Origin of the sequence: Paracoccus sp. NFXS7 (assembly GCF_040148865.1) — a bacterium.
Classification (GTDB): Bacteria; Pseudomonadota; Alphaproteobacteria; order Rhodobacterales; family Rhodobacteraceae; genus Paracoccus; species Paracoccus marcusii.
Genome location: NZ_JAKEKV010000010.1, coordinates 1 through 111,675, shown reverse-complemented (window position 1 = coordinate 111,675; position 111,675 = coordinate 1). Strand labels below are relative to the sequence as shown.

At 68.4% G+C, this 111,675-nt stretch carries 107 protein-coding genes and 1 riboswitch (1 of these 108 only partly in view); of the genes, 55 read left to right on the top strand and 52 right to left on the bottom strand.

The window, feature by feature from the left end; translation table 11 throughout:
- Positions 1-18 carry the 5' end (the start) of a GTP cyclohydrolase II gene (gene ribA / locus LZ686_RS15785; protein ID WP_045983150.1) on the bottom strand. It extends 1,041 nt beyond the left edge of the window, so the window shows 18 of its 1,059 coding nt (coding positions 1-18); its start codon is at positions 16-18; its stop codon lies off the left edge, out of view.
- A 135-nt stretch (positions 19-153) separates the two neighbouring features.
- Between ribA and LZ686_RS15780 the strand changes: the two genes are divergently transcribed.
- Positions 154-840 carry a response regulator transcription factor gene (locus LZ686_RS15780; protein ID WP_042249906.1) on the top strand — a complete coding sequence of 229 codons (687 nt, stop codon included), beginning with the start codon at positions 154-156 and terminating at the stop codon, positions 838-840.
- 164 nt (positions 841-1,004) lie between these two features.
- Here the strand turns inward: LZ686_RS15780 and LZ686_RS15775 are convergent, their stop codons facing one another.
- A complete protein-coding gene (locus tag LZ686_RS15775) occupies positions 1,005-1,976 on the bottom strand; it encodes a glutathione S-transferase family protein (RefSeq protein ID WP_349548404.1) in 972 nt (323 codons plus the stop codon).
- Positions 1,977-2,033: 57 nt separating this feature from the next.
- The gene (locus tag LZ686_RS15770; protein ID WP_349548403.1) at positions 2,034-3,350 is read right to left on the bottom strand and encodes an MFS transporter; all 1,317 of its coding nucleotides are present in this window, start codon (positions 3,348-3,350) and stop codon (positions 2,034-2,036) included.
- A 115-nt stretch (positions 3,351-3,465) separates the two neighbouring features.
- Between LZ686_RS15770 and LZ686_RS15765 the strand changes: the two genes are divergently transcribed.
- Complete coding sequence (locus LZ686_RS15765) at positions 3,466-4,251, top strand: exodeoxyribonuclease III (protein WP_349548402.1); 786 nt, start codon at positions 3,466-3,468, stop codon at positions 4,249-4,251.
- On the opposite strand, the gene nhaC is transcribed toward LZ686_RS15765, so the two are convergent.
- Positions 4,248-5,744: a Na+/H+ antiporter NhaC gene (gene nhaC / locus LZ686_RS15760; protein ID WP_349548401.1), complete on the bottom strand. Its 1,497-nt coding sequence runs from the start codon at positions 5,742-5,744 to the stop codon at positions 4,248-4,250. The genes LZ686_RS15765 and nhaC overlap by 4 nt on opposite strands.
- A gap of 136 nt (positions 5,745-5,880) precedes the next feature.
- Between nhaC and trxA the strand changes: the two genes are divergently transcribed.
- From trxA to LZ686_RS15740, 4 genes are read left to right on the top strand one after another with little or no spacing between them, the layout of a single operon-like run.
- Positions 5,881-6,786: a thioredoxin gene (gene trxA, locus LZ686_RS15755; protein ID WP_502922020.1), complete on the top strand. Its 906-nt coding sequence runs from the start codon at positions 5,881-5,883 to the stop codon at positions 6,784-6,786.
- A gap of 3 nt (positions 6,787-6,789) precedes the next feature.
- On the top strand, positions 6,790-7,416 hold the full coding sequence (locus tag LZ686_RS15750; RefSeq protein WP_045983713.1) for an LON peptidase substrate-binding domain-containing protein: 627 nt from the start codon (positions 6,790-6,792) through the stop codon (positions 7,414-7,416).
- On the top strand, positions 7,413-7,604 hold the full coding sequence (locus LZ686_RS15745; protein ID WP_045983714.1) for a Trm112 family protein: 192 nt from the start codon (positions 7,413-7,415) through the stop codon (positions 7,602-7,604). Before LZ686_RS15750 ends, LZ686_RS15745 begins: the two co-directional genes overlap by 4 nt.
- A 24-nt stretch (positions 7,605-7,628) precedes the next feature.
- Positions 7,629-8,288, top strand: a complete 660-nt coding sequence (locus LZ686_RS15740; protein WP_295165735.1) for a rhomboid family intramembrane serine protease — start codon at positions 7,629-7,631, stop codon at positions 8,286-8,288.
- Positions 8,289-8,313: 25 nt separating this feature from the next.
- Here the strand turns inward: LZ686_RS15740 and LZ686_RS15735 are convergent, their stop codons facing one another.
- From LZ686_RS15735 to LZ686_RS15715, 5 genes are all read right to left on the bottom strand, one after another.
- Positions 8,314-9,174 (bottom strand): DUF2268 domain-containing putative Zn-dependent protease, encoded by an 861-nt coding sequence (locus LZ686_RS15735; protein WP_349548399.1) that lies wholly within the window; start codon positions 9,172-9,174, stop codon positions 8,314-8,316.
- 37 nt (positions 9,175-9,211) lie between these two features.
- Entirely contained in the window at positions 9,212-11,791 is a 2,580-nt protein-coding gene (locus LZ686_RS15730; protein WP_194885901.1) for a DNA translocase FtsK, read from the bottom strand.
- Between the two features lie 4 nt (positions 11,792-11,795).
- Positions 11,796-12,995: an aminotransferase class I/II-fold pyridoxal phosphate-dependent enzyme gene (locus tag LZ686_RS15725; protein ID WP_349548398.1), complete on the bottom strand. Its 1,200-nt coding sequence runs from the start codon at positions 12,993-12,995 to the stop codon at positions 11,796-11,798.
- 85 nt (positions 12,996-13,080) lie between these two features.
- On the bottom strand, positions 13,081-14,409 hold the full coding sequence (locus LZ686_RS15720) for an amidase (protein WP_045982477.1): 1,329 nt from the start codon (positions 14,407-14,409) through the stop codon (positions 13,081-13,083).
- Positions 14,410-14,586 carry a DUF1674 domain-containing protein gene (locus LZ686_RS15715; protein ID WP_042251299.1) on the bottom strand — a complete coding sequence of 59 codons (177 nt, stop codon included), beginning with the start codon at positions 14,584-14,586 and terminating at the stop codon, positions 14,410-14,412. It abuts the gene before it with no gap.
- A gap of 93 nt (positions 14,587-14,679) precedes the next feature.
- Here LZ686_RS15715 and LZ686_RS15710 point away from each other — a divergent pair, with 93 nt between their 5' ends.
- From LZ686_RS15710 to LZ686_RS15665, 10 genes are all read left to right on the top strand, one after another.
- Positions 14,680-15,930, top strand: a complete 1,251-nt coding sequence (locus tag LZ686_RS15710) for an RsmB/NOP family class I SAM-dependent RNA methyltransferase (protein WP_502922019.1) — start codon at positions 14,680-14,682, stop codon at positions 15,928-15,930.
- A gap of 60 nt (positions 15,931-15,990) precedes the next feature.
- Complete coding sequence (locus LZ686_RS15705) at positions 15,991-16,167, top strand: hypothetical protein (RefSeq protein ID WP_157001474.1); 177 nt, start codon at positions 15,991-15,993, stop codon at positions 16,165-16,167.
- A gap of 61 nt (positions 16,168-16,228) precedes the next feature.
- Positions 16,229-17,815, top strand: a complete 1,587-nt coding sequence (purH, locus tag LZ686_RS15700; RefSeq protein WP_349548396.1) for a bifunctional phosphoribosylaminoimidazolecarboxamide formyltransferase/IMP cyclohydrolase — start codon at positions 16,229-16,231, stop codon at positions 17,813-17,815.
- Positions 17,815-18,510, top strand: coding sequence for a signal peptidase II (lspA, locus tag LZ686_RS15695; protein ID WP_502922018.1), 696 nt, complete (start codon positions 17,815-17,817; stop codon positions 18,508-18,510). Before purH ends, lspA begins: the two co-directional genes overlap by 1 nt.
- 30 nt (positions 18,511-18,540) lie before the next feature.
- Positions 18,541-19,059 (top strand): DUF3035 domain-containing protein, encoded by a 519-nt coding sequence (locus tag LZ686_RS15690; RefSeq protein WP_139598632.1) that lies wholly within the window; start codon positions 18,541-18,543, stop codon positions 19,057-19,059.
- Positions 19,056-20,276 carry a cytochrome P450 gene (locus LZ686_RS15685; protein ID WP_349548395.1) on the top strand — a complete coding sequence of 407 codons (1,221 nt, stop codon included), beginning with the start codon at positions 19,056-19,058 and terminating at the stop codon, positions 20,274-20,276. The genes LZ686_RS15690 and LZ686_RS15685 overlap by 4 nt, the downstream gene beginning before the upstream one ends.
- A 174-nt stretch (positions 20,277-20,450) precedes the next feature.
- Positions 20,451-21,884, top strand: a complete 1,434-nt coding sequence (locus LZ686_RS15680) for a M16 family metallopeptidase (RefSeq protein ID WP_349548394.1) — start codon at positions 20,451-20,453, stop codon at positions 21,882-21,884.
- On the top strand, positions 21,881-23,197 hold the full coding sequence (locus LZ686_RS15675; protein ID WP_252927472.1) for a M16 family metallopeptidase: 1,317 nt from the start codon (positions 21,881-21,883) through the stop codon (positions 23,195-23,197). The genes LZ686_RS15680 and LZ686_RS15675 overlap by 4 nt, the downstream gene beginning before the upstream one ends.
- 112 nt (positions 23,198-23,309) lie before the next feature.
- Positions 23,310-25,151, top strand: coding sequence for a DNA mismatch repair endonuclease MutL (gene mutL, locus LZ686_RS15670; RefSeq protein ID WP_349548393.1), 1,842 nt, complete (start codon positions 23,310-23,312; stop codon positions 25,149-25,151).
- A 48-nt stretch (positions 25,152-25,199) separates the two neighbouring features.
- The gene (locus tag LZ686_RS15665) at positions 25,200-25,571 is read left to right on the top strand and encodes a DUF3775 domain-containing protein (protein ID WP_139598636.1); all 372 of its coding nucleotides are present in this window, start codon (positions 25,200-25,202) and stop codon (positions 25,569-25,571) included.
- A gap of 52 nt (positions 25,572-25,623) precedes the next feature.
- Here LZ686_RS15665 and LZ686_RS15660 read toward each other — a convergent pair whose 3' ends face one another.
- Together LZ686_RS15660 and LZ686_RS15655 are read right to left on the bottom strand one after the other, a co-directional pair.
- The gene (locus LZ686_RS15660) at positions 25,624-26,817 is read right to left on the bottom strand and encodes a PQQ-dependent sugar dehydrogenase (protein ID WP_349548392.1); all 1,194 of its coding nucleotides are present in this window, start codon (positions 26,815-26,817) and stop codon (positions 25,624-25,626) included.
- Positions 26,818-26,920: 103 nt separating this feature from the next.
- A complete protein-coding gene (locus LZ686_RS15655) occupies positions 26,921-27,976 on the bottom strand; it encodes a saccharopine dehydrogenase (protein ID WP_349548391.1) in 1,056 nt (351 codons plus the stop codon).
- Positions 27,977-28,103: 127 nt separating this feature from the next.
- Between LZ686_RS15655 and LZ686_RS15650 the strand changes: the two genes are divergently transcribed.
- Complete coding sequence (locus LZ686_RS15650; RefSeq protein ID WP_349548390.1) at positions 28,104-28,886, top strand: MBL fold metallo-hydrolase; 783 nt, start codon at positions 28,104-28,106, stop codon at positions 28,884-28,886.
- Here LZ686_RS15650 and LZ686_RS15645 read toward each other — a convergent pair.
- Genes LZ686_RS15645 through msrC form a run of 3 tightly spaced genes read right to left on the bottom strand, consistent with a single transcriptional unit; the run spans position 28,883 to position 30,631 of the window.
- A complete protein-coding gene (locus tag LZ686_RS15645; RefSeq protein ID WP_349548389.1) occupies positions 28,883-29,533 on the bottom strand; it encodes a pseudouridine synthase in 651 nt (216 codons plus the stop codon). The genes LZ686_RS15650 and LZ686_RS15645 overlap by 4 nt on opposite strands.
- Positions 29,530-30,156, bottom strand: a complete 627-nt coding sequence (locus tag LZ686_RS15640; RefSeq protein WP_127897448.1) for a LysE family translocator — start codon at positions 30,154-30,156, stop codon at positions 29,530-29,532. The genes LZ686_RS15645 and LZ686_RS15640 overlap by 4 nt, the downstream gene beginning before the upstream one ends.
- A gap of 22 nt (positions 30,157-30,178) precedes the next feature.
- On the bottom strand, positions 30,179-30,631 hold the full coding sequence (gene msrC / locus LZ686_RS15635) for a free L-methionine (R)-S-oxide reductase MsrC (protein ID WP_349548388.1): 453 nt from the start codon (positions 30,629-30,631) through the stop codon (positions 30,179-30,181).
- A gap of 117 nt (positions 30,632-30,748) precedes the next feature.
- Between msrC and LZ686_RS15630 the strand changes: the two genes are divergently transcribed.
- Genes LZ686_RS15630 through LZ686_RS15605 form a run of 6 tightly spaced genes read left to right on the top strand, consistent with a single transcriptional unit; the run spans position 30,749 to position 35,440 of the window.
- The gene (locus LZ686_RS15630) at positions 30,749-32,065 is read left to right on the top strand and encodes a histidine kinase (protein ID WP_127897449.1); all 1,317 of its coding nucleotides are present in this window, start codon (positions 30,749-30,751) and stop codon (positions 32,063-32,065) included.
- Between the two features lie 31 nt (positions 32,066-32,096).
- The gene (locus LZ686_RS15625) at positions 32,097-32,723 is read left to right on the top strand and encodes a response regulator (protein ID WP_046000410.1); all 627 of its coding nucleotides are present in this window, start codon (positions 32,097-32,099) and stop codon (positions 32,721-32,723) included.
- A gap of 9 nt (positions 32,724-32,732) precedes the next feature.
- Positions 32,733-33,245, top strand: coding sequence for a DUF2478 domain-containing protein (locus LZ686_RS15620; protein ID WP_046000411.1), 513 nt, complete (start codon positions 32,733-32,735; stop codon positions 33,243-33,245).
- Positions 33,242-33,505 (top strand): sulfurtransferase TusA family protein, encoded by a 264-nt coding sequence (locus tag LZ686_RS15615; RefSeq protein WP_045983073.1) that lies wholly within the window; start codon positions 33,242-33,244, stop codon positions 33,503-33,505. Before LZ686_RS15620 ends, LZ686_RS15615 begins: the two co-directional genes overlap by 4 nt.
- 15 nt (positions 33,506-33,520) lie before the next feature.
- A complete protein-coding gene (gene mbfA / locus LZ686_RS15610) occupies positions 33,521-34,495 on the top strand; it encodes an iron exporter MbfA (RefSeq protein ID WP_127899244.1) in 975 nt (324 codons plus the stop codon).
- 21 nt (positions 34,496-34,516) lie between these two features.
- Positions 34,517-35,440 (top strand): AEC family transporter, encoded by a 924-nt coding sequence (locus LZ686_RS15605; protein WP_349548387.1) that lies wholly within the window; start codon positions 34,517-34,519, stop codon positions 35,438-35,440.
- Here LZ686_RS15605 and LZ686_RS15600 read toward each other — a convergent pair.
- Positions 35,437-36,726 (bottom strand): 4-aminobutyrate--2-oxoglutarate transaminase, encoded by a 1,290-nt coding sequence (locus LZ686_RS15600; RefSeq protein ID WP_349548386.1) that lies wholly within the window; start codon positions 36,724-36,726, stop codon positions 35,437-35,439. The genes LZ686_RS15605 and LZ686_RS15600 overlap by 4 nt on opposite strands.
- A 133-nt stretch (positions 36,727-36,859) precedes the next feature.
- Here LZ686_RS15600 and LZ686_RS15595 point away from each other — a divergent pair, with 133 nt between their 5' ends.
- Positions 36,860-37,657, top strand: coding sequence for a crotonase/enoyl-CoA hydratase family protein (locus LZ686_RS15595; RefSeq protein ID WP_349548385.1), 798 nt, complete (start codon positions 36,860-36,862; stop codon positions 37,655-37,657).
- Positions 37,658-37,745: 88 nt separating this feature from the next.
- Here the strand turns inward: LZ686_RS15595 and LZ686_RS15590 are convergent, their stop codons facing one another.
- Genes LZ686_RS15590 through dapD form a run of 3 tightly spaced genes read right to left on the bottom strand, consistent with a single transcriptional unit; the run spans position 37,746 to position 39,656 of the window.
- Positions 37,746-38,324 (bottom strand): exopolysaccharide biosynthesis protein, encoded by a 579-nt coding sequence (locus LZ686_RS15590; RefSeq protein WP_046000416.1) that lies wholly within the window; start codon positions 38,322-38,324, stop codon positions 37,746-37,748.
- A gap of 55 nt (positions 38,325-38,379) precedes the next feature.
- Positions 38,380-38,835, bottom strand: a complete 456-nt coding sequence (locus tag LZ686_RS15585; RefSeq protein ID WP_349548384.1) for a YaiI/YqxD family protein — start codon at positions 38,833-38,835, stop codon at positions 38,380-38,382.
- Positions 38,835-39,656, bottom strand: coding sequence for a 2,3,4,5-tetrahydropyridine-2,6-dicarboxylate N-succinyltransferase (gene dapD, locus LZ686_RS15580; RefSeq protein WP_349548383.1), 822 nt, complete (start codon positions 39,654-39,656; stop codon positions 38,835-38,837). Before dapD ends, LZ686_RS15585 begins: the two co-directional genes overlap by 1 nt.
- Positions 39,657-39,761: 105 nt before the next feature.
- On the opposite strand from dapD, the gene LZ686_RS15575 reads away from it, so the two are divergent.
- Complete coding sequence (locus LZ686_RS15575; protein WP_046000418.1) at positions 39,762-40,592, top strand: LOG family protein; 831 nt, start codon at positions 39,762-39,764, stop codon at positions 40,590-40,592.
- 40 nt (positions 40,593-40,632) lie between these two features.
- Positions 40,633-41,640 carry a ribosome small subunit-dependent GTPase A gene (rsgA, locus tag LZ686_RS15570; protein ID WP_148910584.1) on the top strand — a complete coding sequence of 336 codons (1,008 nt, stop codon included), beginning with the start codon at positions 40,633-40,635 and terminating at the stop codon, positions 41,638-41,640.
- A 409-nt stretch (positions 41,641-42,049) separates the two neighbouring features.
- Here rsgA and rlmN read toward each other — a convergent pair whose 3' ends face one another.
- Positions 42,050-43,234, bottom strand: coding sequence for a dual-specificity RNA methyltransferase RlmN (gene rlmN, locus LZ686_RS15565; RefSeq protein WP_045983077.1), 1,185 nt, complete (start codon positions 43,232-43,234; stop codon positions 42,050-42,052).
- 114 nt (positions 43,235-43,348) lie between these two features.
- Complete coding sequence (locus tag LZ686_RS15560; protein WP_046000420.1) at positions 43,349-43,870, bottom strand: invasion associated locus B family protein; 522 nt, start codon at positions 43,868-43,870, stop codon at positions 43,349-43,351.
- A gap of 150 nt (positions 43,871-44,020) precedes the next feature.
- Here LZ686_RS15560 and LZ686_RS15555 point away from each other — a divergent pair, with 150 nt between their 5' ends.
- Positions 44,021-45,007, top strand: coding sequence for an asparaginase (locus LZ686_RS15555; RefSeq protein WP_349548382.1), 987 nt, complete (start codon positions 44,021-44,023; stop codon positions 45,005-45,007).
- 117 nt (positions 45,008-45,124) lie between these two features.
- Here the strand turns inward: LZ686_RS15555 and LZ686_RS15550 are convergent, their stop codons facing one another.
- Entirely contained in the window at positions 45,125-45,883 is a 759-nt protein-coding gene (locus LZ686_RS15550; RefSeq protein ID WP_349548381.1) for a TSUP family transporter, read from the bottom strand.
- Positions 45,884-45,937: 54 nt separating this feature from the next.
- Positions 45,938-46,816, bottom strand: coding sequence for a phosphoserine phosphatase SerB (serB, locus tag LZ686_RS15545; protein ID WP_349548380.1), 879 nt, complete (start codon positions 46,814-46,816; stop codon positions 45,938-45,940).
- Between the two features lie 133 nt (positions 46,817-46,949).
- Here serB and LZ686_RS15540 point away from each other — a divergent pair, with 133 nt between their 5' ends.
- From LZ686_RS15540 to hspQ, 5 genes are all read left to right on the top strand, one after another.
- Positions 46,950-48,095 carry a phosphoserine transaminase gene (locus tag LZ686_RS15540; RefSeq protein ID WP_349548379.1) on the top strand — a complete coding sequence of 382 codons (1,146 nt, stop codon included), beginning with the start codon at positions 46,950-46,952 and terminating at the stop codon, positions 48,093-48,095.
- Positions 48,096-48,210: 115 nt separating this feature from the next.
- Complete coding sequence (gene serA / locus LZ686_RS15535; protein WP_349548378.1) at positions 48,211-49,800, top strand: phosphoglycerate dehydrogenase; 1,590 nt, start codon at positions 48,211-48,213, stop codon at positions 49,798-49,800.
- A gap of 71 nt (positions 49,801-49,871) precedes the next feature.
- Positions 49,872-50,594: a metallophosphoesterase gene (locus LZ686_RS15530; protein WP_349548377.1), complete on the top strand. Its 723-nt coding sequence runs from the start codon at positions 49,872-49,874 to the stop codon at positions 50,592-50,594.
- 3 nt (positions 50,595-50,597) lie between these two features.
- The gene (locus tag LZ686_RS15525) at positions 50,598-51,053 is read left to right on the top strand and encodes a CreA family protein (RefSeq protein ID WP_139598662.1); all 456 of its coding nucleotides are present in this window, start codon (positions 50,598-50,600) and stop codon (positions 51,051-51,053) included.
- A gap of 74 nt (positions 51,054-51,127) precedes the next feature.
- On the top strand, positions 51,128-51,475 hold the full coding sequence (gene hspQ / locus LZ686_RS15520; protein WP_369799424.1) for a heat shock protein HspQ: 348 nt from the start codon (positions 51,128-51,130) through the stop codon (positions 51,473-51,475).
- On the opposite strand, the gene LZ686_RS15515 is transcribed toward hspQ, so the two are convergent.
- Complete coding sequence (locus tag LZ686_RS15515) at positions 51,472-51,972, bottom strand: ATP-binding protein (protein WP_045983053.1); 501 nt, start codon at positions 51,970-51,972, stop codon at positions 51,472-51,474. The genes hspQ and LZ686_RS15515 overlap by 4 nt on opposite strands.
- On the bottom strand, positions 51,969-52,316 hold the full coding sequence (locus LZ686_RS15510; protein ID WP_045983052.1) for an STAS domain-containing protein: 348 nt from the start codon (positions 52,314-52,316) through the stop codon (positions 51,969-51,971). The genes LZ686_RS15515 and LZ686_RS15510 overlap by 4 nt, the downstream gene beginning before the upstream one ends.
- A gap of 91 nt (positions 52,317-52,407) precedes the next feature.
- On the opposite strand from LZ686_RS15510, the gene LZ686_RS15505 reads away from it, so the two are divergent.
- The 4 genes from LZ686_RS15505 (at position 52,408) to LZ686_RS15490 (ending at position 56,936) form a co-directional block, all read left to right on the top strand.
- Positions 52,408-53,568 (top strand): acetyl-CoA C-acyltransferase, encoded by a 1,161-nt coding sequence (locus LZ686_RS15505; protein WP_371705776.1) that lies wholly within the window; start codon positions 52,408-52,410, stop codon positions 53,566-53,568.
- Positions 53,569-53,745: 177 nt separating this feature from the next.
- Positions 53,746-55,155 (top strand): circularly permuted type 2 ATP-grasp protein, encoded by a 1,410-nt coding sequence (locus tag LZ686_RS15500; protein ID WP_349548375.1) that lies wholly within the window; start codon positions 53,746-53,748, stop codon positions 55,153-55,155.
- 14 nt (positions 55,156-55,169) lie between these two features.
- Positions 55,170-56,126: an alpha-E domain-containing protein gene (locus LZ686_RS15495; protein ID WP_045982658.1), complete on the top strand. Its 957-nt coding sequence runs from the start codon at positions 55,170-55,172 to the stop codon at positions 56,124-56,126.
- Positions 56,127-56,129: 3 nt separating this feature from the next.
- Positions 56,130-56,936: a transglutaminase family protein gene (locus tag LZ686_RS15490; protein ID WP_045982659.1), complete on the top strand. Its 807-nt coding sequence runs from the start codon at positions 56,130-56,132 to the stop codon at positions 56,934-56,936.
- 33 nt (positions 56,937-56,969) lie between these two features.
- Here LZ686_RS15490 and LZ686_RS15485 read toward each other — a convergent pair whose 3' ends face one another.
- Positions 56,970-58,943, bottom strand: a complete 1,974-nt coding sequence (locus LZ686_RS15485; protein ID WP_349548374.1) for a bifunctional 2',3'-cyclic-nucleotide 2'-phosphodiesterase/3'-nucleotidase — start codon at positions 58,941-58,943, stop codon at positions 56,970-56,972.
- Between the two features lie 153 nt (positions 58,944-59,096).
- On the opposite strand from LZ686_RS15485, the gene LZ686_RS15480 reads away from it, so the two are divergent.
- Both LZ686_RS15480 and LZ686_RS15475 read left to right on the top strand, forming a co-directional pair.
- Entirely contained in the window at positions 59,097-59,822 is a 726-nt protein-coding gene (locus LZ686_RS15480; protein WP_045982660.1) for a proteasome-type protease, read from the top strand.
- A 93-nt stretch (positions 59,823-59,915) separates the two neighbouring features.
- A complete protein-coding gene (locus tag LZ686_RS15475) occupies positions 59,916-62,192 on the top strand; it encodes an NADP-dependent malic enzyme (RefSeq protein ID WP_349548373.1) in 2,277 nt (758 codons plus the stop codon).
- 37 nt (positions 62,193-62,229) lie between these two features.
- Here LZ686_RS15475 and trhO read toward each other — a convergent pair whose 3' ends face one another.
- Both trhO and LZ686_RS15465 read right to left on the bottom strand, forming a co-directional pair.
- Entirely contained in the window at positions 62,230-63,120 is an 891-nt protein-coding gene (gene trhO, locus LZ686_RS15470) for an oxygen-dependent tRNA uridine(34) hydroxylase TrhO (RefSeq protein ID WP_349548372.1), read from the bottom strand.
- 53 nt (positions 63,121-63,173) lie between these two features.
- On the bottom strand, positions 63,174-64,769 hold the full coding sequence (locus LZ686_RS15465) for an SLC13 family permease (RefSeq protein ID WP_046000431.1): 1,596 nt from the start codon (positions 64,767-64,769) through the stop codon (positions 63,174-63,176).
- Between the two features lie 128 nt (positions 64,770-64,897).
- Between LZ686_RS15465 and pncA the strand changes: the two genes are divergently transcribed.
- On the top strand, positions 64,898-65,494 hold the full coding sequence (gene pncA / locus LZ686_RS15460; RefSeq protein ID WP_127897472.1) for a bifunctional nicotinamidase/pyrazinamidase: 597 nt from the start codon (positions 64,898-64,900) through the stop codon (positions 65,492-65,494).
- A 59-nt stretch (positions 65,495-65,553) separates the two neighbouring features.
- Positions 65,554-66,846 (top strand): nicotinate phosphoribosyltransferase, encoded by a 1,293-nt coding sequence (pncB, locus tag LZ686_RS15455; RefSeq protein ID WP_046000433.1) that lies wholly within the window; start codon positions 65,554-65,556, stop codon positions 66,844-66,846.
- On the opposite strand, the gene LZ686_RS15450 is transcribed toward pncB, so the two are convergent.
- From LZ686_RS15450 to LZ686_RS15425, 6 genes are all read right to left on the bottom strand, one after another.
- Positions 66,843-68,273 carry an inorganic phosphate transporter gene (locus LZ686_RS15450; RefSeq protein WP_295168000.1) on the bottom strand — a complete coding sequence of 477 codons (1,431 nt, stop codon included), beginning with the start codon at positions 68,271-68,273 and terminating at the stop codon, positions 66,843-66,845. The genes pncB and LZ686_RS15450 overlap by 4 nt on opposite strands.
- A 6-nt stretch (positions 68,274-68,279) precedes the next feature.
- On the bottom strand, positions 68,280-68,735 hold the full coding sequence (locus LZ686_RS15445) for an NUDIX hydrolase (RefSeq protein ID WP_349548371.1): 456 nt from the start codon (positions 68,733-68,735) through the stop codon (positions 68,280-68,282).
- Entirely contained in the window at positions 68,732-69,151 is a 420-nt protein-coding gene (gene arfB / locus LZ686_RS15440; protein ID WP_127897474.1) for an alternative ribosome rescue aminoacyl-tRNA hydrolase ArfB, read from the bottom strand. Before arfB ends, LZ686_RS15445 begins: the two co-directional genes overlap by 4 nt.
- 75 nt (positions 69,152-69,226) lie before the next feature.
- Positions 69,227-70,078, bottom strand: a complete 852-nt coding sequence (locus tag LZ686_RS15435; protein WP_347917561.1) for a carbon-nitrogen hydrolase family protein — start codon at positions 70,076-70,078, stop codon at positions 69,227-69,229.
- Positions 70,075-70,659, bottom strand: coding sequence for a GNAT family N-acetyltransferase (locus tag LZ686_RS15430; protein ID WP_349548370.1), 585 nt, complete (start codon positions 70,657-70,659; stop codon positions 70,075-70,077). The genes LZ686_RS15435 and LZ686_RS15430 overlap by 4 nt, the downstream gene beginning before the upstream one ends.
- Positions 70,656-71,057: a ketosteroid isomerase-related protein gene (locus LZ686_RS15425; protein WP_349548369.1), complete on the bottom strand. Its 402-nt coding sequence runs from the start codon at positions 71,055-71,057 to the stop codon at positions 70,656-70,658. Before LZ686_RS15425 ends, LZ686_RS15430 begins: the two co-directional genes overlap by 4 nt.
- A 149-nt stretch (positions 71,058-71,206) precedes the next feature.
- Between LZ686_RS15425 and LZ686_RS15420 the strand changes: the two genes are divergently transcribed.
- Positions 71,207-72,595 (top strand): phosphohexomutase domain-containing protein, encoded by a 1,389-nt coding sequence (locus LZ686_RS15420; RefSeq protein ID WP_045982672.1) that lies wholly within the window; start codon positions 71,207-71,209, stop codon positions 72,593-72,595.
- Between the two features lie 28 nt (positions 72,596-72,623).
- On the opposite strand, the gene LZ686_RS15415 is transcribed toward LZ686_RS15420, so the two are convergent.
- From LZ686_RS15415 to cysQ, 8 genes are all read right to left on the bottom strand, one after another.
- Positions 72,624-74,015 carry a hypothetical protein gene (locus LZ686_RS15415; RefSeq protein ID WP_349548368.1) on the bottom strand — a complete coding sequence of 464 codons (1,392 nt, stop codon included), beginning with the start codon at positions 74,013-74,015 and terminating at the stop codon, positions 72,624-72,626.
- A complete protein-coding gene (locus tag LZ686_RS15410) occupies positions 74,012-75,715 on the bottom strand; it encodes a DUF5927 domain-containing protein (RefSeq protein ID WP_349548367.1) in 1,704 nt (567 codons plus the stop codon). The genes LZ686_RS15415 and LZ686_RS15410 overlap by 4 nt, the downstream gene beginning before the upstream one ends.
- Positions 75,712-76,731 carry a glycosyltransferase family 2 protein gene (locus LZ686_RS15405; protein WP_127897479.1) on the bottom strand — a complete coding sequence of 340 codons (1,020 nt, stop codon included), beginning with the start codon at positions 76,729-76,731 and terminating at the stop codon, positions 75,712-75,714. The genes LZ686_RS15410 and LZ686_RS15405 overlap by 4 nt, the downstream gene beginning before the upstream one ends.
- A 103-nt stretch (positions 76,732-76,834) precedes the next feature.
- Positions 76,835-77,857, bottom strand: coding sequence for a glycosyltransferase family 2 protein (locus LZ686_RS15400; protein WP_349548366.1), 1,023 nt, complete (start codon positions 77,855-77,857; stop codon positions 76,835-76,837).
- Positions 77,854-78,840, bottom strand: coding sequence for a UDP-glucose 4-epimerase GalE (gene galE / locus LZ686_RS15395; protein WP_127897481.1), 987 nt, complete (start codon positions 78,838-78,840; stop codon positions 77,854-77,856). Before galE ends, LZ686_RS15400 begins: the two co-directional genes overlap by 4 nt.
- A gap of 3 nt (positions 78,841-78,843) precedes the next feature.
- A complete protein-coding gene (locus LZ686_RS15390; RefSeq protein WP_045982677.1) occupies positions 78,844-79,740 on the bottom strand; it encodes a UTP--glucose-1-phosphate uridylyltransferase in 897 nt (298 codons plus the stop codon).
- A 176-nt stretch (positions 79,741-79,916) separates the two neighbouring features.
- The gene (locus LZ686_RS15385; RefSeq protein ID WP_127897482.1) at positions 79,917-80,717 is read right to left on the bottom strand and encodes a 3-deoxy-manno-octulosonate cytidylyltransferase; all 801 of its coding nucleotides are present in this window, start codon (positions 80,715-80,717) and stop codon (positions 79,917-79,919) included.
- A 2-nt stretch (positions 80,718-80,719) separates the two neighbouring features.
- Positions 80,720-81,517: a 3'(2'),5'-bisphosphate nucleotidase CysQ gene (gene cysQ / locus LZ686_RS15380; protein WP_349548365.1), complete on the bottom strand. Its 798-nt coding sequence runs from the start codon at positions 81,515-81,517 to the stop codon at positions 80,720-80,722.
- 123 nt (positions 81,518-81,640) lie between these two features.
- Between cysQ and LZ686_RS15375 the strand changes: the two genes are divergently transcribed.
- The 8 genes from LZ686_RS15375 to LZ686_RS15340 all read left to right on the top strand — a co-directional run bounded on the left by LZ686_RS15375 (position 81,641) and on the right by LZ686_RS15340 (position 90,512).
- Positions 81,641-82,462, top strand: coding sequence for an ABC transporter permease (locus tag LZ686_RS15375; protein WP_045982680.1), 822 nt, complete (start codon positions 81,641-81,643; stop codon positions 82,460-82,462).
- 193 nt (positions 82,463-82,655) lie between these two features.
- Positions 82,656-84,572, top strand: coding sequence for a molecular chaperone DnaK (gene dnaK / locus LZ686_RS15370; protein WP_148910604.1), 1,917 nt, complete (start codon positions 82,656-82,658; stop codon positions 84,570-84,572).
- Between the two features lie 83 nt (positions 84,573-84,655).
- A complete protein-coding gene (gene dnaJ / locus LZ686_RS15365) occupies positions 84,656-85,819 on the top strand; it encodes a molecular chaperone DnaJ (RefSeq protein ID WP_349548364.1) in 1,164 nt (387 codons plus the stop codon).
- 42 nt (positions 85,820-85,861) lie between these two features.
- Positions 85,862-86,620: a RadC family protein gene (gene radC / locus LZ686_RS15360; RefSeq protein WP_045982683.1), complete on the top strand. Its 759-nt coding sequence runs from the start codon at positions 85,862-85,864 to the stop codon at positions 86,618-86,620.
- A 178-nt stretch (positions 86,621-86,798) separates the two neighbouring features.
- A complete protein-coding gene (gene petA, locus LZ686_RS15355) occupies positions 86,799-87,362 on the top strand; it encodes a ubiquinol-cytochrome c reductase iron-sulfur subunit (RefSeq protein WP_045982684.1) in 564 nt (187 codons plus the stop codon).
- A gap of 11 nt (positions 87,363-87,373) precedes the next feature.
- Positions 87,374-88,714: a cytochrome b gene (gene petB / locus LZ686_RS15350; protein WP_045982685.1), complete on the top strand. Its 1,341-nt coding sequence runs from the start codon at positions 87,374-87,376 to the stop codon at positions 88,712-88,714.
- 14 nt (positions 88,715-88,728) lie between these two features.
- Positions 88,729-89,520 carry a cytochrome c1 gene (locus LZ686_RS15345; protein ID WP_046000445.1) on the top strand — a complete coding sequence of 264 codons (792 nt, stop codon included), beginning with the start codon at positions 88,729-88,731 and terminating at the stop codon, positions 89,518-89,520.
- A gap of 113 nt (positions 89,521-89,633) precedes the next feature.
- Entirely contained in the window at positions 89,634-90,512 is an 879-nt protein-coding gene (locus tag LZ686_RS15340; protein WP_349548362.1) for a ribokinase, read from the top strand.
- On the opposite strand, the gene aroC is transcribed toward LZ686_RS15340, so the two are convergent.
- Positions 90,500-91,600 (bottom strand): chorismate synthase, encoded by a 1,101-nt coding sequence (gene aroC, locus LZ686_RS15335; RefSeq protein WP_349548361.1) that lies wholly within the window; start codon positions 91,598-91,600, stop codon positions 90,500-90,502. The two genes, LZ686_RS15340 and aroC, sit on opposite strands and share 13 nt — an antisense overlap.
- Positions 91,597-94,218, bottom strand: a complete 2,622-nt coding sequence (mutS, locus tag LZ686_RS15330) for a DNA mismatch repair protein MutS (protein WP_349548415.1) — start codon at positions 94,216-94,218, stop codon at positions 91,597-91,599. Before mutS ends, aroC begins: the two co-directional genes overlap by 4 nt.
- A gap of 58 nt (positions 94,219-94,276) precedes the next feature.
- A riboswitch (TPP riboswitch) is annotated at positions 94,277-94,376 on the top strand.
- Positions 94,377-94,406: 30 nt separating this feature from the next.
- On the opposite strand from mutS, the gene LZ686_RS15325 reads away from it, so the two are divergent.
- From LZ686_RS15325 to LZ686_RS15315, 3 genes are read left to right on the top strand one after another with little or no spacing between them, the layout of a single operon-like run.
- Positions 94,407-95,378, top strand: a complete 972-nt coding sequence (locus LZ686_RS15325; RefSeq protein ID WP_349548360.1) for a thiamine ABC transporter substrate-binding protein — start codon at positions 94,407-94,409, stop codon at positions 95,376-95,378.
- A complete protein-coding gene (locus tag LZ686_RS15320; protein WP_349548359.1) occupies positions 95,357-96,892 on the top strand; it encodes an ABC transporter permease family protein in 1,536 nt (511 codons plus the stop codon). Before LZ686_RS15325 ends, LZ686_RS15320 begins: the two co-directional genes overlap by 22 nt.
- The gene (locus LZ686_RS15315) at positions 96,882-97,568 is read left to right on the top strand and encodes a thiamine ABC transporter ATP-binding protein (protein WP_349548358.1); all 687 of its coding nucleotides are present in this window, start codon (positions 96,882-96,884) and stop codon (positions 97,566-97,568) included. The genes LZ686_RS15320 and LZ686_RS15315 overlap by 11 nt, the downstream gene beginning before the upstream one ends.
- Here the strand turns inward: LZ686_RS15315 and LZ686_RS15310 are convergent.
- From LZ686_RS15310 to LZ686_RS15290, 4 genes are all read right to left on the bottom strand, one after another.
- Positions 97,565-97,669, bottom strand: coding sequence for a DUF2474 family protein (locus tag LZ686_RS15310; protein ID WP_139598676.1), 105 nt, complete (start codon positions 97,667-97,669; stop codon positions 97,565-97,567). The two genes, LZ686_RS15315 and LZ686_RS15310, sit on opposite strands and share 4 nt — an antisense overlap.
- Positions 97,669-98,700: a cytochrome d ubiquinol oxidase subunit II gene (gene cydB, locus LZ686_RS15305; protein WP_127897492.1), complete on the bottom strand. Its 1,032-nt coding sequence runs from the start codon at positions 98,698-98,700 to the stop codon at positions 97,669-97,671. The genes LZ686_RS15310 and cydB overlap by 1 nt, the downstream gene beginning before the upstream one ends.
- Positions 98,701-98,702: 2 nt before the next feature.
- The gene (locus LZ686_RS15300) at positions 98,703-100,142 is read right to left on the bottom strand and encodes a cytochrome ubiquinol oxidase subunit I (RefSeq protein WP_045982780.1); all 1,440 of its coding nucleotides are present in this window, start codon (positions 100,140-100,142) and stop codon (positions 98,703-98,705) included.
- A gap of 644 nt (positions 100,143-100,786) precedes the next feature.
- Positions 100,787-101,197: a VOC family protein gene (locus LZ686_RS15290; protein ID WP_349548357.1), complete on the bottom strand. Its 411-nt coding sequence runs from the start codon at positions 101,195-101,197 to the stop codon at positions 100,787-100,789.
- A gap of 173 nt (positions 101,198-101,370) precedes the next feature.
- Here LZ686_RS15290 and LZ686_RS15285 point away from each other — a divergent pair, with 173 nt between their 5' ends.
- Positions 101,371-102,003, top strand: coding sequence for a GNAT family N-acetyltransferase (locus tag LZ686_RS15285; protein ID WP_349548356.1), 633 nt, complete (start codon positions 101,371-101,373; stop codon positions 102,001-102,003).
- A 47-nt stretch (positions 102,004-102,050) separates the two neighbouring features.
- Here the strand turns inward: LZ686_RS15285 and LZ686_RS15280 are convergent, their stop codons facing one another.
- Positions 102,051-102,938: a LysR family transcriptional regulator gene (locus LZ686_RS15280; protein WP_349548355.1), complete on the bottom strand. Its 888-nt coding sequence runs from the start codon at positions 102,936-102,938 to the stop codon at positions 102,051-102,053.
- A 130-nt stretch (positions 102,939-103,068) separates the two neighbouring features.
- On the opposite strand from LZ686_RS15280, the gene ampC reads away from it, so the two are divergent.
- Positions 103,069-104,229: a class C beta-lactamase gene (gene ampC / locus LZ686_RS15275; protein WP_349548354.1), complete on the top strand. Its 1,161-nt coding sequence runs from the start codon at positions 103,069-103,071 to the stop codon at positions 104,227-104,229.
- Positions 104,230-104,304: 75 nt separating this feature from the next.
- Here the strand turns inward: ampC and LZ686_RS15270 are convergent, their stop codons facing one another.
- The 4 genes from LZ686_RS15270 to LZ686_RS15255 all read right to left on the bottom strand — a co-directional run bounded on the left by LZ686_RS15270 (position 104,305) and on the right by LZ686_RS15255 (position 110,932).
- Positions 104,305-106,485, bottom strand: coding sequence for a TRAP transporter permease (locus LZ686_RS15270; protein WP_349548353.1), 2,181 nt, complete (start codon positions 106,483-106,485; stop codon positions 104,305-104,307).
- Between the two features lie 106 nt (positions 106,486-106,591).
- The gene (locus tag LZ686_RS15265; protein WP_045982785.1) at positions 106,592-107,566 is read right to left on the bottom strand and encodes a TAXI family TRAP transporter solute-binding subunit; all 975 of its coding nucleotides are present in this window, start codon (positions 107,564-107,566) and stop codon (positions 106,592-106,594) included.
- Positions 107,567-107,759: 193 nt separating this feature from the next.
- Complete coding sequence (locus LZ686_RS15260) at positions 107,760-109,115, bottom strand: sigma-54-dependent transcriptional regulator (protein ID WP_349548352.1); 1,356 nt, start codon at positions 109,113-109,115, stop codon at positions 107,760-107,762.
- On the bottom strand, positions 109,112-110,932 hold the full coding sequence (locus LZ686_RS15255) for a sensor histidine kinase (RefSeq protein WP_349548351.1): 1,821 nt from the start codon (positions 110,930-110,932) through the stop codon (positions 109,112-109,114). Before LZ686_RS15255 ends, LZ686_RS15260 begins: the two co-directional genes overlap by 4 nt.
- 363 nt (positions 110,933-111,295) lie before the next feature.
- Between LZ686_RS15255 and LZ686_RS15250 the strand changes: the two genes are divergently transcribed.
- Positions 111,296-111,592, top strand: coding sequence for a helix-turn-helix domain-containing protein (locus tag LZ686_RS15250; RefSeq protein WP_349548350.1), 297 nt, complete (start codon positions 111,296-111,298; stop codon positions 111,590-111,592).
- The last annotated feature ends 83 nt before the right edge of the window (positions 111,593-111,675 follow it).

The window sequence follows — 111,675 nt, the reverse complement described above, 5'->3', positions numbered from 1 at the left end:
GGTCGGGATCAGGCTCATGGGGCCACGCATTCTTGAAACAGTCTGAAACATAATGCACCGATCCGACAACTCCATGTGAGGATTCGCACATGGTGCTGGACGGTCCGGGCCGCGACGCCCAACTCATTGCGCAATGACGCAAAGGAGGCAACCATGGCCGGACTGAAGAAGATCCTGCTTGTCGATGACGAGGAAGACCTGCGCGAGGCCCTAGCCGAACAGCTGGTCGCGACCGACGATTTCGACGTGACCGAGGCCGGCAGCGGCGCCGAGGCGGTCGAAGCCACCAAGAACGCGATCTTTGACCTGGTCGTCCTGGATGTCGGCCTGCCCGACACCGACGGGCGCGAGCTGTGCAAGAAGCTGCGCAAGCTGAACGTCAAATGCCCCATCGTGATGCTGACCGGGCATGACACCGATGCCGACACGATCCTGGGCCTGGATGCGGGCGCCAACGACTATGTCACCAAGCCGTTCAAGTTCCCGGTCCTGCTGGCCCGCCTGCGCGCCCAGCTGCGCACGCATGAACAGTCCGAGGACGCGATCTTCCAGCTTGGGCCGTACACGTTCAAGCCGTCGATGAAGATGCTGATCGACACCAAGGACCGCAAGATCCGCCTGACCGAGAAGGAGACCAACATCCTCAAGTTCCTGTACCGCGCGCAGGACGGGGTGGTGGCCCGCGACGTGCTGCTGCACGAGGTCTGGGGATACAACGCGGGCGTGACCACGCACACGCTGGAGACGCACATCTATCGCCTGCGCCAGAAGATTGAGCCGGATCCGTCGAACGCGCGCCTGCTGGTCACGGAATCGGGCGGCTATCGCCTGGTCGCTTGAGACATCGGCGGGTTTCTGCGCAGACAACTTTGCCGGGAACCCAAGCCCTGATGTGACGTTCTGTCCCCGAAGCCCAGTGGTCGGCGGATGCGGCCACACCCCTCCCTCTCTGTTCTGCCCCGGCGTTCCCTGCGCCGGGGCTTCTTTTTTAGGCGGCTGTCCGGTCAGCGCCCGTGCGGCGTGGTCCAGTCCGCGTCCGGACCGATGGGCACGATGCGGTGCGGATTGATCATGTCGTGGCTGTAGTAGTAGTGCCGCATGAAATGATCCGGATGGATCGTCCGGGCGACGCCCGGCCACTGGTACAACTCGCGTGCCCATCCCCACAGGTTCGGATAGTCGACGATGCGGCGGCGGTTGCACTTGAAATGCGTGTGATAGACGGCATCGAACCGGACGATGGTGGTGAACAGCCGCCAGTCGGCCTCGGTGATGCGGTCGCCGGTCAGATAGCGGTGTTCGGCCAGCAGCCCCTCGATCCCGTCCAGGCTGTCGAACAGCGGATGGACCGCCTTGTCATAGGCCTCCTGGGTGGTGGCGAAGCCCGCCTTGTAGACGCCGTTGTTGACGGTGTCATAGACGCGGTCGTTGATCGCCTTGATGCGCGCGCGCAGGGGTTGGGGCCAGTAATCGTCCGTGTTGCCGGTCACGCCGTCAAAGGCGCTGTTGAACATGCGGATGATGTCGGCGCTTTCGTTCGACACGATCCGGCCGGTCTGGCGGTCCCACAGGACGGGGACGGTGACGCGTCCCGACATGTCGGGCGTGTCCTTCAGATAGACCTGGCGCAGATAGTCCAAGCCGAACTGCCGGTCGCCCGTGGCGCCGTCGAAATCGGTGCGGAATTCCCATCCCTCGCTCAGCATCTCGGGGTGGACGACCGAGATGTCGATGTGATCCTCCAGACCCTTCAGCGCGCGGAAGATCATCGTGCGATGCGCCCAGGGACAGGCATGGCTGACATAGAGGTGATAGCGTCCCGATTCGGCCGCGAACCCGCCATCGCCTGTCGGCCCCGCCTGCCCGTCCGAGGTCACCCAATTGCGGAACTTGGCCGTGTCGCGCTTGAACTCTCCCCCGGTGCTGTCGGTGTCATACCATTCGTCCTTCCAGACGCCGTCGACCAGCTGGCCCATGTGAACTCCTTTCGGTGATGTGACGGGGCAACGGGCGGGGGGCCGCCTTGTTCCCCGTCACCCGATGGCGCGGTCGCGGGTCTCGATGCGGATCAGCAGCAGGGCCGCCGCCGCCAGCAGCAGCAGCACGGCGAAACTGCCGATGGCCAGGCCAAAGCCGCGCGCAAAGACGACGGCCAGCAGGCTGGGCGCCAGGATGCCGCCCAGGCGGGCGACCGCGCTGGCCGTGCCCATGCCGGTGCCGCGCAGATGCGTGGGATAGAGTTCCGGCGTGAACGCATAGAGCGCGCCCCAAGTGCCCAGCAGCGCAAAGCTCATCACGATCAGGGCGGTGGCGACCAGGGCGGGGCTGCTGGCCAGGGCGAACAGGCCGCAGCCCAGGGCCGACAGCACCAGGAAGGCCGCCAGCGTGGGGCGCCGGCCCACCGCCTCGACCCCCCAGGCCGCCAGCGCGTATCCGGGCACCTGCGCCAGTGCCAGGATCACCAGGAAGCCGTATCCGCGCACGAAGCCGAAGCCTTCGGTCGCCAGCTGTCCCGGCACCCAGACAAAGACCCCGTAATAGGACAGCGACACCAGGAACCACACCGCCAGCACGCCGATGGTCGCGCGCCGCAGCGGAGCCGCCATGATCGATGTGGCGCCCCCCGACGGCACGGGCGCGGGGCGCAGATGGGCGTTCGCGGGCAGCGGCATCGCGCCGTTCACGGCCAGCACGCGGTCGATGACGGCGCGCGCCTCGGCCTGGCGGCCCTTGCGGACCAGATACATCGGCGATTCCGGGATCCAGAACCGCAGGAAGAACCCGATCAGCGCCGGCAGCGCCGCGACCAGAAAGATCCAGCGCCACGGCGCGACCGCGCCCCAGCTGGCGGCGGCCCATGCGGTCAGGGCCACGACGATGGTGCCCACGGCCCAGAACCCCTCCAGCCAGACCAGCCAGCGGCCGCGGTTCTTGGGCGGCAGGAATTCGGCCATCATCGCGTAATCGACGGGCAACGTGCCGCCCACCGCGACCCCGGTCAGGAACCGCAAAACCAGCAACATCGTGAAATCGCCCGCCATCACCGATGCCAGCCCGAACACCGCATCCATCGCGACGGTGCCGATCAGCACCCATTTGCGTCCGATGCGGTCGGCCAACCGACCGAAGGCAAAGGCGCCCAGAAACATGCCAAGGAAGAACACCGTCCCGATCTGCAGCGCGGTCACGCGTTCCAGCCCGAATGTCGCGGCGACCGAGGGTGCGGCGAAACCCACCGCGATGACCTGCATCGCATCCGCCGCCCAGACCAGCCCGAAGATGCCCAGAAGGCGCCACTGGAACCGGCCCGTGCCGCCGCGCGTCAGCGCCTCGTCGATGGTCAGTTTCATGGCCGTCCCCCTTGTCCTCACAGCCCTTGCATAGCGCGCGGGGATCATATGGCAAGCCTGCGCCTCGACAGGCCGGACCGGCGCCGCTAGGGTCCGCGCCCAAAGGAGCCTGCCCATGTTCACCATCGCCACCTGGAACATCAATTCGGTCCGCCTGCGCGAGGGTCTGGTCGCCCGCCTGCTGCGGGAGGAGGCCCCCGACATCCTGTGCCTGCAGGAATGCAAGTCGCCCGTCGACAAGATCCCGCTGACCCGCTTCGCCGATCTGGGATACACCCATATCGTGGCGCGCGGGCAAAAGGGCTATAACGGCGTGGCGATCCTGTCGCGCCTGCCGCTGGAGGATGCGGGCGACCGCGATTACGCCCAGCTGGGCCATGCCCGGCACGTGGCCGCCCGGCTGGAGAACGGCGTGGTGATCCACAACATGTACGTCCCCGCGGGCGGCGACATCCCCGACCGTGACCAGAACCTGAAGTTCGGGCAGAAGCTGGATTTCCTGTCGGAGATGCGCGACGTGTTCCATGCCGACCGCCCGACCCGGTCGATCCTGGTGGGCGACCTGAACATCGCGCCGCGCGAGGATGACGTCTGGTCGCACAAGCAGCTTCTGAAGATCGTCAGCCATACCCCGGTGGAGGTCGAGCACCTGCTGGCCGCCCAGGACGCGGGCGGCTGGGTGGACGTCACCCGGCAGGACATCCCGCAAGGGCTGCTCTACAGCTGGTGGAGCTATCGGGCCAAGGACTGGGACGCGGCCGACAAGGGCCGGCGGCTGGACCACATCTGGGCCACCGCCGACATTGCAGGCGCTGCCCATGGCAGCCGCATCCTGCGCCCCCTGCGGGGCTGGGAGGGGCCCAGCGACCACGTCCCCGTCATGGCCAGCTTCGACCTCTAGGCATTTTCGCCCAGGGCGTGATCGCCCAGGTCCAGGACGTCCTCGTTCTGGCGGTCCCACTCGCGGCGTTCGGCATCGGTCGCCTGGGGCGAGAACCAGCCGGTGACCGCGTAGAGGATGCCGATCAGCGGCGCCGTCCAGCAGGCGAAGGCCAGCGGGATGTACAGCAGGTTCGTCAGGTTGCCGTCCATCACACCCAGCGACAGGGCGGTGATGACGAAGGCCCCGCCCGCGTTCCACGGGATCAGCGGGGACATCAGGGTGCCCCCCTCCTCGACCGCGCGGGACAGGTTCAGCGTGGAATAGCCCATGCCGCGGTACAGCGGCGCATACATCCGCCCCGGCAGCGCGATCGAGATATAGGGATCGCCCGCCACCACGTTGGTGGCGAAGGCGGTCGCGATGGCGCTGCTTTGCACGGCGGTAAAGCTTTTGACGCGGCTGATGATGGCGTTGATGATCGCCTCCAGGCAGCCGGTCCGCTCCAGCGCGCCGCCGAATCCCAGCGCGATCAGCATCAGCGAGATGGTCCACATCATCGACTGGATGCCGCCCGCGTTCAGCAGGCTGTCGATGTCGGCCACGCCCGTCTCGATCGCGTAACCGGACTGGGCATAGGTGAAGACGTCGTGCAGCCCCGCGCCCTGCAGAAAGATCGCGATGATCCCGCCCAGCAGCACCCCCGCGAACAGCGACGGCAGCGGCGGGCGGCGCGTGACCGCCAGCACGATCACCACCAGCGCCGGGATCATCGGTACCCAGCCCAGCGTGAACTGCGCGGCCAGCGTGTCGGTGATCGCGTCGATGCGCGCCATGCTGGTCTCGGCCGGAGAGATCAGCCAGGTCCCCGCGATGAAATAGATGACCAGCGCGATCAGCATCGCGGGCACGGTCGTGGGCAGCATGTTGCGGATGTGATCGAAGATGTTCACCCCCGTCACTGCCGGCGCCAGGTTCGTCGTGTCCGACAGCGGAGAGATCTTGTCGCCGAAGAACGCCCCCGACACGACCGCCCCCGCCGACCAGTAGGCCGGGATGCCGAAACCCGCGCCGATGCCCATCAGCGCGACGCCCACGGTGCCCACCGTGCCCCAGCTGGTGCCCAGGGACAGCGACACGACCGAACACAGCACCATCGCCGCGACCAGGAAGATCTGCGGGTTCAGCAGCGTCAGCCCGTAATAGATCAGCGTCGGCACCGTCCCCGACGCGATCCAGACCCCGATGATCATGCCCACCACGATCAGCACCGACAGCGACGGCATGGACACGTGGATGACGTGGAAGACCCCCTCGCGGATGTCCATCCAGCCCTGCCCGCGCAGGACGCCCAGCAGGCCGGTGATGGCCAAGCCCAGGATCAGCGGGATGTGCGGGGTGAAATCGCCGTAATAGAACAGCTGCAGCGCCAGCAGGCCCAGCGTCAGCACGATTGGCAGCAGGGCCAGCCACAAAGGCGGCAGGCCCGGCCGGGTCGGGGGGGTCTCTGTCATGGTCATGTCCCTCATGTCTTCACACGGCCGTGAGGCCTGCGTGATCGCAACGCGCAAACCGGCCCTTTCGTTCAGCCGCCAAGCGCCCCATATTGCGGGGAACACGCCAACCGAACCATGCGGGGCCAGGATGACCATGCTTTTCGAGGGGGCCCAAGCGCCCAAGACCGACGACTTCATCAAGGACGTGACCGAGGCCACCTTCATGGCCGAGGTGGTCGAGGCGTCGATGCAGGTGCCCGTCATCGTCGATTTCTGGGCGCCCTGGTGCGGCCCCTGCAAGACGCTGGGCCCCGCGCTGGAGGCCGAGGTCGCCCGCCACAAGGGCCGCGTGCGCATGGCCAAGATCAACGTGGACGAGAACCAGACGATCGCGGGCCAGCTGCGCGTACAGTCGATCCCGACCGTCTATGCCTTCTTCCAGGGCCAGCCGGTCGATGCCTTCCAGGGCGCGGTGCCCGCCAGCCAGGTCAAGCAGTTCGTCGACAAGCTGGCCGCGATGTCGGGCGATGACGGCGGCCTGGCCGACGCCCTTGCCGCGGCCGAGCAGATGATCGAGGACAACGAGGCCGCCGACGCCATCGAGACCTTCACCGCCATCATCGGAGAGCTGCCCGACAGCCCCGAGGCCTGGGGCGGGCTGATCCGTGCCCATCTGGCCGCGGGCGACCATGCCGCCGCCGCCTCGACCCTGACGCAGGTGCCAAGCCCCCTGGCCCATGCCGGCCCGGTCGAGGCCGCGCGCGCCAAGCTGGCCCTGGCCCAGCAGGCCGCCAGCGCCGGTCCGCTGGACGATCTGGCCGCCCGTGTCCAGGCCGATCCGGCCGATCAGCAGGCGCGGCTGGAATACGCGCAGGCGCTGCATGCCGACGGCCAGCTGGAGGCCGCCATCGACATCCTTCTGGACAGCTTCCGCCGCGACCGCGAGTGGAACGACGGCGCCGCCAAGGCGCAGCTGATCACGATCTTCGACAGCCTTAAGTCCACCGACCCCATCGGGCAGAAGGGCCGCCGCCGCTTGTCCTCGCTGATCTTCGCCTGACCGATGGCGCTGCGTTTCGACCTGCCCGACCGCATCCCGCTGTTCCCGCTGCCCGGGGCCGTGCTGATGCCGCGGGCCCGCATGCCGCTGCACCTGTTCGAGCCGCGTTATCTGCAGCTGCTGGAAGACACGCTGAAGACCGATCACCGCCTAATCGGAATGATCCAGCCCGAGGGCGACGGCCTGTCTGCCATCGGCTGCGCGGGCCGGGTCGTGGCGTTCTCGGAAACCGGCGACGGGCGGATGATGATCTCGCTTGGGGCAATCTCGCGGTTTCGCCTGCAGGAGGTCGAGGAGGGCTTTGCCCCCTACCTGCAGGGCCGCGTCGACTGGTCCTCGTTCGGGCGCGACCTGTCCGGCCCGGAGCAGGATCCGACGCTGGACCGCAAGGCACTGTTTTCGCTGCTGGACCGCTATATGCAGACGCAGGAGCTGTCGACGGACTGGGACGCCGCCGCCGAGGCGGAGGACGAGCTGTTGATCAATTCGCTGTCGATGATGCTGCCCTTCACGCCCGGCGACAAGCAGGCGCTGCTGGAATCGCCTACCCTGGCCGACCGTCGCGAGCTGCTGGTCGGCCTGATCGAATTCGCCCTGCACGGCGGAGAGAACGAGGAACGCCTGCAATGACCGATGCCCCCCTTTTCGACCGCCACATGCTGGAGGCGCTGGTCTGCCCGGTGACCCACGCCACGCTCAGCTATGATGCCCAGGCGCAGGAACTGGTGTCCCGCACGGCGGGGCTGGCCTTTCCGATCCGTTCGGGCATCCCGATCATGCTGATCGACGAGGCCCGCCAGATCCGCGCCGATGACTGACCCGCGCGCAGGGGCGTGACCGACATGGACCGCCCCGTGGCGATCCCGCGGGTGGCGGCCGCGCGCCGGCCCGAACCCGCCGTCCTGCCCCTGTGGCTGCGGGCCGTCATCATCGCCTGCTGCATGATCGAGGCGTTCTGCTTTGCCGCGCCCATGCTGGGCCTGGGCAGCGCGCGGACGGCCTCGGTGATGCTGGGCGGCTTCTGGGCGCCGCTGGTGGGCGACGGGGTCGGTCTCTATCCCGGTCAGGGGGTCGCGATGTTCCTGACCTACGGCCTGCTGCATTCCGGACCGCTGCATCTGGCGATGAACATGATCTCCCTGGCCGCCGTCGGCCGAGAGCTGGTGCGCATGATCGGATCGGCCCGCATGGCGCTGACCTATCTGCTCAGCCAGATCGCCGCCGGCATGGTCTTCGCCTGGATGGAGCCCGATGCCGGGCCGATGGTCGGCGCCTCGGGCGCGGTCTTCGGGCTGGCGGGGGCGCTGGTCGGCTATGCGGCGATCACCCTGCGCCGCCGTCACCGCCCGATGAGCCCGCTGGTGCGCGCCGTGGCGCTGATCCTGGGGCTGAACGTGGCGCTGACGCTGCTGATGCCGTCGATCGCCTGGCAGGCGCATCTGGGCGGGGGCGTGGCGGGCTTGGTGCTGGGGCTGATCTTTGCCCTGATCCCGCGCCGCTGACCCCCTGCCGACGCCGGTGCGGCCCTCAGCCGTCCTGGGGGGTCCGGGGGGCCTGCCCCCCGGCGTCGCGGGACGCAATCTGCGCGCTTTCGTCATCCGCCACCGCTGCGGTGGTGCTGTCCGTCGCAGGCTGTTCCACCGGGTCAGCGTCACCCGGATCGTCGCTGACCGGCGCATCTTCGATGGCCGCTTCCGGCTCGGCGGCGGCATCGTCGCGGATGACATCTTCGGGATCGAAGGCGTCTTCGATCCCCTCGGCGGCCATCAGGCGCCGCAGCGCCGCGCGGAACTCGTCCGCGGGCTGCCAGACCAGCGATGCCGAATCCTGCCCCTCGACCTGCGCCAGGTGCTCGGCCACCAGGCGGTGCCCGATGCCATAGCCGGTCCATTTGCGCATCCGCCCACGCCCCAGGAACCACTCGCCTTGATCATAGTCGCGGCGCGCCCACAGCCCCGCGGCCTGCTTCAGCGTGCCCAGCCCCGGCCGCGTCTGATCCCAGGGGTCTGGCGGCCCGCCCAGAACCTGCTGGACGAAATGTCCCGCCAGCCCCTCGCTGACCAGCGCCTCGCCCAGGGACCGTCCGTATCCCGGGCCGTCCCACCGCGTCAGGCGATGCAATGCGTGGATCAGGGTGCGACGGAAATGCTCGGGCTCGACCCGATCGGGTTCCAGCGTGATCTCGATGATGCCGGGGGCCGGGGCATGGCCTGCGATGCCCCATTCGGGGATCACCCCGTCGCCCGCCCGCACCACAAGGTCGAACCGGGGCAGGTCCAGATGCGCCTCAGCCATCGCCACCATCTCGCGCGCATGGGCGCGGATCTCGGCCATGACGGGCGTCAGGGCGCTGCGGGCGTTCAGCATGTGCAACTGCCAGATCGTCATGGCCACATCCCGTTCTGGCCGGTCCCTACCGCGGTCATCAGACCTCGGGGACCAGCACCTCGCGCTTGCCGACATGGTTGGCGCTGCTGACCACGCCCTGCTCCTCCATCTGCTCGACCAGGCGCGCAGCCTTGTTGTAGCCGATGGCCAGCTTGCGCTGGATATAGCTGGTGGAGCATTTGCGATCCTTGGCCACGATCATCACGGCCTGATCGTACAGCGCATCGTCCGATCCGTCGCCGCCCAGGCCCAGCACCGCGTCGATGTCGTCGGCCTTGTCGTCCTCGGGGCCCTCGACCACGCCCGACTTGTAGCTGGGCGGCCCAAAGGATTTCAGGTGGGTCACGATCTCCTCGACCTCCTCGTCGCTGACGAAGGGACCGTGGATGCGGGTGACGCGCGCGCCGTTGCCCATGTACAGCATGTCGCCTTGGCCCAGCAGCTGCTCTGCCCCCTGCTCGCCCAGGATGGTGCGGCTGTCGATCTTCGAAGTGACCTGAAAGCTGACCCGCGTGGGGAAGTTCGCCTTGATCGTGCCGGTGATGACATCGACCGAGGGACGCTGCGTCGCCATGATCAGGTGGATCCCCGAGGCCCGCGCCATCTGCGCCAGGCGCTGGATGCAGGCCTCGATCTCCTTGCCGGCGACCATCATCAGGTCGGCCATCTCGTCGACGACCACGACGATATAGGGGAAGGTCTCGGGCTGGAACTCCTCGGTCTCCCAGATCGCGTCGCCGGTATCCTCGTCAAAGCCCGTCTGGACCGTCCGCTTGAACATCTCGCCCTTCTTCAGGGCCTCGGTGACGCGGCCGTTATAGCCCTCGATGTTGCGCACGCCCATCTTGGACATCTTGCGATAGCGGTCCTCCATCTCGCCCACGACCCATTTCAGCGCCACGACGGCCTTCTTGGGGTCGGTGACGACCGGGGACAGCAGGTGCGGGATGCCGTCATAGACGGACAGTTCCAGCATCTTGGGGTCGATCATGATCAGTCGGCATTCGTCCGGCGTCAGCTTGTACAGCAGGCTCAGGATCATCGTGTTGATCGCGACCGACTTGCCCGACCCGGTGGTGCCCGCGATCAGCAGGTGGGGCATCTTGGCCAGGTTCGCCACGACCGGATCGCCGCCGATGTCCTTGCCAAGCGCCAGTGGCAGCGGCTGCGTGCCGTCGCCGAAGGCGCGCGAGGCGAAGATCTCGCGCAGCAGCACCTTTTCGCGCTTGGCGTTGGGCAGTTCGATCCCGATCACGGTGCGGCCGGGAACGGTGCTGACGCGCGCGGACAGGGCCGACATCGACCGGGCGATGTCGTCGGACAGGCCGATCACGCGGCTGGCCTTCAGGCCCGGCGCGGGTTCCAGCTCGTACAGCGTCACGACCGGGCCGGGGCGGACCTCGGTGATCTGGCCCTTGACGCCGTAATCGTCCAGCACCGCCTCCAGCATGCGGGCGTTCTCCATCAACGCCTCGTGGGACACGGGCACCACGTCGCTGTCCGATGGCGCCGACAGCAGCGCCAGGGGGGGCCGCTCATAGGCGGGGCTGCCGCTGTCGTCGAACCGCAGGGCGGGCTCGGCTTCGGCCCGCGCGCTGCGCGAGGGTTCGGCGCGCTTGGCGGGGGCGATGATCTGGCGCGGCGTCTCTGCGCCGAAGGGGCGCGGGTCGACCGGCTCCTCGGGGGCGGGGGTCGCGGGCGCACCCTCGCGGGCCAGCCGGGACGCGACCGCCTTCAGCACCGACGACTTGGCGGTGCTGGTGCGGATGGCGTCGCTGATGCGGCCCCGGACCTCGGCCTCGGACGGGGCGGCGCCCTCGTAATCCGAATCGCGCTCGATCAGCTCGGGCTCGGGCATCTCGGATTCCAGCTCGAATGCCGGCGGGGCGGAGCGGCGGCGGGCGGCGGGTGCGGCCTTGCGGGGGGCGGCGCCCTCGGCGCGCGGCTGGCGCAGGCGCTGCGCCGCGCCGGCGGCGGCCGATCCCGCCAGAACCGTCCCGTGCAGCGCCGTCGCCAGCCCCTGCCGGAACCGCAGCCACAGGGCCGCGACCTCTGTCCGGTCGAAACCCAGGACGAAGGCCGCCGCCGCGACCACGGCCACCGCGACCAGCAACGCCGCCAGGCGGATGCCCAGCTGTGCCTTCATCGGCAGCAGGTTCAGCATCGCGCCCATCACCATGTCGCCGAAATGGCCGCCCAGGCCGTAATTCTGCTGCCATTCGGGGCCGGGGATCAGCGTGCTGGCATAGATCGACACCAGGGCCACGGCGATCGGGGTGAAGATGCCGCGCATCAGGCGCTCCTCGCCCTTGTGCAGCATCATGCGCAGGCCCCAGACCCAGGCCGCGACGACCAGCATCCAGGCCCCCATGCCTGCGATCATGATCAGCGCCGAGGCGATCATCGCCCCGATCCCGCCCAGCATGTTCTGCGCCGGTGCGTCGGTGGCCGACCCGAAGCTGGGATCGTCGGGCGACCAGCTGCCCAGCATCATCGCGATCAGGATGCCCAGCACGATCAGTCCCGCGCCGATGGCCTCCTTGCCGCGTCGTTCCAGGGCGGCCTGGGTCGACTGGTCGAACAGCGGGTCGCGGTGTTTCGCCTGCCAGCTTGCCATGATCTCAGCCCCCCGTTTCGTCATATAGGACCGCCCGCAGGCGGGTCAGCGCGGCGCGCGTCTGGTCGGCATCGGCCACCAGCGCCACCCGGATGAAGCCCGCGCCGGGATTGATCCCGTCCACGTCGCGCGACAGATAGGCGCCGGGCAGCACCTGGATGCCCGCCTGCGCCCACAGCGTCCGCGCGGCCTGTTCGCCGTCGGCGACCGGCAGCCACAGAAAGAACCCGCCCTCTGGCGGCAGATAGCCGGGAATGTCGCCCAGGATCTCATCCGCGATGCGGTATTTCTGTTGATACAGGGCCAGGCTGGCGGCCACGTGACCCTCGTCCGACCAAGCGGCGGCGCTGACGCGCTGCACGGGCAGCGGCAAGGGCGCGCCCGCATAGTTGCGCAGCCGCCGCATCTGGGCGATCTGGGCGCGGCCGCCCGCGGCGAAGCCCGACCGCAGGCCGGGCAGGTTCGACCGCTTGGACAGCGAGTTGAACATCACCACCCGGTCAGGCAGGCCCATCGCGGTCGCGACCTGAAGGGCACCCGGCGGGGGCGCATCGCGCCAGATCTCGGAATAGCATTCGTCGGCCAGGATCAGGAAATCGTACCTCTCGGCCAGGGTCACCAGCGTTTCCAGGTATTCGCGGTCGGCCACCGCCCCCTGCGGGTTGGCGGGCGAACACAGATAGGCCAGCGCCACCCGGTCCAGCAGCGCCGGGTCCAGCCCCGCGTAATCGGGCAGGTTGCTCGTGGCGGGCGTGGCCGGCACGAACAGCGCCTGCGCCTGCACCGCGGCGGCGGCGACCGCATAGACCTGATAGAACGGGTTCGGCACCAGCACGATCGGCTGCCTGCCGGCCTTGGTCTCGGGGCACAGGGCCAGGGCCGCGTTGAACAGCCCCTCGCGCGTGCCGTTCAGCACCATCAGCCGGTCAGGTGAAACCTCCACGCCATAGCGGCGGTCCAGCCAGCCGCCGATCGCCGACAGCAGTTCGGGCGCGCCCTCATTCGGGGGGTATTTCGCCAGTTCGTGCAGGCTGTCGGCCATCACCTGCGCCACGAAACCGGGTATCGGGTGGCGCGGCTCTCCGATGGTCAGGATCATGGGGGATTCGCCGGGGGCCAACCCCGGCTCGATATCCGACAACAGCGCCCGCAAACGCGGGAACGCGTAGTCCGGCAGGTTCGAGAACCGCTCGGGGAATGCCATCTCTGCCTCGCTTTTCGGGGTCTGCGCCCCGTTCCTTGGCGGAAACATTAGCGTGATCCGGGCCTTGCGTCCAGCAAAGACCCGGTCACGCCAGCGCGGCCTCGGCCCCCGCCGCCACGCGCAGCAGATGCCGGTCCTGACCGGCATGGCCCAGCAGGCTGATCCCGCAGGCCGGGTGCCCGGTGGGCAGGGTGATCGCGGGCAGGCCCAGCAGGTTCGCGATCCGGGTGTTGCGCAGGGTCAGCAGGTTGGCGCGCACGAATTCCGACCCGTCGGTCATCAGCCGTTGGGTCGCGGGCGGCAGGATCGGCACCGTCGGCAGCAGCACGGCGTCGTATCCGCCGACGACCTCCTTGATCCACTTGCGGCGCACGCGGGCCAGGCTTTCCCATGCCGCGACATAGTCGGGCGCGCTGACCCCTGCCCCGCCACGGAACCGCTCCAGGATGGGCTGCCACATCAGTTCCGGCGCATCCTCGATCTGGGCGCGCCAGATGCCATAGGCCTCGGGGGCGAACAGCTGCGGCGACAGGGCCATGGCCTTGTCCAGCCAGTCGGTCGAGACGTGCGCGATCTGCGCACCGGCCCGACCCAGCCTATCCACCGCGTCCTGGAACGCCGTCACCGGCCCGGATTCGGCGTCGTCGAAAGGCAGCCCCTCCAGCACCATCAGGCGCAGGCCCTGCACGCTGGCGCCGTCCAAGTCGGGGGCCCGCTGGTCGGCCATGATCGCGAAGATCTGGGCACAGTCCTCGACGCTGCGGGCGATGGGGCCCGCGATGTCGAACCTGCGCGCCAAGGGCACCACGCCCTTTTCGGGCAGCGCGCCATGCGTGGGCTTGAACCCCACCAGCCCGTTCCACGCCGCGGGCACGCGGACGGACCCGCCCGTGTCGGTGCCAACCGCCGCCGCCGCCAGCCCCAGCGCCACCGACACCGCCGCCCCGGATGAAGAGCCCCCCGGCGCCAGGTCCGGGTCCAGCGCATTGGGCGGCGTCGCCGTGCGCGGGTTCAGCCCCAGCCCGGAAAACGCCAGTTCGGTCATGTGGGTCTTGCCCAGGCAGACCATGCCGCGACGGGCCGCGCGCGCCAGGATGTTGGCGTCCTTGCGCGGCACGCGCCCCTCCAGCAGGCGCGATCCGGCCTCGGTCACGGTGCCGCCGCTGTCGATGTTGTCCTTCCAGCTGATGGCCACGCCGTCCAGCAGGCTGTGGCGGCGTTCCTGTTTGGCACGGTCATGGGCGGCCACGGCCTCGGACCGGGCGCGGGCGGCGGTCAGGCGGGCATAGATGCGCGCGCAGTCGGGGTGATCCTTCGCGGCGGCCAGATAGGCCTCGGTCTGGTCGATGGGGTCCAGGACCCCCGCCATGATGGCGCGGCCCTGCTGGGTGGCCGATGCCCGCAACCAGTCCATTCAGAAATCCACCGCGATTCCGCCCTTTTCCCAGTCGCCATAGCGGACCGGCTCCGGCCCGTCGCGCCCGCCGTATTCGACCGGCAGGATCTGCCCGGCCTGCTGTTTCCTGCGGGCCTCGGCCTCGGCCAGGGCGCGCTGTGCGGCGGCGGGCAGGGCGGGGGTGTCATCGCTCATGGAAAGATCCTCCGAATGGGCGTAAGGGGTCGCGGAACAGTGTTGAACATCACTTAGGCAAAGGAAAGCGTTTTGGCAAAGCCGGGCGGCGATATGGCGCGCAAGGGCGCATTGCGATTGATCCAGGGCGTGCGCGACGGGCGGTCCCTGTCGGACCAGTCCGGCAGCCTGCGCGCGCTGCCGGTTGCCGAACAGGCCCGGGCGGCCCGGCTGGCGGCCGAGACGCTGCGCCATCAGGGTCGCGCGGACGTGGTGATCGACGCCTTCGTGAACCGCAGGCCCGCCCCCCAGATCGCCGACGTGCTGCGCCTGGCCGTGGTCGAGATGCTGGAGCTGGGCGCCCCTGCCCACGGCGTCGTGGGTGCGGCGGTCGACCTGACCCGGACGCTGGGCGCGCGCGGCCAGGCGGCGGCGGGCATGGTCAACGCGGTCCTGCGCAAGGCGGGCGCGTATCAGGGCTGGGCCGACCTAGCCCCGCAACCCTTGCCCGAATGGCTGCGCGGCCCGCTGGTCGAGGCTTACGGCGACGCGGTGATGACCGCCATCGAGGCCGCCCATCAGCGCGGCGCGCCCCTGGACCTGACGATGAAGCCCGGCGCGGACCCGGTGCCGGGCGCCGATGCGCTGCCCACCGGGTCGTGGCGCCTGCAGGGTCCGGCGCAGGTGACTGCCCTGCCGGGGTTCGATGAGGGCCAGTGGTGGGTCCAGGATGCCGCCGCGGCCCTGCCCGCGCGCCTGCTGGCCCCGCAGCCCGGCGAACGCATCGCAGATCTGTGCGCGGCGCCCGGCGGCAAGACGCTGCAGCTGGCGGCGGCCGGTGCCCATGTCACCGCCGTGGACATCAGCGAACAGCGCCTGCGCCGCGTGACCGAGAACCTGGCCCGCTGCGGGCTGACCGCCGATCTGGTCGCGGCCGACGTGCTGGACTGGGGCCCCGACGTGGCACCCGACGCGATCCTGCTGGACGCGCCCTGCAGCGCCACGGGCACCATCCGCCGCCATCCCGACCTGCCCTTCATCCGCGACGGCCACGGCATCGCCGAGCTGATCGAGCTGCAGGCGACCCTGCTGGATCACGCGCTGTCGGTGCTGCGGCCCGGCGGGCGGCTGGTCTATGCCACCTGCTCGCTGATCCCCGACGAGGGCGAGGTCCAGATCGACGAGGTGCTGGTCCGCCATCCCGGCCTGATCGTGGAACGCCCGGATCTGGCGCGGATCGACCTGCCCGGCATCGACCCCGCCTGGGTCACCGAGGAGGGCGGCCTGCGCCTGCGCCCGGATTACTGGGCCGACCGGGGCGGGATGGACGGGTTCTACATGGCTTGCCTGCGCAAGCCCGGCTGAACGGAACCGTCGGGCCGCCTTGCGCCTTCCTTCCGCGAATGCGGATGAAAGGATGACCAGATGAGGCTGACCACTGTCGCGATGGGACTGAAACTGGCGCAGGCCGTCCTGCGCACGCGCGGCGCCAGCACGGCGGCCAAGGGTGCGGGCGGCCTTGCCTCGGGGATCGGCACGGCCGTGATGGTCGTGGCGGCGGTGCAGCTGGCCCAGCAGCTGTTCTCGTCCCGCAAGCGCTGAGGCGCTGGACCTTCGGCGGGGGTTTCGGTAACTGGGCGTCACCCAGAGACACGAGGCCCCCATGTCCGACCCCGTCGCCATCCGACGCGCGCTTCTCTCCGTTTCCGACAAGACCGGCCTGATCGATTTCGCCCGCGCCCTGGATGCGCGCGGCGTCCAGATCCTGTCCACCGGCGGCAGCGCCAAGGCCCTGCGCGACGCGGGCCTGTCCGTGACCGACGTGGCAGACGTGACGGGTTTCCCGGAGATGATGGACGGCCGCGTCAAGACGCTGCACCCGGCGGTGCATGGCGGCCTGTTGGCGCTGCGCGACAACGCGGACCACGTGGCGGCGATGGAGGAGCATGGCATCGGCGCGATCGACCTGCTGGTCGTGAACCTCTATCCGTTCGAGGAGACCGTCGCCAAGGGCGCGGCCTATGACGACTGCATCGAGAACATCGACATTGGCGGCCCGGCAATGATCCGCGCCGCGGCCAAGAACCACGGCTTTGTCACCGTTGTCGTGGACGTTCAGGATTACGACGCCGTTCTGGCCGAACTGGACGCGAATGGCGGGACCACCCTGCCCTTCCGGCAGCGGATGGCGCAGACGGCCTATGCCCGCACCGCGGCCTATGACGCCGCCGTCAGCACCTGGATGGCCGAGGCCATCGGAGAGGCGACGCCCCGCCGCCGCGCCTTTGCCGGCACGCTGGCGCAGGAGTTGCGCTATGGCGAGAACCCGCACCAGCAGGCGGCCTTCTATGTCACGGGCGATGCGCGCCCCGGCGTTGCCACCGCGCAGCAGCATCAGGGCAAGGAGCTGTCCTACAACAACATCAACGACACCGATGCCGCCTTCGAGCTGGTGTCCGAGTTCGACCCGGCGGAGGGCCCCGCCTGCGCGATCATCAAGCACGCCAATCCCTGCGGCGTGGCCCAGGGCGCGACCGCGCTGGAGGCCTACAAGCGGGCGTTTGATTGTGACCGCACCTCCGCCTTCGGCGGCATCATCGCGCTGAACCAGCCGCTAGACGGGGCCACCGCGGAAGAGATCGTCAAGATCTTCACCGAGGTCGTCATCGCCCCCGATGCCGACGCCGACGCGCGCCGCATCTTTGCCGCCAAGAAGAACCTGCGCCTGCTGACCACGGGCGGTCTGCCCGATCCGCGGGCGGGCGGGCTGACCTTCCGGCAGGTGTCGGGCGGCATGCTGATCCAGGGTCGCGACAACGGCCATGTGGCCCGCGCCGACCTGCGCATCGTGTCCGACCGCCAGCCGTCGGAACAGGAACTGGCCGACCTGATGTTTGCCTGGACCGTCGCCAAGCACGTGAAATCCAATGCCATCGTCTATGCCAAGGACCTGGCCACCGTCGGCATCGGCGCGGGCCAGATGAGCCGCGTGGACAGCACCCGCATCGGGCGGCGCAAGTCCGAGGACATGGCCCAGGTCCTGGGCCTGTCGGAACCGCTGACCAATGGCGCGGCGGTGGCGTCCGACGCGTTCTTCCCCTTTGCCGACGGCATCGAGGCCCTGGCCGAGGCCGGCGCCCGCGCGGTCATCCAGCCCGGCGGGTCGATGCGCGACGACGAGGTGATCGCGGCGGCCAACCGCCTTGGGCTGGCGATGGTCCTGACCGGCCAGCGTCACTTCCGCCACTGATGGCCGCGCCCGCGAAACCCGCCGCCCGCAAGGCGCGCCCGGCACCCCAGCCCGCGCGCAGCGACATGCGGCCGGTGATCTGGGTCGCGCTGGCGATCTTTCTGGCCGACCAGGCGCTGAAATACGTCGTCGTCCACATGCTGGACCTGGACCGCGTGCGGTCGATCGACGTGTTCCCCCCCTGGCTGAACCTGCGCATGGCCTGGAACCAGGGCGTGAACTTTGGCCTGATGGCGTCGGATACGGACATCATGCGGTGGGTGCTGATCGCGGTGGCGCTGGTCATCTGCACCTGGGTGTGGATCTGGATCTGGCGCGCGGGCCTGGGGCGGTTCGCCCGCATCTCGGCCGGGCTGCTGATCGGCGGCGCGCTGGGCAACGTGGTGGACCGCGTTCTTTATGGTGCGGTGGCCGATTTCCTGAACATGTCGCTGCCGGGCTGGCAGAACCCCTACAGCTTCAACGTGGCCGACATCTCGATCTTTGCGGGCGCGTTGGGGCTGGTGCTGATGCCGCAGCCCAAGACGACCGAGACCCCCGCCCCGGCAAAGCCCCGCACACAGCGCACGGCCCCCAAGCCGCCTGCGCGTCCGGCACCCAAGGTGCCTTCGCCGCCGCCCGCCGGTCCGCGCCAGCCCGACCTGTTCGCGCCCGCCGACCAACAGGGTCGTGACGGCGACGGAAAACCGGGCTAGAACGGCGCAACGGATCAAAGGGGGCAGGACATGCGGACAAGCGCGCTGGTGATCGGATTTGCGGCCGCGATGGGGCTTTCCGCCTGTGGCGGCGGGACGCTGAACAATATCGGCGCGGGCCAGGTGGGGCCGGATGAATTCGCGATCCTGCCCACGCGGTCGCTGTCGATGCCGCCCGATCTGGCGGTGCTGCCCGCACCCACGCCGGGCGGCGCGAACATCACTGATCCGAACCCCCGCGGCGACGCGGTCGCCGCCCTGGGCGGCAACCCGGAACGGCTGGCGAACCAGGGCATCGGGGCCGCGGACCAGGCGCTGGTCGCGCAGGCCGCCCGCGCGGGCACCGACCCGCAGATCCGCGAACGCCTGGCACAATCGGACGCCGAATGGCGGGCCCGCAACGGCCGCCGCCCGCTGGAGCGCATCATGGGCACGCCGGTCTATCAGCGCGCCTATGCGCCGATGGCGCTGGACCCCGTCAGCGAACAGCGGCGCTGGCAGCGCGCCGGGGCCATTACCTCGACCGCGCCGGCGCCCGCGGCAGAGTGAGCACCGCCGTCTTCGACCCGACCGACCCTGGTTTCGGGGCCGATCCCTGGCCCGCCTATGCGGCGCTCAGGGCGCAGCCGGGCCTTCCCCTCTGGCCGGGCTTCGGTGGCCATCTGGCATCGCGCATGGCGGATGTGCGCGCCATCGCGCTGGACCGGCGCATGGTGCGCGCGCCCGCGGCCTTTGCCCCGCCCGAACAGGTGCGCGCGATGCAGGTCGCGGGCAACTTCCACGACATGCCGTTTCACGAACGCTTCGTGCAGACCTCGATGCTGGACACGGACGGGCCGGATCACGACCGGCTGCGCCGCGCGGTGTTCCCGTTCTTTACCAGGACCCGGCTGGAGGGGATGCGCGGCTTCGTGACGGCCTGGGTCGATGCTGCGTTGGACCGCCTGGTCCCGCAGGGGCGGATCGATTTCATCGCCGATCTGGCGGCGCATCTGCCGGGGCAGGTGATCGGCCACCTGATCGGCACGGACCCGGCGCTGGCCCCGCAGATGACCGAATGGTCCGATCACGTGGTCAGCTATTTCGACATGGACCGGACGCCCGCCAAGAAGGCCCGCGCCGAGGAGGCCACGCGCCTGTTCGCGGCGCTGCTGGAGGACCTGCACGCCGAACGCGCCGCCCGCCCGCGCGACGACCTGATGTCCGCGATGATCGAGGCCGAGCGCGCGGGCCTGATGACCCATGACGAACTGATCGCCACGATCATGCAGATCCTGCATGCGGGGCACGGATCGACCATCGACGTGCTGGGGTCGGGGATGGTGGCGCTGCTGGATCACCCGGACCAGGCGGCCCTGCTGCGCGCGCAGCCGGACCTGATGCCGCAGGCCGTGCAGGAGATGTTCCGCTTTGCCGCGCCGCTGCCGTTCTTTCACCGCTATGCGTCGGAGGACCTGACGATCTGCGGGCGGGACTGGCCCAAGGGCACGCTGTTCGGGCTGCTTTACGCGTCGGCCAACCGCGACCCCGAGGCCTTTGCCGATGCCGACCGCTTTGACGTCACCCGCCGTCCGAACGTGCATCTGGCCTTTGGCGCAGGCGTGCACGTCTGTCTGGGAAACAATCTGGCGCGACTGAACATGGAGACGCTGTTCACGGCCCTGCTGGCCCGCGCGCCGGGGATGGCGGCGGATGGGCCGGTGCGGTGGAAACAGGGGCTGCAGGCGCATGGACCGCTGTCCCTGCCGGTGCGTCTGACCGCCTGACCGGCGCTCGGGTCGGAACGGGTCGCCCGGCCCGCCCCCATCGAGGGGGCCGTCCGGGCGCGCGGCTGGCGCCGCGACCCCTGCCGCGGGCGCTGCACATTCGCGCGAGCGTGGCTTGCGCGGCCTGCCCCTGCGGTCCAAGTTGCCCCTCAGCAAGAGGAGGTTGCTCCATCCATGCGTCACCCCGCATCCCGTTCCGCCCTGGCCGTGGCCCTGGCGCTTGGCACGTCGCTGACCGGCCTGCCCGCCCTGGCGCAGGACGCCGCCGCCCCGATGCCCGACGGCGTCACCCATTTCACCCTTCCCAACGGCCTGGAGACGGTGGTCATCCAGGACGAGCGCGCGCCCGTCGTGGTGCAGATGGTCTGGTACAAGATCGGCGCGGCGGACGAGGTGCCGGGCAAGTCCGGCATCGCGCACTATCTGGAACACCTGATGTTCAAGGGCACCGACACGCTGGAGCCCGGAGAGCTGTCCAAGACGGTGACCGCGAACGGCGGCAGCGACAACGCCTTCACATCGTGGGATTTCACAGCCTATTTCCAGCGCATCGCCAGCGACCGCCTGCCCCTGGTGATGGGGATGGAGGCCGACCGCATGGCCAACCTGAACATCCGCGACGAGGACTGGCAGGCCGAACGCCAGGTCGTGCTGGAGGAGCGCGCGCAGCGCGTCGACAGCGACCCCGCCGCCCTGTTCGCCGAGGAGCTGAACGCGGTCGTCTATGACAACCACCCCTATGGCCGGCCGATCATCGGCTGGCGCGACGAGATCGAGGCGCTGACCCGCGACGACGCGGTCGCCTGGTACGACACGCATTATTCGCCGAACGAAGCCGTACTGGTCATCGCCGGCGACGTCACCCCCGAAGAGGCGCGTGCCCTGGCCGAGGAGCATTACGGTGCGATCCCCGCCAAGGGCGAGGCCGAACCGCGCGTCCGCCCGCAGGAACCGCCCAAGCGGACCGCACGTCGGCTGGAGATGTCGGACCCGCGCGTCGCGCAGCCCCGGATGATCCGCACCGTGCTGGCCGCGGAACGCGATCCGGGCGCGCAGGAGGATGCGGCGGCGCTGACCGTGCTGGCGGCGCTGCTGGGCGGGTCATCGCAGACCTCGTATCTGGCGCAGCAGCTGACCCTGCCGGGAACCGCGCTGTGGGCGGGGGCCAGCTATGACGGGCTGTCGCTGGACCGGACCGAATTCATGCTGTCGCTGGTTCCGGCCGAGGGCACCCCGCCCGAGGAGGCCGAGGCAGCATTGGACGAGTCGCTGGCGCAGTTTCTGGCCGAGGGTCCGGACGAGGCCGACCTGGAGCGCGTCAAGACCCGCATCCGGGCCGAGGAGATCTATTCGCGCGATTCGGCGCATGGCCGAGCCTATGACTATGGCCAGGGGCTGTCGACCAGCCTGACCGTGCAGGACGTGAACGACTGGCCCGACATCCTGGACGCGGTCACCGCCGAGGACGTGATGGCCGCCGCCCGCGACGTGCTGCAGGCGCCCGCCGTGACCGGCTGGCTGCTGCCCGCCCCCGCGGAGGTGGAGGCCGCCGCGACCCAGGAACCGGCCCCGGCCACCCCCGACGAACAGACCGAGGTGCAAGGATGATCCGTGCCGCAATCGCCACCGTTCTTGCCCTGCTGGCCGTGCCGGCGCAGGCGATCGAGATCCAAGACGTCACCTCTCCGGGCGGGATCAAGGCCTGGCTGGTCCAGGACGACAGCATTCCCTTTGTGGCGCTGGACATCCAGTTCCGCGGCGGTGCCAGCATGGACGCCGAGGGCAAGCGCGGCGCGGTCAACATGATGACCGCGCTGCTGGAGGAGGGCGCCGGGTCGAACAGCGCCACGCAGTTCGCCCAGGCGGTCGAGGACCTGGGCGCGCGGCTGTCCTTTTCGGCCAGCGACGACACGGTGTCCGTGGGCTTCCAGTCCCTGACCGAGAACCGCGACGCCGCCGCCGACCTGCTGGCCCAGGCGCTGGCGCAGCCGCGGTTCGACGAAGATGCGCTGACCCGCGTGCGCGGACAGGTGCAGGCAGTGATCCGGTCCGAGGCGACCGATCCGAACAGCATCGCCGCCAAGGAGATGGCGGCGCAGGCCTGGGGCGAGCATCCCTATGCGACCTCGATCAACGGGACGGCGGAGAGCGTCGCGGCCCTGACCAGGCAGGACCTGGTGGCGGCCAAGAACCGCGTGCTGGCGCGCGACCGGGTGGTCGTGGGCGCGGCGGGCGACATCTCGGCCGAGGAGCTGGGGCTGCTGCTGGACCGCATCCTGGGCGGGTTGCCGGAACAGGCGACCGCCCCCCTGCCCGAGCAGGCGGAGCTGCAGGTGACCGGCGGCACGACGGTCATCGACTGGGACAGCCCGCAGACCGTGGTGGCCTTTGCCGGGCCGGGCATCCCGATCGACGACCCCGATTATTTCGCGGCTTTCGTCGCCAACCACATCCTGGGCGGCGGGGGCTTCAGTTCCCGCCTGATGGAGGAGATCCGCGAGAAGCGCGGGCTGACCTATGGCGTGGGAACAGCGCTGGCCACGGGGCTGTACGGCCAGACCTGGCAGGGCGGCATGTCGGGATCGAACGCCACCACGGCCGAGGCGGTGGAGCTGATCCGCGCCGAATGGGCCCGCATGGCCGAGGGTGTGACGGACCAGGAACTGACCGATGCCAAGACCTATCTGACCGGGGAATATCCCCTGCGGTTCGACGGGAACGGACGCATCGCATCGATCCTAGCGGGGATGCAGCTGATCGGATTCCCGATCGACTATATCGATACCCGCAATGCCAAGGTCGAGGCGGTGACGTCCGAGGACGTGTCCCGCGTGGCGCAGCGCCTGCTGGACCCCGAACGGCTGCGCTTCGTGCTGGTCGGCCGCCCCGAGGGGATCGAATCGGACCCTGTCACCAACTGAACCGACAACAGCGGTGGCGCCGCGCCTCAAGGGGCGCGGCGCGGTCGTTCCGGGGGGCTGATGTCCCGCGAATCTCTGGCAGCCGCGGGGCAGTCCTGCTAGATTTGGGGCGATGAACAGCCATGCCCCCAAGATACGCCCCGACGGCCGCCCCGTGATCCGCCAGCTGGATGAGGCCACCGCCAACCGCATCGCGGCGGGCGAGGTGGTCGAGCGTCCGGCCTCGGCGGTCAAGGAACTGGTCGAGAATGCGCTGGACGCCGGCGCCACCCGGATCGAGATCGCCATCCAGGACGGCGGCAAGCGGCTGATCCGCGTCACCGACGACGGCTGCGGCATGGTGCCGGACGACCTGCCGCTGGCCCTGTCGCGCCATGCCACCAGCAAGATCGACGGGACCGACCTGCTGGCCATCACCAGCTTCGGCTTTCGCGGCGAGGCGTTGCCCTCGCTTGGCGCGGTCGGGCGGCTGACCATCACCTCGCGCACGCGGGGGGGCGAGGGGGCGTCCATCGCGGTCACCGGGGGGCGGCTGGACCCGCCGCGCCCGGCGGCCGCCAATTGCGGCACCGTGGTCGAGCTGCGCGACCTGTTCTTTGCCACGCCCGCGCGGCTGAAATTCCTGCGCACCGACCGGGCCGAGACGCAGGCGGTGGCCGACACGGTGCGCCGCCTGGCGATGGCCGAACCCTATGTGGGCTTTTCGCTGACCGCCGACGGGCGCGAGATCTTTCGCGCCGATGCCGAGCAGGGAGAGCTGTTCGGGGCGCTGACCACGCGGCTGACCCGGCTGATGGGGGCTGATTTCATCGACAACGCCCTGCCCATGGATGCCGAACGCGACGGGATCACCCTGACGGGCTATGCCGCCCTGCCAACCTATTCGCGTGGGGCGGCGGTGGCGCAGCATCTGTACGTGAACGGGCGGCCGGTGCGCGACAAGCTGCTGACCGGGGCGCTCAGGGCGGGCTACATGGACGTGCTGGCGGCGGGCCGGCATCCGGCGGCGGTACTGTTTCTGGAATGCGATCCGCAGATGGTGGACGTGAACGTCCACCCGGCCAAGGCCGAGGTGCGGTTCCGCGACCCGCAATCGGCCCGCGGGCTGGTCGTGGGCAGCCTGCGCCATGCGATGGCAGGCGCCGGGCACCGCGCCTCCAGCACGGTGGGCGACGCGACGCTGCGGGCGGTGCAGGTCGAACCGGGGCCCGAACCTTTGGCCGAAAACCGGTCAGACCCGCGGCCCGCATGGCAGGCCGACAGGCCGTCGGCGGCGGCCGTGCGGGCGGCGCTGGACCTGCAGATGCCGGGCTTTGCCGAGACGCCGTCGGCGCGGTTCGACCCGGTCGTGGCCGACGCGCCGATGGAGGACGCACCCCTGGGGGCCGCGCGCGCGCAGATCCACGAGAACTACATCATCGCGCAGACGCCTGACGGGCTGGTGATCGTCGATCAGCATGCCGCCCATGAAAGGCTGGTCTATGAGCGGCTGAAGGCGCAGGCGCAGGCCGCGGGCATCCCGGCACAGGCCCTGCTGATCCCCGAGATCGTCGAGCTGTCCCCGGCCGATGCCGATCGCATCCTGTCCATCGCCGCCGATCTGGCCGCGCTTGGTTTGGTGGTCGAGCCGTTCGGCCCGGGCGCGGTCGCGCTGCGCGAGGTGCCAGCAATGCTGGCGCGGCTGGACGGGCGCGCGCTGATCCGCGACATCCTGGACGATCTTGCCGATCAGGGCGCGTCGGACCGGCTGCAGGCGCGCATCGATGCGGTGCTGTCGTCGATGGCCTGCCACGGGTCGGTCCGGTCCGGCCGCCGGATGGGCGCGGACGAGATGAACGCCCTGCTGCGCGAGATGGAGCGGACGCCGAAATCGGGCCAGTGCAATCACGGCCGCCCGACCTGGGTCAAGCTGCAGCTGTCGGACATCGAACGCCTGTTCGGTCGCAGGGATTGACGCAGGACGCGCGCGGATCGATCCTGTGCCCAGACAGGAGGTGCCGCGATGCTGCAGATTGCCGTCGACAAGATCGCCCACGTGATCATCCGCGCCCGCGATTACGAAAGCGGCGTGAATCCCTGGGCCCATCAGGGCGGCGGACGCCAGCATGGCACCCGGTCCGAGCTGCATGATTTCATCGCTGGCCTGAACGAGGATGAGCAGGCCAGCCTGGTCGCCGTGATGTGGATCGGGCGCGACAGCTTTGAGCCGTCCGAACTGGAGGAGGCGATCCGCACCGCCCGGATCGAACGGACCATCCCGACCGAGGATTACCTGATGGGCGAACCCCGACTGGCCGACCTGCTGGAGGCCGGGCTGGAGGGGCTGGGCATCTCTCCCGGCGACATCGAAGACGACCTGCAGCGTCCGGTATGACGAAGGGCGGCCCCGCAGGACCGCCCCAAGACCAAGACCGATCGTGGCCGGATCACCCTTCCGGGGTCAGGCGAACCAGACGGCCGTTCTCCTCGTCGGTGATGACGACCAGGGCGCCGTCCTGGGCGACCTCGACCTCGCGGACGCGGCCGATGCCCTGGGCCAGGCGCGCCTCTCCGGTCACGGTGGTGCCGTCCAGTTCCAGCCGGATGATGTCGCCGGACCGCAACCCGCCGATCAGCGCGTCGCCGTGCCAGTCGGGGAACATGTCGCCATCATAGAAGGCCATGCCGCTGATCGCAGGCGACGGATCCCAGTAATAGACCGGCTGTTCGGTGCCCTCGACCTGGGTCGCTCCCATCTGGGCCCCGCTATAGTCGGTGCCGTAGGTGGCCAGGGGCCAACCATAATTTAAGCCGCCATCGACGGCGTTCAGCTCGTCACCGCCCTTGGGGCCGTGCTCGTTCATCCACAGCTGGCCGTCAGGGCCCATCGCGGCGCCCTGGATGTTGCGATGGCCGATGGACCAGATCTCGGGCAGCGCGCCCTCGATTCCGGCCCCGGCCGGCGTGCCGTCGGTGGCGTTGATGCGGATGATCTTGCCCAATGTCGCCTGCGGGTCCTGGGCGTATTGGCGGGGTTCGGGGTCGCTGCGTTCGCCCAGGCCGACAAAGATGTGGCCTTTGCCGTCATGCACGATCCGTGCGCCGAAATGCTTGGTCGAGGCCCATGCCGGCTGCTGCTGCCAGATGCGCTGGACATCGTCCATCGTGGTGCCGTCCTCGGACAGGATACCGGTCGCGACGGCGGTGGCGTTCGTGCCGTCGCCGCGAGGTTCGGCATAGGTCCACCAGACGCGGCGGGTGTCCGCGAAATCGTCCGCCACGGACACGTCGTGCAGGCCGCCCTGGTCGCGGGCATCGACCTCGGGCAGGCCCTGAATGGGTTCGGACAGGGTACCGTCGGTGGTATAGATGCGCATCCGGCCGGGGCGTTCGGTGATCAGCCAGTTCCCGTCGGGCAATTCCTGCAGGCCCCAGGGATGCTCCAGCCCCTCGACCAGAACCTGCTGCTGCAGGCCGGTGCTGTCCAGCATGGGCGCGCGGGTCTGGCCTTCGAAGGCGGGCTTTTGGTCGTAGGCGGCCCCGTTGGGGGCGGCATCGTTGAAACCCTGCGCCGCGGCCATCGAGGCCAGGAATCCTGTGGCGGCAAGGGTGGTCAGGCTTGTCGTCGTACGGCGCGTCATTGGGTCCTCCGATCCGGTGAATACCCTGCCCAATTCGTGACGCGGCCCGGCGTTCCCCCCTGCGGCAACACGTCCCTGTCAGGCGGCCGTGACGGCGCCCATGTCAGCGCGCGTCGCGATGGTCGCGAAACAGCGCACCCGCCCGGCCCCAGGCGCCCGCGTCAAGGTCGTCCAGCCCCTGCAGCACGGGCAGCAGCTGGGCCGCGTAATCCTCGCTGCTTTCACGCGGCAGCATCGAGGGCAGGTTGTCGATCGCCATCACGTCCAGCACCGGCGCATCCGCCACCCGCAGGACCGGCGCGTCCCAGGTGGTGGTGCGGTCATAGACCTTGATCGGGGAAAAATCGCTGGTCGGGTCGCAGGCCACGTCGCCGATGACGCTCAGCGCACGACCCGGCGCCACGGCATCGGCAGGCACGAAGACCGGGGCGCCGGGATGGGCCAGGATCGCGTTGACGAAGACATCGTGCATCAGCACCTCGGGGAAGGGGCCGCCATGGGCGGTCTCGGCCATGTCCCACCCGGTCACGGTGACGCCCATCGCGGTCAGCAGGTCGGCCGCGCCGCTGCCTACGCGGCCCTTGGCGCCGATGACGATGGCCCGCGGACGCGGGCGGCCGGTGGCGTCCAGCCGCGCCCGCAGGTCGTCCAGCATGCGGTGCCGGTCGGGATAGGCGGCCACCGGGCCGCAGATGCCGCCCGACTGCTGCGCGGCCCAGGCCATCAGCGACACCGCCGCCCCCGCATAGCCCGCCCAGTACCCGAAGGCCGCCAGCCTGCGCCCCGTGTCGTCGGTCAGATATTCCAGGTCATACAGCGCCCCGCCCCCGTCCCGGAACCGGTCCAGCAGCACCCGACCCGCGGGCTGGCCCTTGAAGGCGTGGCCGAACATCACGTGGCGATGGCACAGGGGGGTGCCGTCCTCGGGCAGCTCCTTGAGGCCGAAGACGATGGCATCGTCGGGCGCGGTGGGCCAGCTGCCCTCGGGGGTGATGGCCGCGCCGGCCTTGGCATAGGCGTCGGTCGGGATGATCCGGCGGGGGCTGTCCTCGACCGTGACGCGCATGCCCTGCCCGATCAGCGCGGCGACCCCGTCCGGGGTGATGCCCACGCGATCCTCGTTCGGACGGCTTTCCGCCCTGACCCACAGATGTGTCATCCCGATCCCCTGCCATGGCTTGCGCCCCAAGCTGTAGGTCACGCGGCAATGCGCCGCAAGCACGGGCCGGAACCCCCGGCACGCTGCCGGGGTTGGCTTTCCTTTCCCCCGTTCCGCAGGAGAAAGCATGCACCTGACCCGTCGCACCGGACTGAAACTGGCCGCAGCCCTGATGGGCTCTGCCGTCCTGCCCGCCCTGGTCCTGCCCCGCACCGCCCGCGCGCAGGACGCCGGCTTTCATCATGCGGTCGAGGGTGGAGAGGTCGTGATCCACCCCGTCGATCACGCCAGCATGGTCCTGGAGACGCCCGCGGGGGTGATCTATGTCGATCCGGTCGGCGGGGCCGAGGCCTATGCCGACCTGCCTGCGCCCGACCTGATCCTGATCACCCATGAACACAGCGACCATTACGACCAGCCGACGCTGGATGCCCTGCCCGAGGTGCCGATGATCGCCAACCCCGCCGTGGCCGGGATGCTGCCGGCCGCCATGGCCGAACGCACGACGACGATGGCCAATGGCGACAGCGGAGAGGCCCTGGGCCTGCCGATCGAGGCCATCCCCGCCTATAACATCACCGAGGACCGGCTGCAGAACCATCCGCAGGGCCGCGACAACGGATACATCCTAACCATCGGGGGCCAGCGCTTCCTGATCGCCGGCGATACCGAGGATACGCCCGAACTGCGTGCCCTGACCGACATCCATGTGGCGTTCCTGCCGATGAACCTGCCCTATACGATGTCGGTGGATCAGGCGGCGGCGGCGGTCACGGCCTTTGCCCCCGACGTGGTCTATCCGTACCACCACCGGGGCAGCGACCTGGACGCGTTCACGGCCTTGGTGGCCGAGGGCGGGTCGGGTACGCAGGTCGTCGTGGCACCGTGGTATGCCGAAGCGGACGCCTAGAACGGCACCTTTGCCGAAAACCCGGTCTGCACCCCGGTGTCGGGGTGGCGGAACCGCAGGCTTTCGGCATGCAGCATCAGGCGGGGATGGTCGGCGGCCGTCCCCGTCGCATAAAGCGGATCGCCCAGGATCGGGTGGCCCAGGGACGCCATGTGTACCCGCAGCTGGTGGCTGCGCCCTGTGACGGGCATGAGGCGCACCCGTGTTTCCGCATCGGTCGCGCGGACGACGCGCCAATCGGTCTGGGCGGGCCGACCCTCGGCATGGTCGACCTTCTGGCGGGGCCGGTTCGGCCAGTCCACGATCAGCGGCAGGTCGACCCGACCGGTTTCCGGCTGCAGGCGGCCCGAGAGCCGCGCGACATAGACCTTCTTGGTCAGCCGATCCTCGAACTGCTTGGACAGGTCGCGCTGCGCCTGCGGGGTCAAGGCAAAGACCATCACACCCGACGTGTCCAAATCCAGCCGATGCACCAGCAGCACGGTGGGAAACGCCTCGCGCAGGCGGGCGATCAGGCAGTCGGCCCGATCCTCTCCGCGCCCCGGCACCGACAGCAACCCCGCCTGCTTGTCCACCACCAGCACGTGGTCGTCGGCATGCAGAACCACCGGGATGTCCGGCGGCGGGGCATAAACGAATTCGGTCATTTCCAGACGAGGCGCAGCGCCAGCCCCGCGAACATGACGGCGGCGATCTTGTTGACCATCCCCAGCCGCTTGCCGATCACCCCGCCTGCGATCCCGCCGACGATGCCGTATCCCATGGTCACCAGCGTCCCCGTGAATGCGAAGATCAGCCCCAGGCCCAGGATCTGCTGCCAGACCGGGCCCCAGGCGGGGTTGGTGAACTGCGGCAGGAAGGCCAGCAGGAACAGGACCGGCTTGGGGTTCAGCGCGTTGGACAGGAACCCGCGGCGAATGATGTTCCAGACCCTGACGCTGCCCCGGGCCGACGGGTCGATGTCGCCCGACCGCCAGCTTTTCCACGCCAGCCACAGCAGATAGGCCGCGCCCGCGTATTTGATGGCGCGCAGCGCCTCGGGATGGGCGGCGACGATCGCGCCTAGGCCCACGGTCGCCAGCGCCACGTGCATCAGCACGCCCAGGCCCACGCCGAACCCGGCCCAGGCCCCGGCGCGCGGCCCGCCCTGGATGCCGCAGGCGCTGGCGAAGAACACGTCCTGACCGGGCGCAAAGTTCAGGACCAGCCCGCCCGCGATGAACGCGGTCAGCTGTCCCACAGGAATGTTCGCCAAGGTGTCCCAGATCATCGTGCTGCCGTCCCCATCGTGATCACAGATGCCCGAAGGCGTCCGCCAGAATCGCCGTCAAAGCATCCGCGTCGGCCTGACCAAAGGCATCCGGACGGTCGCTGTCGATGTCCAGCACCCCGATCAGCCGCCCGCCCGCGCCCAGGACAGGCAGCACGATCTCGGACCGGGTGCTGCTGGAACAGGCGATGTGGCCCGGGAAGGCCTCGACATCGGGCACGATCTGGACCGTTCGCGTGCGGGCCGCCGCCCCGCAGACCCCGCGCGAAAACGGGATGACCAGGCAGCCGTGCCCGCCCTGATAGGGCCCGATCTTCAGCAGCCCGGGGCCCACCACGCGATAGAAGCCGGTCCAGTCGAACCGGTCGTCGGAATGATGCAGTTCGCAGGCGACGGTCGCCATCAGCGCGACCTCGTCGGTCTCGCCCGCACACAGGGCCCGGATGCGGGCCGACAGATCGTCATAATCGCTCATCCGCATATCCTTACGCGGGGCCGTCGGGACAGGAAAGCCCGCCCGTTCACCGCCGCGACGATTGCGGCGGGGATGCGGGCCATTGCCCCGGCAACCGCTTGGCGGCACTGTCGCGCCATGACGCTGCGCACCCGCATCCTGACGCTGATCCTGATCGTCCAGCTGGGCCTGATCGCGCTGCTGGCCCTGGGCAGCCTGGACCGGCTGCGTCGCGACATCGCCACCGAAACGCGCATGGGCGCCGAGACGGCGCGCAACCTGGTACTGGCCACGATCGGCACGATGCAGGGGGCCGTGCCGCCCGACCGCATCATGGCGCGGCTGCCCGAACGGCTGACCGAACCCCGCCACGCCCGCATCGGCATCCTGAACGCGCTGGACGGCACGCTGCGCCAGCCTGCGGGTCCGCCCGACCCGGCGCTGCGCGCACCCGGCTGGTTCGCGGCCCTGGTCGCCCCCGACCCCCAGGAGACCCGCCTGCCGGTGGTGATCGACGGCCGCCCGCGCGGCTATGTGCTGATCACCGGCGACCCGGCCGAGGAGATCGCCCGCGCCTGGCGCGACATCCGTGACCTGATGGCGCTGGCGGCGGCGGCGGCCGTCCTGCAGGCGGCGCTGATCGCCGGGGCATTGGCGCAGGGGCTGCGCCCGGTCGCGACCATCGCCGCGCGCCTGTCCGACATGACCCGGGGCGACCTGGACAGCCGCATCGGCCCGCTGCCCCATCCCGACCTGGCGGCGCTGGCCACCCATGCCGACCGGCTGGCGCAGGCGCTGGAACAGGCCCGCACCGACCGCACCCGCCTGCAGCACCAGGTGATCGCCCGCGCGGACGCCGAACGAAAGGCCATCGCCCGCGACCTGCACGACGAGATGGGCCCGTGCCTGTTCGGCCTTCGGGTCGAGGCCGATGCGCTGCGCGAGGCGGCGCCCGACCCCGCGACCGCCGCATCGGCCGACCAGATCGCGGCGATCGCGGAACAGATCGCCCGCGTGAACCGCACCCTGCTGGACGATCTGCGCCCGATGGCGGTGGGACAGCTGCCTTTGGCCACGGTGCTGGCGGATTACGTGGCCGATCTGAACCGCCGCTTTCCGGGCACCCGCTTTGCCCTGGACATGGCCGCGGGCCTGCCAGAGCCCGACGAGGCCACCGCCCTGACCCTGTTCCGCATCCTGCAGGAGGGCACCACGAACGCGCTGCGCCATGCCCGGGCGGACCGGGTGGACATCCGGCTCTGGACCGATCCGGCGCATTGGCGCATGGTGCTGGCCGATGACGGCGTGGGCATGGCCCCCGACCGGCGCGAGGGGACCGGCCTGACGGGCATGCGCGAACGCATCACCCTGCTGGGCGGCACCCTGCGCCTTGAGGCCGGGTCGCCCGGCACGCGCCTGATCGCGGACCTGCCCCGGCAGGCCGGACAGCCCTGACGACCGCCAGCACTGAGGACAGGACGACCCCGTGACGAAACGCGCCTTGGTCATCGACGACCACCCGATCACCCATCTGGGCGCCAGCCGCCTGCTGCGCGATCTGGGCTATGACCCGGTGGGCCAGGCCATGTCCGGAGAGGAGGCGCTGGACCAGCTGACCCGCGACCCCGCCCCCGACCTGATCGTCCTGGACATCAGCCTGCCCGGCGCGGGTGGCCTGGACCTGGTCGCCCCGCTGCTGGCCGCCGCACCCGACGCGCGCATCCTGGTCTTCTCGATGAACGACCAGACCGGCTTTGCCGCCCGTGCCCTGCAGGCGGGCGCGCAGGGGTTCCTGTCCAAGAACGCCCCGCCGTCCGATTTCCGCGACGCCGTGCGCACGCTGGAGGCCGGAGAGTTCTATCTGGCCCCCAAGCAGGCGATGGCGCTGGCCACGCTGCGCGCGGGCGCCGCGGGCGACCCCCTGGGCGCGCTGTCGGACCGTGAACGCCAGGTCCTGGCCCTGATCGGACAGGGGCATGCGCTGCAGGCCATCGCGGATCAGCTGGGCGTCAGCTACAAGACCGCGGCCAACACCTCGTCGGCGCTCAAGAAGAAGCTGGGCGTGGACGGGATCAACGGCTTGATGAAATTCGCGCTGGACAGCGGCGTATAGGGGGTCGGCATGCTGGCTTGGTTCACGAACGACACCGACACGACGCCCGGCGCGGCCGACCTGGCGCTGGAGGCGCTGGCGGCGGACCTGCGCGCGCGCGGCCTGCCCGTGGCGGGGGCGGTGCAGCGCAACCTGGACCTGGGCCCCGACTGCGCCTGCGACATGGAGATGATCGTGCTGGGCGATCCCGGCGATCCGGTCCGCATCTCTCAGTCGCTTGGGCCGGGGGCGCAGGGCTGCCGGCTGGATACCGGCGCGCTGGAGGAGGCGGTGGCCCGCACCGCGCCCCGCCTGGCCGGCGCGGGCCTGGTGGTGATCCCCAAGTTCGGCCGGCAGGAGGCGATGGGCCGCGGCTTTCGCGACCTGATCGGCCAGGCGGTGGCCGACGGGCAGCCGGTGATCCTCTACGTGCCGCGCCAGCAGCAGGCGGCGTTTCTGGATTTCGCGGGCGATCTGGCGGTGCGGATCCGGCCCGACCAGCTGCGGTCCTGGTGCCTGGACCGATTCGCGGCGGCGTCGTGACGGACCTGGACGCGCGGGGGCTGCTGTGTCCCCTGCCGGTGCTGCGCCTGCGCAAGGCGCTGCTGGCGATGCCTGCGGGGGCGACCATACGGCTGATCGCGACGGACGGCATGGCGATGGTCGATGTGCCGCATTTCTGCGGGCAGGCCGGGCATGCCATGATCGGGATGCGCGATCTGGGCGACGGCGTCACGGAATTCACGGTCAGGCGCGGCCCCGCGACCGGACAGGCAGCCGATCCTGCCCCCGAAGAGAGTTGAGCACCGACGATGACCATGCCCTTCCTGCCCTCGCGCAAGCGCCTATCGGAGTTGACGGAGCAAGAGATCGTGGCCCTGGCCATCGCCTCCGAGGAGGATGACGCGCGCATCTATCGCAACTGGGCGGCGTTCCTGCGCAAGGACTATCCCGCCAGCGCCGCCGTGTTCGACGCCATGAGCGCCGAGGAGGACGGCCACCGCCGCCTGCTGCTGGACATGCACCAGCGCCGGTGGGGTGACGCCATCGCCGTGATCCGCCGCGAACATGTCGCGGGCTATGTCACCCGCCGCCCCGCCTGGATGATCGAGAACCTGTCGCTGGACCGCATCCGCGCCGAGGCCGCGGGCATGGAACGCGACGCGGCCGAGTTCTATGCCCATGCCGCCCAGGTCAGCCAGGACGCCGGCACGCGCAAGCTGCTGGGCGATCTGGCCGCCGCCGAGCGCGGCCACGAGAACCGCGCCCACGAGCTGACCGAACAGCTGCTGCCCGCCGATGCCCGCGCCGAGGAGGATGCCGTCGCCCATCGCGATTTCGTCCTGACCTGGGTCCAGCCGGGGCTGGCGGGGCTGATGGACGGCAGCGTGTCGACCCTGGCGCCGATCTTTGCAGTGGCGTTTGCCACGCAGAACCCCTGGACGACCTTCCTGGTGGGCGCCGCCGCCAGCATCGGCGCAGGCATCAGCATGGGCTTTACCGAGGCCGCATCCGATGACGGCGTGGTGTCGGGGCGCGGATCGCCGCTGAAGCGCGGACTGTCGTCGGGGGTGATGACCACCGTGGGCGGGATGGGGCACGCCCTGCCCTATCTGATCCCGGATTTCTGGACCGCCACCACCATCGCCATCATCGTCGTCTTCGTCGAGCTGTGGGCCATCGCCTGGATCCAGAACCGCTGGATGCAGACGCCCTTCTGGCGGGCCGTCTTGCAAGTCGTCGTGGGCGGTGGTCTGGTGCTGGCCGTTGGGGTGCTGATCGGATCGGGCTGACGGCCCCCGCCCGGGGGCCAGATGACCGAGATCCTGCTCAAGACCCTGCCCTTCTTCGCCCTGATCGGGCTGGGCTGGGTCGCCGCCGCCACGCGGTTCTTTCCCGCCCAGGGCGCGGCCTGGCTGACGAAGTTCGTGTTCTATTTCGCGCTGTCGGCGATGCTGTTCCGCTTTGCCGCGGGGGTCGATCTGGGCGCGCTGTTCGATCTGCGCTTCGTGCTGGCCTATCTGGCCGGGTCCACGGCGGTCTGGGCGGTGGGCCTGTGGGTCGCGCGCGCCCGCGGCCTGGGTCTGGCCGAGGCCGCGATGGAGGCGCAGTGCTGCATGATCGGCAACACCGGCTTTCTGGGCGTGCCGATGCTGGTCGTGCTGCTGGGCCCGGCGGCGATCGGGCCGGTGCTGATGGTGCTGATCATCGACATGCTGGTCTTTTCCACGCTGATCACGCTGATCGTGCATGCCTCGCGCAATGGCGGGGTCGGCGTCGCGGCGATTGTGCCGGTGCTGCGGGGGATCGCGGCCAACCCGATGATCCTGGCGATGGTCGCGGGCCTGTCCTGGGGCGGGCTGGGCCTGCCCATGCCCGCCCCCCTGGACGAGTTCCTGTCGATTCTGGGCGCGGCCGCGACGCCCGGCGCGCTGTTTGCCATCGGCGCCAGCCTGGCGGGGCGCAGCTTGGCGCGGCTGGCCCCGTCGGCCTGGCTTTCGGGGGCCAAGCTGATCCTTCATCCGGCCGCGGTGGGGCTGGCCGCGTGGGGGTTCGGCGTCGATCCGGTCGCGGCGGGGGTGATGGTCGTCGCGGCGGGCCTGCCGGTGGCGGGCAACGTCTATATCCTGGCGCAGCATTTCGGGCTGGCGCAGCAGCGGGTGTCGACCGCGATCCTGATCTCGACCGCGGCCAGCATCCTGACCATCCCCGCGCTGATGGTGCTGATCGGCGCCTAGGCGCGCGCGGCCAGCATCGCCTCCTCCAGGATGTCCAGCGCCTGCGCGAACTGGTCGTCCGGGATGGTCAGCGGCGCCAGGAAGCGGATCACGTTGCCATGCACCCCGCAGGTCAGCAGCAGCAGCCCCCGCGCCAGCGCCTGTTCGCGCACCCGCGCGGTCAGGCCCGCATCGGGCCCGTCCGGGCCGATGAACTCGGCCGCAATCATGAAGCCCGGCCCCCGGATGTCGGCCAGTTCCGGCATCTGCGGCCCGATCGCCTCCAACCGCGCCTTCAGCGCTGCGCCCAGGCGGTCGGCGCGGGCGCACAGGCCCTCCTCCTCGATCACGTCCAGCACCGCCAAGCCAGCCGCGATCCCCAAAGGGTTGCCGCCATAGGTGCCGCCCAGGCCCCCCGGCTCGGCCGCGTCCATGATCTCGGCCCGGCCCGTGACCGCGGCGATGGGCAGCCCGCCGCCCAGGCCCTTGGCCATGGTCACCAGGTCGGCGGCGACGCCGTGATGCTCCATCGCGAACAGGCGGCCGGTGCGCGCGAACCCGGTCTGCACCTCGTCGGCGATCATCACGATGCCATGCCGGTCGCACAGCGCGCGGATCGCCACGACGAAATCGGTGGGCGCGGGATAGAAGCCCCCCTCGCCCTGCACCGGCTCGAACACGATGGCGGCGACGCGGGCGGGGTCCAGGTCGGCCTTGAACAGCTTGTCGATGGCGGCAAGACTGTCCTCGGTGGTGACCCCATGCAGCGGGCAGGGGAAGGGCGCGTGGAAGACGTCGGGCATCATGCCGCCGAAGCCCTTCTTGTAGGGGACGACCTTGCCGGTCAGCGTCATGCCCATGAAGGTCCGCCCGTGGAACGCGCCGGTGAAGGCGATCACCGCATCGCGTTTCGTGGCCGCGCGGGCGATCTTGACCGCGTTCTCGCAGGCCTCGGCCCCGGTCGTGACGAAGATCGTCTTCTTGGCGAAATCGCCGGGGGTCGCGTTGTTCAGGCGCTCGGCCAGGCGGACATAGTTCTCATAGGGCAGAACCTGGTGGCAGGTATGCGTGAACGCGTCCAGCTGGGCGCGCACGGCCTGGATCACGCGGGGGTGGCGGTGGCCGGTGTTCACGACCGCGATACCGGCGGCGAAGTCGATCAGGCGGTTGCCCTCGATGTCGGTGACGGTGGCGTTTTCGGCATGTGCCGCGAAATGGTCGGTCATCACGCCCACGCCGCGGGCCATGGCGGCGCGGCGGCGGGCGGCGGTTGCCGCGTTGGTCGCGGCGGCGGTCAGGTCCTTCATGGTGCATCCCTCCCTGGATGGATGGTCCAAGGGTGATCCTTTCGCACGCGCTTGCCAACGGCGAACTTCGCCTCGACGCAGGCGGCGGGGCGGGCTATCCCCGGACGCGCACGTTCAAGGGAGGGAACCGGACATGCGCGACATCGCGGACCTGAGGCTGTCGAACATCCTGCTGGCGGTGGATGACGAGGGCATCGCCCGCGTCACCCTGAACCGCCCGGCCAAGCGCAACGCGCTGGACCTGGCCACCATCGAGGAGCTGATCGACATCTTCACCACCCTGCCGCGCGCAGGCGTGCGCGCCGCGATCCTGGACGCGGCGGGCGATCATTTCTGCGCGGGGCTCGATCTTGTGGAACACCACCGCGAGGATCGCAGCGCCGCCGATTTCATGCAGGTCTGCCTGCGCTGGCACGACGCGTTCAACCGGATGGAATATGGCGGCGTGCCGGTCATCGCCGTCCTGCAGGGCGCGGTCGTGGGCGGCGGGCTGGAACTGGCCAGCGCCGCGCATATCCGCGTGGCGGGGCCCGGCACCTATTTCGGCCTGCCCGAGGGGCAGCGCGGCCTGTTCACGGGCGGCGGCGCCACGATCCGCGTGGCCGACCTGATCGGCAAGGCGCGGATGATCGACATGATGCTGTCCGGGCGCCTCTATCGCGGGGACGAGGCCGTGTCGGTGGGGCTGTGCCAGTACATGGTCGACGACCCGGCCGCCCATGCGCTGCAGATCGCGCGCAAGGCGGCACAGAACCCGCCGCTGTCGAACTTCGCCATCTGCTCGGCCATTAGCCACATGCAGAACATGAGCGCGCTGGACGCAGCCTATGCCGAGGCCGCCGTGGCAGGCGTCGTGAACACCCAGGCCGCGGCCCGTGACAGGCTGGCGGCCTTCGCCGGCGGAACCGCGGACAAGATCAAGCCCGCCTGACGGGGGCGCCATGTCGCGTCGCGGGCCTTGGGCCCGTGCCGCGGCAGCGGTCGGCCGGGGCTCGATGCCCCGGCCGACCGCTCCTCGCTCAGGGCATCAGGGTCAGGACCAGCGTGACCACCCCGCCGATCGCCAGGAACCCCAGCAGCACGAAGACACCGTCCCGCGCCAGCAGGCCGAACGCCAGCAGGCTGACCACCACGCCCATCAGCGACGAGGTGAACGGAATGAATTCCAGCAGCGGCATCACCAGCCCGCAGCACAGGCAGATCCCCTGCACGATCCAGCGCATGGGCCGGCGCACCAGCGGGGTCAGCCGCTCGTGGCTGACCCGGTCTAGGAACCGCGCGGGCTTCTCCATCCAGTCCAGCGCCTTGCGCAACCGATCGCCGGACACCTGCCGCCGCATCAGGAAGCCCGGCAGCCAGACGTGATCGCGACCGATCAGCATCTGTGCCGACACCAGCGCGATCAGCAGGCCGCAGATGCTGGAGAACAGCGGCACGCCCGACAGGGGCGACGCCACCGCAAAGGCCGGGATCATCAGGTTGGGGGGCAGCGAATCCTGGCCCAGGGCCTCGGCGATCTGTCCGACGCTGACCTTGTCGCCTTCGGCCCCCTTGCGCACGCGGCCGACCAGATCGGTGATGACGGTGTCATCGCTCATCGCATTCTCCTGCTTGTCGAGGGTGCAACGCATGGACGCGTCGCGGGGTCCGCGCTCAGCCCGCGCGGCGTGCGGCGGTCAGCAGCCGGTCCAGCGACTGCAGGAACCGTGCCCGGTCGGCCTTGCCGAACCCCGCCCCGCCGCCCTTGTGGAACGGGTCCGCCGCGCGGATGTCGGCCATCAGGTCGCGCGTGGCCAGCCGTGGGCCGATGTTGCGCACGTCCAGCACCTCTCCGGCGTGGGTCAGCACCGCCGCCCCCGCCTTGATGCAGCGATCCGCCAGCGGCAGGTCGCCCGTCACCACCACGTCGCCGGGACCGCAGCTGTCGGCGATCCACTTGTCGGCCTCGTCGGGGCCCGCGGACACGATCTGCAGCCGGACCAGTGGATGCGTGGGCATCCTAAGGCCCCCGTTGCAGACCAGCACCATGGGCACACCCATGCGGACGGCCACCCGCTCGGCCTCGACCTTGACCGGGCAGGCATCCGCATCGATGAACAGCGTGGTCATCAGTCGCGCAGCAGCTCGTTGATGGATGTCTTGGACCGCGTCTGCGCGTCGACCCGCTTGACGATCACCGCACAGTACAGGTTCACGCCGTTCTTGGACGGCATCGTGCCCGACACCACGACCGACCCCGCCGGAACCTCGCCATAGGTCACGCTGCCGGTCTCGCGGTCGACGATCTTGGTCGACTGGCCGATATAGACGCCCATGCCCAGGACCGATCCCTCGCGCACGATGCAGCCCTCGACCACCTCCGAACGCGCGCCGATGAAGCAGTAGTCCTCGATGATCGTCGGCCCCGCCTGCAGCGGCTCCAGCACGCCGCCGATGCCCACGCCGCCCGACAGGTGGACGTTACGGCCGATCTGCGCGCAGGACCCGACAGTGGCCCAGGTGTCGATCATCGCGCCCTCGCCCACATGGGCGCCCAGGTTGACAAAGGACGGCATCAGCACCGCGCCCTTACCGATGAACGCCGACCGCCGCACGATCGCGCCCGGCACGGCGCGGAACCCCGCGCGGCGCCAGTCGTCCTGAGTCCAGCCGTGGAACTTGGACGGAACCTTGTCCCACCACGAGGTGCCCTGCGGACCGCCGGCCATCTCCTCCATGTCGTTCAGGCGGAAGGACAGCAGCACCGCCTTCTTCGCCCACTGGTTCACATGCCAGTCGGCGCCGCGCTTTTCGGCCACGCGCAGGGCGCCGCTGTCCAGCTGGTGCAGGGTCTCGCGCACGGCCTCGCGGGCGGCGCCCTGCGTGTCGGGGGTGATCTCGGCGCGGGCCTCCCACGCGGTTTCGATGGCTTGTTCCAGGTCTTGGGTCATCTTGGCCTCTTGCTGCTGTCGCGTCCGGGTGGAAACTGTTGCCTGTGGGCTATAAGCATCAACCAATGCCCGCGCAATCCGCGCATCCCCCACCCCGAGGCCTTGATGACCGATACGACCGAACAGGACCGCGCCCACACCCTGCCCGCCAGCAGCCGCGACGCGGCCCGCGCCCGGCACGTGCCCGACACGCCCCAGACCCGTGCGCCGTCCTATCAGCTGGCCTTCAGCGACCGCGACTTTCTGCTGCGCGAGGAGCTGCGCCCCGTCCGCCTGCAGCTGGAGCTGCTGAAGCCCCAGATGATCATGGACGAACACGGCATCGAATCCACCGTGGTGATGTTCGGCGGCGCGCGCATCCCGGCGCCCGACGGCGCGGCCCGCGACGCCCGCAGCCCGGCCTTGGCCGAACTGTCGAAATACTATACCGAGGCGCGCCTGTTCGCCCGCCTGATGACCGAACGCAGCCTGGCGCAGGGCGGCAAGGACCTGGTCATCTGCACCGGCGGCGGCCCCGGCGTCATGGAGGCGGGCAACCTGGGCGCGCAGGAGGTCGGCGGCCAGTCGATCGGCCTGGGCATCGTGCTGCCGCACGAGCAGGCGCCCAACCCCTATGTCACGCCGGACCTGTGCTTCAACTTCCACTATTTCGCGATCCGCAAGATGCATTTCCTGATGCGCGCCCGCGCCATCACGGTCTTCCCCGGCGGCTTCGGCACCCTGGACGAACTGTTCGAGGCGCTGACCCTGATCCAGACCGGCCGCATGGCCCGCATCCCGGTCCTGCTGTTCGGGGCCGAGTTCTGGGACGGCATCATCAACTGGCAGGCCCTGGCCCGCGCCGGCACGATCAGCGCGTCGGACCTGGACCTGATCCGCTATGTCGAGACCGCAGACGAGGCCGTGGCGATCATCGACGCCTGGTCGCCGGAATGAAACGCTTGCATCGCGCCCGTGGCCCGATCATGCAGATCGCATGACACGCGCGCTGGACGATCTGGGCTGGGGGCCCTTCTTTGCCGATCAGGTCACCGATGACGATGCGGGGCTGGTGCCCATGCGCATCGCCGCGGTGCACCGGTCGCGGCTGATGGCCGAAACCGGGGCGGGCCAGGTCCGGCTGGACCTGCCGCTGCATGCCACGACCGCAGACTATGCGGTGGGCGACTGGGTGCTGGCCAAGGGCGACACGCGCGTGGTGGCCCGCCTGCTGGACCGCCGCGCCCTGCTGCGCCGCCGGACCGAGGGGGCGGATGCCCGCCAGCTGATCGCCGCCAACGTGGACACGCTGTTCGTCGTCACGTCGTGCAACGACGATTTCAACCCGGCGCGACTGGAACGCTATCTGGCCCTGGCGAACGAGGCCGGGACGGACCCGGTGATCGTGCTGACCAAGATCGACAAGGTCGACGACCCGTCGGACTGGGTCGACCGCGCCCGCACCCTGCAGCGCGGGCTGCAGGTCGTGGCGCTGAACGCCAAGTCGCCCGATGCGGCCGCGGTGCTGGCACCCTGGTGCGGACCGGGGCGGACGGTCGCGCTGGTGGGTTCGTCCGGAGTGGGCAAATCGACGCTGCTGAACACGCTGTCGGGCCGCGATGCCCAGGCCACAGGCGAGATCCGCGAATCGGACGCCAAGGGGCGGCACACCACCACCGCGCGGTCGCTGCATCCGGTGGCGGGCGGGGGCTGGGTCATCGACACGCCCGGCATGCGCACGCTGCACGTGGCCGATGTCGCCGTGGGCATCGAGATGCTGTTCGCCGAGATCACCGAACTGGCCCCCCATTGCCGGTTCCGCGACTGCACCCATGCGCATGAACCGGGCTGCGCGGTGCAGGCGGCCGTGCGCGCCGGCACGCTGGACGCGGACCGCCTGGAACGCTGGCGCAAGCTGCACGACGAGAACCGCGACAACACCCCGGTCCAGACCGGACCCCGCGGCAACCGCACCACCCTGCCCCGCGGCGGCAGGCGGCGCTGACGGTCATTGCTCCCGCAATTGTGCCAAACGAGTTGTGGGAGGGTCGTCCCTTGGCGGACGTTTCCCGGTTTGGGTATCCCCTGCTGCTGCAAACGTCGTTGAAGAATCTAGGGCAAAAACTGCAACCCGCTCCACGTCGGCAAACATCGCCTTTGTAGCTATGCCAAAAATGCGACGAACAGGGCCAAGGGTCACGCGCCAGAACGGCTGATGCGTAGGCGAGACCAAACGCATCGAAGACAGGTCTCTGGACTGGTCTGGTCGACGGGCAAAAACTCCCGTGACGCCGCGGCGGCGATCACCGTCAAACGCACTGTAGAGCGTGCCATCCGCACAGGAGGTCGCCGTCGAGCAGCCTGCCGGTGGCAGGTGCCGCGACCGGCCCAGCGCCAGGTTCAGACGGGCTGTTCTAAGCGGTTTCCGCCGCGATCTGGGCGCGGGACTTGCGGCCGCGTTCTGTCGCGGATTTCAGCTGGCCGCAGGCGGCCATGATGTCCTCTCCGCGCGGGGTGCGGATCGGGCTGGCATAGCCCGCATTGTGGATGATGTTCGCGAAGGCATGGATGCGGTTGTTGCTGGACCGCTTGTAGGGGGCGCCTGGCCATTCGTTGAACGGGATCAGGTTGATCTTGGCCGGGATGCCCTCGATCAGCTTGACCAGGCGGTGCGCGTCCTCGTCGCTGTCGTTCACGCCCGCCAGCATCACGTATTCAAAGGTGATCCGCTCGCTGTTGGTCAGGCGAGGATAGTCCCGCAGCGCGGCCAGCAGCGTCTCGATGTTCCAGCGCTTGTTGATGGGGACCAGGCGGTCGCGGACCTCGTCCGTCGTGGCGTGGAAGCTGACGGCCAGCAGGCAGCCGATCTCCTGCGCGGTGCGCGCGATCTCGGGGACGACGCCGCTGGTCGACAGGGTGATGCGGCGGCGCGACAGGGACAGGCCCTCGTTGTCCATCACGACCTTCATCGCGTCGCGGACGTTCTCGAAATTGTACAAGGGCTCGCCCATGCCCATCAGGACGATGTTGCTAATCAGCCGCGTCTCGTCCTTGGGGGCGCCCTGGACGGGCCATTCGCCCAGATCGTCGCGCGCCAGCATCAACTGGCCGACGATTTCCCCGGGCGTCAGGTTGCGCACCAGCTTCTGCGTGCCGGTATGGCAGAACGAACAGGTCAGCGTGCAGCCCACCTGGCTGCTGACGCAGAGCGTGCCGCGGCCCTCCTCGGGGATGTAGACGACCTCGACCTCGTGGCCGCCGGCGATGCGGACAAGATACTTGCGCGTGCCGTCGCTGCTCACCTGACGGGTCACCATCTCGGGCAGGGTGATCTCGAAATTGGCAGCCAGCAGGGCGCGGTAATCCTTGGCCAGGTTGGTCATCTGCGCGAAATCGCGCACGCCCCAGTGATAGACCCACTGCCAGACCTGGCCCACGCGCATCTTGGCCTGACGCTCGGGCGTGCCCGCCGCGACCAGGGCGTCCAGCAGCTGCGCACGCGTCAGGCCGACGATGTTCGTCAGCCCGCCCTGGGGCAGCTTGCGCGGAAGCGTCATCACGTCCTGCGTGATCGGCGCAGACGGGGTCTGATCGGTCATGAAGATCACCGGTGTTGGAACGGCCCAAGGGGCGAAAGACAGCCACATATGCGAAAGCGGGCCCGAAATCAACCGGCCCGCCCCCTTGGTTCCGTCAGGACTGCAACCTTGCGGTTACTGGCAGCGCTCGCGTGCGCTGTTGGTCGCGGCGGTGATGCCCGACAGGCTGAACGTGTCCTTGGTCGTGGTGCCGCGTGCCGAACGGCCGGTCACGACAGCCGACGAGCCGCCGCGCAGGGCCGCGATCATCGCCTCGTCGTCGGACGGGCTGCCGGTCCAGGCGCTCTCGCCCTCGGTGAACAGGTTGAACGTGCGGCCGCCCACATCGACCTCGACCGTCGAATCCGGGGCGAAGGGATAGCCGCCGCTGAAGCTGACCTCTCCGTTCTGGCCGGGACGGTAGGCGACGTACAGGCGGATGTCGCCGCGCGTCACCTCGGTCGGCTGACCGTCGCGGGTGTTCAGCGTGGATTTCGGGGGCGAGACTGCCCAGCATTCGCGCGGGTTGTCGGCCGCGAAGACTGTCCAGTCCCCTTCGGTCGCCACGACGTTGCTGGATTCTTGCGCAACCGCCGTGCCCAGTCCGGCGATCAGGACAAGGCTGGCGCCCATGCCGCGCAGGGTGGTGGTAATCATGCTCTGGCCTCCTGCCAATTCAATTCGCCGCTTCGCCCGGCGTTCTTCCTGATTGCTGTGGTCTTTTCAACCATCTGTCGTCAGGATAGCGAAAATCGCCGCCCGTTAAAGGCTGCGCAAGCACAATCGCGCAATTGTCAGGGAGAAAACATGCGGTCCGCAGAAATGATCGAACTGTGGCGCGGCGACATGCGCGAAAGCCTGCATGCCGGCCATGCCGTAATCTGCGACGCCCATGGCGTGGTCGAGGCCTGGGGACGACCCGGGCAGGTGATCTATCCGCGATCGTCGTGCAAGATGATCCAGGCGCTGCCGCTGATGGAAAGCGGGGCCGCCGATGCGGCGGGCCTGACCGACCGCCAGCTGGCCCTGGCCTGCGCCAGCCATTCAGGGGCGGCGATGCATGTCGCGGCCGTGGACGGCTGGCTAAACGGGCTGGGCCTGGGCGAGCCCGACCTGCGCTGCGGCAGCCACATGCCGCGCGACGCAGAGGAGAACCGCCGCCTGACCTGTTCGGACAGCGCGCCCTGCCAGCTGCACAACAACTGTTCGGGCAAGCATGCGGGCTTTCTGACGCTGAACCGCCACCTGAAGGGCGGGCCGGATTATGTCGAGCCCAACCACCCGGTCCAGCGCGCCGTCAAGGCCGCCTTCGAGGAGGTCACCGACGAGGAGAGCCCCGGTTTCGGCATCGACGGCTGTTCGGCCCCGAACTGGGCCTGCACGGTCGAGGGGCTGGCCCGCGCGATGGCGCGGTTCGCCAATCCCGGAACGGACAGGCGCGGCATGGCCATGCGGCAGCTGGTGGACGCGATGCGCAGCCACCCCGATATGGTCGCGGGCGAGGGTCGGTCCTGCACCGAGTTGATGCGCGCGATGGGGGGCGTCGCGGCGATCAAGACCGGGGCCGAGGCGGTGTTCGTGGCGATCCTGCCCGACCAGGGCCTGGGCGTCGCGCTGAAGATCACCGATGGCGGCACCCGCGCCAGCGAGGCCGCGATCACCGCGCTGCTGATCCACCTAGGCGTGCTGGATGCGGCCCATCCGGCGGCGCAGGCGCTTCTGGACGGACCGATCCTGAACTGTCGCGGCATGGTCACGGGCAACCTGCGCCGCGCGCCGGGCTTTCCCGCCTGAGGGCCGTCACATCCCCGACATGGAGCCGTGCTTTACTGTACGGCACGGGATGCCCCCGTCCCGTTCCCGTGCCCCGAACCGGCGCCCCTTGGCAGAGCGGGCGCCGGATGCGCGGTCTCAGATCATCTGCCAGATCAGCCGACCCGCCAACAGGGTCGAGGTCACGACCAGCAGCGGCTTGATCAGCCGCGCGCCGATGCGCGAGGCCAGCCGCGCGCCCAGCATCGCCCCCGCGATCTGCGCCGCCCCCATCGCCATGCCCAAAAGCCACAGCGGCTGGCCGACCAGCGCGAAGGCCCCCAGCCCGCCCAGGTTCGAGGCGAAGTTCAGCAGCTTGGTATGGGCCGTGGCCTTCAGAACCCCGTATCCGGCCAGGGTGACAAACCCGATCATGTAGAAGGCCCCGGCCCCCGGCCCGATCAGCCCGTCATAGAAGCCCACGAACGGCACCACCGTCGCCGCAAAGACCAAGGGCGTCAGGCGGCGCGTGCGGTCCAGGTCGTTCAGTCCGGGTTTCAGCGCAAAGAACAACGCGATGCCGATCAGGATGACCGGCAGGATCAGCCGCAACCCGGCGGTGGGGATCGCGCTGACCAGCACCGCCCCCGCGGCCCCCGCCGCCCCCGCGATCAGCGCGGATTTCCACTGGCTGCGCAGATCGACCAGACCCCGCGCCGCATAGCTGAGCGCGGCCGTCCCCGCGCCAAAGACGCCCTGCACCTTGTTAGTGGCCAGCGCCTGCGCGGGCGACAGTCCCGCCAGCATCAGGATGGGCAGCGTGATGAGCCCGCCCCCGCCCGCGATGGCATCGACGAAGCCTGCGGCAAAGGCCGCCATCATCAGCAGCATCACCAGGTCGGCGGTCAGTTCGAACATCATCGGGACTTTCGGTGGGGCAATCGTCGCAGGGGTATTTGGACAAAGGAGAAATCAGGGGGTGACGAAATACTCGTCCGCGAAGCCCTGCAGGTACAAGAGCGCGGTCAGGTCGCCGTGGTTGATGCGGATGTGGGCCTGGGCGGCGACCGCGGGTTTCGCGTGCAGCGCCACGCCGGCACCGGCCAGCTGGATCATGCCAAGGTCGTTGGCGCCGTCGCCCACCGCGATCGCGTTCTGGGGCGTGGTGCCGAGGCGGGCGGCGATCTGGGTCAGGGCATCGACCTTGGCCTCGCGGCCCAGGATGGGCAGGGCGACCTGCCCGGTCAGCACGCCGTCCTGCGCCAGCAGCGTGTTGGCGCGGTGTTCGTCGAAGCCCAGGGTCTGGGCCACGGCCCGGGTAAAGCTGGTGAAGCCCCCCGACACCAGCGCGGTATAGGCCCCGTGCGCGCGCATGGTCGCCACCAGCACGGCCCCGCCCGCGGCATAGGTGATGCGTTCGGCCAGGACCTGAGCGATGATCGCCTCCGGCAGGTTCGCCAGCAGGGCCACGCGTTCGGTCAGCGCGGCGTTGAAGTCCAGCTCTCCGTTCATGGCGCGGGCGGTGATCTGGGCCACGCGGGGGCCAAAGCCCGCCATGTCGGCCAGTTCGTCGATGCATTCCTGATCGATCATGGTCGAATCCATGTCGGCGATCAGGATGCGCTTGCGCCGCCCGCCAGCGGGTTGGATTGCCAGGTCGATGCCGATGGCCTGCAGGTCGGACCAGACCTGATCCGAATCGCCAGGAAGTACCGCGATGTCGAATTCGGCAGCCACGCCCGGCGACAGCCAGCGCGTCACGTCGCCGCCCCACCGGTCGGCCAGACCGCCGGGCAGGGCATCATCCAGATTGGCTGCGGCAGGCGCCGCGATCAGCGAGACGGTGAACATGGGCGCGGTCCTTGTGCGGTTGCCTGCGGGTGTAGGACAAAGTTTTTTCTTGCGCCAGAGCGGGAGGGGCCTTAGGTCGGTCGGTGGGACACCCCTCCCCAACGAGGGGCTTTTTAGCTGGAAGGCTAGCCACATGACCGATCATGCGATCCCGGCTGCGCGGCCGGAAAACCCGCGCTTTTCTTCGGGCCCCTGCGCCAAGATCCCCCATTATTCGCTGGACATGCTGTCGGACGCGCCCCTGGGCCGGTCGCATCGCGCCGCCGTCGGTAAGTCCAAGCTGGCCGAGGCCATCGACCTGACCCGCGCGGTCCTGGGCGTGCCGGCCGATTACCGCATCGGCATCGTCCCCGGTTCCGACACCGGCGCGGTCGAAATGGCGATGTGGACCCTGCTGGGCGCGCGCCCCGTCGAGATGCTGGCCTGGGAAAGCTTCGGCGAGGGCTGGGTCACGGATGCCGTGAAGCAGCTGAAGCTGGACGCCACCGTCCGCAAGGCCGACTACGGCCGGATCGTCGATCTGGCCGAGGTCGATTTCGATAAGGATGTCGTCTTCACCTGGAACGGCACCACCAGCGGCGTGCGTGTGCCGAACGGCGACGCGATTCCCGCCGACCGCGCGGGCCTGACCATCTGCGACGCGACCAGCGCGGCCTTCGCCATGGACCTGCCGTGGGACAAGCTGGATGTGGTGACCTTCAGCTGGCAGAAGGTGCTGGGCGGGGAGGGCGCGCATGGCGTGCTGATCCTGTCGCCGCGCGCCGTCGAGCGGCTGGAGACCTATGTCCCCGCCTGGCCGCTGCCCAAGATCTTCCGCATGACCAAGGGCGGCAAGCTGATCGAGGGCATCTTCAAGGGCGAGACGATCAACACGCCCTCGATGCTGGCGGTCGAGGATTACCTGGTTGCGCTGAAATGGGCGCAGGGCTTGGGCGGGCTGTCGGCACTGATCGCGCGGGCGGATGCCAATGCAGGCGCGGTGCGCGATTTCATCGCGGACAAGGACTGGATCGCCGATCTGGCTGAGGACCCCGCCACCGCATCGACGACCAGCGTCTGCCTGAAGTTCACCGATCCGGCCATCAAGGACGGCGCGGCCTTTGCCAAGGCCGTGGCCAAGCGGCTGGAGAAGGAAGGCGTCGCGCTGGATGCGGGCGCCTATCGCGACGCGCCGGCCGGTCTGCGGATCTGGTGCGGATCGACGGTCGAGACCGCCGATGTCGCGGCGCTGATGCCGTGGATCGAATGGGCGTACCGCGCCGAGCTGGCCGCGCAGTGATCCGAGAGGCCGGGGGGCCTTGCGCCCCCCGGACCCCCCGCAGGATATTTTTCTGAAGAAGAAACAAGGCGTCCGCGAGGCTGTGCCCGGATGCCGCATGACAAGGATAAGTCCCATGCCGAAGGTTCTCGTGTCCGACAAGCTGTCGGAAACCGCCGTCCAGATCTTTCGCGATCGCGGCGTCGAGGTGGATTACCTGCCCGATCTGGGCAAGGACAAGGAGAAGCTGGCCGAGGTGATCGGGCAGTATGACGGGCTGGCCATCCGGTCCGCGACCAAGGTGACCGAGAAGCTGCTGGAGCAGGCGGCGAACCTGAAGGTCATCGGCCGCGCGGGCATCGGGGTCGACAACGTGGACATCCCGGCCGCCAGCAAGAAGGGCGTCATCGTGATGAACACGCCCTTCGGCAACAGCGTCACCACCGCCGAGCATGCCATCGCAATGATGTTCGCGGTCGCCCGCCAGCTGCCTGAGGCGAGCGTCAGCACCCATGCCGGCAAGTGGGAGAAGAACCGCTTCATGGGGGTCGAGCTGTTCAACAAGACCCTGGGCGTGATCGGGGCGGGCAATATCGGCTCGATCGTGATCGACCGCGCCCTGGGTCTGCACATGAAGGTGCTGGCCTATGACCCCTTCCTGTCCGAGGATCGCGCCAAGGAACTGGGCGTGACCAAGGTCGAGCTGGACGACCTGCAGGGCAAGTCCGACTTCATCACCTTCCACGTGCCGCTGACCGACAAGACCCGCAACATCCTATCGCGCGAGGCCATCGGCAAGCTGAAGAAGGGCGTGCGCATCATCAACTGCGCCCGCGGCGGCCTAGTCGACGAGGAGGCGCTGGCCGAGGCGTTGAAGGACGGGCGCGTGGCGGGTGCCGCATTCGACGTCTTTGCTGTCGAGCCCGCGACGGAAAGCCCGCTGTTCAACCTGCCCAACGTCGTCGTCACGCCCCACCTGGGCGCCGCCACGACCGAAGCGCAGGAGAATGTCGCCCTGCAGGTCGCCGAGCAGATGTCGGACTATCTGCTGACGGGCGCGGTGCAGAACGCGCTGAACATGCCCTCGGTCACCGCCGAGGAAGCCGCGGTGATGGGCCCCTGGATTAAGCTGGCCGCGCATCTGGGCGCCTTCGTGGGCCAGATGACCGACGAGCCGATCAAGGCGATCAACGTGCTGTATGACGGCGTCGTGTCCGAGATGAACCTCAACGCGCTGAACGCGGCGGTGATCGCCGGCGTGATGAAGGCGTCGAACCCGGACGTGAACATGGTGTCGGCCCCGGTCATGGCCAAGGATCGCGGCGTGCAGGTGTCCACCACCAAGCAGGACAAGGCCGGCGCCTATGAGGGTTACGTCAAGGTCACCTGCGTGACCGAGACGCGCGAGCGGTCCATCGCGGGCACGGTGTTCAGCGATGGCAAGCCGCGCTTCATCCAGATCCGCGGGATCAACGTGGACGCCGAGGTGGGGAGCCACATGCTGTACACCCGCAACAAGGACGTTCCCGGCGTCATCGGCGCGCTTGGGATGACCCTGGGCGATCTGGGCGTGAACATCGCGAACTTTACCCTGGGGCGGGCCGCCAACGGGGCGGATGCCATCGCGATCCTGTACCTGGACGAGGCGATCAGCGACGAGGCCCTGGCCACGCTGCAGAACACCGGCAAGTTCCTGCAGGCCCGCCGGCTGCAGTTCGAGGTTTGACCTCGGCCCCGCACGCCCTTACCCAAGGGGCGTGCGGACCCTCCCTGCCGCGCGCCACGGCCAGGTGAGAGATGCGACTTTATGCGATCGGCGACATTCACGGACAGCTGGACCTGCTGAAGGCCGCGCATCAGCGGATCTTTGACGACGGTGGGCCTGATGCGGTCATCGCCCATGTGGGCGACCTGATCGACCGCGGCCCCGATTCGCGTGGCGTGGTGGACCACCTGTTGCGCGGCCAGCAGGCGGGGCGGCCCTGGATCGTCACCCGCGGCAATCACGACCGCTTCCTGCCCGCCTTCCTGAACCAGCCCGACTGGATCGACCCGGGCCTGTCGTCCGGACAGCATTGGGTGGATCATCCGGGCTTGGGCGCGGCCGCGACGCTGCGGTCCTATGGCGTGGACCCGGATCAGCCGCGCGATGCGCTGCTGCGCGATGCGCGGGCGGCGGTTCCTGCGGATCACGCGCGGTTCCTGGCGGCACTGCCGCTGTGGTATCTGCATCCGCTGGCGCTGGTCGTGCATGCGGGCATCCGCCCGGGCATCGACCTGCAGGACCAGGCAGAGGGCGACCTGGTCTGGATCCGTCAGGGGTTCCTGGACAGCGACGTCGATTTCGGGTCGCTGGTCGTGCACGGGCACACCGCGCTGGAGGCCCCTGCCCTGTACGCAAACCGCCTGAACCTGGACGGGGGCGCCGCCTATGGCCGGCCGCTGTCCGCCGCCGTCATCGAACCGGGTGCCGTGCACCTGCTGACCGAATCGGGCCGCCAGCCCCTGTTGCCGGAGTAGACCATGCGCCTTGCCCTGACCCTTGCCCTGACCCTTGCCCCCCTGTCGTTGCAGGCCGAGGAGGTCGGCCGCGTCGGCGTGGACTGGGTCGGCAACGATGTCGTCATCGAGGCGATCAAGGACCCCGAGGTGCCGGGCGTGACCTGCCACCTGGCCTATTTCAGCCGCTCGGTCCTGGACCGGCTGAGCCAGGGCAACTGGTTCGAGGATCCGTCCAACAGCGCGATCCAGTGCACCCGCACCGGGCCCATCGACGTCAGCGCCCTGACCCCCGGCGAGGGAGAAAACGTGTTCAGCGAGGGGCGTTCGCTGGTGTTCAAGTCGCTGCGGGTGCAGCGCATCTATGACGCCGACAACCGCGTGCTGGTCTATCTGGCCCATGCCAACCAGGTCAGCGAGGGGTCGGCCAAGATGTCGATGGCGACCGTGCCCCTGACGGCGGACGACATCGCCCCCTGATCGCCTGCCGGTGGACAGGACCGTCGCGGCGCGCTAGAAGGCGCGCTGACTTTTGTTGATCCCTGACACGAACGATGGATACCGCCCGGATGCAGGCCCAAAGCCGCCACGCGAAATACAGCCTGGGACAGGTCGTCCGGCACCGTTCGCGGCCGTTCCGGGGCGTGATCTTCGACGTCGATCCCGAATTCGCGAATACCGAGGAATGGTACGAATCCATCCCCGAGGATTCGCGCCCCGATCGCGACCAGCCGTTCTATCACCTGTTCGCCGAGACCGAGGCGACCTATTACGTGGCCTATGTGTCCGAGCAGAACCTTGAACTGGACGTGTCGGGCGAACCGCTGGACCACCCCGAGGTCGGGGACATGTTCAGCGCCTTTCAGGACGGCCGCTATTTCTTGGCGGGACCGGTCAACTAGGCGTCGACCTCCATCTGGGCAAAGGGGATGCTGAAGGCCAGATAGTTCCGGCTTTCCTCGCGGTAATAGCACAGGGCCTGCGTCAGGTCCTGGATCAGGAACCAGCCGAAGCCGCCTTCGGGCAGATCGTCCGCGACCATCGGCGGCAGGCTGCGCGGCAGCAGGCAGTCGTCAGGCAGCGAGATCCCGTCATCGGTCAGCGCGCAGGCCAGGCCCGAACTGTGGCGCACGATGCACAGGTGGATCACCGGCAGGCGCGCCTGTTCCGCCTGGCCCAGCGGGGCGTGTTCGGCGACGTTGTTCATCACCTCGGCCAAGACCAGTTCCAGCCGGCCCAGAGTGTCGTCGCCCACCTCTCCGCGGAAACGCTGGCGGACGTCCTGCAGGGTGTCGCGCACGATCATCGGATGGGCGTTCAGGACGCGGTGGAACATCGGCTGCGTCAGCGCGGATGCACGGTTTCCGATGCCCGGATCGGAGCGTTCACTGGGTGTCATTCTCGTTGCTCCTTCTGAGCGGTGCGGGGCTGAGCGGTGCGGGGCTGGATGTCGAACACGCTGTCCATCCGCGTCAGGCGGAACACGCGTTCGACATTGGGCGTCAGCGCGAACAGCACCAGCGCCAGGTTCTCGGGCAGGCTCTTGCGGACGGCGATCATCGCCCCCAGGCCAGAGCTGTCCATGAAGTCCACCGCCGCCATGTCCATGTGCACCGGCTTGCGGTTCTTGACCACGATCTCGCGCAGCTTGTCCTTGAACAGGGTCGCAATCGCCGCGTCGATCCGGGGTTCCGTCACCGTGATGTTCAGATGGGATTCGGCGTCTTCGACGATGAACTGCATGATTCCGGGCCTTCCTTGCGCATCTGCATCCTTGACTAGACCCCAAAGGTTACGATCCGGTAAGCGCGAGGACAGATCGGGGGGAAAGATCATGACAATTCAGGACATCTACGTGCTGGGGGCGGCGCGCACGCCGATGGGCGGGCTGATGGGCGCGCTGTCGGGGGTGTCCGCGGCCGATCTGGGTGGGGCGGCCATCGCCGCGGCACTGGCGCGCGCGGGCGGGCCCGCGGTCGATGCGCTGTTCATGGGCTGCGTCCTGCCCGCGGGCCAGGGCCAGGCCCCGGCGCGGCAGGCGGGCTTTGCCGGGGGGCTGGGACAGGAGGTGCCGGCAACGACGCTGAACAAGATGTGCGGATCGGGGATGCAGGCCGTGATGATGGCGTCCGATGCCATCCGCGCCGGCAGCGCCGGCATCGTCGTCGCGGGCGGCATGGAGAGCATGTCGAACGCCCCCTACCTGCTGCCCAAAATGCGCGCCGGGGCGCGCCTGGGGCATGCACAGGCGTTGGACCACATGTTCCTGGACGGGCTGGAGGATGCCTATGACAAGGGCCGCCTGATGGGCACGTTTGCCGAGGATTGCGCCGCGGAGTTCGCCTTTTCCCGCCAGGCGCAGGACGACTACGCCCTGGCCAGCCTGACGCGCGCACAGGATGCCATCGCCGGCGGCGCGTTCGCGACCGAGATCGCACCCGTCACCGTGCCGGGTCGCGGCAAGGTCACCGTGGTCGACACCGACGAACAGCCCGGCCAGGCCCGCCCCGACAAGATCCCGCTGCTGAAACCCGCGTTCCGCGACGGGGGCACCGTGACGGCGGCCAACAGCTCGTCCATCTCGGACGGGGCGGCGGCGCTGGTGCTGGGCGGTCGGGCGGAGGGCGCCGTCGCGCGCATCGTCGGCCATGCCAGCCATGCCCAAGCCCCCGGCCAGTTCCCCACCGCGCCCGTGCCCGCCGCCGAAAAGCTGCTGGCGCGGATCGGATGGGACAGCGACAGCGTCGATCTGTGGGAGGTGAACGAGGCCTTTGCCGTCGTGCCGATGGCCTTCATGGCGCGGATGGGCCTGTCCCATGACCGCGTGAACGTGCATGGCGGAGCATGCGCCCTGGGCCATCCGATCGGCGCGTCGGGGGCGCGGATCATTGTCACGCTGATCCATGCGCTGCAGGCGCGAGGACTGCGCCGGGGCGTGGCCGCGATCTGCATCGGCGGCGGCGAGGGAACCGCGCTGGCGGTCGAACTGTGCTGATCTGCCTGCCAAACCGGCAGGCTGCCCCGGGCGCCGGCAGCGGCGCCCCCGCCACGGCGCCAAGCTGCGGAACCAATGGGCAAATCCGGCGGTTCTGCTGTGGACTTACCGGAACCGGGCGCGGATCATCGATCCAAGGAAAGACCCGGAAGCGTTGCGTCAGCCAGTGGGGGAGTGATGAGTTACTATAACGAGATGTACGAGGGCGACAGCGTCCGCGACCCCTATGCCCGTCTGCGGGAATGGGTCGAGACCATGCCCGACGATTTCCGCCAGATGAAGCAGGCCGAGGCCGAGGCGCTGTTCCGCCGCATCGGCATCACCTTCGCCGTCTATGGCGAGGGGGGCGACCCGGACCGGCTGATCCCCTTCGACATGATGCCCCGCGTGTTCGAGCAGGCCGAGTGGCGCCGCCTGGAACGCGGCATCAAGCAGCGCGCCCGCGCGCTGAACGCCTTCCTGCGCGACGTCTATGGCCGCGGAGAGATCATCCGCGCCGGGCGCATCCCCGCCCGCCTGGTCTATCAGAACGAGGCATTCGAGAAGTCGGTGGTGGGGTTCGTGCCCCCACGCGGCATCTATTCCCACATCATCGGCATCGACCTGGTCCGCACCGCCAAGGACGAGTTCTATGTGCTGGAGGACAACTGCCGCACGCCCTCCGGGGTCAGCTACATGCTGGAGAACCGCGAGATCATGATGCGCATGTTCCCGGCCCTGTTCCGCGGCAACCGCATCGAACCCGTCGACCAGTATCCCGACCTTCTGCGCCGCACGCTGGAATCGGTGGCGCCCGCGAAATGCAGCGACCGGCCGACCTGCGTGATCCTGACGCCGGGCCATTACAACAGCGCCTATTACGAACACAGCTTCTTGGCCAATCTGATGGGGGTCGAGCTGGTCGAGGGGCAGGATCTGTTCGTGGATGGCGAATTCTGCTATATGCGCACGACCACCGGGCCCAAGCGCGTGGACGTGATCTATCGCCGGATCGACGACCCCTATCTGGACCCGCTGTGCTTCCGCCCCGATTCGATGCTGGGCATTCCGGGGCTGATGGACGTGTACCGGTCTGGCGGCGTGTCGATCTGTTCGGCCCCCGGCGCGGGCGTGGCCGATGACAAGGCGATCTACACCTTCGTCCCCGAGATGGTGCGCTTTTATCTGGGAGAGGAGCCGATCCTGAACAACGTCCAGACCTGGACGCTGTGGAAGGACGACGATTACCGCTATGTGATGGAGCATCTGCCCGAACTGGTCGTCAAGGAGGTCCACGGATCGGGCGGCTACGGCATGCTGGTCGGCCCCAAGTCGACCAGGGAGGAGATCGAGGCCTTCCGCGCCAAGATCCAGGCCAATCCGTCGAACTACATCGCCCAGCCCACGCTGGCATTGTCGACCTGCCCGACCTTCGTGGATGAGGGCATCGCGCCGCGCCACGTGGACCTGCGCCCCTATTGCCTGTGCGGCGACCGGATCGAGCTGGTGCCGGGCGGGCTGACGCGCGTCGCGCTGCGCGAGGGGTCGCTGGTGGTGAACTCGTCCCAGGGCGGGGGTGTCAAGGACACCTGGGTGTTGTCGGAATGAGGGGACGTAACACGATGCTCAGCCGCACCGCCTCGAACCTGTTCTGGATGGGCCGCCATCTGGAACGTGCCGAAACCGCCGCGCGCCTGCTGGACGTGGGACAGCGCATCACGCTGCTTCCCAACACCGAGGCCGGGTACCAGAACGAATGGAACTCGCTGCTGCAGGCCTCGGGCAGTTCGGACCTGTTCGCGCAGAAATACGGAGAGATCACCCAGGAGAACATCGAGGAGTTCATCTTCTTCGACCGCGCCAACCCGTCATCGGTGGCCAGCTGCCTTGAAAAGGCGCGCGAGGCCGGTCGGATCGTGCGCACCGCGCTGACCAGCCAGGTCTGGGACGCGCTGAACGTGGCCTTCCAGGAGCTGCGCCGGATCGAACGCCAGCCGCGCGCAAAGCTGGACACCGCAGGGCTGACCGATTTCACCACCGGCCACACCTCGACCGTGCGCGGCGCGATCAACGCGACGCAGCTGAGGAACGACGGCTGGCATTTCATGAACCTGGGATACGGGCTGGAACGCGCCGACGCGACCGCGCGCCTGCTGGACGTCAAGTATTTCGTCCTGCTGCCGCGGATCGAGTTCGTGGGATCGGGTCTCGACACCTATCAGTGGCAGGTGATCCTGCGCGCGCTGTCGGCGCACCGGGCCTATCACTGGGCCTATGGCGGCGACATCACCGCGGGCCAGGTGGCCGATTTCCTGATCCTGAACGGGGAAAGCCCCCGCGCACTGATCACTTCGCTGTATGAGACCGTGTGGCACCTTGAAGGGCTGGCGCGGCGCTATGGCGACGGGGTGCCGACCAGCGCCCGCGACAAGGCGCGAGAGGTTCTGGCAGCCCTGCAGGCCCGCGACATCGAGATGATCTTCGACGAGGGGCTGCACGAGTTCCTCAGCTGGTTCATCCTGGAACTGTCCGAGATTTCCAACCTGGTGCACCAGGATTACCTGCTTGGAGGGGTGTGACCCATGCGCCTGAAGATCTCTCACGAGACGGTCTATCGCTATGGCCAGCCGATCCGGAACCTGGTGCAGAGCCTGCGCCTGACACCGTCGGTGTTCGAGGGGCAGAAGACCCATGAATGGCAGGTCGACGTGTCGGGCGGCGTCAAGGGACCGGGGTTCCGCGACGGTGCCGGCGACTGGATCGAGGGCTGGACCGTGCGCGGTCCGGTCGATCATGTGACCGTGCGCATCAGCGGACGCATCGACACCCGCGACACGGCGGGCGTCCTGCGCGGCCACCGCGAGATGATCCACCCGCTGACCTATCTGCGCGACAGTCCTGCCACGCGCCCCGACGATGCGCTGCGCGATCTGGCGCAGTCGGTCGAGGGCACCGACCGGCTGGACCTGGCGCATCAGCTGTCGATGTCGGTCAGCGACCGGATCGCGTTCCGCCCCGGCGTGACCCATACCGGCACCACCGCATCCGAGGCCCTGGCCCTGGGAGAGGGCGTCTGCCAGGACCACACCCACGCCCTGACCGCCATCGCGCGCCTGCGCGGCCTGCCGGCGCGCTATGTTTCCGGCTATCTGCATTCGACCATCGACGGGCAGGCCCATGACGCGGCCCATGCCTGGGCCGAGATCCATGTCGAGGGGTTGGGATGGGTCGGCTTCGACGCCGCCAACCGCTGTTGCCCGGACGAACGCTATGTCCGTCTGGGGTCGGGCCTGGACGCGGCGGACGCGGCCCCGATTCGGGGCGTTGCCCTGGGCACCGGGTCCGAGGACATGGATGTCAGCGTCCGGGTCGAGGAGATGGCCCAGTAGGAACCGGGGGCAGCACCCCCGGTTCACCTGTCGTCACAGGGTGATGCGATAGCGGGCAAAGCCTTCGGGCGCGTCGCCCGCCGGTTCGATGGTCAGGGCGGTGACGTCCTGCAGATAGGCCGCGGCCCCCGTCCCCGTGTCGAACAGCACCGTCGCGCCGTCCAAGGCCGCGAACGACCAGTTGCCGTCCGCCGACGGGTTAATCGTCCCCTGGTCCAGGATATAGCGGACGATCACGTCGCGGTTGGTGTCCGGCCCCTCGAACACCACGGTCGAGCCATCCGCGCCGGGGAACGACCCGCCGCCGGTGGCGCGATAGTTGTTGGTGGCAATGATGAACTCGGCCGCCGGATCGACCGGCTGCCCGTCGATGGCCAGATCGACGATGCGGTTCGCGTCCGCGTCGGCCAGCGCCCCGTCGGCGTCGAACCGCGACGGCTGCGACAGGTCGATCCGATAGGTCACCCCGTCGATCACGTCGAAGTTGTAGCTGCGGAAGTCGGGGTTCAGCAGCATCTGGTCCGCCTGCCCCGGTTCGATCCGGTTGAAGGCCCCCGCGCTGCGCTCCAGCCAGTCCTTGACCTGCGCGCCGGTCACGCGCACGGCGCGGATGGTGTTGGGATACAGATACAGGTCGGCCACGTTGCGGATGGCGATGTCGCCCGGCGGCACGTCGGTGAAGTAATCCGGCCCGCCCCGCCCGCCGGCCTTGAAGGGCGCCGCCGCCGACAGGATGGGCAGCCCCTCGTGCTCGGTCCCGGCCAGCATCTGCGCGATGTACCAGCTTTGCGCGTTCGACACGATCTGGACCGAAGGATCATCCGCCACCATCGCGAAATAGCTGTAGAGCGCGGCGCTGGTCTGGCCGACGGGTCGGCGGACATAATCCAGCGTCTGCTGGTGTTCGGTGGCGGTCGCCTCCTCGATGGCGGGTACGCTCTCGACCAGGGGGGTCACCACGCCCTCGTCGTCGCGCTGATAGATCGGGCGCGCCTCGACCTGGTGACTGACGATGGTCCAGCCGTCGCCCTGCCGCTCCAGCAGCAGATCGACCAGGCCCATATGCGACCCCCAGAACCCGGCCATCACCGCGGGCTTGCCGCCGATGGTGCCGGCCGCGGCATCCACCCCGGCCACGCCGTCGTAGTCGGGGCCGGGAAAGACCGAATGCGAATGCCCGGTGAGGATGACGTCGATGCCGTCGATGGCCGCCAGCGGAATGGCCGCGTTCTCCATCCCCGGTTCAGCGGTCCGCCCGCCGATGCCGCAATGGGCCAGCGCCACGACCAGGTCCACCCCCTCGGCACGCAGCTTGGGCACCCAGGCCTGGGCCGCCTCGACGATGTCGCGGACGGTGACCTGCCCCTCCAGATGCGCGCGGTCCCATTGCATGATCTGCGGCGGCACGAAGCCGATGATGCCGATGCGGATCGGATGAGTGGCGCCCGCCCCGTCGGTCAGGTCCCGGTCGATCACCGCATAGGGCGGCACCAGGGTCCGGTCCTGGTCCGGGGTGGCGCCGGCTTCGGTCACCACGTTGGCGCAGACGACGGGATAGCCCGCGCCCGCCAGGCTGGCGCCCAGGAACTCCAGCCCATAGTTGAATTCGTGGTTGCCCAGGGTCCCGCCGTCATAGCCCAGGGCGTTCATCCCCTGGATCACCGGGTGGGTCGCGTCCCCCTCCATCCCGCGCTCGTATGCGATGAAATCGCCCATCGGGTTGCCCTGCAGGAAATCGCCGTTGTCGAACAGCAGCGCGTTCGTGGCCTCGGCCCGCACGGCACCGACCAGGGCCGCGGTCCGCGCCAGGCCCAGGGTGTCGGTCGCCGTGTCCGCGTAATAGTCGTAGGGCCAGACATGCGCGTGCAGGTCCGTCGTCTCCATGATGCGCAGATGCGCCTGCCCCGCCTCGGCCCGTGCGGAATAGGGATGCAGCGCGACCAGCGCCAGGCCGGCCACCCCCGATGTCAGGAAACCGCGGCGGCTGAGGGCAAGAGGATGGGTCATCATGTTCGTCCTTGGGTGGTGGAACCTGCACGATGTGCGATTCGGCGCGCCAAGGCGACCCAAAGTTTCATGACGCGACCCGCAAACGAGCGATTGCAGCCCACGCCCCCCGGTCCTAGTCTGCCCTGCGGAATGCAACGGAAAGATGTGCCGGTGACCTATTGCGTCGGACTGAAACTGGATGCCGGGCTTGTGCTGCTGTCGGATACCCGCACGAATGCCGGGCTGGACAATATCTCGTGCTATCGCAAGATGTTCTTCTTCGAGGCGCCGGGCGAACGCATCATCGCGATCATGACCGCCGGGTCGCTGTCCGTGACCCAGACCACCATCGCCCGCCTGGAGGAGGCGATCGAGGATGAGCTGGCAGACGACACGACCTCGATCCTCAAGGCGCCGACCATGCTGCGCGTGGCCACGATCATCGGCGACACGCTGTGCCGCACCCGGCGCGAGATCGCCGAACAGTGCCGCGACCTCAAGCAGCAGGCATCCGCCAGCATGATCGTCGCGGGACAGCGCAAGGGCGGCGACATGCGCCTGTTCCTGATCTATCCCGAAGGCAACTTCATCGAGGCGACCGAGGACACGCCCTTCCTGCAGATCGGAGAGCACAAGTACGGCAAGCCGATCCTGGACCGGGTGGTCACCCCCGCGACCAGCCTGGCCGACGCGCAGAAGGCCGTGCTGCTGTCGATGGATTCGACGCTGCGGTCGAACCTGTCGGTGGGGATGCCGCTGGACCTGGCGGTGATCGGCGCCGATGCCTGTGCGGTCACCACGCGCCGCCGCATCCTGGACGGCGATCCGGACTTCATGCAGATGAGCGCGGCCTGGTCCGCGGCGCTGCGCGACAGCTTCGTCAAGGTCAGCATCTGACCCGCAGCTGTTAGCGCAAGCCGGACCGCATCCGCGTTGAAGCAGTCCTGCCAAGCCGTTAAGCAGTCCCCAGCATCATCTTCGGGGGACATCATGACCGACAAGACCAGCCGCAGCCGCATCACCCCCGAAGAGGCGCTGGCCTATCATCTGGAACCGAGGCCGGGCAAATACGACATCACGCCCTCGACCCCCATGACCACGCAGCGCGACCTGTCGCTGGCCTATTCGCCGGGCGTCGCGGTGCCGGTCCAGGCCATCGCCGACCGGCCCGAGACGGCATACGATTATACCACCAAGGGCAACATGGTGGCGGTGATCTCGAACGGGACGGCGATCCTGGGGATGGGCAATCTGGGCGCGCTGGCCTCCAAGCCCGTGATGGAGGGCAAGGCGGTCCTGTTCAAGCGCTTTGCCGACGTGAACGCCATCGATCTGGAGCTGGACACCGAGGACGCGGACGAATTCATCAACGCCGTCAAGCTGATGGGCCCGACCTTCGGGGGCATCAACCTGGAGGACATCAAGGCGCCGGAATGCTTCATCATCGAACAGCGCCTGAAGGAGCTGATGGACATCCCGGTGTTCCACGACGACCAGCACGGCACCGCGGTGATCTGCGCCGCGGGCCTGCTGAACGCGCTGGAGCTGTCGGGCAAGAAGATCGAGGATGTGCGGATCGTGCTGAACGGCGCGGGTGCTGCCGGCATCGCCTGTCTGGAACTGCTGAAGTCGATGGGCGCGCGGCATGACAACTGCATCATGTGCGACACCAAGGGCGTCATCTATCAGGGCCGGACCGAGGGCATGAACCAGTGGAAATCGGCCCATGCGGTCGTCACCACCGCCCGCACGCTGGAGGAGGCGATGAAGGGCGCCGACGTCTTCCTGGGCGTCAGCGCCAAGGGGGCGGTGACCCAGGACATGGTCGTCAGCATGGCCGACAACCCGGTGATCTTTGCCATGGCGAATCCCGACCCCGAGATCACGCCCGAGGATGCGCATGCCGTCCGCCCCGACGCGATCGTGGCCACCGGCCGCAGCGACTATCCGAACCAGGTGAACAACGTCCTGGGCTTTCCCTATCTGTTCCGCGGCGCGCTGGACATCCACGCCCGCGCCATCAACGACGAGATGAAGATCGCCTGCGCCGAGGCCCTGGCCCGCCTGGCGCGCGAGGATGTCCCTGACGAGGTCGCCGTCGCCTATGGCCGCAAGCTGCAGTTCGGGCGCGACTACATTATCCCGACCCCCTTCGATCCGCGGCTGATCCACGTGATCCCGCCCGCGGTCGCCCGCGCCGGGATGGACACGGGCGTCGCGCGGCGCCCGATCATCGACATGGAGGGCTATGTCCAGACGCTGAAGAACAGGATGGACCCGACGGCCGCGATCCTGCAGGGCATCCATGCCCGCGCGCGGCAGGCCCAGGCCCGGATGATCTTTGCCGAGGGCGACGATCCGCGCGTGCTGCGCGCCGCCGTGGCATGGCAGCGCACCGGCATGGGCCAGTCGCTGGTCGTGGGCCGCGAGGCCGAGGTCAAGGCCGAGCTGGAGGCCCTGGGCATGGGCGACGCCTTCCGAGAGATCAGCGTCGTGAACGCCGCCAACACCCGGCATTTGGACAGCTATCACGAGTTCCTGTACCAGCGCCTGCAACGGAAGGGCGTCGACCGCGAGGACGCGTTCAAGCTGGCCAACCGCGACCGCCACATCTTTGCGGCGCTGATGCTGGCGCATGGGCATGGCGACGGGTTGGTGACCGGCGCCACGCGCAAGAACGCACCGGTGCTGGCGCAGATCGGCCATGTCTTCGACGTGCGCCCGCAGGACGGGGCGGTTGGCATCACCGCCGTGCTGCACCGGGGTCGGATCGTGCTGATCGGCGACACACTGGTCCATGAATGGCCCGAGGCCGAGGATCTGGCCGACATCGCCGCCCGCGGCGCCGCCGTCGCCCGCAACCTGGGGCTGGAGCCGCGCGTGGCCTTCCTGTCCTTCTCGAACTTCGGCTATCCGGTCAGCGAACGCGCCATCAAGATGGCCCAGGCCGCCACCGTCCTGGACCGCCGCGGCGCCGATTTCGAATACGAGGGCGAGATGACCGTGGACGTGGCGCTGAACATGGACGCGGCCGCACGCTATCCGTTCAGCCGCCTGACCGCGCCCGCGAACGTGCTGGTGGTGCCGGCGCGGCATTCGGCCTCGATCTCGGTCAAGCTGATGCAGGAGATGGCGGGCGCGACCGTCATCGGTCCGATCCTGACGGGCGTGGCTCGCCCGATCCAGATCTGTTCGACCAACTCGACAGTCAGCGACATCCTGAACATGGCCGCCATCGCCGCGGGCGGGGTCGGCGCGCAGGGCTGAGGGCGCGCCGAAGGGGGTATTTGGGCAAAGGAGACGTTCAGGCGTTGCGGTCGAACTGGCGCTGCCGCTCCCGGAACCGGGCGCGGTCGGCGTCGGAGTATTCGTCGGCGCAGCGGTGGCAGCTGACGCCATCCTCATATTCAGGGCGGGCGCGGTCCTCGGGTGCCAGGGGGCGGCGGCAGGCATGGCACAGACCGTGCCGCCCCTGCGCCAGCCCATGCGTCAGGCTGACCCGCTGGTCGAAGACGAAGCATTCGCCCTGCCAGGTGCTGTCCTTTTGGGGGACGTCCTCCAGGTATTTCAGGATGCCGCCCTGCAGGTGGTAGACCTGATCGACGCCTTGCGAGATCAGGTAGTTGGTCGACTTCTCGCAGCGGATACCGCCGGTGCAGAACATCGCGATGCGCTTGCCCTGAAACCGATGCGCGTTGTCGGTCCACCAGGCCGGAAAGTCGCGAAAGCTTTTCGTGCCGGGGTCGACGGCGCCCTGAAAGGTGCCGATCTGGACCTCGTAATCGTTGCGGGTGTCGATCACGGCCACGTCGGGCGCGGCGATCATCGCGTTCCAGTCGCGCGGTGCCACGTAATGGCCGGTGGTGGTGGCCGGGTCCATGTCGGGCTGGCCCATGGTCACGATCTCGGCCTTGAGCCGGACCTTCATGCGGGCAAAGGGGGGCGCGTCGGCGGCGCTATCCTTCCAGTCGAGGCCCGCGAAACCGGGCCAGGCGCGGATGTGGTCCAGGACCGCCAGGATGCCCGCGCGCGGGCCCGCGATGGTGCCGTTCACGCCTTCGGGCGCCAGCAGCAGTGTGCCGCACAGGCCCTGCGCACGGCACAGGTCCAGCAACGGTCCCTGCCGGGCCGCCGGATCGGCCAGGCGGGCAAAGTGATAAAGCGCGGCAACGGTCAGGGGGGTTTTGGGCAGCATGGGCGTGGCCTTATCGCGGCCACGCCCCTTGGCGCAAGATCAGAACGCAGACCCTAGAAGGTCAGGCCCAGGGCCAGACCGCCCAGCAGATAGGTCAGGCCGGTGATCAGCAGGATGCCCACGACGTTCAGCACGAACCCGCCCCTGGCCATCTGGGCGATGGTAACGGTCCCGGTGCCGAACACGATGGCGTTGGGCGGCGTGCCCACCGGCAGCATGAAGGCGCAGGTCGCGGCCAGCGCCGCGGGGATCAGCAGCGTCATCGCATCGGCCCCGATGCCCAGGGCGACACCGCCCAGGATCGGGATGAAGGTCGCGGCGGTGGCGGTGTTCGACGTGATCTCGGTCAGGAACAGGATGATCGTGACCACGGCCGCGACCAGCAGGATCGTCGGCAGCGAACCCAGGCCGGTGACCTGCTGGCCGAACCAGCTGTCCAGCCCGGACGACGCCACGGCAGAGGCCAGCGACAGCCCGCCACCGAACAGCAGAAGGACGCCCCAGGGCAGCCCGGCCTCGGCATCCTTCCAGTCCAGGACCATCTTGTCGCGGCCCTTGCCGGGCAGCAGGAACATGGCCAGGCCCGCGCCGATGGCGATGGCCGTGTCATCCAGGTTGCCCAGCCAGGGTGCCGCGGCCTCGATCGCCGGGATCGAGGTCAGAAGGCCCGGCACGATCCACAGGAACGCCGCGCCCAGGAACACGGCCAGGACCATCTTCTCTCCCTGGCTGAGCGCGCCCAGGTCACGGACCTGATCCTCGATCATCTGCTTGCCGCCGGGGATCTCGGGCAGGTCGAACCGGTACAGGACGCGGGTCATCAGGAACCAGGCGATGAAGATGAAGATGAAGGCCAGCGGCGTGCCCAGGACCATCCACTCCAGAAAGCCGATGTTGCGGCCCAGCTCGTCCGAGGCATAGCCCGCGACGATGGCATTGGGCGGGCTGCCCAGCAGCGTGCCCAAGCCCCCCATCGACGCGGCCCAGGCGATCGACAGCACCAGGCAGACGCCGAAGGCGCTGATGTTGGGGTCCTTGACGACGTCGGTGATGGTGCCGCCGGCCTTCATCGCATCCTCGGCCGCGGCGCCGTCCTGGCGCGATCCGCGTTCGACCACCAGGGACAGGACGGACAGGCCGATGGGCAGCATCATCAGCGTGGTGGCGGTGTTGGACACCCACATCGACAGAAATCCCGTGGCCAGCATCATGCCCAGGACGATCCGCCGGGGCGCCACACCCACCTTGCGCAGCGTCAGCAGCGCGATGCGCGTGTGCAGGTGCCATTTCTCCATCGCGATGGCGATCAGGAAGCCGCCCAGGAACAGGAACACGATCGACGACGCATAGGGCTGCGTCGCCTGGCCGACGGTCGTTTCCGTCAGCGCCGGGATCAGCACGATCGGCAGAAGCGCGGTGGCCGACAGCGGGATCGCCTCGGTCATCCACCAGATGGCCATCAGCGTGCCGACGGCGGCGACGATGCGTGCATCCTCGGACAGCCCCTCCTGTCCGCCCAGCAGCAGCCAGACGATGCCGGCCATCACCACCCCAAGCGCCCGCAGCACCCAGATCATCTGCGCAGAGCGGGTCGGGACCTCGTTCTCGTCATATTCACCGGGGTGGTGCAGATCGTCCTGTATCCCCATCGTGTCCTCCCTTTTCGTGCGACATCTTCTTGCGGTCAGGGTATGGTAAAACCGGGTCCGCGACCACCCTTGACGACCGGCCCCGCCCGGCGGTCTAGTGGCGCCACACCGAAGCCAAGGCGGACCGGATGACCCAAGCCCTGATCGTGATCGACATGCAGCGCGACTTCTGCCCCGGCGGTCGGCTGGCCGTGGCGGGGGGCGACCAGATCGTGGCGCCGATCAACGCGATGATGGCCGATTTCGACGCGGTGATCCTGACGCAGGACTGGCATCCGGCCGACCATGCCAGCTTTGCCGACAACCACCCGGGCGCCGCCGCCTTTTCGATGACGCAGATGCCCTATGGCCCGCAGGTGCTGTGGCCCGCCCATTGCGTGATCGGCACGCCGGGGGCGGAGTTCCACCCCGACCTGCAGGTCGACCGGGCCGATCTTGTGCTGCGCAAGGGGTTCCGCGCCGGCATCGACAGCTATTCCGCGTTCTTCGAGAACGACCGCACGACCGCCACCGGTCTTGCCGGCTATCTGCGCGACCGCGGCATCACCGACCTGACCCTTGTCGGGCTGGCCCATGATTTCTGCGTCGCGTGGAGCGCGATGGACGCCGCCCGCCTGGGCTTTGCCGCCCGCGTGGCGGAGGATGCGTGCCGTGCGATCGACCTGGATGGCAGCCTGGCCGCCGCGCGCGCGGCGATGCGCCAGGCGGGCGTCACGCTGGCCTGAGGGTTGCGCCCCCGCGCGGATCAAGGCACCAAGGGCGAAATGGTCAAGGAAACAGCGTCATGGCCGATATCGCCACGCGGGTCTACAATCACAAATGGAAGATCGACCCGATCGTCCGGTCGCTGATCGACACCGATTTCTACAAGCTGCTGATGTGCCAGTCGGTGTTCCGCAACAGCCCGGACACCACCGTCACCTTCAGTCTGATCAACCGCAGCAAGGATGTCCGCCTGGCCGACCTGATCGACGAGGGCGAGCTGCGCGAGCAGCTGGACCATGTGCGGTCGCTGTCCCTGACCCGCGGAGAGAGCACCTGGCTGCGCGGCAACACCTTCTATGGCAAGCGGCAGATGTTCCGCCCCGACTTCATGGAGTTCCTGGAGGGGCTGCGCCTGCCCGCCTATCACCTGGACAAGCGCGACGGCCAGTACGAGCTGACCTTCGAGGGCCCCTGGCCCCAGGTGATGCTGTGGGAGATCCCGGCTTTGTCGATCCTGATGGAGCTGCGGTCCCGCGCGGTCCTGAAGGACATGGGCCGGTTCGAGCTGCAGGTCCTCTATGCCCGCGCCATGACCCGCCTGTGGGAGAAGATCCAGGCCATGCGCGCCCTGCCCGACCTGCGCATCGCCGATTTCGGCACCCGCCGGCGGCACAGCTTCCTGTGGCAGGACTGGGCCGTGCAGGCGATGATCGAGGGGTTGGGCGACCGCTTCACCGGCACCTCGAACTGCCTGATCGCGCAGCGCCGCGACATCGAGGCGATCGGTACCAATGCACACGAGCTGCCGATGGTGCGCGCGGCCCTGGCCGATGGCGACGCGGCCCTGCGCCAGGCGCCCTATGACGTGCTGGCCGACTGGCACGAGGAGCATGACGGCAACCTGCGCATCATCCTGCCCGACACCTACGGCACCGAAGGGTTCCTGGCGGGCGCGCCGGACTGGCTGGCGGGCTGGACCGGCATCCGCATCGACAGCGGCGACCCGGCCACGGGCGCCGAGACCGCGATCCGCTGGTGGCAGTCGCGCGGCGAGGACCCGCGGGGCAAGCTGATCATCTTTTCCGACGGGCTGGACGTGGACAAGATCCTGGCCCTGCATCGGCAGTTCCACGGCCGGGTCAAGGTCAGCTTCGGTTGGGGCACGCTGCTGACGAACGATTTTCGCGGGCTGGTGCCGGGGGACGGGCTGGCGCCCTTCAGCCTGGTCTGCAAGGCAGTGGCGGCCGACGGGCGGCCCACGGTCAAGCTGTCGGACAACCCCGCCAAGGCCACCGGTCCCGCGGCCGAGATCGAACGCTACAAGCGCGTCTTCGGGGTGGGCGTCCAGCAGGCGCTGTCGGTCACGGTCTAGACCCCGGTCGCCCACAGCACCAGCAGACAGGCCAGCGCCCCGAGCGATGCCGTGATCGGCAGTGTCACCAGCCAGGCGGCGGTGATGGTCACGACATGGCTGCGCCGCACCAGGATGCGGCGGCGCGTCTCGTCCGCGGGCAGAGCCTCGGACCGGCTGCCGCGGCGACGGTCCAGCCATTCGCGCGCAAAGCCCACGCCGAAGATGCCGCCGACCGCCACATGGGTGGTCGATACCGGCAGGCCCAGGGCCGATGCGCCCAGCACTGTCACGGCGGTGGCCAGCGACACGCAGAAGGCGCGCCCCGCGTTCAGCTTGGTGATGCCGCTGCCCACCATGTGGACCAGGCGGCGCCCGAACAGCAGCGTGCCGGTGGCGATGGCAAGCCCCCCGCCCGCCAGCACCAGCACCGGGACCACGCCGATCGCGGTCGACATCCCCTGTCCGCGCAGGACCACCGACAGCGGTCCCGCGATGTTGCCCACGTCGTTGGCGCCATGGGCAAAGCCCAGGATCAGCACGGACATCACCAGCGCGGGGCGCAGCAGCGACTTGGTGCTTGGTTTACGCGGATGGCGTGCCAACTCGCGCAGCACGCTGCGCCGCGTCAGCCACAGCGCGCCCGCCCCGGTCGGCGCGGCCGCCGCACAGGCGGCCAGCGGTCCCAAGTCCAGCAGCACCACGACATAGGCCGAAAACAGCGCCGCCATCAGGCCGACCAGCAGCGGCAGCCACAAAAGCGCCGCCCCGGCGCGGTCCGGCGCCTCGACCACCTTAAGGCGCAGCAGGATCAGCAGACCGCCGGCCAAGCCCCCCGCCACCACCGGCGTCACCATCCAGACAGATGCGATGATCGCCAGCGTCCCCCAAGCCACCGCCGACAGGCCCAGGGCCACCGCCCCCGCCCCCGCGATGCCACCCACGATGGAATGCGACGTGCTGACCGGCAGGCCGATGCCCGTGGCCAGGGTGATCCAGACTGCCGCCCCGATCAGCGCGGCGACCATCATCATCGGGGCGCGCCCGCCCTCGGCCAGGGGTGCCAGCTGGACGATGCCGCCCGCCAGACGGGCCGACACCGCGCCCCCAGCCAGCACCGCCCCCGCCACGCCCGCGACGGCGACCAGCGCCAGCCCGGGCAGCAGTCCGATGGCCCCCGCCCCGACCGCCGGACCCAGTGAGTTCGCAACGTCGTTCGCCCCGATCGCCACGCCCAGCCAGGCCGCGACCACCAGCCCCGCCCCGATGGCCAGCATGCCGGGCGCGGCACCCGACAGCGCCATGACCATCAGCAACCCGCCCACCAGCGCCAGCACCGCCAGCCCCAGCCGCCAGACGGGACGGAAGGCATGCATCTGTGCGACCTCGGCATGGCCGATGCGGCCCAGATCCTTGTCCAGCGCGCGAAAGCCGGGGCGGTGCGTCATGCCGGCTCAGGCGGCATCGGGGCGGTCCAGACCGGCCAGGATCTGCTTGAGCCCCGGTTCGACCACCATGCGGGCGGCCTCGACCGGGGCGAACCAGCGACGCTTGCGCTGCCGGTCCTCGGGAAACCGGTCTGACACGCTGTCCACGGACAGCAGATAGACACGCATCTCGACCGGGACGGCATAGCCCTGGTTCTGCTGCTTTCTGTACCGGAAGCGGCCCAGTTCGGCCGGGCGGATGCGCCCGCGCACGCCGGCCTCCTCCCAGGCCTCCTGGGCTGCGGCGCCGGGAAGGGTGCGCCCCTCCATCGGCCAGCCCTTGGGAATGACCCAACGGCCCGTGTCGCGGCTGGTGATCAGCAGGACGTTGCCGCTGGCCGGGTCGCGGCAGATCGCGCCGACCTGCATCAGCACCGGCCGCCGCCCCAGCAGCAGATCAAGGGTCCGGCGCCAGACGCTCATTCGTCCTCCACCTTGCCGCGCAGGGACTTGACCTCTCCGCGCACCGACTTGGCCTTCAGGCGGCGGCGCTGGCTGCCCAGGGTGGGGCGGGTGGCGATGCGGCGCTTGGGCGCGACCAGGGCCTGGCGGATCAGGTCGGCCAGCCGTTCGCGGGCCAGTTCACGGTTTCGGGCCTGGCTGCGGGTTTCCTGGGACAGGATCAGGACGGCCCCGTCCTGCGTCCAGCGCCGCCCGGCCAGCCGCTGCAGCCGCCGCTTGACCGGGTCGGTCAGGCTGGGGGATGTCGCGGCCTCGAACCGCAGCTCGACCGCGGTCTCGACCTTGTTCACGTTCTGCCCGCCCGGTCCCTGAGACCGGGTGAACTGTTCGGACAGTTCCCATTCCTGGATGGCGATGGTTTCGGTGACATGCAGCATGACCTTCAGGATATGGCGCGATCCGGGGTCAGTTAAAGCGCAAACCGGTTAACACAGTGTAAATTCCGGCTGTCCTCAGATCAGGCGACAGGGTTCCTGTTCCGGCCAATGCGCGAAGGGCAGGACCGCGCCGTCCCTGCGGCTGACATCGACGCGGGACAGATCGACGGTCGCGCGCACCCATCCCGGTGCGTCCATCTCTCCTTCGGCGATGATCCCGGTCTCGGGCCAGAAACCGTCGGGCGGGCCATAGATCGCGGCGCGGCCCCGGTTCTCGTCCAGCGCGGGCATCCAGTCGCAGGGGCCGACGGTAGGCGCCTGGACCACGACGCACTGGCTTTCCAGCGCGCGGGCCATCGCGCCGATGCGCACCCGGCTGAACCCCGCGACCGTGTCGGTGCAGCTGGGCACCAGCAGGAGCTGCGCCCCGGCCTGCGCCAGTACCCGTCCCAGCAACGGAAACTCGCTGTCATAGCAGATGAGGATGCCGATCCGCCCCAAGGTCGTGTCGAAGATCCGCAGGCCGGGCGCGCCGGTGACATGCCATTCCTCGCGTTCGAACCGGGTCATGATCTGCTTGTCCTGGTGGCCGATCACACCGTCGGGGCCATACAGCACCGCACGGTTGACCGGGCGCGCGCCGTCGAAGGCCGGCCCCGACGCGCCCAGGATGTGACAGCCGTGCCGCGCCGCAAGGTCCGCATGCAGCGCCCTGACCTGCGGGTCCAGCGCCGACACGGCATGCAGGCTGGCCTCCAGATCGCCGGCGACCGCGCGCCCGGACAGGGATGCCAGCTCCATCGCGCCGTATTCGGGGAAGACCAGCAGATCGGCATCAGCATCGGAGACCCACCGTGCCAGCTTGGCGGCATAGGCGTCGAAGCTGTCGAACCAGTCGATCGGATAGGCGGCGGCGGCGATCTTCACAGCGATTTCATCCAGAATTGCAGGGTCTTTTCGGTCTCGGTGGCCTGGCCCAGGTCCTTCCAGGCGAACTGTGCGACGACGCCCGGCAGGGGCGCATAGCCGCGCTTGCGCCAGAACGCATCCAGCGGCCAGTACTCGGCCGGACGCATCGGGTGATCCGCGGGGCGGATCACGCTGCAGAAGGCCGACCAGCGTGCGCCCAGGGCGCGGGCGTGATCCTCGCGCGCGTCGAAGAACGCATGGCCCAGCCCGTGCCCGCGATAGGCCCGCAGCAGCACCGATTCGGCACAATAGAAGATGTCGGACAGCGGTTCAGGGCGATCCGCGAATGCCGCGCCGAAATCGGCGGCGTGATCCGACATCGGCGCGCCCGTGGCCGCCCCCACGATCCGGTCCCCGTCCATCGCGGCGACCACGACCGCGCCGGGCGACTGGTAGGAGCGCAGATAGTCGCGTTCGTAATCGGCATCGCCGTCATACAGGTACGGCCAGTCGCGGAACACGTCGATGCGCAGGCGCGCCACGTCGGGCAGCGCGTCGGCCAGCGCATCGCCGGTCAGGACGCGGACCGCGACGCTCATGCGCCGACCTGGGCCATCCAGTCGGCCAGGTTGTAATAGGTGGTCACCCGCGCGATGCGGCCGTCGCGGACGGTGAAGAACGCGCCCGCAGGCAGGCGATAGGTCTGGCCGCGGGCCTCGGGCAGGCCGGGATCGGTCTTCAGATAGGTCCCGTTCACGACGAATTCCGCCGCCGCGCGGTCGCCCGCCTCGTTGGCCATGATGACCATGTCGGTCAGGTTTTCCCGATAGCTTTCGGTCATGTGGGCGTTAAATTCCGCGAACAGCGCGCGGCCGCGGCGGATCTTGCCCTCGTTCACGTGGTGCTCGACGTCGTCATGCAGCAGCGCCAGCATGTCGTCGGTGCGCCCCGCGTTGAAGGCGTCGTAATAGGCGGCGATCAGGGCCTTGGCATCCATCGGGGTCTCCTTGCTTTTGCGCAAGGCTAGCGTGCCGAACGCGCGCCGTCACCTGATCCCAAGGTCCGAGGGAACCAATCCGGCCCCGGCGGCCTTGAAAAACGGTTTGAACCTGTTAGCGCTGATGCAAACAGGAACCGGAGGACTTCATGGACAATCGCGATCAGCTGGGCAAACGCGAGATCACCTGCTTCAAGGCGTATGACGTGCGCGGAGAGCTGGGCAAGAACCTGGATGCGGACGTCGCCTATCGCATCGGTCGCGCCTTTGCGCAGGCGCGCGGCGCCAAGCGCGTCGTCGTGGGTCGCGACAGCCGCGAATCCTCGCCCGAACTGGCCGCGGCGCTGATCGAGGGCCTGACCGACGGCGGCGCCGACGTGCTGGACCTGGGCCTGGCCGGCACCGAGGAGGTGTATTTCCACACCGGCAACCAGGACACCGATGGCGGCATCGAGGTCACGGCCTCGCACAACCCGATCAACTACAACGGCATGAAGATCGTGGGTCGCGGTTCGGCGCCGCTGGACCCGGCGACCGAACTGCCGCCCATCGTCGATCTGGCCACCAACGGCGAATTCGCCCCCACCACCAAGGGCAGCGTCACCGATTTCAGCCATGCCCGCGCCGAATACGCATCGCGCATGGCCGATTTCGTCGATGTGGCCGCGCTACGCCCGATGAAGATCGTGGTGAATGCCGGCAACGGCACCGCGGGCCCGACCTTCGACGCGATCGCCGAGGAGCTGGAGCGTCGGGGCGCGCCGCTGACCTTCGTGCGGATGCACCACAACGTCGACAGCAGCTTTCCCAACGGCATCCCCAACCCCCTGCTGGACGAGAACCAGCCCCCCACCGTCGCGCGGATGAAGGAAGAAAAGGCCGACCTGGGCGTGGCCTGGGACGGCGATTTCGACCGCTGCTTCTTCTTCGACGAGAACGGGCGCTTCATTCCCGGGGAATACATCGTGGGCCTGCTGGGCGCGGCATTCCTGGAGAAGTCGCCCGGCGAGAAGATCGTCCATGACCCCCGCGTGATCATGAACACCCGTGCCATGATCGAAGAGGCCGGTGGCGAGGCCGTGGTGTCCAAGACCGGCCACGCCTTCATCAAGCGCAAGATGCGCGATGTCAGCGCGATCTATGGCGGAGAGATGTCGGCGCATCACTATTTCCGCGACTTCTACTATTGCGACAGCGGCATGATCCCGTGGCTGCTGATGATCGAACTGCTGTCGCGCAAGGGCATGACCCTGGCCGAGATGCTGGAAGAGCGGATGCGCCTGTATCCGTCGTCCGGAGAGACGAACTACACCATCTCGGACCCGGATGCGGCCATCGCGCGCCTGATCGAAACCTACGAGCCGCAGGCCGACAGCCGGGACGACCTGGACGGGGTTTCGCTGAACTTTGGCAAGTGGCGGTTCAACCTGCGCAAGTCGAACACCGAACCGGTGGTGCGCCTGAACGTCGAATCCGACGGCGACGCGGCGCTGGTGCGCGAAAAGCAGGCCGAACTGGCGGCGCTGCTCAAGGCGTGACGGGCAGGCGGGCCGAAAGGCCCGCCCCCTAGTCCGAAAACCCAAAGGCGATGTAGTCGCGCAGATATGCCTGACGCGCGGCCTGCAGCAGGGCCTTGTCGCGCAGGAAATGGGGCATCGGCTGAACCTTCAGCCCCGCCAGGCGCGCGTCGTCGATCCCTGCCGCGCGGGCCAGCGTGGGCAGTTCGTCGGCGATGCGGTCCTCGCGGATCAGCATGTCGGGGCTGGCCACCCGGCTGAACCCGGCGATCACCTCGGACTGGCTGGCCCAACCGGCATGGGTGGGCAGCGTGGTCTGGCCGTTCAGGTTGCGTTTCAGGAAGGCCAGGAACTGTGCGAACAGCTCCAGCTGCGCCTGACGATCCATCCCCGCCAATGCCGCGTCCGGCAGCAGCGCCACCCGATGGACGTCGCGCATCAGCTGACGCAGTTCGGGGCGGCTGTCGGTCAGCAGCTGCCGGAACGCCGTCCAGGCCCGGTGCAGCGGGTGGCGCAGCACCGCAAAGCTGCGATGGCCGGGATGCTGGCGTTTCCACTGGCGCAGGCTGGTCTGGGTGAAATCGCCCGACACCGTGCCCAGTGTCGCCATCCAGTCGCGCACCGCATCCCCCGGCCCGCAGCGGACCGGCATGAAGATCAGCCCCTGACCCGCCTCGACCGCGGAAAAGCTGGGCACGGAGGGGCCACGACGCGGTTCGAAATTCGGGATACGGCGCAGCATGAACGGATCGATCTGCGCCAGGTCCGCCTGCATCTCGTCGAAATTGCGGACCTTGTCGGCCAGTTCGCGAGGGTTCTGGGGCACCTGGTCGCTGGCGGGTTCGACCCGTGCGATGTCGGTGCGGCCCAGCCAGTGGACCAGCCCGGTCATCACCTCGGGGTCGCGCAGGTCCTCGTATCCCAGCCAGAAGGCGGTCTGCCCGGTCACCTGCAACCGGTGCATCACGCGCAGCTGGAACCGCTCGACAGCCGCGATGGTGTCGCGGAACTCTGGCCCGTCATAGGTGATCGCGGCGGGGATCGGAGTCTCTGTCTCGTTCAGCTTCCACTGGTTCGTCTCGCGCGCAAGCTGGGTCGAGACATAGCTGTCCAGCGGGTTGCGGGTCAGCACGATCTTGGCGCATTCGGGGTCATGCATGATCGCGTCGAAGACCCGCGGATCGTGATCGTGGAAATAGCGGAAGCCCGGCAGGTGTCCGGGCCGGTCGAACAGCCTGTCCAGCAGGACCATCGGGTCGGCCTCGCGCTGGGCGCGGGTGACGCCCTGCAATTCGTCCTTGTCGGGCCAGCCCATCATGTAGGGGTTGAACGCCTCGCCAAAGCAGGTAACGCCCCGCAGCGCGTTCAGCGTCGCCTCCAGCAGGTTCGAGCCCGTGCGCATCTCGGCGAAGATGACGAAGCGGCGGAACGGAACGGTCATTCGGCGGCGGTCCTTTCGGGAAGGGGGATGTCCGGCATGGGCAGGCCGTCGCCGAACATGCGCGGACGCAGCCCGGAATTGCGCAGCCGCCGCAGCAGCTCGGGCAGCCCGTGCAGGTCGCGCATCTGCGGCATGTCGGTGGGCGCGTCCGCCAGGCGCGGCAGCTGGGCCAGGGACTGGAACAGCATCTCCTGGGGGCGGGCCAGGAAGTCGGACAGTTCATGGACATGCACGCGCGCCTTGACCCAGACCGAATTCAGCACGTCCATCTGCGCGATCTCGGCCCGCTGCAGCAGGGCCGTGACCCGGCGGATGTCGTCGAAGGGCATGTCCGATCGCAGCAGCGGCAGCATCCAGGCCCCGGTGACCACATGGATATGGGCGTTCGGGTCCGTGGCGATGAACCAGTTCAGCGCCTGGTTGTCGCGCGGGCTGAACTGGAACACCTGCATCCGCGTGGTGATACGGATCAGCGCGGCCAGGAACCCGTGCGGGTCGCGGTCGCGGATCAGCGTGCTGGACGAGATCGCCCCCGGCCCGATCTGCGGGCGGCCGCCGAATTCCACCGTCTCGGGCCCCAGCAGGTGGCCGTGGACATCGGCATCGACCTGCGCGGACAGCCACCCCTCGAAGCCGGGAAAGATGTCGGAAAAGCCCTGGAACATCGCATAGGGGGCCGAAGTCTTGCCGTTCTCGGCATCCTTGCGCGGAAAGCGCGACTGCATGTAGAGGCCGGGCCGCCCCAGCAGGCGGCGGCGGACCGTCCGGTTGATCAGACGTTCGATCCGTTGGGGCTGGGGCGCGGACAGATCGGGGCGGGCACCGGCCGGACGCGGGAAATGCGCCAGAAGATGCGCGGCCTCGGGCCAGACCTTGCGCGCCACGAAGCAGCGCGACTCCTCCAGCATCAGGGCGTGGTCGTCGTACAGTTGATAGGGCCTGCCGTCGTGGTCGAACTTGGCCAGGGTCAGCGAATGGCTTTCGATGCGGGTCGCGTGGCGCCGCGCCAGCGTCTGGAAATAGCTTTCGTCCGGGATCCAGACCATGCGGAAATAGCGGTCGAACTCGGCCCGGCGCGGATCGTCCAGGATCGCGCGCAGCGTCGTCACCGTCAGGCACCACCATTGCGCGCCCAGATGCGGGGTCAGTCCCTTGGGCAGCCTGCGGCGGATGCCCAGGCGGCGCTGCCAGTCGGTCAGGCGGTCGAACAGCCAGCGCCGCCTGCGCCAGTCCAGCGGATAGAACAGGGTAAAGCGTTCCTCGTTCAGCCCGCCGACGGTCCAGCCGACATCGATGGCGCTGACGCTTTCGATATGGTCGCGGTCGGGGTCCTGCGCCAGGAACGCCGTCAGGTCGCGCACCGGGCGCAGCGGCAGGCAGGCCCCGGATGCCAGATAGACATGGGTGACGTCGGAAAAGCTGTCCAGCAGCAGCCGCGCCGCATCCTGGGTGGCGCGCACCAGGCTGAAGCGGCCCCAGTCGCAGGTATGGCGCCGCGACCAGACGATGCCGGGAAGGTCGGACAGTTCGACCTGCATCCGCGCCACCGACCGGGCCGAGGCCTTGGCATCGACATGGATCGCCACCCGAGCGCCGCCCTGGACCCAGATCCGCGCCATGTGGGCCGCCACGTCCAGGCGCGCATGGCACAGAAGCACCACCCCCAGCCTGACACGGCGCACCTCCACCGGGCCCGTCATGCCCAGTTCCCCCGGGAGATCAGCCCCAGATCCTCCAGCTGGCGCCAGTCGTCGTATTCGCGCGATTCGCTGCACCACAGGTCGGTGCCGCCGCGCAGCCCGGCGTGATACGCCTTGTATTCCTTGCTGTTGGCATAATGCTGGCGACGGTCCAGCTCCTCGGCGGACTTGTCGGCGAAGGTGGACAGGAACTTGGCGTGCAGCAGGCAGCCCGATGCCATCTCTCCGCCGGCCTCGTCATAGACCATGTTCAGATGGCGGGGCAGCAGCATGTGGGTCGAACTGACATAGGCATAGCGCCAGTCCCACCTGACCAGCGGGGTCTTGTTCAGCGCCGGGCCGGACAGGGGTTCGGCAGTGAAGAACTTGCGCGTGCGCGGACCGCCTTGGATCCACAGATTGCCGTAATAGGGGTTCTTGCTGATCGTATAGTTCGCCGGATCGAACCATCGGGCGATGGTGAACGGGTCCGTCCCCTCGGCATAAGGTTCGTCCTCGATATGGCCGCGGGGGTACATGTCCAGCAGCATGGCCGGAAAGCTGCGCCGCCCCGAGGCCTCCAGCCAGTCGGTCAGGGCGGGCAGCGGGCGCGAATCGCAATGCGGATAGATCAGGAACTCGTCCGGATCGACGGTCAGGCACCAATGCCCGTGGCCGTACTTTGCCAGAAGCCTGTTGATCCAGTCCATCCCGAACCGCGACCGCTTGTAGCCGGCATTGGTCCACCACAGCGACACGTCGGGCTGTTCGGCCAGATAATTGCCGCTGCCGTCGTCGCTGTCGTTGTTCACGAACAGAAAGTGATTCACGCCCAGGTTGCGGTAATAGTTCAGAAAGAACGGCAACCGCACCCGTTCGTTGCGCATCGTCACCAGGGCGAGGATGTCGTTCTTGCGGATCTGGGCAGTGCGGTTGACAACAGGCCGCAGGGCCCGCCGCCGGTTGAACGCGCGCGCGATCAGGTACTGCCGTTCGGCCCTGCGCCGCAGGCGGTCGGGGATCGGGAACCGGCCCATGCGCATCACGCGGACCGGCGATCGGCAGAAGATGTGCGGCGCGACGTCATGCCCTAGCAATGTGCAGGACACCCCGTTTTGGCAAGCCCATTCAGCGCTTTGGTCAACGCGGCCAGTCGCCTGTGCCCATCAGGCCAAGGTCGACAAGCTGCCGCCACCCCGTGAATCGCACGGATTCTGGCCCGTGCAGCCGCGGCCCGGCCGCCACCGCGCGGTGATAGGCGGCATAGGCATCCGGATCCGCAAAATGCTGGCGCCGACCCAGTTCCTCATGCGACTTGGCGACGATGTCGGGCAGGAACTTGCCGTGCAGCAGCGCGCCCGACAGCCGCGCGTCGCCCGGCCCGTCATAGATCAGGTTCAGCCGGGGTGGCAGGATCGAATGGGTCGAGTTCACATAGACGGCCCGCCCGGTCCAGCGCATCAGCGGCAGCTTGTTCATCGTCGGCGCGCGCCGCGGGGCATCGGCAAAGAAAACACGGTCGCGGACACCGCCCTGCAACCACAGGTTTTGGCGCGGCACCGCCCTGCTGGACCGCCATGGCCCCGCGTCGAACCAGGGCAGACGCCGTGTCAGCGGCGCCTCCGGCGGCGCATCGGCGGTGCCCAGAGGCCCCGACGGATACAGGTCCAGCATCACCGCCCCCAACCCCGGCTGCCCGATCCGATCCAGATGGCCCGTCAGATCGGGCAGCGGCCGGGTATCGTGATGGGGATAGACCAGCAATTCATCGGCATCGACGGTCGCGCACCAATGCCCCCGCCCGAAGCGCCACAGCAGCGCGCCGGCCCAATCCAGCCCGAACCGCGCTTCGCGATAGCTGGCGTCGCAGCGCCACAGCGACACGTCGGGCTGGGCGGCCAGAAACCGGTCCGACCCGTCCGTGCCGGCATTGTCGACGATCAGGAAATGCGCGACGCCCAAGCGGCGATAATGGTCCAGAAACCCCGGCAGGTGCGCGATCTCGTTGCGCAGGGTGGTCACGGCCAGGATGGCGGCGGGGCGGATGGCGGCGGTACGGTCGGCGACCGGCTGCAGCAGATGGCGCGCCCTGAGGGCGCGCCAGATCAGTTCGCGGCGTTTCCAGCGCAGGCGATAGGCCTGCCACGCCGCGCGCGGTGTCACTGCCTGTAATCGCCAGTCTGATGCCAGCGCCAGGCATCCGCGATCATCTGGGGCATTGTCGAGCGGTCGGGCGACCAGCCCAGTTCGGCCTTGGCGCGCGTGCTGCCGCAGACCAGCTTGACCGCGTCGCCGCCCCGGCGCGGGCCGTCCAGCATCGGCACCTCGCGGTTGGTGATCGAGCGCGTCGCGTCCACCACCTCGCGGACCGAGAATCCGTCGCCGGTGCCCAGGCAGAACACCCGGCTTTCGCGTCCAGCCCGCAGCCATTCCAGACCCTTCACATGCGCGTCGACCAGATCCATCACATGAACATAGTCGCGGATGCAGGTGCCATCGGCGGTGGGATAGTCAGTGCCGTGGATGGTCAGCGCCGCGCGCTTGCCATCGACCGCATCCAGGATCAGCGGGATCAGATGCGTTTCGGGGCGGTGGAATTCACCGACCTGCCCGTCGGGATCGGCGCCCGCGACGTTGAAATACCGGAAAATCACAGAACGCAGGCCGTGGGCCGCGCCGAAGTCCGTCAGCATGTCCTCGATCGCGCGCTTGGAGGCGCCATAGGCATTGAGCGGCGCCTGCGGGGTGTCCTCGTCCAGGATCTCGCCATCGCGGTCACCATAGGTCGCGCAGGTCGAACTGAAGACGAAATCCAGACAGCCCGCGGCCACTGCGGCCTCGATCAGGTTCAGCGACCCCGCGACGTTGTTGCGCCAGTAGAGGCCCGGTTCGGCCATCGCCTCTCCGACCTGGGACAGGGCCGCGAAATGCAGCACCGCCACGGGCCGGTGTTCGGCGAAGGCCGCGTCAAGGGCGGCACGGTCCATCAGGTCGGCCTCGACCACCGGACCGAACTTGACCGCATCGCGCCAGCCGGTGGAGAAATTGTCCAGCGTGACGGGGGTGAACCCCGCCGCCGCCAGTGCCTTGCAGGCGTGCGAGCCGATATAGCCCGCGCCGCCCGTCACCAGAACCGTATCCGACATGGATTATTCGGCCGCCCGGCGCATGGACATCACCTCGTGCAGGTACTCGGCGAACTCGTCCTTCAGCTCGTCGCGCTCCAGGCCAAAGGCCACGGTCGCCTGCAGGAAGCCTGCCTTGGAACCGCAATCGAAACGCTGGCCGCGGAAGCGCAGGCCGAACACGTCGCGGCCCGCCTGGATCTCCTCGGCGATAGCATCGGTCAGCTGGATCTCGCCACCGGCACCCTGCTTCAGCTTGTTGAGGTTCTTCATGACCGTCGGCGCCAGAATATAGCGGCCGATCACCGCCAAGTTCGACGGCTGCGTGCCGGTGGCGGGCTTTTCGACCATGCCCTTGGCGCGCACGATCGCGCCCATGTCCTCGGCCACGTCCAGAACGCCATAGGCCTTGGCCTTTTCGGGCGCGACCTCCATCGTGGCGACCATGCTGCCGCCGGTCTCGCCATAAGCCTCGATCATCTGCTGCAGGCAGGGGGGCTCGCCTTGGATGACGTCATCGGTCAGCACGACCGCAAAGGGCTCGTCATCCGACAGCAGGCGACGGGCGCACCAGACCGCATGGCCCAGGCCCAGGGCCTTGTGCTGCCGGATATAGGCGATGGCGCCCGAATCCATGTTCGTCGCGCGCAGAATCTCCAGCAGCTCGGTCTTGCCGGCCTTCTTCAGGCTGGATTCCAGCTCGTGCGCGTGGTCGAAGTAGTCCTCAAGCGAGCCCTTGCCGCGCGAGGTCACGAAGATGAATTCCTTGATGCCTGCCGCGCGCGCCTCGTCGATGGCGTATTGAATCAGCGGCTTGTCGACCAGCGACAGCATTTCCTTGGGGATGCTCTTGGTGGTGGGCAGGAATCGTGTTCCCAGTCCGGCGACCGGAAAGATGGCTTTTGTAACCTTGCGACCCATGACGGATACCTTTTGTATGGCTCGGCGGGACCAGTCCCCGCCGCAATGGCGTCGATGCCTAGTGCAGCAGCGACATTGACTTCAATGGGCAGGTTAGGCTCTCGGCAGCTTGTCGCCAAGCAAATGTCGAGAATTCGCTGCAAATTCACAAAGATCAAACGCTGCGGGGCAGGCGATCACATCATCGCCATGTCCTGCATCATCTGCTCCAGACGCGGAACATCCTGAGGGTTGTTTAGTTCCCAGAATTGCCGACCGCGTGCCTCGACCTCGACGCAGCGCACATGGCGGCCGCGTTCCAGAAAACGCAGCTGTTCCAGTCCCTCCAGCCGTTCCAGGGCGCCTTCGGGCCAGGTGGCGTATTCGGCCAGCGCCGCCGGGCGATAGGCATAGACGCCCACGTGATGAAAGACCGGGCTTGGCGCGTCGGGGGCCACGTCACCCGGAACAAAGGGGATGACCTCCTTGGAAAAGTACAGCGCACGGCCCTCATGGCCAAAAACCGCCGTCGTCCCGCCCACGCGCCCCGCATGGCGGTCCGCGATCAGGTCGGCCCGCATCGCCCCGGTACAGCGCAGGACAGGCGTCGCCACCTGCGCGTCGGGATCGGCGCGCAGGCCGGCGACCAGATCCTCAACGAACCAGGCAGGCGTCAGCGGCGCGTCGCCCTGCAGGTTCACCACGATCTCGGGGGTCAGGCCCAGGGTCGCCACCGCCTCGGCGCAGCGCTCGGTGCCGTTGCGGCAGTCGGGGCTGGTCATCGCCACCTCCGCGCCGAAGGCCAGGGCGTGGTCGCGGATGCGGTCGTCGTCGGTGGCCACGATCACGCGGTCGATCCCACGCACGCCGACGGCCGCGTCCCAGCTGCGCCGGATCAGGCTGCGCGCCTGCCCCCCCGCGCCGCGCAGTTCGACCAGCGGCTTGCCCGGATAGCGGGTCGAGGCGAAACGGGCGGGAATGACGATGACGACCGACATGGTCACTCCTTCACCAGCAGGACGCCCGGCGCATAGGCGATGAAGAACGGGTTCTCGAACCCCGGCTTGCCATAGGCCAGGGGGCTGTGGTCGTCGAACCGCACGACCTCTCCGCCGGCGCCGCGCAGGACGGCGTCGCCCGCGGCGGTGTCCCATTCCATCGTCCGGCCCAGGCGCGGATACAGGTCAGCCTCGCCCGTGGCGACCAGGCAGAACTTCAGCGAGCTGCCCGCGCTGGTCATGTCGCGCACGCCGTAGCGGTCGATATAGGCGTCGGTCGCCGCGTCGCGATGCGACTTGGAGGCGACGACCATCAGGCCGCGGTTGTCGGGCATCGGGTTCACGCCGATCGGGCGGGTCTCTCCGGGCGCGTCCCCGAAGGGGCCCGTCTCCTCGATGGACCGCCCGTCGGCGGTGGTGTAGAACAGCCGCCCCTTGGCGGGGGCGTAAACGATGCCGCGCACCGGCACGCCGTCCTGGACATAGGCGATGTTGACGGTGAAATCGCCGCGGCGCTGCACAAACTCCTTGGTCCCGTCCAGCGGGTCCACGATCAGGAAGGTGCGCAGGCTCTGGCCGTGGGTGTCGGCCTGCTCCTCGGTCACCAGGGGCGTGTCCGGGAACGCCTCGCGCAGCCCGGCCGAGATCAGCGCATCGGCGGCCTCGTCCGCGGCGGTGACGGGCGAATCATCGGACTTGGCGCGGACATCGAAATCGTCGGCCTCATAGATCTGCATGATCCGGTCGCCGGCCTGCAGGGCCAGGCGCCGCATTTCGGTGATCAGTCGGTCGAATTGCATTCACTTTCCTTTCCCTGCCAGAGGCCTGCGGCCGCTGCCCGATTGTGCGGGGGTGCTGCGCCTCTTATGATGTGCGGCGGGTCCATCGGCAAGCGCCGGGCCGCCAGTGACGGAGCACCGCCCTTGTTCAAGCAGCGCCAGAACCGGAACCTGTTCCAGGCCGCCTTCACCACCTTCGCGCTGATCTATCACCAGACGGTGTACAACCTGCGCACCGAACACCGCAATGCGGTGCTGGGCCTGGTCATGACCATGATGCAAAGCGTCGTCTTCGTCGTGGTGTTTCTGGGCATGTACACGCTGATCGGCATCGGCGGGTCGCAGATCCGCGGGGATTTCCTGCTCTATATCATGTCGGGGATCTTCATCTTCATGCTGCACGTGCAGGCCGTGGGCGCGGTCGCGGGCAGCCATTCGGTGTCGTCGGGCATCATCAAGCACGAACCCCTGAACGCGGCGGTGCTGATCTCGGGGGCGGCGCTGGCGGTGCTGTACCGCCAGACGATCAGCTGCCTGGTGATCCTGTCGGTCTACCACATGGTCTTCCAGCCGATCACGATCGAGGACCCTGTCGGCGCCGGGTCGCTGTTCGTGGTGTCCTGGTTCACCGGCTGCGCGATCGGGCTGATCTTCCTGGGAATCCGCCCCTGGTCCCCGCAGGCCTGCAAGGTGCTGACGATGGTCTATCAGCGCGTGAACATGTTCGCGTCGGGCAAGTTCTTCGTCGCCAACATGATCCCCAGCTTCATCCTGCCGTGGTTCGCGTGGAACCCGCTGTTCCATCTGATCGACCAGGAACGCGGCTTCCTGTTCATCAACTATTCGCCCCATCGCACGATGCTGTTCTACCCCCTGTGGTTCGCGATCGCGGCGCTGATGGTGGGGCTGCTGATCAACTTCACGACCCGCAAGTACGAATCCATCAGCTGGAGCGCCGCGCAGTAGCGTCATGGCCCCGGTTTCGCGGGCCCAAACCACCGATTTTGCGCTGCGGCAGTGCTTGCGGGGCTGAATTGCATCCCTATATACACCCCCGAAGCGGTCCGGAGGTTCCGGCCCGTTCGTCAAGGGATCGGGCCTCGGGGGCCGCAACGGACCCGCAGTCCAAGATATCGCCGCAAGAGAAGGTTAAACACATATGTCAAAAGTCATCGGCATCGACCTCGGCACCACCAACAGCTGCGTCGCCATCATGGACGGCAGCCAGCCGAAGGTCATCGAGAACAGCGAAGGCGCGCGCACCACGCCTTCGATCGTGGGTTTCAAGGACGGTGAACGCCTGGTCGGCCAGCCCGCCAAGCGCCAGGCCGTGACCAACCCGACCAACACCGTCTTTGCCGTGAAACGCCTGATCGGGCGCCGCATGGGCGACGAGGCCGTCGAGAAGGACCGCAAGATGGTCCCCTACACCATCGCGGATGGTGGCAACGGCGACGCCTGGGTCGAGGTGCAGGGTGAGAAGTACTCCCCCGCGCAGGTCAGCGCGATGATCCTTCAGAAGATGAAGGAGACCGCCGAATCCTATCTGGGCGAGACCGTGACCCAGGCCGTGATCACCGTTCCGGCCTATTTCAACGACGCCCAGCGCCAGGCCACCAAGGACGCCGGCAAGATCGCCGGCCTGGAAGTGCTGCGCATCATCAACGAGCCGACCGCGGCCGCGCTGGCCTATGGTCTGGACAAGAAGGAAACCAAGACGATCGCGGTCTATGACCTTGGCGGCGGTACCTTCGACATCACCATCCTGGAGATCGACGACGGCCTGTTCGAGGTGAAGTCCACGAACGGCGACACCTTCCTGGGTGGCGAAGACTTCGACATGCGGATCGTGAACTATCTGGCCGACGAGTTCAAAAAGGAACACGGCGTCGATCTGTCCAAGGACAAGATGGCCCTGCAGCGTCTGAAGGAAGCCGCGGAAAAGGCCAAGATCGAGCTTTCCTCCTCCAGCCAGACCGAGATCAACCAGCCCTTCATCTCGATGGACAAGAACAGCGGCACCCCGCTGCACCTGGTCGTCAAGCTGACCCGCTCCAAGCTGGAAAGCCTGGTCGCTGACCTGATCAAGCGCACCATGAAGCCCGTCCAGGACGCGCTGAAGGATGCCGGCTGCTCCAAGGGCGACATCGACGAGGTCGTCCTGGTCGGCGGCATGACCCGCATGCCCAAGGTCGTGGCCGAGGTCACCGAGTTCTTCGGCAAGGAGCCCCACAAGGGCGTGAACCCCGACGAGGTCGTGGCCCTTGGCGCCGCCATCCAGGCCGGCGTGCTGCAGGGTGACGTCAAGGACGTCGTGCTGCTGGACGTGACGCCGCTGTCGCTGGGCATCGAGACGCTGGGTGGCGTGTTCACCCGCCTGATCGACCGCAACACGACCATCCCGACCAAGAAGAGCCAGATCTTCTCGACCGCCGAGGACAACCAGGGCGCCGTGACGATCCGCGTGTTCCAGGGTGAGCGCGAGATGGCCGCGGACAACAAGATGCTGGGCCAGTTCAACCTGGAGCACATCCCGCCCGCGCCGCGCGGCATGCCGCAGATCGAGGTGACCTTCGACATCGACGCCAACGGCATCGTGTCGGTGGCCGCCAAGGACAAGGGCACCGGCAAAGAGCAGACCATCACCATCGCGGCCTCGGGCGGTCTGTCCGACGAGGACATCGAGCGGATGGTCAAGGATGCCGAGGCGAACGCCGAATCCGACAAGACCCGCCGCGAGCTGGTCGAGGCCAAGAACCAGGCCGAAAGCCTGATCCACTCGACCAACAAGTCGCTGTCCGAGCATGGCGACAAGGTCGACGCTTCGACCGTCGAGGCGATCGAGCTGGCCATCGGCGCGCTGGAGGAATCGCTGAAGTCCGAGGACCCGGGCAAGATCCGGTCGGGCATCCAGAACGTCATGGACGCGTCCATGCGCCTGGGCGAGGCGATCTACAAGAACCAGCAGAGCGCCGAGGAGTCCGATCCGTCGGACCGCGACGCCCCGCGTGATGTCGACGACGACATCGTGGACGCCGATTTCGAAGATCTGGGCGACGACAAGAAGCGCGGCTGATCGGGGCCGCATCCCCTGACCGGGCCGGCCCGCCTTTCCCGCGGGCCGGCCTGTTTCATGGGGACAGCTGAACAGGACGACACATGAGCAAGCGTTGTTACTACGAAGTGCTCGGGGTCACGCGCGGGGCCTCGACCGACGAGATCAAGAAGGCCTACCGCACCAAGGCCAAAGAGCTGCATCCCGACCGCAACCAGGACGATGCGACAGCCGAGGCCCGCTTCAAGGAAGCGAACGAGGCCTATGACTGCCTGAAGGACGATACCAAGAAGGCCGCCTATGACCGCTTCGGCCATGCCGCCTTCGAGGGTGGCATGGGCGGCGGTGGCGGTGCCCGCGGCCAGCATCCGGGCGATTTCGGCGCGGCGTTCGCCGACGTGTTCGAGGATCTGTTCGGCGACATGATGGGCCGTCGCGGCGGCGGCGGTGGCGGGCGTGCCCGGGCGCAGCGCGGGCAGGACCTGCGCTACAACCTGCGCGTCAGCCTTGAGGACGCCTATGTCGGCGTGCAAAAGCCCATCACCGTGCGCGGCTCGGTCGCCTGCGGCGAATGCGACGGCACCGGGGCCGAGGGCGCGTCCCAGCCCGCCGCCTGTCCGACCTGCGCAGGCATGGGCAAGGTCCGCGCCCAGCAGGGCTTCTTCACCGTCGAGCGCACCTGCCCGACCTGCGGCGGCGCGGGCCAGATCGTCAAGAACCCGTGCAAGGCCTGCCACGGTGCGGGCCGGATGGAACGCGACCGCGCGCTGTCGGTGAACATTCCCGCCGGTGTCGAGACCGGCACCCGCATCCGGCTGGCCGGAGAGGGCGAGGCGGGGCTGCGTGGCGGTCCTGCCGGGGATCTGTACATCTTCATCGAGGTCCAGGACCACGCCATCTTCCTGCGCGACGGCAAGACGCTGGCCTGCCAGGTGCCGGTCAGCATGGCCACCGCCGCCCTGGGCGGCGAGGTCGAGGTGCCGACCATCGACGGCGGGCGCGCCCGCGTCAAGGTCGCCGCCGGGAGCCAGACGGGCCGGCAGATGCGCCTGCGCGGCAAGGGCATGCCGCCCCTGCGCCACGGCCCCGGCGCGCAGGGCGATTTCGGCGACATGCTGATCGAGCTGACCGTCGAGACGCCGGTCAACCTGACGCCCCGCCAGCGGGAGCTGCTGCGAGAGTTCGAGGCCGAGAAGGCCGACAACAGCCCGCAATCGGACAGCTTCTTCGACAAGGTGAAGGGGTTCTGGGAAGGGATGACCCGTTAAGGGTTAACCGTTCCTTTACCGATTCGGGTTCATGTTCCGCACATGGACCCGAATCGTTCCTTTGGCGAAATGCCCCTGCCCCTGTTCAGCCCGGCCGCGGATGACGTGGTGCCGGCCACCAAGGCTGCTCCCTCCTATCTGGCCGATCACCGGGCACGGCTGCGCGAACGGTTCCTGCAGGGCGGCGCGACCGCGATGCCCGATTACGAGCTTTTGGAGCTGGTGCTGTTCCGCGCCATCCCGCGCCAGGACGTCAAACCGCTGGCCCGCCGCCTGATCGAGACCTTCGGCGATTTCAACCGCGTGGTCACCGCGCCGCCCGCCCGGCTGCAGGCGGTCGACGGTGTCGGACCCGCGGTCGTCACCGAGCTGAAGATCGTCGAGGCCGCGGCGCAGCGCATGGCCCGCGCCCGCATCATGCACCGCCCGGTCCTGTCCAGCTGGCAATCGCTGCTGGATTACTGCCACACCGCGATGGCGCATCGCGAGATCGAGCAGTTCCGCGTGCTGTATCTGGACCGCAAGAACGTCCTGATCGCGGACGAGGAGCAGTCGCGTGGCACGGTGGACCACGTCCCCGTCTATCCGCGCGAGATCATCCGCCGGGCGCTGGAGTTGAACGCCTCGGCGCTGATCCTGGTGCACAACCATCCCTCGGGCGATCCGACCCCCTCGGACAGCGACATCGCCATGACGGCACGCATCGGGCAGGCCGCGGAAAGCATGGGAATCACCATCCACGACCACCTGATCATCGGCAAGTCGCGCGAGCTGTCGTTCCGGTCCGAGGGCCTGCTCTGATCCCCGCGGGGGGTGCAGCATTTGTGCCCGATGCGTCGAATTGCAACGGCCCGCGACGGCTTATCATCTGGACTGACGAGGAATTGAGGGCTAGAACCGCCCCGCGAAGGCTGCGTTTCGGACGCGGCCCGGAATGTCGTATCGGCCTGCATTGACGGCCCGAATTGGAGTATGACCCGTGTCCCACGCAGATGACCACGTAGGCACCCGGAGGGATTTCCTCTATTATGCCACGGCGGGCGCAGGCACGGTGGCCGCCGGTGCCGCCGCCTGGACCCTTGTGAATCAGATGAACCCCTCGGCCGACGTGCAGGCGCTGGCCTCGATCCAGGTCGATGTCAGCGGCGTCGCCGCCGGGTCGCAGATCACCGTGCTGTTCCTGGGCAAGCCCGTGTTCATCCGCCGCCGGACCCCCGAGGAGATCGAGGCCGGACGTGCGGTCGAGCTGAGCGAGCTGCCCGACCAGAACGCCCAGAACCCCAATCTGGCCGACGGATCGCCCGCCACCGACGCGAACCGCGCGCTGGACGAGACCGGCGAATGGCTGGTCCAGATCGGCGTCTGCACCCATCTGGGCTGCGTGCCCATCGGTGACGGCGCGGGCGATTTCGGCGGCTGGTTCTGCCCCTGCCACGGCAGCCATTACGACACCGCAGGCCGCATCCGTCGCGGGCCCGCGCCGCAGAACATGCATATTCCGCTGGCGTCGTTCGTGAACGACACCACCATTCAGCTGGGTTAAGGAGGGTTATCATGGCCGGAATTCCGCACGACCATTACGAGCCCAAGTCGGGCTTCGAACGCTGGCTTCACCGCCGCCTGCCCGTCGCCGGCGTGCTTTACGACACGCTGATGATCCCCACGCCCAAGAACCTGAACTGGATGTGGATCTGGGGGATCGTGCTGGTCTTCTGCCTGGTGCTGCAGATCGTCACGGGCATCGTCCTGGTGATGCACTATACCCCGCATGTCGACATGGCCTTCGCCAGCGTCGAGCACATCATGCGCAACGTCAACGGCGGCTACATGCTGCGCTACATCCACATGAACGGCGCGTCGCTGTTCTTCGTGGCCGTGTACCTGCACATCTTCCGCGGCCTCTACTACGGCAGCTACAAGGCCCCGCGCGAGGTCACCTGGATCATCGGCATGCTGATCTACCTGCTGATGATGGCCACCGCCTTCATGGGCTACGTGCTGCCCTGGGGTCAGATGTCCTTCTGGGGCGCGACCGTGATCACCGGCCTGTTCGGCGCCATTCCGGGCGTGGGTGAAACGCTGCAGACCTGGCTGCTTGGCGGACCCGCGGTCGGCAACGCGACGCTGAACCGCTTCTTCTCGCTGCACTACCTGCTGCCCTTCATCATCGCGGGCCTGGTCATCGTCCACGTGTGGGCCTTCCACACCACGGGCAACAACAACCCGACCGGCATCGAGGTGCGTCGCACCAGCAAGGAGGAGGCCGCCAAGGACACCCTGCCCTTCTGGCCCTACTTCGTCATCAAGGACCTGTTCGCGCTGGCCGTCATCCTGGCCGTGTTCTTCGCGATCGTGGGCTTCATGCCCAACTACCTGGGCCACCCGGACAACTACATCGAGGCCAACGCGCTGGCCACGCCCGCGCATATCGTGCCCGAATGGTACTTCCTGCCCTTCTACGCGATCCTGCGCGCCTTCGACGCCGAGGTGTGGCTGGTCCAGCTGGTCCAGTTCGTGACCTTCGGCATCGTCGACGCCAAGTTCTTCGGCGTGCTGGCGATGTTCGGCGCCATCGTGGTGATGGGCCTGGCGCCCTGGCTGGACACCAGCCGCGTGCGCTCGGGCCGCTATCGTCCGCAGTTCAAGTGGTGGTTCTGGCTGCTGGCGGTCGACTTCGTCGTCCTGACCTGGGTCGGTGCCATGCCCACCGAGGGGCCCTATCCCTACATCGCGCTGGCTGCCGCGGCCTACTGGTTCGGCTACTTCCTGGTGATCCTGCCGCTGCTGGGCGTGATCGAGAAGCCGGAGCCCATGCCCGCCACGATCGAGGAAGACTTCAACGAACACTACGCGCCCAAGGTTGGTGGAACCAGCCTGACGCAGCCGGCCGAATGAGAGGACCAAGGATCATGCTGAAAGCACTAGCGATCGCCGCCGTCACGGCCCTTGGCCTGTCCGGACCGGCGATGGCCGCAGGCGAAGGCGGGCACATCGAGGATGTCGCCTTCCCGCACGAGGGTCCGTTCGGCGCATACGACCAGTTCCAGCTGCAGCGCGGGTTGCAGGTCTATACCGAGGTCTGCTCGGCCTGCCACGGCCTGAAATACGTCGCCATCCGCACCTTGGCGGATGAAGGCGGCCCCGGCCTGCCCGAGGATCAGGTCCGCGCCTATGCGGCCGAACTGTTGCCGGTCTTCGACGACGCGATCGGAGAGGAGCGTCCGCGCACCATCACCGATCACTTCCCGGCAACCTCGGGTGACGGCATGGGCCCGGACCTGTCGCTGATGGCCAAGGCCCGCGCGGGCTTTCACGGCCCCTTCGGCACCGGCCTCAGCCAGCTGGTCAACGGCATGGGCGGTCCGGAATACATCCACGCCCTGCTGACCAGCTATACCGGCGAGGACCAGGAACAGGCCGGCACGCTGCTGCACGGCAACACCGCCTTCCCCGGCGGCTGGATCAGCATGGCGGCTCCGCTGTCCGACGGTCAGGTCACCTACGAGGACGGCACCGAGGCGACCGTCGACCAGATGGCGATGGACATCGCGGCCTTCCTGATGTGGACCGCCGAGCCCAAGATGATGGACCGCAAGTCCGTGGGGCTGGTCGCGGTGCTGTTCCTAGTGCTGCTCAGCGCGCTGCTCTATGTCGTGAACAAGCGGCTGTGGGCGCCCCACAAGGGCAAGCTGCCCGCCTGATCCTGCACGACAGGTCGACATGACAGGACGCGCCCCGCAACGGGCGCGTCTTTTCACATCTGGACAAGGCCCGGCCCGCCCGGTCACATGGCCGCCAAACGGCGGAGGCGTGCATGGCAATCTGGAACCTGGGCTCGATCAACATCGACCATGTCTATCGGCTGGAGAGCCTGCCCAAGCCCGGAGAGACGTTGGCCTCGCGCGGCTATGCGCAGGGTTTGGGCGGCAAGGGCGCGAACCAGTCGGTCGCCGCGGTGCGCGCGGGCGCAGTCACGCATCACCTGGGCGCGATGGGCACGGGCGATGACTGGGTGCGGGACCGGCTGGCGCAGGCGGGCGTGGACATGGGCCATGTCGCCCGGCTTGCGGATCAGGCGACGGGCCACGCGATCATCCTGCTGGATGCCGATGCGGAAAACGCCATCGTCATCCACCCCGGCGCGAACCGTGCCATCGACGAGGATGCCCTGACGCAGGCCCTCTCCGCCCTGACCCCCGCTGATACGCTGCTGATCCAGAACGAGACGAACGGCCAGGTCGCCGCCGCCCGCGCGGCGCAGGAGCAGGGCGCGCGCGTGATCTATTCCGCCGCCCCCTTCGATCTGGACGCGGTGCGCGCGGTCCTGCCCCATGTGTCGATCCTGGCGATGAACGCCGGAGAGGCGGAGCAGCTGTTCGCGGGTGTCCCGGGCGATCTGCCCGTGCAGGGCCTGCTGATCACCCGCGGCGCGGAGGGTGCCGAATATCGCGACCTGACCACGGGCCAGGTGCATGAGCAGCCCTCGTTCCACGTGACGCCTGTGGACACGACCGGCGCGGGCGACACCTTCGCGGGCTATTTCGCGGCGGCGTTGGACGGCGGGGCGGATATTCCTGCCGCCCTACGGTTGGCCTCGGCCGCGGCGGCGGTCAAGGTCACGCGGGCGGGGGCGGGCGATGCCATCCCCACCCGCGCCGAAGTAGACGCGTTCCTGGCAGATCAGCCGATCTGACCACGCACCCCGCCGGTCTGCGCCCGGTCCATCAGCAGGTGGTCCAGGATCACGCAGGCCGCCATCGCCTCGGCCACCGGCACGGCACGAATGCCCACGCAGGGGTCGTGGCGGCCCTTGGTGATCACGTCGATCTCCTCTCCGCGCGCATTGATCGAGCGGCGGGGCGTGGTGATGGAACTGGTCGGCTTGATCGCGAAGCGCACCACGATGTCCTGACCCGTGGAGATTCCGCCCAGAATCCCGCCCGCATGGTTCGACAGGAACTCCGGCCCGTCCGGCCCCATGCGGATCTCGTCGGCATTGGCCACGCCGGTCAGCGCGGCGGAGCCCATGCCCTCGCCGATCTCCACGGCCTTCACGGCATTGATCGACATCATCGCGGCGGCCAGATCAGTGTCCAGCTTTGCATAGACCGGCGCGCCGAGGCCCGGCGGGCAGCCCTGGACGCAGACCTCGATGGCCGCGCCGACGCTGTTCTGATCCTTGCGGATGCCGTCCAGGTAATCGGACCAGGCCTGAACGGCACCCGCATCGGGCAGGAAGAACGGATTGTCGTTCACCGCGCCCAGGTCCAGTCGCGCGCGGTCCAGATGCATCGCCCCCATCTGCACCATGTAGCCGGTGATCCGCAGATCGGGCACCAACGCGCCCAGAACCGCCTGCGCGACCGCTCCGGCCGCAACCCGCGCCGCCGTCTCGCGCGCCGAAGACCGGCCCCCGCCGCGATAATCGCGCACCCCGTATTTCAGATGATAGGTGATGTCGGCATGCCCCGGGCGAAAGCTGGTCGCGATGTCGCCGTAATCCTTGGACCGCTGGTCGGTGTTCTCGATCATCAGTTGGATCGCGGTGCCGGTGGTGACGCCCTCGAAGACGCCGGACAGGATGCGCACCTGGTCGGGTTCGCGCCGCTGCGTGGTGTGCTTGGAGGTGCCGGGGCGGCGGCGGTCCATGAACCGCTGGATGTACTCCTCGCTCAGAGGCACGCCCGGCGGCACGCCGTCCACCGTCGCGCCCAGGGCGGGGCCGTGGCTTTCGCCCCAGGTGGTAAAGCGGAACTCGCGGCCGAAGGTGTTGTAGCTCATGGTCGCGTCTCCTCGGACAGGGCTTTCAATTCATAGATCAGGTCCAGCGCCTCGCGCGGGGACAGGGCGTCGGGATGGACCGCCTTCAGGCGATCATCCAGCGGGCGGGCCTTGGGCGCGGGCGGCGGGGCCGCGCGGAACAGCGGCAGGTCGTCGATCAGCGCCACGGGGCGCGCCGACTGACGCTCTCCGCTTTCCAGCGCGGTCAGGACGGTGCGGGCGCGTTCCACGACGGAGGCGGGCAGGCCCGCCAGCTTTGCCACCTGCACGCCATAGCTGCGGTCGGCCGCGCCCTTCCTGACCTCGTGCAGGAAGATCACCTCGCCCTGCCATTCGCGCACGGTGACGGTGGCGTTCTCGACGCCCTCCAGCTTGGCCGACAGCGCCGTCATCTCATGGTAATGCGTGGCGAACAGCGCCCGGCAGCGGTTGGCGGCATGCAGATGCTCCATCACCGCCCAGGCGATCGACAGCCCGTCCCAGGTCGAGGTGCCGCGCCCGATCTCGTCCAGAATCACCAGCGCGCGGTCATCGGCCTGGTTCAGGATCGCGGCCGTCTCGACCATCTCGACCATGAAGGTCGACCGCCCCCGCGCCAGATCGTCGGCGGCGCCCACGCGGGAAAACAGCTGGCTGACCAGCCCGATATGCGCCGCCCGCGCGGGGACAAAAGCCCCGGCCTGCGCCAGCACCGCGATCAGCGCGTTCTGGCGCAGGAAGGTCGACTTGCCCGCCATGTTCGGCCCTGTCAGCAACCAGATCGCGGGCGTGGCCCCGGTGGTCAGGTCGCAATCATTGGCGACGAAGCTTTCCGCCTTGCGGCGCAGCGCGCGTTCCACGACCGGATGGCGGCCCCCTTCGATGACGAAGGCGCGGCTGTCATCCACGCGCGGCCGGACCCAGCCCTCGCCCGAGGCCAGATCCGCGAAGGCGCAGGCCAGGTCGATCTCGGCCAGCGCGCGGGCCGCCTGCCCGATCCGTGCCGCCTGATCCAGGATCGCCGACCGCAGGCGGTCGAAGATGCCCCGCTCGATCTCCAGCGCGCGGTCGCGGGCGTTCAGGATGCGGGTCTCCAGCTCGCTGAGTTCGACCGTGGTGAAGCGGATCTGGTTCGCGGTGGTCTGGCGGTGGATGAAGGTCTGGTTCAGCGGCGCGGCCATCATGCGCTCGGCATGGGTGGTCGTCGTCTCGATGAAATAGCCCAGGACGTTGTTGTGCTTGATCTTCAGGCTGCCGACCCCGGCCAGGGCCGCGTAATCGGCCTGCATGCCGGCGATGACGCCGCGCCCCTCGTCGCGCAGCCGCCGGGTCTGGTCCAGATCGGCGTCATGCCCCTCGGCCACGAAGCCGCCATCCCGCGCCAGCAGAGGCGGCTCGGCCACCAGCGCATCATCCAGCAGGTCAACCAGCGTCTCATGCCCGACCAGATCGCCCGCCGCATCGCGCAGCACGGGCGGCGCATCACCGGGCAGGCGCACGGCGATGGCCGCGCCCTGCGTCAGCCCCGCCCGGATCGCGGCCAGATCGCGCGGGCCGCCCCGGTCCAGCGCCAGCCGCGACAGCGCCCGGTCCATGTCCGGCACCCGCGCCAGCGCGCCGCGCAGATCCGCCAGCAGCCGCGCATCCCCCGCCAGCGCCGCCACCGCATCATGGCGCGCCGCGATCAGGCCCAGATCGCGCGACGGCGCGCTGATCCGCCGCTCCAGCAGCCGCGCGCCCGGCGCGGTCACGGTGCGGTCGATGGCCGCCAGCAGCGAGCCCTCGCGCCCGCCCGACAGGGCCTGGGTCAGTTCCAGATTGCGCCGGGTCGCCGCGTCGATCTGCATCGCGCCGCCCGCGCGTTCGCGCACAGGCGGGCGCAGCAGCGGCAGGCGGCCCTTCTGCGTCATGTCCAGATAATCGACGATGGCCCCCATCGCGGCCAGTTCGGCGCGGGTGAAGCTGCCGAACCCGTCCAGCGTCTCGACCCGGTACAGCGCGCACAGCCGCCGCGTGCCCGCATTGCTGTCGAAGGCGCTGGCATGCAGGTCTGTCATCACCGCGCCCGCGTCACCGATCAGTTCCTCCAGCCCGGTGTCGCAGGCCAGCACCTCGCGCGGGGCCAGGCGCGCCAGTTCGGGGGCCAGACGCGGCAGGGGGCAATCCATCACCGAAAACGCGCCGGTCGAGATATCGACCCAAGCCAGCGCGCCCTCCTCGCGGACCACCACGAAGGCCGCCAGGTAATTGTGCCGCCGCGCCTCCAGCAGCGATTCCTCGGTCAGGGTGCCGGGCGTCACCAGCCGCACCACGTCGCGCGCCACGACCGATTTCGACCCGCGCTTCTTGGCCTCGGCGGGGTCCTCCATCTGTTCGGCAATGGCCACGCGGAACCCCTTGCGGATCAGCGTCAGCAGATAGCCCTCGGCCGCATGGACCGGCACGCCGCACATCGGGATGGGCTCACCCGCATGGGTGCCGCGTTTGGTCAGCGCGATGTCCAGCGCGGCGGCAGCGGCGACCGCGTCGTCGAAGAACATCTCGTAGAAATCGCCCATGCGATAGAACAGCAGCGCGCCGGGATTGGCCTCCCGGATCGCAAGATACTGCGCCATCATCGGCGTGGGCTGATCAGACATGTCCTTGGTCATGGGCGGTTTCTATCCGCTTGCGCGGGCGCGCGAAACCTCTACATTCGGGATCACCTCGGGGTGCCCCATGCGGGCTGAGACGCGACAGCGGACCCGTTGAACCTGATCCGGCTCACACCGGCGGAGGGAAGGTGCGCACCCCCTTCTTTTCGATCACCCGACAAGAGAGGCTGCCGATGAAATCCGTCCTGATCCCCGCTTTGCTGCTGGCCACCCCCGCCCTGGCCCAGGATCGCGTCCTGACCGTCTATGCCGGCGACAGCGTCACCAGCGAATGGGGCCCCGGCCCCGCCATCGAGGAGGGGTTCGAGGCGATCTGCGATTGCGACCTGCAATTCGTGACCGGCGACGTGCTGCCCCGCATCCTGATGGAGGGGGCGGGCACCCAGGCCGACATCGTCTTCGGCCTGAACACCGACATGACCGCGCGTGCCCGCGCATCGGGTCTGTTCGCGCCGCATGGGCAGGACACGTCCGACCTGTCGCTGCCCATCGCATGGGAGGACGACATCTTCCTGCCCTACAACTGGGGCGAGACGGCCTTCGTCTATGACAGCACCCGGCTGGAGAACCCGCCCGCCAGCTTTGCCGAACTGCTGGAGGCCGAGGATCTCAGCATCGTCATCCAGGACCCGCGCAGTTCGGTGTCGGGTCTGGCGATGCTGCTGTGGGTCAAGTCGGTCTATGGCGATCAGGCGGGCGAGGCCTGGGCGAAGCTGGCCCCCAAGGTGCTGACCGTCACCCGCGGCTGGTCTGAATCCTATGGCCTGTTCACCGACGGAGAGGCGGACATGGTCCTGTCCTACACCACCTCGCCCGCCTATCACATCGCCGCCGAGGAGGACGACACCAAGCGCGCCGCGATCTTCCCCGAGGGGCATTACTTCATGGCCGAACTGGTGGCCCAGGTCGCGGGCACCGATCAGCCCGAACTGGCGCAAGCCTTCATGGACTGGGTGCTGACCCCCGATTTCCAGGCGACGATCCCGCTGGCCAACTGGTCCCTGCCCGCGAAACTGCCTGAGGCCGACTGGCCGCAGGTGATGCGCGACCTGCCCCGCCCGGACAAGACCCTGTTCCTGTCCGAGGACGAGGCAGAGGCCCTGCGCGCCCCCGCCCTGGACGAATGGCAGCGGGCCTTCCGCTGAGCATCGGCCACGCCATCGCGGGCGCCCTTGCCGCGCTGATCCTGGGCACGTTGGCGGCGGTGGCCTGGGTCGCGGGCGGGCTGTCGGGCCTGACCGAATGGGATCTGCGCGCAGTCTGGTTCACCCTGTGGCAGGCGGCGCTGTCCGCGACCCTGTCGGCGGCGCTGGCCGTCCCGGTCGCGCGCGCGCTTGCGCGGCGGCGGTTCCGGGGGCGGGGGCTGCTGGTCACGCTGCTGGGGGCGCCCTTCATCCTGCCGGTGATCGTGGCGGTCCTGGGCCTGATCGCGATCTTTGGGCGCAACGGCGCGCTGAACGGCGGGCTGGAGGCCCTGGGCCTGCCCGTCGTCGGCATCTATGGCTGGCAGGGGGTGATCCTGGCGCATGTGTTCTTCAACCTGCCGCTGTCGGTGCGGCTGATCCTGCAGGGCTGGCAGGCGATTCCCGCGGAACGCTTCCGGCTGGCCGCATCCCTTGATTTCGCACCCCGCGACATCGCCCGCCACCTGGAACGCCCGATGCTGCGCGGCGTGCTGCCCGGCGTCTGGCTGGCGGTGTTCCTGGTCTGCCTGACCTCGTTCACGGTGGCCTTGGCCCTGGGCGGGGGGCCGCGCGCCACAACGGTGGAGCTGGCCATCTATCAGGCGTTCCGCTTTGATTTCGACCTGGGGCGCGCGGCGGCCCTGGGGATGGTGCAGATCGCCATCTGCATCGGGGCGGCGGCGCTGGCCGCCCGCGTTGCCGTTCCGGCGGGGTTCGGCGCAGGGCTGGACGCGGTGGGCGGGCCGCCCGCGCCCGGCGGCTGGCGGCGGCTGGCGGATGCAGCGGTGATCACGGCGGCGGCGGTGTTCCTGCTGGCGCCGCTGATCTCGGTCGCGGCCACGGGCCTGCCGCGCCTGACCGGCCTGCCGCCCGAGGTCTGGGATGCTGCCCTGCGTTCCATCGCAATGGCGGTGACGTCGGCCCTGCTGTCGTCTGGGGCGGCGCTGGCACTGGCACTGACCATCGCCCGCGGCGGAGCCCGTTGGGTCGAGGCCGCAGGCATGCTGCCGCTGATCGCCTCTCCACTGGTGCTGGGCACGGGGCTGTTCATCCTGCTGCGCGGCACGGTCACGCCCCAGCAGATGGCCCTGCCGGTCACGGCGCTGATCAACGCGGCGATGGCCCTGCCCTTCGCCCTGCGCGCGCTGATCCCGGCGGCGCGGGCGCTGGAACAGGATTACGGCCAGCTTGCCGCATCGCTGGACCTGCGGGGCTGGGCACGGCTGCGCCTCCTGGTGCTGCCCCGTCTGGCGCGCCCCTTGGGCTTTGGCGCCGGACTGGCGGCGGCGCTGGCCATGGGCGATCTGGGCGTCATCACCCTGTTCGCAGGGGATCGCCCGACCCTGCCGCTGATGCTGTACCAGCTGATGAACGGCTATCGCATGGCCGATGCCGCGGCTTGCGCCCTGCTGCTGATGGGGCTCAGCCTGGGGCTGTTCTGGATGTTCGACATGGGAGGCCGACGTGACGCTTGAATTCCGCGACATCCTGCTGCGACAGGACGACTTCACGCTGACCGCGGACCTGACCGTGCCGCAGGGTCGCCATGCGGTGATCGGCGCGTCGGGGTCGGGCAAGTCGACCCTGCTGGCCTTGGTGGCGGGGTTTCTGGCCCCGACAAAGGGCCGGCTGATCTGGGACGGCCAAGATATCACCGACATGACGCCCGGCCAACGACCAGTGTCGATCCTGTTTCAACACCACAATTTGTTTCCTCATCTGACCGTGCAACAAAATGTAGGGATGGGACTGCGCCCGGATCTGCGTCTGGACCGGGATCAGCAGCGCCGCGTGACGCAAGTGCTGGATCATGTCGGTTTGTCAGGCACGCAGGATCGCCGCCCCGCAGCCCTGTCGGGTGGTCAGCAAAGCCGCGTCGCGCTGGCCCGGGTGCTGCTGCGGGCGCGGCCCCTGCTTCTTCTGGACGAACCCTTCGCGGCGCTAGGTCCGGCGCTGAAGTCGGAGATGCTGACCCTGCTGGCGCAGGTGGCGTCCGACACGACGGTGCTGATGGTGACCCATGATCCGGCCGATGCGCGGGCCTTTGCGCCCGACACCCTGCTGGTCGAGGATGGCGCGGTGCACGCCCCCCGCCCCACCGGGCCGCTGCTGGACAATCCGCCGCCGGGACTGCGCGCCTATCTGGGCTAGGCGATCCACAGGCGGATGATCCAGGCGACGGTGCCGATCACCGCCACGCTGGCCAGCCAGATCGCCACGAACCACGCCAGCCGCCGCAGGGATTGCGGCATCAGTGGTACCCCTCCTTGGGGTCCATCTTTCCGCGGAACACCCAATAGGAATAGGCGGTATAGGTCAGGATCACCGGGATCAGCACGGCCGCACCGACCAGCATGAAGATCTGGCTGTTGCGGGGGGCGGCGGCCTCCCAGATCGTGACCTCGACCGGGACGATGTAGGGGAACATCGAGATTCCCAGCCCGACGAAGCCCAGGATGAACATCCCCAGCGCGCAGAGGAACGGCCAGTAATCGTGATGACGCACCATCAGCGAGGTGAACATGCCGAAGGCCAGGCCCAGCACGGCAGCACCCACCCCCGCTGCCAGCACGATGTTCCAGCCGCCGAACCAGCGGCTGTAATAGCCGTCCTGCAGGAATGGCGTCCACAGGCTGACCACGCCCATGAAGATCACCGTGCCGACACCCAGCACCCAGGCCCGCTTGCGCATGCGTTCTTGCAGGGGGCCGGCGGTCTTCATCACCAACCATGTCGCGCCCAGAAGGGCGTATCCGACCATGACCGCGACGCCGACCATCAGCGTGAAGGGCGTCAGCCAGTCCCACCAGCCGCCGGAATATTCGCGCGCGGCCTTGTCGACGTCGATGCCCTGCAGCAGCCCACCCAAGGTGATGCCCTGCGCCAGCGCGGCCACCGCCGATCCGCCGATGAAGGCCACGTCCCAGACCTTGCGCCAGCGCTTGGTGCGCCAGCGGAACTCGAACGCGACGCCGCGGAAGATCAGCGCCAGCAGCATCGCCATGATCGGCGCATACAGCGCCGGCAGGATCAGCGCATAGGCCAGCGGAAAGGCCGCGAACAGCCCGCCCCCGCCCAGGACCAGCCAGGTCTCGTTCCCGTCCCAGACCGGCGCAACCGAGTTCATCATGATGTCGCGGTCCTCGCCCTCGGGTTCGACCGCGAACAGCATGCCCAGGCCCAGGTCGAACCCGTCCAGCACGACATAGACCAGCACCGCAAAGGCGATGACGAAGGCCCAGATGACGGTCAGATCCAGCGAAACGCCTTCTGCGAGGGGCATGGTCACTCTCCGGGTTGGACGTTGCGGGTCGGGTGCTGCTGGGCGGGCGTGGTGCCCGCCGTGCGCGTCGGGCTGTTGGTCACGTCCTTCAGCCGCGGTTCGTTATTCGCCGGAGAGCGGCTCATCAGACGCAGGATATAGTATGTCCCCGCCCCAAAGACCGCGAAATAGACGATGATGAAGGCCACTAGCGATGCCCCCACCGCGGCCGCGTCCAGGGGTGCGGCGCTGTCCACCGTGCGCAGGTGACCATAGACGGTGAAGGGCTGCCGCCCGACCTCGGTCGTGACCCATCCGGCCAGCACGGCGATCAGCCCCGCGGGCGACATCACAAGGGCGGCGCGGTGCAGCATGGGGCTGTCGAACAGCATCCCCCGCCAGCGCGCCCACAGCGACCAGACACCGATCCCCAGCATGGCAAAGCCAAGCGCGACCATGATGCGGAACGACCAGAAGACGATGGCCACGGGGGGCTGATCCTCGCGCGGGATGGTGTCCAGGCCCGCAAGCGGCGCGTTCAGGTCGTGCTTCAGGATCAGGGACGACAGCTTGGGGATGCCGATGGCATAGTCCAGGCGCTGTTCGTCCTGGTTCGGGATGCCGAACAGGTACAGCGGCGCGCCTTCGTCATGGCTCTCGAAATGGCCCTCCATCGCCATGACCTTGGCCGGCTGGTGCTCCAGCGTGTTGATGCCGTGGAAATCGCCCAGCACGATCTGGACCGGGGCAAAGATCGCGGCCATCCACATCGCCATGCTGAACATGGTCCGCGTGGCCGGGCTGACCTTGTCGCGGCGGTGCCGGTGGCGCAGCAGGTGCAGGGCCGCCACGCCCCCCACGATGAAGGCCGTGGTCAGATAGGCCGCGGTCACCGTGTGCATCAGGCGGAACGGAAAGGACGGGTTGAAGATCACCTGCCAGAAGTCGGTGGGCAGGAACTGCCCCGTCTCGGGGTCGATCTCGAAGCCCGCGGGGGTGTGCATCCAGCTGTTGACCGACAGGATCCAGAAGGCCGAGAACGCCGTGCCCAACGCCACCGCGGCGCAGGCGATCATGTGCAGCGTGGGCCCGACGCGGTCGCGCCCGAACAGCATGATCCCCAAGAACCCGGCCTCCAGGAAGAAGGCCGACAGGACCTCGTAGGCCATCGGCGCGCCGATGACCGGCCCCGCCTTGTCGGAAAAGGCCGACCAGTTCGTGCCAAACTGATAGGACATCACGATGCCCGACACGACGCCCATGGCAAAGGCCAAGGCAAAGATCTTGACCCAGTATCGGAACAGATCCAGGTACTTGTGGTCCTTTGTCCACAGCCAAAGCCCGTTCAGGACCGCCAGAAAGCTGGCCAGCCCGATCGTGAAGGCGGGGAACAGGAAGTGGAAGCTGACCGTGAAGGCGAACTGGATCCGGGCCAGCAGGATGGCATCTGCATTGTCGAACATCGGGGGCCTTTCACGGCAGGGGCACGCCCCGCGGGCATGTCGGTTTCGGACCGGCCACCGCCTGCACCACGGGCACATGACCGGACCCATCGTCTTTTGGAATCATAGTGCTCCTACTGGTCGCGGCCGCGCAAGGGCATCGATGTCGCGCCCGCCCCCCTGTGGCGCATCTGCGTCACGGGTGGCACCTTGGGCCGATGTCAGGGGTGCACAGAGGGTGAGGCACCGCCGCCTGTTCCTGCATTGACGGTCGGTGGGGTTTGATTGCTGCACTGCCGGCCCCCGGAAGCGACTGTGCTTCCCGAGCAATGAATTTGGCGCCATGCGGCGGGAGGCACCGGCAATTTTGCTATGCCCGCCCTGGTGGCTTCGACGCTTTCACTTGAGGACGGACCGCGTGGCACGGGTGCTGTCCAAGGCATTCCGTTTGCGCATCACGCGCACGATCCATCAGGCGGCGGTCGCGGGCGTGCCGCAGCCTCGGATGGGCAAGATTCGTGATGGCCGGAGGGGGAAAGGCAGTAGATGCGACATCATCGGCCGTAGCGGAGGGCGCGGCGGATGGGTGCGTCGAGGATCGCGTCGCGGGTACCGCCGCCCCGATACCCGCGATCCATATCGAGGATACCGGCGCGACGCGGACTTCAGTTGCCCGTTCCGATCGCGACGGAACGGGCATGTTCGATCAAGTCCCAACGATTCCCCCAGGGATCCCTCCAGACGACGACACGCCCGTAAGGCTCGTCGCGCGGAAGCGTCTCGAACGTCACGCCCGCGGCCTGGAGGCGCTGATAGTCGCGCGCGAAATCGTCCGTCTCAAGGAAAAGCCAGACCCGCCCGCCGCCCTGCTCTCCGATGGACGCGGTCTGGCGGTCTCCGACGGCCCGGGCAAGCAGGATCTCGGTATCGCCACCCGGGGGCGCAATCCGCACCCATCGCTTGCCGTCGCCCAGTTCGGTATCCTCCCGGCACTCGAAACCGATCCGGCAAAAGAAGTCGAGCGCGGCGTCGTAGTCCGGGACCAGCAGGGACAGGTGGGCGATGCGGGCTGGCATGACATTGTGCTTTCCAACGGGACGGTTGCGACGCGTTTCTGGGGCACAGCCCGGTCCGCGACAAGCCCGCCTGTAGCAGTTCGCGATCTGGGCGGGAATGCAGACATGTGTCCGGCGCACGGCAGTCTTATTCCAATGGCTGTCGATCCGGGCGATGATCATGCACACAGACCATGGAGAAGCGCATGCCCCCACCCTACGCGCGCCTGAAGGATCCCGCGTCATATGTCCTGCCGCGGATCGTTCGGACATCCCGGCTGGATCTTTGCCCCGCGAGCGTTGACGCCGCCGCCGCGGTGGCGCGGGCCAGGGGCGAAAGCCATGCAGAATTGGTGCCGTGGTTTCACGGAACGATGGGGAACCCCGGACAGGAACGGGATGCCCGGTGGCAGTCAGAGCGGCTGGCGGAAGCGGTGGAGGCTGCACAACGACGCGAGCGGCTGTCCTATCTTGCATGGGCCTCGGGCGTCTGTGTCGGCGCCGTCGATCTGATCCCGCAGTGGCGGCGGGGCCAGTTCCGACTGTCGTACTGGGTGCGGTCCTCTGCCTGCCGCCAGGGATATGGGGCCGAGTTGGCGCCCGCGATGATACGGGCTGCCTTTGGGGCCTTGGACGCACGTCTGGTGACGACCGGTCATGCCGCGCCCAACACGGCCAGCGCAGGTCTGGCACGGATGCTGGGCTTCAGGCAGATCGCATGCCAGCCACTTGGGTACGAGATGCCCGACGGCCTGCTGGTGGACGGCATCGCCTATGCCATCGAAGACATCGCCGTCCTGCCACCCCTGACGGTCACATGGGCCTGACTGACCCGACGGTTTTGCCCCGCACCTGATCGGTCGCGCAGGGGCGGTCAGCCCGTCGCGGGCGGCTGATCCGCCACCGCCCGGCACAGCCATTCTCGAAAGCTGCGCATTCCGCTGGTTTCCGGCTTGGATTGCAGGCGGGTCAGCCAATAGGCGCCTGCGACAATGGAATAGTCGAACAGGGTCACAAGACGGCCGCGATCCGTCCAGTGGCCGAAAAGCGCAGGTGGCAGCAGCGCGATCCCGTGCCCCTCCGCCGCCATGTCCGCCAGGGCGATCGAGCTGTCCAGCATCGGCCCCCGCAGGGGCGGGCAGGCCAGGCCCAACCCTGCGAACCACCGTTCCCATTCGCCTGTCCGATAGGATCGCAACAGCGGCTGCTCCAGCATCGCCTGGGGGCCGGACATGGTCCTGGCGCGGTCCGGGGTGCACATGGGGGCCAGGGGTGCATCCATGATGCGGGTGGCCTGCAGCCCATGCCACGACCCGTCGCCAAAGCGGATGGCCAGGTCAAGCCCTTCGCCCGGAATGCTGACGCGGTTGTTGTTGGCGAAGATGCGCAGGTCCACCTCGGGATGCGCCGCCTCGAACCCGGCCAGGCGCGGGATCAGCCAGCCCGTCGCAAAGGTTCCGACCACGCCCACATGCAACGCCTCGTGATAGCGCCCGCCCGAGAACCGGTCCAGCGTCGCGCCGATCAGGTCCAGCGATCCGGTTAGGACCGGGGCCAGGGCCGCACCCTCGTCGGTCAGCACCAGCCCTCGGGGCACACGCCGGAACAGGGCCACGCCAAGGCGTTCCTCGAGGTTGCGGATCTGGTGGCTGAGCGCCGCCTGCGTCACGCACAGTTCGATCGCGGCCTTCGACAGCGTCAGGTGCCGGGCCGCGGCTTCGAAGGCCCGCAGCGCATTCAGGGGGATGTTGGGCCGATCCATCACGCATCCATTAGAATTTCTCAACGATAGGGCAAGAAACCATGATTTGATGCCCCTGCAAGATCACAATAGCTCTGGATGGCAAAATTAATTCATGTCGCGGCGCCGTAGCGACGCCAGAGGGAATTCCATGACCATCATCCGATCCTTGACTGTCGCAGCCGTGCTGCTGACCACCCCCGCCCATGCCCAAGGGCTGACCGAGCAGGCATTCCAGCAGATCAGCGAAGGCGTCTTCCGTCCCGTCATCGAGGAGTTCGACATTCCCGGCATCGCCATCGGCGTGACGATGGACGGACAGCAGTTCTTCTTCACCGATGGATTGGCCGATCGCGCGGCATCGCACCCCGTCGACCGCGACACGCTGTTCGAGTTGGGATCGAACAGCAAGCTGTTCACCGTGGCCCTGGCGGCCCTTGCGGAACAGCGCGGCCTTTTGTCCCTGCAGGACCCGGTGTCATCCCGGATGCCTGCGCTGGCGGGCAGCGCCTTCGATGCGGTGACGCTGGCCGACCTTGCCGCCCATGCCACGGGTGGCCTGCCCCTGCAGGTGCCCGACGCGGTCACGGACATGGACGGTCTGATGACCTATCTGAACGCCTGGACGCCGCAGGGCGAGGCCGGCACGCTGCGCGCCTATTCCAATGTCAGCATCGGCCTTTTGGGGCTGATCGCGGGAGAGCAGTTCGGGACGACCTACACGGATGCGCTGGCCCGTGACCTTCTTCCCGGACTGGGGCTGGACAGCACCTTCGTCGATGTCCCCGACGCCGAGATGGCGCGCTATGCCTTCGGTTATTCCAGAACGGACGACAGCCCGATCCGCGTCAACCCCGGCATGCTGGATGCCGAGGCCTATGGCATCAAGTCGTCGGTGACCGACATGACCCGTTTCCTGGACGCCCATCTGGGCAATCTTACCCTGGAGGGCGAGATCACGGCAGCACTGGCCCGGACGCGCCGGTCGGACTACGACACCGCCCATTACGCGCAGGCCATGATCTGGGAAGGGTATCCTTGGCCCGTGGATGCCGCTGCGCTGGCGGCCGGAAATTCGCCGGACATGGCGATGTCGCCGCAACCCATGACCAAGGTCGACGCGCGCCAGTTGGAAGGGGACGTCTATCTGAACAAGACGGGGGCGACCAACGGCTTTGGCTCTTACGTCGCGATGGTGCCATCCGAACGGATCGGCGTCGTGGTCCTGGCGAACCGCAACTATCCCAACCCGGTCCGTGCGGAAGCGACGCGGGAGCTGATCGTGCAACTGCTGGCGCGTGCCAGAGAGTGAACGGCAGTGCTGGACGCACAGGTGACCTGGCCACCATAACCGCTGCGGCCCCGATCCGGGGGCCGCAGCCTTGTTTCAGTCGGCGCGGCCATGCGTCAGGGTTGCAGGCGTCACCATCCGGCGCTGCCAGAGGAACAGCGCGGCGGCCACGGACAGGCCGATGAGGTCGGTCACCCAGCCCACGGCGATCATCGACAGCGCGGCCCCGATCAGCACCAGACGCACCACCATCGACGCGTGCCCGAAGTAGTAGCCGATCACCCCCGCCGACAGCAGGAACATGCCCAGCAGCGCAGTCGCGGTCGCATGGATGATGTCGATCCATTCGCCCTGCATCAGCAGCTCGTGAGAGCCGAAGAACATGAAGGGCACGATGAAGGCCGCAAGGCCCAGGCGGAAGGCCTCGACGCTGGTCTTCATCGGATCGGACCCCGACAGGGCCGCGCCCGCATAGGCGGCCAGGGCCACCGGCGGCGTGATGGCCGACATCACCGCATAGTAGAAGACGAAGAAATGCGCGACCAGCACCGGCACCCCAAGGGCGATCAGCCCCGGCGCCACCACGGCGGCGGCGACCGCATAGGCGGCGGTGGTGGGCATGCCCATCCCCAGGATGATCGAGATGCACATCGCGAAAAACATCGCCAGATATTGGTTCTGATCCGCGATCGACAGAAGCAGCGATGAGAACCGCGCCCCCACCCCGGTCAGCGCGATGACGCCCACGATGATGCCCGCCGCGGCGCAGACCGCGACCATCTGGATGGTCATCTTGGCGCCCATGTCCAGCGCGTTGAAGATCTGGCGCGGGCCCATGCGATGCGGCGTCAGCCAGCTGACCATCGCTGCCGATGCCATGCCCATCGCACCCGCCCGGATCACGGAATAGCCCGCGAACAGCGTATAGATCAGGATGATGATCGGCAGGAACAGATAGACCTGGCGGATCAGCACCTTGAACTGCGGCAGCTCGGAGCGGGGCAGGCCCTTCATGTCCAGCTTGAGCGCCTGGAGGTCGACCATGAAATAGACCGACACGAAATACAGCAGCGCCGGGATGATCGCGGCGATGACGATGTCGGTATAGGGGATGCCCGTGACCTCGGCCATGATGAAGGCGCCCGCGCCCATGATCGGCGGCAGGATCTGCCCGCCCGAGGAGGCCGTGGCCTCGATCGCGGCCGAGGATTTCGGCGAATAGCCGACCTTCTTCATCAGCGGGATGGTCAGCGAGCCGGTGGACACGACGTTGCCCGCCGAGGTGCCGTTGATCATGCCCATCAGGCCCGATGCAAAGACCGCGACCTTGGCCGGACCGCCGCGCGCCTGACCGGCGCAGGCAAAGGCGAAGTTCACGAAGTAATCACCCACCTTCGACGCCTGCAGGAAGGCCGCGAAGACGATGAACAGGATGATGTAGGTCGAACTGACCGCGATCGGGTCGCCCAGGATGCCCTGGTCGGTGAAGATGTAGGTGAAGAACCGCGTCGCCGTATAGCCCCGATGGTTCAGAAAGCCCGGCAGCCACGGCCCCAGGAAGCTGTAGCCGATGAAGACCGCGACGATGATCACCAGCGCGAGGCCCGTCAGGCGGCGCGTCAGCTCCAGGATCAGCATGACCCCGGTGACCGCGGCCCACAGATCGCCCGGCTGCGCCATCGCCGTGCCCGCCCGCATGCGCAGCGCGCCCACGACGAACAGGATGTAGCCCAGGACCGCGATCGAGGCCAGGCACAGGATCAGGTCGCCCGGATAGATCCGCGACCGGTCCCGCGACGAATAGAGCCAGCCTGCGACGATGGCCGCCCCGGTGCCGATGGCCAGCGGCAGGCCATAGGTGCGGAACCCGAAGGCCGGCGGCATCGCCACCCCGGCCAGCCACCAGGCGCCCCAGGCATAGGCGATGACCGCCAGCCCATAGCCCACGCCCAGGGCCGCCACGCCCAGCAGGGCCAGTTCGGCCATGCCGCGGCGTGCGGGAGCGGTGGCGCCGTCGCTGCGCTGCGTCAGCGCGGAATAGGTCAGAAAGCCGATGATCAGGCCGCCGCAGACATGCATCATGCGGTAGGTCCAGGTCTCCAGCGGATAGACGACCATGACGAACAGGTGGAACAACGTATAGGCGGCGCAGAGGACCGCGATCAGCACACCCGTTCCGGCGCGGGGGTCGCGCTGGTTGGGGGCCATCGGTTCGTCATCGACGCCCTGCGCGATGACGGGTCCGGTCCCTGCCGCAGATGCAGCATCAACTGACATGAGGGGTCTCCGTCGGCAAGGACCGCGCGGACGGGGTCCGGGCAGTCGGTCCGATCATGGGGAAAAGGGAAAAGGGTCCGGGGGCCGCAGCCCCCGGAGAATGCGCTCAGCCGCGCAGTTCGGCCGGGATTTCGACCCCGACCTCGTCGAAGTAACGCACGGCGCCCGGGTGGTAGGGCAGGAAGGTGTTCTTGTCGACGTTCTCGGGCAGGGTCTCGGCGGCGGTGGCGTGGATCTGCATCATCGCCTCGTTGCCTTCCATCACCAGCTTGGTGATCTCATAGGCCAGGCTTTCGGGCATGTCCTGATGGGCGACGGCAAAGTTCCACATGGCGACCGTGCCATGCCCCTCGGGGAAGCCCTGGTACATGCCGCCGGGCACCTCGAAGGCGGCCACTTCGGGCATCGCCTCGAGGATCTGCGCGCGCTGCTCCTCGGTGAAGCCGAAGATGTTGACCGGGTTCTCGGCCGCGATCTGGGCAAAGGCGCTGATCGGCACGCCGGCCGCAAAGGCGAAGGCGTCGATCAGGCCGTCCTTGACCTGGCTCGTGGCGTCGTTGGCCCCAGCATAGCTGATGGTCGCGTCGACGCCCAGCACCTCGAAGAAGCGCGGCCAATAGGTGGCGGCGGTGCCGCCCGCCGGTCCGACCGAGACGCGCTTGCCCGCCATGTCGGTGACGTCCGCGATGCCCGACGACTGCAGCGCCACGGCCTCGAACGGGGTCTGATACATGGGGAACAGGGCGCGCAGGGCCTTGTGCTCGACCCCCGGCGCCAGTTCGCTGTTGCCGGTCCAGGCCTCGTAGGCGGGGCCCATGGTGACCAGGCCGATCTGGTGGTCGCCGGTCTCGACCAGGGTAGCGTTCTGCACCGGGCCGCCGGTGACCTCGCCCGAAGCGTTCAAGTCCAGGTTCTGGCTGATCAGTCCGGCCAGACCGGTGCCATAGATGAAATAGGTGCCGCCCTGGCTGGCGGTACCGATGGTCAGGCTGCTGGGCCAGTCGGCGCGGTCGTCCTGGGCAAAGGCGGGCGACAGGCTGAAGGTGGCCGCGACGGTCGCGGCGACGGTCATGAAACGCATGAAAATCCTCCCAGATTTTTCCGGGGCCGCACGTCTTGCGCGTGGCGGCCCGACAAAGCCCCTTCAGCTAGGCCATGCCATGCCCTGCACGCAATGCCGCCATGCGCCGGGCGCGCGGGAAAAGCGCCGCCAAGTCGTGGCGATGGGTGGATTCGGTAACATCGGCGTCATCGCGTGGGTGGAAATCCCCCCATCACGGGTCCGGATCGTCGCCCGCATCGACGTAATGCGTCTTGTCGATCATGTATTTCTGCATCTTTTCGTAAAGCGACTTCCGCGACAGGCCAAGCGATTCATAGACCGGCTTCAGCCGCCCGCCATGCGCGGCCAGGGTCGCCACGATCACGTCGCGCTCGAAGGCCGCGACTCGATGGGCCAAGCGCTGCTGTTCGGGGCTGCGCTCCTCGGCCGGCTGCAGGGCGATGCCCAGGGCGTGACGGTCGGCGGCGTTGCGCAATTCGCGGACATTGCCGGGCCAGGGCCGCTCGGCGATCTCGGCCAGCAGGGCGGGGGGCACGGCCACGGCGGCGCGGCGGTGGCGGGCGGCGGCCTCCTGCACCAGCTTGATGAACAGAAGCTGGATGTCCTCGCGCCGCGCGGACAGCGGCGGCATGGTCAGCGTCACCACGTTCAGCCGGTACAGCAGATCGGCGCGGAACCGCCCCGCCGCAACCTCCTCCTCCAGCGGCTGGCGCGAGGTCGCGATGAAGCGCACGTCCAGCGCCCGCCCCTCATCCGCGCCCAGGGGGAACATCACCCGGTCCTGAACCACGCGCAGCAGCTTGCCCTGCACGTCCAGGGGCATCGAGCCGATCTCGTCCAGCAGGATGGTACCGCCGCGCGCATGTTCGAATTTTCCGTAACGCGGGCGCAGGGCGCCGGGAAAGGCGCCCGCCTCGTGGCCGAACAGTTCCGATTCGATCAGCGACGCGGGCAGCGCCGCGCAATCGATGGCGATGAAGGGCCGCCTCGCGCGCGGCGACAGGTCGTGCAGCGCGCGGGCCACGACCTCCTTGCCGGTGCCGGTCTCTCCGACGATCAGCACGTCGGCCTCGGTCGGGCCGATGGTGCGCAGGCGGCGGCGCAGGTCGATCATCACGTTGGACCGCCCGACCAGCCGCGTCTCCAGGTCGTCGGCCTGCCCCGCCGCCGCCCGCAGGACGCGGTTCTCCAGCACGACCCGGCGGTAATCCATCGCGCGGGACGCGATCTCGGCCAGCTGCGCGCCGTCGAATGGTTTTTCGACGAAATCATAGGCCCCTTCGCGCATCGCGCGCACGGCCAGCTGGATGTCGCCATGCCCGGTCACCAGGATCACCGGGATGTCCACGTCGATCTCGCGGATGCGGCTCATCAGGGTCAGGCCGTCCATGCCCGGCATGCGGATGTCGGTCACCACGATGCCGGCAAAGCCGAAGCCCACCCGGTCCAGCGCGGATTGGGCATCGGAGGCCTCCTCGACCTCGAACCCCTCCAGCTCCAGGGCCTGAGCGGTGGACAGGCGCATGTCGGGCTCGTCATCGACCAGCAGGATGCGGCCCGTGATCATGGCGCGATCTCGGGCAGGTCGATGCGGAAGGCCGCACCGCAGTCGCGGGGAAGGATGCGCAATTCGCCTCCGAAATCCTTGATGATGTTGAACGAGATCGACAGCCCCAGCCCCAGCCCGCTGCCCACCCCCTTGGTCGAGAAGAACGGATCAAAGATGCGATCCTCCAGCCCCTGGGCGATGCCCGGCCCGTTGTCGCTGACCGTCAGCAGGACGCGCCCGGCCACCCGCCGCCCCTCGATGCGGATCGCGGCGTCGGGGCGGCCGTCCAGCGCGTCCAGCGCATTGGCGACCAAGTTCACCACCACCTGCTGGAACCGCACCGGCCCCGCCCGCACCCGCAACGGCCCCGGCGGCATGTCCACGACCAGCGCGACGGGCTGGCGGTCGATGCGCCAGGCGATCACCTCCAGCGCGTCGCGCAGCACGTCATGAAGGTCCACATCGGACAGCTGGGCATTGGGCTTGCGGGCAAAGTTGCGCAGGGTGCGGCCGATCTCGGTCATGCGATCGGTCAGCGACAGGATGCGCGTCAGGTTCAGGCGGGCATCGGCGGCGCGGTCGCGGTCCAGATAGGTCACCGCATTGGCGGCAAAGTTGCGCACCGCGCCCAAGGGCTGGTTTAGCTCATGCGACAGGGCCGCCGACATCTGCCCCAGGGCGGCCAGCTTGGCCGATTGCACCAGATGACGCTGCGTGCGGCGCAGCTCGGCCTCTGTGGCGCGACGTTCCGTGACCTCGGCGCCAAGGCGGGCGTTCAGTTGCGCCAACTCGGCCGTGCGGGCAGCGACGCGCCCTTCCAGCTGGGCCTGGGCGTCGGCCTGGATCGACAAGCGTTCGCGCAGGCGGGCCCGGCGCTGCGCCCAGGCGATCAGCAGCGCCACCCCCACGCCCAGGATCATCAGCGCCGCCAGCGTTCCGATCAGCGCCTGCCGCCGAGCAGGTGCGGTGTCCAGCAGCACATGCACGGTCCAGTCGGCCTCGGGCATGGCCTCGGAGACGGTCAGGAACTCGCGCCGCGTCTCGGGCAGCTCCAGCCGTCGGATGTCATGACCTGCGGCCTCGCCCGCCACGCGCAGGGGCAGCATCAGCAGCGGCTCATCATCATAGCGCCGGGTGGCGGCGATGCGCGCCCGCGTCCGGGGCGTCAGCGGCGCGATCGAGCGGAACTGCCAGTCGCGGCGGCTGGCCAGAAAGACGATCCCCTCGCCGTCGGTCACGATCATCTCGTATTCGGCGGCGCGCCAGCTGTCCTCGATCGCATCCATGTCGACCTTCAGCACCAGCACGCCGACGATCCTCCCCCGGTCCCTGAGCGCCCGGCCAAAGTAATACCCCCGCTTGCCCGAGGTCGTCCCAAGTGCCGAGAACCGCCCCTGCCCCCCAGCCAGCGCATCGGTGAAATAGGGACGATAGTCGAACCGTTCGCCCACGAAGCTGAACGCCTGGTCGAAGTTGCTGGCGGCCACGGTCATGCCGTCAGGTGCCATGACATAGGCATCCGACAGCCCCATCAACCGTGCCAGATGGCGCAGATAGAGGTTCGCCGCGGCCAACCGCACCGGATCCGCATCCGGCGCCAGCGCGCGCACCAAGACGGGATTCCGGTCCATGAGGTCGGGCAACCGCTCGTATCGCGCCAGCTCTCCGCGAAGGCCCGACACGGCAAGCCGCAGGATGTTCTCTCCCTGCGGCACCGTCGCAACGATATAGTATCGCGCCAGAAGGGCGTTTCCGCCAATGGCCACGGCAAGACAAAGCGTCAGGACCACCAGCGCGACCCAGATGCGCCGTGCATTGCCAGACCTGCCGATCACGGAGCGCGGCCCATCCTCCCGTCGCATCGGATACCCGCCCCCTTGCCCCGACCGCCATCACACCATGAAATCAGCCCATGGTTCAACCGCTCAAGGACCTAAAGCAATGCTCTGCTGGCCGCTTGTTCCGCAGGAAATGGAAGAAGATGTCCATCGACCCTGTTACACAAATCGGCTTATGGTCGGAGTCCCTTTTCCCGGACGGACTTACTCTACGGCCTCGGGCATGGGTATGCCGAGCGCAGCATCGCCGTTTATGACGGCGGTGCGGACCTGGACTTCTGATGTGTCCCCTGAAAGCTGGGCACTGACGTAAGCTCTGTTTTTGCTGTCTGCTGATCTTCATCACGAGGGAGATCGACGATGTTGAAACGAAAGCGGCACGCCCCTGGGTTCGAGGCGAAGGTGGCACTTGAGGCGATGAAAGGCGAGGGGACCGTGTCGGAACTGGCGAGCCGGTTCGGCATGCATCCGACGATGATCGATCAATGGAAACACGCGTTGCTCGATGGCGCGCCCGGTGTCTTTGAACGCGGTGGCCGCAAGGCGCCGGTGATCGATGAGGATCAGGTCCGGGATCTGCATGCCAAGATCGGGGAGCTGGCGGTGGCCAACCCTTTTTTGGAAAGAAAGCTGAAGCCCTGGGGCGGGAAGGGATGAGGCATTGGAACGCCATTGGTCCGAGAGACGATGCCGAACGGCATGGTCGAACGCGACCATCCGGACCTGTCGATCGGCCGGCA

What these genes read in the sequence shown, in the direction of transcription:
- LZ686_RS15605 (WP_349548387.1), top strand. Translation starts at nt 34,517, where the DNA reads ATGACCGAGATCCTGCTCAAGACCCTGCCCTTCTTCGCCCTGATCGGG.
- rsgA (WP_148910584.1), top strand. Translation starts at nt 40,633, where the DNA reads ATGACACGCGCGCTGGACGATCTGGGCTGGGGGCCCTTCTTTGCCGAT.
- LZ686_RS15265 (WP_045982785.1), bottom strand. Translation starts at nt 107,566, where the DNA reads ATGCGTTTCATGACCGTCGCCGCGACCGTCGCGGCCACCTTCAGCCTG.
- LZ686_RS15415 (WP_349548368.1), bottom strand. Translation starts at nt 74,015, where the DNA reads ATGACCGTTCCGTTCCGCCGCTTCGTCATCTTCGCCGAGATGCGCACG.
- LZ686_RS15270 (WP_349548353.1), bottom strand. Translation starts at nt 106,485, where the DNA reads ATGTCAGTTGATGCTGCATCTGCGGCAGGGACCGGACCCGTCATCGCG.
- LZ686_RS15420 (WP_045982672.1), top strand. Translation starts at nt 71,207, where the DNA reads ATGGACAATCGCGATCAGCTGGGCAAACGCGAGATCACCTGCTTCAAG.
- radC (WP_045982683.1), top strand. Translation starts at nt 85,862, where the DNA reads ATGGACCCGAATCGTTCCTTTGGCGAAATGCCCCTGCCCCTGTTCAGC.
- LZ686_RS15595 (WP_349548385.1), top strand. Translation starts at nt 36,860, where the DNA reads ATGCGCGACATCGCGGACCTGAGGCTGTCGAACATCCTGCTGGCGGTG.
- LZ686_RS15550 (WP_349548381.1), bottom strand. Translation starts at nt 45,883, where the DNA reads ATGTTCGAACTGACCGCCGACCTGGTGATGCTGCTGATGATGGCGGCC.
- ampC (WP_349548354.1), top strand. Translation starts at nt 103,069, where the DNA reads ATGACCATCATCCGATCCTTGACTGTCGCAGCCGTGCTGCTGACCACC.
- LZ686_RS15575 (WP_046000418.1), top strand. Translation starts at nt 39,762, where the DNA reads ATGACCGATACGACCGAACAGGACCGCGCCCACACCCTGCCCGCCAGC.
- LZ686_RS15525 (WP_139598662.1), top strand. Translation starts at nt 50,598, where the DNA reads ATGCGCCTTGCCCTGACCCTTGCCCTGACCCTTGCCCCCCTGTCGTTG.
- dnaJ (WP_349548364.1), top strand. Translation starts at nt 84,656, where the DNA reads ATGAGCAAGCGTTGTTACTACGAAGTGCTCGGGGTCACGCGCGGGGCC.
- galE (WP_127897481.1), bottom strand. Translation starts at nt 78,840, where the DNA reads ATGTCGGATACGGTTCTGGTGACGGGCGGCGCGGGCTATATCGGCTCG.
- purH (WP_349548396.1), top strand. Translation starts at nt 16,229, where the DNA reads ATGTCCGACCCCGTCGCCATCCGACGCGCGCTTCTCTCCGTTTCCGAC.
- LZ686_RS15590 (WP_046000416.1), bottom strand. Translation starts at nt 38,324, where the DNA reads ATGAGCGATGACACCGTCATCACCGATCTGGTCGGCCGCGTGCGCAAG.
- aroC (WP_349548361.1), bottom strand. Translation starts at nt 91,600, where the DNA reads ATGAGCTACAACACCTTCGGCCGCGAGTTCCGCTTTACCACCTGGGGC.
- LZ686_RS15780 (WP_042249906.1), top strand. Translation starts at nt 154, where the DNA reads ATGGCCGGACTGAAGAAGATCCTGCTTGTCGATGACGAGGAAGACCTG.
- LZ686_RS15300 (WP_045982780.1), bottom strand. Translation starts at nt 100,142, where the DNA reads ATGTTCGACAATGCAGATGCCATCCTGCTGGCCCGGATCCAGTTCGCC.
- LZ686_RS15660 (WP_349548392.1), bottom strand. Translation starts at nt 26,817, where the DNA reads ATGACGCGCCGTACGACGACAAGCCTGACCACCCTTGCCGCCACAGGA.
- LZ686_RS15500 (WP_349548375.1), top strand. Translation starts at nt 53,746, where the DNA reads ATGAGTTACTATAACGAGATGTACGAGGGCGACAGCGTCCGCGACCCC.
- LZ686_RS15530 (WP_349548377.1), top strand. Translation starts at nt 49,872, where the DNA reads ATGCGACTTTATGCGATCGGCGACATTCACGGACAGCTGGACCTGCTG.
- LZ686_RS15385 (WP_127897482.1), bottom strand. Translation starts at nt 80,717, where the DNA reads ATGTCGGTCGTCATCGTCATTCCCGCCCGTTTCGCCTCGACCCGCTAT.
- LZ686_RS15730 (WP_194885901.1), bottom strand. Translation starts at nt 11,791, where the DNA reads ATGGCAAGCTGGCAGGCGAAACACCGCGACCCGCTGTTCGACCAGTCG.
- LZ686_RS15735 (WP_349548399.1), bottom strand. Translation starts at nt 9,174, where the DNA reads ATGACGATCTGGCAGTTGCACATGCTGAACGCCCGCAGCGCCCTGACG.
- LZ686_RS15690 (WP_139598632.1), top strand. Translation starts at nt 18,541, where the DNA reads ATGCGGACAAGCGCGCTGGTGATCGGATTTGCGGCCGCGATGGGGCTT.
- pncB (WP_046000433.1), top strand. Translation starts at nt 65,554, where the DNA reads ATGGCCGATATCGCCACGCGGGTCTACAATCACAAATGGAAGATCGAC.
- LZ686_RS15640 (WP_127897448.1), bottom strand. Translation starts at nt 30,156, where the DNA reads ATGATCTGGGACACCTTGGCGAACATTCCTGTGGGACAGCTGACCGCG.
- LZ686_RS15250 (WP_349548350.1), top strand. Translation starts at nt 111,296, where the DNA reads ATGTTGAAACGAAAGCGGCACGCCCCTGGGTTCGAGGCGAAGGTGGCA.
- LZ686_RS15745 (WP_045983714.1), top strand. Translation starts at nt 7,413, where the DNA reads ATGACCGATGCCCCCCTTTTCGACCGCCACATGCTGGAGGCGCTGGTC.
- serA (WP_349548378.1), top strand. Translation starts at nt 48,211, where the DNA reads ATGCCGAAGGTTCTCGTGTCCGACAAGCTGTCGGAAACCGCCGTCCAG.
- cysQ (WP_349548365.1), bottom strand. Translation starts at nt 81,517, where the DNA reads ATGCAATTCGACCGACTGATCACCGAAATGCGGCGCCTGGCCCTGCAG.
- LZ686_RS15465 (WP_046000431.1), bottom strand. Translation starts at nt 64,769, where the DNA reads ATGGGGATACAGGACGATCTGCACCACCCCGGTGAATATGACGAGAAC.
- LZ686_RS15665 (WP_139598636.1), top strand. Translation starts at nt 25,200, where the DNA reads ATGCTGCAGATTGCCGTCGACAAGATCGCCCACGTGATCATCCGCGCC.
- LZ686_RS15560 (WP_046000420.1), bottom strand. Translation starts at nt 43,870, where the DNA reads ATGATTACCACCACCCTGCGCGGCATGGGCGCCAGCCTTGTCCTGATC.
- mutL (WP_349548393.1), top strand. Translation starts at nt 23,310, where the DNA reads ATGAACAGCCATGCCCCCAAGATACGCCCCGACGGCCGCCCCGTGATC.
- LZ686_RS15600 (WP_349548386.1), bottom strand. Translation starts at nt 36,726, where the DNA reads ATGAAGGACCTGACCGCCGCCGCGACCAACGCGGCAACCGCCGCCCGC.
- LZ686_RS15430 (WP_349548370.1), bottom strand. Translation starts at nt 70,659, where the DNA reads ATGAGCGTCGCGGTCCGCGTCCTGACCGGCGATGCGCTGGCCGACGCG.
- LZ686_RS15645 (WP_349548389.1), bottom strand. Translation starts at nt 29,533, where the DNA reads ATGACCGAATTCGTTTATGCCCCGCCGCCGGACATCCCGGTGGTTCTG.
- LZ686_RS15740 (WP_295165735.1), top strand. Translation starts at nt 7,629, where the DNA reads ATGGACCGCCCCGTGGCGATCCCGCGGGTGGCGGCCGCGCGCCGGCCC.
- LZ686_RS15450 (WP_295168000.1), bottom strand. Translation starts at nt 68,273, where the DNA reads ATGACGCACCGCCCCGGCTTTCGCGCGCTGGACAAGGATCTGGGCCGC.
- mutS (WP_349548415.1), bottom strand. Translation starts at nt 94,218, where the DNA reads ATGTCTGATCAGCCCACGCCGATGATGGCGCAGTATCTTGCGATCCGG.
- pncA (WP_127897472.1), top strand. Translation starts at nt 64,898, where the DNA reads ATGACCCAAGCCCTGATCGTGATCGACATGCAGCGCGACTTCTGCCCC.
- LZ686_RS15485 (WP_349548374.1), bottom strand. Translation starts at nt 58,943, where the DNA reads ATGACCCATCCTCTTGCCCTCAGCCGCCGCGGTTTCCTGACATCGGGG.
- LZ686_RS15345 (WP_046000445.1), top strand. Translation starts at nt 88,729, where the DNA reads ATGCTGAAAGCACTAGCGATCGCCGCCGTCACGGCCCTTGGCCTGTCC.
- LZ686_RS15510 (WP_045983052.1), bottom strand. Translation starts at nt 52,316, where the DNA reads ATGCAGTTCATCGTCGAAGACGCCGAATCCCATCTGAACATCACGGTG.
- LZ686_RS15620 (WP_046000411.1), top strand. Translation starts at nt 32,733, where the DNA reads ATGCTGGCTTGGTTCACGAACGACACCGACACGACGCCCGGCGCGGCC.
- LZ686_RS15555 (WP_349548382.1), top strand. Translation starts at nt 44,021, where the DNA reads ATGCGGTCCGCAGAAATGATCGAACTGTGGCGCGGCGACATGCGCGAA.
- LZ686_RS15390 (WP_045982677.1), bottom strand. Translation starts at nt 79,740, where the DNA reads ATGGGTCGCAAGGTTACAAAAGCCATCTTTCCGGTCGCCGGACTGGGA.
- LZ686_RS15715 (WP_042251299.1), bottom strand. Translation starts at nt 14,586, where the DNA reads ATGAGCGATGACACCCCCGCCCTGCCCGCCGCCGCACAGCGCGCCCTG.
- nhaC (WP_349548401.1), bottom strand. Translation starts at nt 5,744, where the DNA reads ATGACAGAGACCCCCCCGACCCGGCCGGGCCTGCCGCCTTTGTGGCTG.
- LZ686_RS15495 (WP_045982658.1), top strand. Translation starts at nt 55,170, where the DNA reads ATGCTCAGCCGCACCGCCTCGAACCTGTTCTGGATGGGCCGCCATCTG.
- LZ686_RS15750 (WP_045983713.1), top strand. Translation starts at nt 6,790, where the DNA reads ATGGCGCTGCGTTTCGACCTGCCCGACCGCATCCCGCTGTTCCCGCTG.
- hspQ (WP_369799424.1), top strand. Translation starts at nt 51,128, where the DNA reads ATGGATACCGCCCGGATGCAGGCCCAAAGCCGCCACGCGAAATACAGC.
- LZ686_RS15680 (WP_349548394.1), top strand. Translation starts at nt 20,451, where the DNA reads ATGCGTCACCCCGCATCCCGTTCCGCCCTGGCCGTGGCCCTGGCGCTT.
- rlmN (WP_045983077.1), bottom strand. Translation starts at nt 43,234, where the DNA reads ATGACCGATCAGACCCCGTCTGCGCCGATCACGCAGGACGTGATGACG.
- LZ686_RS15585 (WP_349548384.1), bottom strand. Translation starts at nt 38,835, where the DNA reads ATGACCACGCTGTTCATCGATGCGGATGCCTGCCCGGTCAAGGTCGAG.
- LZ686_RS15505 (WP_371705776.1), top strand. Translation starts at nt 52,408, where the DNA reads ATGACAATTCAGGACATCTACGTGCTGGGGGCGGCGCGCACGCCGATG.
- petB (WP_045982685.1), top strand. Translation starts at nt 87,374, where the DNA reads ATGGCCGGAATTCCGCACGACCATTACGAGCCCAAGTCGGGCTTCGAA.
- LZ686_RS15405 (WP_127897479.1), bottom strand. Translation starts at nt 76,731, where the DNA reads ATGGGCCGGTTCCCGATCCCCGACCGCCTGCGGCGCAGGGCCGAACGG.
- LZ686_RS15490 (WP_045982659.1), top strand. Translation starts at nt 56,130, where the DNA reads ATGCGCCTGAAGATCTCTCACGAGACGGTCTATCGCTATGGCCAGCCG.
- LZ686_RS15280 (WP_349548355.1), bottom strand. Translation starts at nt 102,938, where the DNA reads ATGGATCGGCCCAACATCCCCCTGAATGCGCTGCGGGCCTTCGAAGCC.
- LZ686_RS15725 (WP_349548398.1), bottom strand. Translation starts at nt 12,995, where the DNA reads ATGGCATTCCCCGAGCGGTTCTCGAACCTGCCGGACTACGCGTTCCCG.
- lspA (WP_502922018.1), top strand. Translation starts at nt 17,815, where the DNA reads ATGGCCGCGCCCGCGAAACCCGCCGCCCGCAAGGCGCGCCCGGCACCC.
- dapD (WP_349548383.1), bottom strand. Translation starts at nt 39,656, where the DNA reads ATGACCCAAGACCTGGAACAAGCCATCGAAACCGCGTGGGAGGCCCGC.
- LZ686_RS15475 (WP_349548373.1), top strand. Translation starts at nt 59,916, where the DNA reads ATGACCGACAAGACCAGCCGCAGCCGCATCACCCCCGAAGAGGCGCTG.
- LZ686_RS15325 (WP_349548360.1), top strand. Translation starts at nt 94,407, where the DNA reads ATGAAATCCGTCCTGATCCCCGCTTTGCTGCTGGCCACCCCCGCCCTG.
- LZ686_RS15445 (WP_349548371.1), bottom strand. Translation starts at nt 68,735, where the DNA reads ATGAGCGTCTGGCGCCGGACCCTTGATCTGCTGCTGGGGCGGCGGCCG.
- LZ686_RS15770 (WP_349548403.1), bottom strand. Translation starts at nt 3,350, where the DNA reads ATGAAACTGACCATCGACGAGGCGCTGACGCGCGGCGGCACGGGCCGG.
- LZ686_RS15540 (WP_349548379.1), top strand. Translation starts at nt 46,950, where the DNA reads ATGACCGATCATGCGATCCCGGCTGCGCGGCCGGAAAACCCGCGCTTT.
- cydB (WP_127897492.1), bottom strand. Translation starts at nt 98,700, where the DNA reads ATGCCCCTCGCAGAAGGCGTTTCGCTGGATCTGACCGTCATCTGGGCC.
- dnaK (WP_148910604.1), top strand. Translation starts at nt 82,656, where the DNA reads ATGTCAAAAGTCATCGGCATCGACCTCGGCACCACCAACAGCTGCGTC.
- LZ686_RS15630 (WP_127897449.1), top strand. Translation starts at nt 30,749, where the DNA reads ATGACGCTGCGCACCCGCATCCTGACGCTGATCCTGATCGTCCAGCTG.
- LZ686_RS15320 (WP_349548359.1), top strand. Translation starts at nt 95,357, where the DNA reads ATGGCAGCGGGCCTTCCGCTGAGCATCGGCCACGCCATCGCGGGCGCC.
- LZ686_RS15515 (WP_045983053.1), bottom strand. Translation starts at nt 51,972, where the DNA reads ATGACACCCAGTGAACGCTCCGATCCGGGCATCGGAAACCGTGCATCC.
- LZ686_RS15340 (WP_349548362.1), top strand. Translation starts at nt 89,634, where the DNA reads ATGGCAATCTGGAACCTGGGCTCGATCAACATCGACCATGTCTATCGG.
- LZ686_RS15260 (WP_349548352.1), bottom strand. Translation starts at nt 109,115, where the DNA reads ATGATCACGGGCCGCATCCTGCTGGTCGATGACGAGCCCGACATGCGC.
- LZ686_RS15705 (WP_157001474.1), top strand. Translation starts at nt 15,991, where the DNA reads ATGAGGCTGACCACTGTCGCGATGGGACTGAAACTGGCGCAGGCCGTC.
- LZ686_RS15310 (WP_139598676.1), bottom strand. Translation starts at nt 97,669, where the DNA reads ATGCCGCAATCCCTGCGGCGGCTGGCGTGGTTCGTGGCGATCTGGCTG.
- serB (WP_349548380.1), bottom strand. Translation starts at nt 46,816, where the DNA reads ATGTTCACCGTCTCGCTGATCGCGGCGCCTGCCGCAGCCAATCTGGAT.
- trxA (WP_502922020.1), top strand. Translation starts at nt 5,881, where the DNA reads ATGCTTTTCGAGGGGGCCCAAGCGCCCAAGACCGACGACTTCATCAAG.
- LZ686_RS15285 (WP_349548356.1), top strand. Translation starts at nt 101,371, where the DNA reads ATGGAGAAGCGCATGCCCCCACCCTACGCGCGCCTGAAGGATCCCGCG.
- LZ686_RS15425 (WP_349548369.1), bottom strand. Translation starts at nt 71,057, where the DNA reads ATGGATGCCAAGGCCCTGATCGCCGCCTATTACGACGCCTTCAACGCG.
- mbfA (WP_127899244.1), top strand. Translation starts at nt 33,521, where the DNA reads ATGCCCTTCCTGCCCTCGCGCAAGCGCCTATCGGAGTTGACGGAGCAA.
- msrC (WP_349548388.1), bottom strand. Translation starts at nt 30,631, where the DNA reads ATGAGCGATTATGACGATCTGTCGGCCCGCATCCGGGCCCTGTGTGCG.
- arfB (WP_127897474.1), bottom strand. Translation starts at nt 69,151, where the DNA reads ATGCTGCATGTCACCGAAACCATCGCCATCCAGGAATGGGAACTGTCC.
- LZ686_RS15675 (WP_252927472.1), top strand. Translation starts at nt 21,881, where the DNA reads ATGATCCGTGCCGCAATCGCCACCGTTCTTGCCCTGCTGGCCGTGCCG.
- LZ686_RS15410 (WP_349548367.1), bottom strand. Translation starts at nt 75,715, where the DNA reads ATGACGGGCCCGGTGGAGGTGCGCCGTGTCAGGCTGGGGGTGGTGCTT.
- LZ686_RS15650 (WP_349548390.1), top strand. Translation starts at nt 28,104, where the DNA reads ATGCACCTGACCCGTCGCACCGGACTGAAACTGGCCGCAGCCCTGATG.
- LZ686_RS15290 (WP_349548357.1), bottom strand. Translation starts at nt 101,197, where the DNA reads ATGCCAGCCCGCATCGCCCACCTGTCCCTGCTGGTCCCGGACTACGAC.
- LZ686_RS15720 (WP_045982477.1), bottom strand. Translation starts at nt 14,409, where the DNA reads ATGGACTGGTTGCGGGCATCGGCCACCCAGCAGGGCCGCGCCATCATG.
- LZ686_RS15710 (WP_502922019.1), top strand. Translation starts at nt 14,680, where the DNA reads ATGGCGCGCAAGGGCGCATTGCGATTGATCCAGGGCGTGCGCGACGGG.
- LZ686_RS15655 (WP_349548391.1), bottom strand. Translation starts at nt 27,976, where the DNA reads ATGACACATCTGTGGGTCAGGGCGGAAAGCCGTCCGAACGAGGATCGC.
- LZ686_RS15765 (WP_349548402.1), top strand. Translation starts at nt 3,466, where the DNA reads ATGTTCACCATCGCCACCTGGAACATCAATTCGGTCCGCCTGCGCGAG.
- trhO (WP_349548372.1), bottom strand. Translation starts at nt 63,120, where the DNA reads ATGCTGCCCAAAACCCCCCTGACCGTTGCCGCGCTTTATCACTTTGCC.
- LZ686_RS15775 (WP_349548404.1), bottom strand. Translation starts at nt 1,976, where the DNA reads ATGGGCCAGCTGGTCGACGGCGTCTGGAAGGACGAATGGTATGACACC.